The organism is Massilia genomosp. 1 (assembly GCF_011682185.1).
Lineage (GTDB): Bacteria > Pseudomonadota > Gammaproteobacteria > Burkholderiales > Burkholderiaceae_D > Telluria_A > Telluria_A rubra.
Map to the genome: position 1 here is coordinate 1 of NZ_WHJF01000020.1, position 80,972 is coordinate 80,972.

Sequence of the window (80,972 nt, forward strand, 5' to 3'; positions counted from 1 at the left end):
CATCCCGCCTCGAAGGTCGAGCAGCTGACACCGCGACTGTGGAAACAGCATTGCGCCGACAATCCGCTACGCTCGGACCTGCACAGATTTAACGGCTGATCTACAACGCCGCTCAGCTACCGCTTACGGTTTTCCTTGTCGTCGTATGTGGGATCAGCCCCCAGCCCAACTCTCGGCGGATATCGTCGGGCGTGGGCGGCGGGTCGTCTTGCTCGGGGTGCGTGCGCTCGTCCATGTAGGCGCGAACCTTGTGCTTGTCGGGCTTGGTGGCCTCTGCCATGGCGGGCGAGGCATCCGGATAGATTAGTTGAGCAGCAAGGGTTGAATGGCTGCTTCCGGCATGCCGCGCTCATCGCGCAGGCTTGGCAGTTCGCGCTTCCGGTCCAGCATCAGGTGCGAGCCGAACGAGGCGCGGACCTCAGATGCCACTTCCTTGGAGATTAGCGCCTGCATCTGCTGCCACAGGTTGCGCTCACCGCGCGCCAGTGCATCGCGCATGCGGTAGAACGCTTTCACCAAGGCGATCTTGAACTCGACCACCTTCTTACTGTTGCGCATCAGCGCGATCAGCAGCGTAGATTGAGATTCGTTGAGCATTGCGACCTCGCGACGCTGCATGCCGGCGCTGGTTTCAAAGGGTTGCATTTCAAATGCGACCCTTCCGAATTCGCCTAACGCTGGCTCGTACTTGCGGATCAGCTGCAATGCGGCACGGTGCTCTTGCTTCATGCCTTGGGCCAGCACGAGCGATGACGTACGCAACTCGCCGTCACCGCATACAGCAGGGTTACGTAGATGGCGCGCGCGAGGACAGGTTGACACAGCAGGGATGGCGCATGCATATCCAGCGCAAAGGAAGCAAGGACAAGCCAATTTCGGAAACCCAAAAGCGGCGCAATACGGGCATCGCCAAGACCCGCGCCCGCATCGAGCATGTGTTCGCCGGCCTGGCCGAGATGGGCGGCACGGGCCGGCGCACGATCGGACTGGCGCGCACCACGTTGCAGCTCAATTGGAAGGTCGCCGCTTACAATTTGCGGCGCCTGGTCTACTTGAAGGAGGCCAGGGTCGAGGCGTTCTGACGCCCGCAGTCCGTCCGGACTGCACAAAACGAGGTTCAGCGCCCTTAAAACGGGCGGGAAGCGGCTCGGTCTGACATCAAAAAAACGCAACTGCCGGCATCGCGACCGGTGGTCGCGCGAAATTTGCAGGTAATTCGAGGTGCCCTATGCATGGTTGTACTATACGGTCACTCCATCTCGTGGCAGTGTCCGCTTTCGGCCACGAGCGCTTGTTCCACATCCTCAACCAGGCCCGCGTCGTTTAATCTTTGAAAATTTTCAGTAACGCCACTGCCGGGGATGTCGATCCGATCCTGCGGTTTGTTTGAGCCGCTTCGAGGACTTCAACAAGTTCATCGTATTTGTCGGCTTGCCTGTCGTTCAAGTTGGTCATATTCATGCTCCAGCGCGGAAACGTACGGAAGTTTGCTGGCTCGTTGTAAAGTATCCGGGAATTCTTGTGCCGGGGATCAAGTTCGATTTTTTTATAGAGCTTATCGAGCGTCGATGCCGGACCTTCCAATACTTGCAAGAACCAACCGCCGTTGTAAAACAAACTGCCGGTGACGTCGAGTGGTCCGTTGTTTTTCTTTGCCGTTTCTTGGATCGCGGCAAGATCTTCCGGAGACATCTTACGTACTGCCTGACTTATGTATACAAGTTGATTAATCGACATTTCATCATCCTTTTGGTTGCGGTGAATTGGTCGGTTCGGACAGGTAGTGGATGAATAGCTTGACCCGGCACGACCTCTGTTCAACAAGTGCTTGCGTAAGCCATATTACGCTCATCCACCGCAGGAGTCGGGGTCGATTGAATTTACTCGGCGCAATCGCCCAATTTTCGACGGACCCGGTCAAGCAGACGCGCGGTCTGGCATTGACGGCATTTTTTGCATGCAGCCCTCAACGCTGCATGCGGTATCGGCTGCGCTCCACCGTCATCCCACACAATGTCGACCACGCCGCGCGCCCTGCGATTGCAAATTTCCTTTGGTGATCTCCAATGCGTTTGCCGGCCACTCGTCATCTCCCTCAGCCACATGCTGAACGAAACAACTGTAAACCTCGCTTCCGCACCGGGCCGGTTTCAGGTGACAAACCGGCCAAGATAGTTGTCGTCTACCGGCCAAGATAATTGTCGCTCACCAGCGGTCCTTGGGCAGCGCGAACAAGCTGTAAATGGCCTGATCGAAAACCGTGCTGAAGTCGGCGCGCCAGACGCCGCGTGTCTTGAGGCCGTAGTGGGTCATCACTGCCTCGCGCTCGATGACCTGCAGCTCCCGGACGGCCGTATGCACTTCGCGCACGAGCCGCTTGTTGACCTCGATTTCCAGATCTTCGAAGCTGCGAATGCCGGCATCTGGGGCGCCCAGGCATTGACGTGGCGCGCCTTCGGCAATGGGCTCGTCGGTCCGGATCCACGCGGCCCATCCATCCAGCAGTCGCAGGACGTTTTCGAAATGCTCTTGCTCCACCGTGCTGCGCTGGATTGGCGGCAACGTCGCGACGCGGATCGGCTTGAGCGCCGGCGGCGTACTGTCCTCGGTCACGTCGACGAAAACGATATCGGGCAGCCGTTGAAGCGTTCGACCTTGCCCTTGGCCTTGGCCCGGTACGGCTGGCACAGCTTGATGACGAAGCCGCTATGCCTGGCATAGTCCAGGAAGCCAGCGTGGAAACGGTGTTCGCCGTCACCATACGCATCTCGTTCAAGAACAACCGTCTTCATATTGTCGTACAGGACCCGGCGCGTCACGCCACCGAATGCTGCAAAGGCAGCACCTCTAGCTCTGGCAAAGGTGCTCTGGGTGCTGGACCCTGATGAGCGCTTCTACGATGACGAACCAGATGAGAACGGCGACGTGCCACCACCTCCCCTAAAGGGTGAATCCCCACAGTCTTCGGTCCCGCCCCAGGCGTCGGCCGCATGATCCGTAGCGAGAGGCCAGTAGTCCAGTAAGCCCCGGAACAGGCTATCCGCATCCAAACAATCTGTAGGGGTAAATGTAGGGGTAATTTCTGCGGATAAGAAAAAGGCCAGCACGCTGGCTGGCCTAAGTCATTGATTTTATTGGTCGGGACGGAGTGATTCGAACACTCGACCCCTTGCACCCCATGTCAATTTTCCCAGTTCCAACAAAGTCCAGCAGGAACCGTTGCGATCAATTAATTCTATAAAAATCAAGGACTTGCCTTTCTTTTTACTCCAACAGCGTCCAACCAAGTACACTACGTTCCACGAATATTTAAGGCATATTTAAGGCACGAACTCCGCATGGGAAAAATGACAGCACAGCAGGTGGCCGCACTTCGGCCGAGAGACAAACCGTACAAGCAGAACGTGGACACCGGTCTACAACTGCGTATCGCGGTGAACGGGGTCAAGGTATGGGTGGTGCAGTACGTGGTCGCCGGCAAGCAGCGCGAGTTGCGCCTTTCACGTCCCTACGGCATCTCGACCAACGACGCATCGATGTCATTGGCGGACGCGCGAAATGAGGCGGCTAGGATTCGGACCTTAGCACGGGAAGGAGTGGACATCCAGGTCCAACAGGAGGAAGAGAGATTGCGCGAGTTGCAGATTCTGGCCGAGGCCGAGGCTCAACTTGTAAGCACCCAAGCTAAGGAAACGACGGAGAACCTCTCTGTTGCGCAGATGTTCGATGCCTGGCTGCTCGACGGCGTGCGCCGCAAGGACGGCAACGCCGAGCTGCGCCGGTCGTTTAGCGCAGACGTGCTGCCGGCGATAGGCGCCATCGCGATCAAGGATCTGACGGAGCATGACCTCCGTGGCGTGCTGCGCACCATGGTCGCACGCGGCGTCAACCGAGCGGCCGTGATGGTCCGGAACAGCCTGACGCAGATGTTCGCCTGGGCGGAGAAGCGGCAGCCCTGGCGCAAGCTGCTGATCGATGGGAATCCGATGGAGCTGATCGAGATCGAGAAGATCGTCGCGCCCGACTACAACATGAGCAATGAGCGCGATCGCATCCTTTCGGACGCCGAGATCAGCGAGCTCCAGGCGGTGTTCGACAAGCTGCAAGCCGAGTACGATGCGGCGCCGGACAAGCGGTACGGCACGCAGCCGGTGGCCGCCACGACGCAGCGCGCAGTCTGGATCATGCTGTCGACCTTGTGCCGCGTTGGCGAGATGAGCATGGCCAGGTGGGAGCACGTCAACCTGGACGCGGCAGAGTGGTTCATCCCGAAGGAAAACGTCAAGGACAACCTCGCCGATCTGACAGTGTATCTCTCCCCATTCGCGCTCGACCAGTTCCGCCAGCTGCGCCAAGTCACGGGCCACGCGGACTGGTGCTTCCCCGCGCGGAATAACGAAGGGCATGTCGACTCGAAGTCGATTAGCAAACAGGTCGGGGATCGGCAATCGATGTTCAAGAAAGCCAAGGACGGCGGCCCACGCGCGCCCATGAAGAACCGACGCCACGACAACACACTGGTGCTTGGCGCCGGCAAGACAGGCGCGTGGACGCCGCACGACCTACGCCGCACTGGCGCCACGTTAATGCAGCGCCTGGGCGTCTCGCTCGACATCATCGATCGGTGCCAGAACCACGTCCTGCCCGGCAGCAAAGTCCGCCGGCACTACCTGCACCACGACTATGCGGCGGAGAAGCGCGATGCGTGGGGGAGGCTCGGGTTACATCTCGCCTCACTCCTTGAAAGGGAGTAGAAAGCGATGTGCGGCATTCAAGCTATGCGCCTGCGCCGGCATTCAATAGTTTCAGTGGCATAACACTGGGGCCAACAGGGGGGAGAAATTGTGAGCACATTTCTGAATGCCGACGACATTGCGCATCTGACCGGGCGTAAAGCAAGTGCCAAACAGATCGAAGCGCTGCGCACAATGCGCATCCCGTTTTGGGTGAACGGTGTTGGGAAGCCAGTCGTCACCATCGCTGCCGTCGAAGGGCGCAAGGACGATTCCCCCGGTACGGAATGCTTGGCCCCCAAGAAAAGACGTGGTAGACGAAACACACGCAATCTGAACATGCCGCCGTTCATGCATCCTCGCGTGCAGCGCAGCGGCAAAATCTACTACTACATGTACACCAGAGACAAGCCGCGCAAGGAAATTGCATTAGGTGGAGATCTGCTTCTGGCGCTAGAAAAATACGCCCAGGTCTACGCGACCGCCGCTCCCGTGGCCGGAGCGATGTTTAGGGACGTTGCACAGCGATATCTGGTCGACTCTCTGCCAAAACTCGCGGCTAGCTCAGCAAGGATGTACCAATCAGATGTAAAACACTTGCACGAAGTATTTTGCGATATGCAACTCACAGCAATTAAGCCAATGCATATCAGGCAATTTCTTGATCGACACGCGGACAAGCCCACAACTGCGAACCGCTGCAAGCGTGTTTTCTCGACGATGTGGAACCAGGCGCGGGGGTGGGGCTATACGGACCTGCCAAACCCGTGTGAGGGTATCAAGGGGCATTCGCTTGACAAGCGCGCCGTCTACATTACGGATGCCGTCTACAGCGCTGTGTACGCGTGCGCCAGCGCCCCGCTGCAAGACGCGATGGACTTAGCTTACCTGACCGGTCAGCGCCCCGCCGACACCCTGCGCATGACGTCGCACGACATCATCGACGGGCACCTGAGCGTTACCCAAGAGAAAACGAAGCAGCCGCTTCGGATCGTCATCACCGGCCGGCTGGCGGAATTGGTCAAGCGCATAGAGGCGCGCAAGGCCACGCACAATGTCGTCACGGCCGCACTGCTGGTGAACGCGCACGGCAAGCGGCTGACGGCGCCGGTGCTGCGCAACCACTTCGGCCAAGCGCGCGAGGCTGCGGCCAATGCATCCCCTGCCCTCGCCGCTGATATTCTGGCGTTTTGGTTCTACGACCTGCGCGCCAAGGCTGCGGACGACACCTCCGACGAGCGCGGCGAACAAGCGGCAAGTGACCTGCTGGGGCACGATAGCGTGAAAACCACACAGCGCCACTATTTGCGAAGGGGGAAAATTGTCTACCCCACTAAGTGATTTTATCAGCTCTCCTTTCCACTGCTCGGCTGCCCAGCGAGCTCATCGACCAGTGCCAGAACCACGTGCTACCTGGAAGCAAGGTGCGCAGGCACTACCTGCACCACGACTATGCCGATGAAAAGCGGGACGCATGGAAAAAGATTGGCGAACACATTGCGTCGATACTGAGTTAAGCGAAGGTCTTGCATCCGCCATCATGCCGGCAAAATTCCACGCAGCTTCCGGGTAGAAAATATTGCATTGATCGCAACCCGGATCACCTTGCGCTCGTCGTCAGTCAGCAGGCCGATATCTCGCTCGATTCCATCGGAAAATTCTCGCGTAGGGCCCGAAATTGATGGCACAGATGTGGCGCCGAAACGAAGCCAAGCAGGGTCAACGTCTAGCCATTCGGCCAGCGCAACTAGCTTGTCTTGCGTGGGAATCGCCTCTCCCATGAGCCATTTCCGCACTGCATGGCCCGTAACCGACAAATGCGGGAAGCGTGCATTGAATTCCTGGGCAATCGCTGTGGGACTCCGACTATACGACTTGTGTGCAATCGCAGTACGCAGGCGACGGCCGAATTCAGATCGGGAACATTCTGGGGTGGTGGGTTTTTCCATGATTTGATTGTCATCTTTTTGTTGTAAATATATTACGATCATATCGACGGATTTCGGTACCTACGGTGCTCCATCTAACTCAACTTGCCCGCCCTCGCCGGCTTTGCATAAGCCATGACCCAGTGGGCATAAATTAGACAATTTTCGACACAAACCGCACCACGATCATGCGGCGGCGCCAGCAGGTCAGTGGCATGCAAGCCGCTCAAACAGGGTCGTCCAAGCACATGACTGCGGTGCGATCACTCCCCCGCTATTCGTATTGAATTGACCACAAGCTTAACAAATAACTACTCATGTGGAAAAAAGCAGGTCGAACACTGTAACATCGGCGCTTTACTCACTAACACAAAGGAGACATCATGATTCGTAAACTAGCTGCACTTGCTGCCTTATTGTCGCCACTTTGCAGCGCGCACGCCGAGCAAAGCACTTGGTCATTCGCCTATACCGGCTTTGATGTCGCCACCATTAGCTGGGACGGCGAAACCACGAAGTGGAATCCCGCCGCTAACATCAAGGGCACGTTCAGCGGCACCGACAGCAATGGTGATGGCAAGCTAGTGTTTTCCGAACTGAGCTTGCTTCAGGTCGGCGGTTTTGACTATGTCGGCTGCTCATGGGGGACGTGTCGTTCAGACTATACCTTCAGCTACGCCCCGAATAGTCAGCTCGAGTTCAAAGTAAGCCGCTATAGCAACGATCCGGAGGGCTATGTTTTCTGGTCCACGGTGTACGAAAGCGGCACGAGTGCGGAGTTCATGCAATACGCCTTGGGCTCGCCCAGCGGGGCGCGCTATGCTTGGACGCCGCAGACGACCCTGTCGATCGCAGCAGCTGTTCCAGAGCCATCATCTTATGCCATGATTGTGGCAGGCTTACTGCTCGTAGGCGTCGCAGCACGCGTCCGTCGCGCTAGGTAAGGCGGTGTTGGCGCGACAAATTTAGCGAGCTCGATAAGCGCCTGCTGTCTTGATCGCCACCAGCTCGGCCTCGCAGCGTCGGTAGTGTGCCAGAAGGTCGGCGCTGATCATCTGCATGGGGGACCAAGGCGCGCCGTCGATCCGGTGCATCTCCAAGATCAGCGGCCCGGCACCGATATCGTCATCACGATATCGAGCAGGCGATGCCGGAATTCCGGTATCGGTCACAAGCGCCGCCAATTGGTTGACAAATACTCGGATTTTGACAATAAGGTTGTCACGGCCTTTTGACAACCTGAAACGGCCTCGTCGCTCACAAGCACCCCGCTATCACGGCTTCCAGCTGCGCCTCGTACTTGAGATGTAGCGGCAGGTCGCGCGCCAGGGCCAGCACCTTCTCGCCGTCGCTGGCATCCGGCGCCAGGCCGCGCACGGCGAACATCGGCCGCTCGGGCGCGCCAGTGACGCACGGGCGGTAGACTGGCACCTTGACCTCTTGCACCACCCGCGCCGGGCCAACGCAGGCAGTGAGCAATAACACGAGTCCGATCAACAGGTGGCCGGCCAAGAGTGAGTATCTATGCGGGTTTCGGCCGGTTTTAGCGTCGCTAGCAGGCCAGCGCCGGATGCGGTAAATCGGGCTCATCGTACGGACTCCAGGATGACGTTCACGGCCGGCATGGCCTCGTCGCACGTGGTGGCGCGCACGCCGGCGACCTTGGCCAGCGCGGCATCGAATCGCCGTCCGGCTGCAGCGGCCTGTTGCTGGGCGACCTGGCCGCGCGCCTCGGCCAACAGCTTGGCGTTGCCGGCGGCCTCGACTGCGGCGTTCTGCGCTTGAATAGCGCCGCGCAGTTCCGCGTTCGCGCTGCGCTCGGCGGCCAGCTCCACCCGGGCGGCGTCACGGTCGCGCGCCGCCAAGTACCAGCTGCCACCGGTCCACGCGCCCACCACCAGCAGGGCGGCCAGCAGCACGACGGCGATGATCTTCCAGATACCGCCCGTGACGCCAGCGGCCAGCGTGCCCAGGGCGCTCACGTCACCCCCAAGCACATGTTGCGCTCGACGGCGCGCCGCTTCACCAATCCAGGCAGCCGGATACCTTTCGCCAGCGTCCAGCGCAGCATCTCGTCGCAGCCGCCCTCGATGTCGCCAGCGTTCAGCTTGCGCGCCATAGTCGAGCCGCACATCGCTTCCCGGCCCACGTTGTAGGTGAAGCTGACCAGCGCGGCGCGCCGGTAATCGGGAAGCGGCGCCCGGATGCAGTCGTCCACGGCGTGGTTCGCCAGCTGCAACGACGCGGCCAGCATGCCCTTGCACTGCTCGAGCGTCGCGCTCTGGCCCAGCCGCACGCCCTTGGTCTCGCCAAAGCAGATCGTGGGAATGCCAACCGGGTCGGCGTATGCTTTCTGGCGCAGGCCTTCGAAGCTGGCCACCATCGTGACGGCGATTGCGCACCAGCCGGCGCGCTGCTTATTTGTCAGTGCCATGTAATTCCTTCTGCGCGAGCAAGCGCGCGCCAAATGCCAGCGTCGAGACCATAGCCGCGATGCCAGCGAATACGCCATTGGGAATGCCGGCAGGCTGCACCAGCGCGATGTACACCTCGGCGGCGCCCAACAGGCCCGCAGTGGCGTTGAATTTCAGGCTCCAGGCCTTGGCGAGCACCGCACGCCAGTCTTCGATCAGTTTCATTTTCCGCTCCAAAATCCGCTTCCCTTCGCACCGGTAGCGCCGGTTTCGCCTTGCTTCCCTGTGCTGCCGGCCGCGCCGCGCTTGCCAGCATCGCCGGCGCTGCCAGCGCGCCCACGATCGCCGGTTTCGCCCTTCTCGCCCACGCCATCAGCGCCGGCCGGGCCTTCGATGCCTTGGGCGCCAGTCTTGCCGGGCGGCCCTTGAACGGCTTTCGGCGGATAGAGCGCCGCCACCAGGATCAGCGCGGCGGCAACGCAGAGGAAAATACGGAGCACCCAGTAAAATGAGGTCGACCACTTTTTCGCATTCACTTGATGTGCCCTCCCGCGATTTTTTCAACGATCCAATAGGCCATCCCGAGAACCGCGCTGCCCAGCGTCATCACGCCCCACTTCAGCGCCTTGTTGCGCTCATCTTCAAGCGCCGCAATCTGCTTCGTGGCCGCATTGAGCTTGGCGTCCGCCTCCTCCTTGTTTTCGTCAACTTCGCGCTGCATTGCGGCCAGCCCGGCCGTCAGCAACGCAATTTGTGTTTCAGTCGATATCGTTTGCGTCATTGGATTCTCTTAATGGCCTTGCGCGACGGACCGATGGTTAGCGCGTTGATGCCGGCGAGCGACAATAAAAAGGCCACCCGAAGGTGGCCTGTGGTGGAGTGGCGGAGTGCGCGGGATCAGTCGATGATCGCGGCGGTGATGAAAAGGGCGTCAATGTCGGCCGGCGTCAGCTTCAGCATTTGCCGGATACCTTCGACCAGCCAGTGGTCGCGCCGCACGTTCTGCGCGTATTCAAGGTACGTGCGCGCCTGGTCGCCATCAGCGCCTGGCATCTCATCAACGAAAGCCTTCACGGCAGCCATGTGGCCAGCGGCGATCAGCGCCAGGCGCGCGTTCAGCATGGGCACGGATACCGGCACCACCGGCACAGCGGCGGCGGCCCGGTCCGCATGGACCTGCGCGATTTCTTCGTCGGTCATCGGGCGGGAAAACTCGCCGATGTCCTTATCCCAGCCGCAAACAATATATTCGTCCATCATGTCGCCTTTTTAAATCCGTAGACTTCAATACTTCCTTTGGACAGAAACTTTGCGGCGCTCCCGCTTACAAACAAGCGGAAACCACTAACGGCGCTGGAGCCAATATAAAAACCGGCAAGTGTTTGAATGAAAACGTTCCCACCCGCGCTCGAATTTACTTGAGATTCACCCTTCCACGCTTTGGCAGTGTTGGTCCCGTTTGCATTGAAAATTTCGATTACCCCACTCATGGATGCATTTTGAAGATAACCAAAACCATACCCAGAACTACCGAGGTTTGTAGCGGCAGGTGATGTATTGGTTGGGGTTACGAGTATTGAGTTGTATCTACTGTTTGCATCCACAACGCCAACGACCGCAAACCGCAAGTTGATATTCTCACCGCCTGCCAAAGACCCCTCCATAGTGCGAATTATGATTTTGTAGTTGTCATAAGTCGAGCTGAACACATTTAGAAAATCGACGGTCAGCGCGTTGTCAACTGGCACAACTGACGCAAGCAATACCATAGCTGTATCGTCGAGCAATGCGAGCGGGCCACTTCTATTCGGCATTTGGTATTCGCGTATGGTGCCAGGGCTAATCAGATCCGCCTTGAATTTGCCTTGCTTCGTATTATCAGCAGCATTCTTTACCATCGGATTCGCATCCGAGAATGCCGCCGTCACGCCGATGGTTGCGGCACTGTTTGCTGCCGCGATTCGATCCAGTCCGGTCTGCACGCGGTCGAGGCCGGTTTGCACGCGGTCCGCTGCGGTGGCAATCGCGTCGGCGTTGCTGGCGATTTCCTTCGCATTGACGTTCGCTTCCAGCGCGTTCGCCTGGGTAGCCCAGGTATTTAGCTGCGGCACCATCACCTGCTGCGCGGCGACGAACGCTGCGGCCTTCTCGTTGAACGTGGCCGGCGTGTCGGCGGCCGGGTTCGGCGCCGGCGGCAGCGGCGTGATTACTTGCGCTATTGTCATGTCAGTCCTCTAATTGAAATCGGGGCGTTTGCGCCGTTAAGTGATACAGGTACTTGCCACTGGTCCAGGTAGCCGTAGGTGATGGTCATCGATCGATCCGAGCACCCGATGAATACCATTTCGACGTCGGTGTATTCGGTGAGGAGTCGGAACGCTTCATCTTCAAAGCCCTGGGGAATTCGCACCTCGAAGTTGAGCCGCTTGGCATTGGCGCGCTTGACGACGGTGGTGTTGCCATATTTGTCCGTGGTCGGCGTGGAATAGCTGAGCGTCCCGCCCGTCAGCCCCCATTGCGTCAGGCCGATGGTCCGGGACTTGCCGACGAAGCAGCCGCCGATTGCAGCGTCCAGCCCGGCGTTGTCGACGGTGATCGTCAGGGTTGCAGCGCCGTACGGTGGGATGTCGTCAAAAACAACATCCCCCGACCGGATCGGCTCCTCGTAAAAAAAGTCGTACCAGGAAAGCACGTCATGCCGGACCAGGCTCTTGGTCGACGTGTAGCCGCTCACAGACTGCGAAACAGTCGCCTGCGCGCCCTCGACATTGAGCAGCGTGACCGTGTTCACCAGGCCGGGGATGATCGCGATGCTGATCGAGCCCGGCGCCACCGTTTGGCTGTTGAGAGCCTTGTCGAACAAATTCCATCGATTCGTCGCACTGCGCCTGAGCCACTTCGTGTCATTGGTGAGCGGGTTGCCAGTGTTGCCAGCCGCCTGCGACTCGTACAGGTCATGCACGCCGGCGGAAATGCTCGACACGATGTCGCCCAGGGCGTACGTGGCCGCCGCGCTGTACGACGCATAGACCGCGCCAAGCGGCTTCCACCAAGTCGGCGAACTGGCCGGGGCGTGCCCGGTATTGGACGCCTGCAGCCCTTGATAGACGAGCTGCATGGTGCCAGTCGTCACGCCCACCGTGGCGCCCAGGGCGTACGCGGTGCCAGGCGCATACTCTTGCGCCAGCGCCTCCGGCACCGAGCTGCTGACCAGCATTGCATCGGTAATCGCAACGGGCCGGATCATTCGGAAATCAGCGGTGCTCATGCCATCTCCATTCGCATTGCGTCGCCACCACTGGTGACCACTTCCAAGATGTCGGTCCCGCGCTTGGTATTCGCCGCCGTCTTGTCGAGCGGTTGCCGCAGGCTGGCCACCTCGACACGCAATGCGCGCATCTCGGCCACCAGCTCGGCATTGCCGCCGTCGCCGGCCAAGGCCTGCTCAAGCCGCAGGTTGTCGGCCTTCGGCACGATGCGCTCACCCTCGTGCAGCTGGGCGATCATGTCACTCGGTAGGTAGTTGGTGCCCACGGCAAAGCTCGGCAACGTCAGGCCGTGCTGGCCAACAAGCGAATTGCCTGTGTCGGTCAGGCTGCCCAACGTGCGCGCCCGGATTCGCGCCAAGTCAAAAGCGGTTGCTGCGTTGGCCTCGGCCAGCTCCAGCAGCCTTTGCGACAGCGCCGGCAGCATCTTTGCCGCTTCCTCGCTGCCGGCGCGGGCCTGCGCGGTCCGCATCGCAAACTCGGCCTGGGCGCCAGCAAGCGACAACGCACCGGTCCCTGCTGCCTCGCCACGGACACGTTTGATCTCGTCGAAGATGGCATCGGTCGCGGACTGCCACGCCGCCCGGAGCTTGTCAGCAGCCGCCTGCGCCTCGTCGGCGATTCTCTTCGTCTCGCGCGCATTGGCCTCGTCAGCCTCCTTCTTCGCCTGCTTGATCGCAGCGTCCGCTGCTTGGGCCACCTGCATAGCCTTGAGCTTGTCGTACAGATCGATCGTGGACTTTTCCATGCCTTTGGTCTCGAACTCGCGCAACTCGTCGGGCGTCATAGTCACCTTGCTCAAGGTGTCGATCTGGTCCTGCCAACCCTTGTTCGTCGATTTCAGCGCATCGGCCGCTGCCTTGGCCTCGCTCGCGATAGCGGCGTTGGCCTTGTGGGTGGTAAGGATGTCGTACAGAGCAACGGTCGATTCCTTCATCCCCGCGATTGCCAGCGCACGCACTTTGGTAGAGTCCGTCGTGAACGTGTCGATTTGATCCTGCAACACCTTGTTGGCCGCCGCGAGTTTGTCGCCATCTGTTTTGCTGTCCTGCGCCTTGTGGACCTGCTCCAGCATCCAGCGATTGCTCGGATCGACATCATCCAACTCCTTCGTGCGCTGCTTTTTGAGCAATGCTTCTGGCGTCAGCGTAAGTGAAGCGTACTCGTCCATCAGGCGCAGATTTTCGGTCGCCGCTTCCGCTGCTGTCTTTGCCACTTTCCCAATATTTTCCAATGCTGGCACGATTGACGCAAACGCCTCTTGCAGCGAGATGAGCCGGGTGTAAGTGGCCGCCTGGGTCGAATCGAGCAATTTGCCGTCGTTCGAGAAACTGAGGACGGCGGCCTTGAAGTCGTCGCGGGTCTTGACCGAGGCGAACCCCATCGCAGCCAGCTCCGACGTGACGAACTTTTGCACCGGCGCCAGACGTTCAGCTTCGGTCAAAAAGTTTTCGGCAAAGCCGCTGGCCACCTCGGCGAACTTGTCCATGCCGCCGGCGGCGGTGATTAAGTCCTCACGCGCGCGCAGGCTGCTCATGCCCGTTGCACCGAAGGTCATGCCGATCGACGCCAGGACGTGGTCGAGGGCTGAATAGTTCGCCGCGACCCGCACCAGGGTTTCGCCCATGCCCTCGCCGACTTTCTGAAACCCTTCGATCTGTGGAAACACCGCAGCGGTCACCTTGTCGAACGCGACGCTCACGCCGGCCGACAAGGCATCGACCAGGTCCTGGCCCTTGAGCTCGCGCGTGCTCACCGCGAAGTCGATGCCGATCTGGTTGATGGCTTTCGTCAGCCCAGCGCTGTCCGCGCCCAACTTCACGCCGGCGCCGACCAGCAGATCGCCCATGTTGTCGAAAATAAGCGTGAACGGCTTCATGGCCGAGTCTGCCAGCGCCTTGACGTTCGTGTTGCTTCTGGACGAATTGCCGTGGAACATCCCGCCATCACTCGTTTTCGTCACATCCTCGTACTGGGTTCCCTTGCCGCCGCCGGCGCGCAGCTGACCGAGCGTTCCCGAGAACTTAATACCGGTGTCAGTGATCGTCGTGCTTTTGTCCGAGCCAAAGGTGGATTTCGTCGCAGTGTTGGTCGTACCGAAAGCGCTGCCGCCGGTCAGGCCGGCAGTCTGAAAAATCCCTTTTGCGGCGCCGCCCAGGGACGACTCGATGTTACGCAGCGCAACCAGCATCGAATTCTGATAGCCCAGCTCGCGCGAGGAATTCTGTTCCATGATTTCCAGCGACTTCGAAATCGATTCCGACTTCGCCGTGTCGTCGCCCAGCACAGTGCCTGTGCCCTGGGTCTTCTGGCGTTCCTCAAACGTACCAGGCGCAGGCCCGCCGCCGCCAGTGCCGCCGAAGACGCCCATCGCGCCCATGAACGCGATGATCGCGGCGGCGCCCACAAAGCCCCAAATGCCCAGCTGCTCGAACGCCTTGGCGACACCAGCGGTCATCGACGCGCCAGCGCGCAGCAGCGAATTGCCGATCGAGCTCGTGGTCGACGTGGCATCGACCGCCGTTTCAGTGGCCTTGCTCGTAACGAACATGCTCGTGAGGGCCGACAGCAGCCCACTCTTTGCCAGCATGTTCTTGATGGCCATTGCCATTTCGTAGGCACGGAAAGCCTTCTCGGTCTTCTCCATCACCTTGTAGCCCGTCGAGTTCTCCTTGAAGAATCCCTTCGCGGCGCCGGCCATGTCGCCGTAGCTCTTTACCTGCGCCTGGGCGCTGGCCCGGCTGGCCGCAATTTCCGCCTTGGCGATCTTTTCGCGGCTGCTGGTCGGATCGGCTTTCACCGACGCCAGTTGCGCGGCGATCGCTTGCTGCTGGACTGCGTAGCCGGAAAGCGCCGTCGTCAGGCCACCGATGGCGGTGCCCACGCCGCCGAACGAGGCTTGCATGCCGGCTGCGGCATCGCGGGTTGCCGCGTCGACCGCCGTCAGAATGTCGAGCGCATCTTTGGCGCGCGCGGCATCGGCTGCCGTCAGCGTGTTCTTCGAACGGTTGACGTACCAGGTGTCGTATTGCGTTTGCAGCACGCGCTGCGCGTCGGTGCCTTCGCCAGCAAGGCGGATACGCTCGGCCCAGATGTCGGTGTCGATCTTGAGCAGCGCCGCTGCACGTGCAGCTGGGTCGTCAATCGACTCGGCAGCGAACTTCTTGTTTTCATCTTCCAGTTGGCGCGCGTATCCGAGTGCCTTCGCCTGGCCCATCGCGGCCTGCTCGACCGCCGTGCGCGCGACCACTTCCGCCTGCAGTCGCTCGATCTCTTCCTCGGTAATGATCTTGCCGGCCGTCTTTTCTTGCGCCAGAAACTTCTCGAGCGCGGTTTGCTGCTTCACGGCCACCATAGCGATCTCGCGCGCGTCGGCCGACTTCCCGGCCATTTCGTATTCGACAGCCAGAGCGGCGGCCGACTCTTGACGCGCCAGCGTGCTCTCACCGATATACTTTGCCACGTCCTTTTCGGCCTGCTGTGCCTTGACCGCATCCTCGGCGATCTTGTTGGCGGCCAGCTGGGCGACAGCTTCCGCCTTCAAGGTTGCAAGCCGGGCGAGATCAGCGGCCGACAAGTTCTTCTTGCTCCGTTCTTCCTCCAGGTGCAGTTTGATGGCGAATTTCTGGTTTTCCGTCGCGGCCAGGCCGGTGGCCAGTTCGGTTTCGTTCTCTGCGGTCTTGGCCTTGATCGCGGCCACCAGGGTCGTGAGGCTGGCCACCTCTTTGCTGGCGGCCGCCTCTCCCTTGGCGTGCGATTCTTGCGCCTGTTTGTTCAGCTTTTCCTGAACGATCAAGGCGTTCAGCACCTCGGTTCGCTGGGCCTTTTGCGCGTCCGTCATCGTCACAGTGCCGTCACGCAACTCGTTGTTCATTTTGAGAAGCAGGCGCTGGCCCTCCGTGAGCGTGCCGCCGGTACGGATTTCCATCCGCTGCACTTCAATTTTTTGCTGGATCGCCTTGGTGAGGGCGTTGTACTCCTTCTCCGAATCCTTGGTGACAGGCGTATTTGTCGCACTTGTCAGCGGCACGACGCCAGGAACAATAGCCGGCGCCGCCAGCTTGCGCACCGCGTTCGGATCACCCAGGCCGGTTTTGCTGGCGACAAACTGCATCATCTTGACGGTCGCAGAAGTGGCCGACTCGGCCACCGACGAAAACCATTGCGACGCCGATTGTCCCCATTCCTTGATCTGAGCACCAAACTTCGGCAGCATCGAGCCCGTGTTAAAAATGTCGTTGAAGGCCCCAACGATGGTGTTCTTCGAATTGAGGATCGTGATCGAGGTTTCCGTCATTGCCGGCGTGAGGCTGCTGGTCAAAAAGGAGCTGATCTGCGCCCACATGCCTTTTCCGCCTGGCAGGATCTCGTGCCAGATTTTGCCCAGGCGCACCACGGCGGCGGCCTGTTCATCCGTGGTGGTGGCGGACAGGTCGCTGGCGTGCGCGATGTCTTCCAGCACCTGGACCTGGCCTTCGAAGCCGGCCTTGGACGCGGCGGCGTACTTCTCGGCCTCGCTGGACATGTCGGCGATCTTTTTGGCAACCTGAATCGTCACGTCGTCGGTTTTCAACAGGGCGTTATTCGCATCGACAATGTCTACGCCGAGCTTGCTGAAAAAGGTGCTGCCGTCGCTTGCTGCGGCCTCCTTCATTTTCTCGCGCAGCTTGCCCATCGAGCCGCCGAATTCCTGCGCGCTCACGCCCGACCTCAAGGCGGTCGCCTCGAAGCGCGAAATTTGCGACGCGGCGACGCCTGTCGACACTGCGACGCTGGCCAGCGCGGCATCGGCATCGAGGCCTTTTTTCACCAGCACCGTGATGGCGGCCGCAGCGGCAGTAAGCGCCACGACGATGCCGATGCCGATCTTCTTCATCAGGCCGTCGGATTTTTCCTCCGTCTCGCCCATCTTGTCCTTCGTCTTGTCCAGCGCGCTATTGAACCCCGGCAGCATGCCGATCACCTTCCCAAAGGCGCTCGAAGCCGAGTCCGACAGCGAGCTGAAGGCGCCCTTTGCCTGACCGCCAACGTTCGAAAACATGGACTTGATGGAGTCCCACATACCCCCGACAGCAGACTTGATCTTGTCGAAAACGGACGCGAGGAAGCTCATGGAATCGGAACCGATCTTCTTGGCCGATTCCATGCCTTGCCTATACTTTTCGATGTTCGCCATCAGGTGAACTTCAATTCCGTGAACCATGCCCGCTCCGATCTTCTATTTCAAAACTGATTTAACTTCCTGCTCCACCAGTGCGATCGCATCCAATGTCCTGGCGTCCAGCGCCGGCCTGAGAAATGGCCTCGCCTTCATGCCAGGGTGATCGACTGCTTTGTACGACCGCCCGTTGAAGGTCAAGCGCCTTCCGCTCTTTGCTTCGATCCGGTGCGGGGCGGCGCCGCTGAACTCGACAAGATGCGCGTAGGCGATATAGACGCCGCCTGGCGCCGCGCCGCCCGCCGTGACGGACGCAAGCACCTTGGTCCCGACTTCCTTGATGCTGGCCCGGATACTGTCCCTGAGCTCCCCATGCTCGACCGGGCAGTTCGCCTTGGCCTGAGCCTCGATGAGCTGCGCGCTGGCCCACAGGCCGGCCGCCACGCCCGCTTGTATGGCGGTCGGGGAGTCGGTGAGGTAGGCCAGGAAGTCGTCCAGGCCGGGCGTTTCGGAATTTGCCATTTATCCCCCAAAAAAACTATTGAGCCTTCGGGCCTGGTCGCGAGCATCAAACTCGTTCAGCGCCGGCGAATCCTCGAACGGTGGCGGGCAATTTGGCTTCGTCGCGCGATGCGACTCGGCCAGGTAGTCGCCCGATAAGCGGCGCAAGAGGCGGGCCTCCCACGGCGCCAGCTCGACGCCGGCCTTGCGCTCCCAGGCTTCCATTTCTGCGAACGTCACCGGCCCGCTGCCCATTCCGGCAGGCATAGACGGGCCGAACTCGTACAAATAGTCGATGAGGTAGCGCCCGGCGTCCACGGGCGGCATGTCGATCGCGACCCCGGCTTTTTTCAGCAAGTCGAGCCGGGACGGCGCCCGACCATCCTTCGGCTTGTCCGAATCGTCGGGGACCGCGTTTAGCCAGGCTGCGTGCCGGACGAAGATTCCGAGGTCTTTGGCGAGACCTTCAAGAAGTTTCCCCGGTCACCCAGGTACTTCTCGGCATCGTCCGCGATGTGACCGATTTCGATATCGCCGTATGCGCCCTTGAACATCTCGTAGCCGCGCTTGTCTTCGTAGCCGAAGTTGTTGAACGAGACGGTCACCGACGCCAGGAACTCGGCGCGTTCGGCGATCTTGTCGTCGGCCGACTGCTTGCTCTCCGACTTGCCCTGCATGCGGCTGAACACGCGGTTGTTGTTGCGTTCTTCCGCCGCGTGCTTGGCTTTCTGGTACGGCTTCGAGCCTGGGCTGTGCAGCGTGATCGACAGCGGCAGGCCCGTGTCGTCGAACTGGGCCTCCCCGGCGGCGTCACGTACGATCATGTCGGCGGTTGCGGCGATGGCGAGTTTTTTCAGGTTGAACATGGTGATTCCTTTTTTCGTGGGTAGTTAAATGCCCGCGCCGGCCGCCGCGCCCACGATAGGCGACAGCGACCGGCCGGTGCTGGTGATGGCCGGATGGCCGTGAGGGTTAAACGGTGATGGTGTCGGTCTGGCGCAGCAGGGTGAACGCACCCAGAACCGTGTTGTTGCTGGTGCCCTGGTTCTCGACGAACTTCATCACCTGGGCGGTCCAGTAGCGGATCTTGGTCGCGTCCTGCTTCGTCAGCTTGAAGCTCGGCACGCTGTAGTTGTTCGCCGCCGCTTCAATGATGATCTGGCCGGCGTCGTTCTCGATCCAGGCGCATTCGAATTCCGCATTGGGCAGCTTGAACGAGCCCTTCTTCTCGCGGTCCTGGGCGTCGCCGACGGTCGCCAGCGTCGAGGTCTGGTATTCGCGACCCTTGACGCCGCCGACACTGGTGATGCTGCCCACTTCGACCCAGACCAATGCGCCGAAGCCGGCTGCTGTATGCGTTGCCGGGGCTGCCGTCGAGACGTACAGCTTGGAACCGGCGACGGTATCAAAATCAATTCCTGCCATGTGAAACTCCTATATAAAAAACCTGCCGAGCACGATTGCGGGCAGGCAGGTTGCAAAAACTGCGGTCGAAAAAAATGCCGCTCGCGGCGGCTCTTGTCGGAAAGATGAAAATCAGGTCGGCTCGATGTACGTCACCATGAAGTCGCGCGACTGCTCGAAAATCTTGGCAGCCGCGTCGCCCGTGTCGGGGCCGACCATGTCGCGCAGGACGCTGCGCACCTGGTATCCGCCGATCAGCCCGGTGTACACGCCGGCGCCGAGCTTGGCCGCCTTGAGCACGGCATTCTGCTGCGGGTAGGACGATGCGTACACCGTCACCTGCACGCGCGCGGTGACCAGGCTGTTGCCTGCCCGCGCAACCGTGTCTTGCTCGATGCGGCTGACCTCGCGGATGCCGATCGCCGGCACCGAACCCTCGGGAACGTCGCCGCCGACGATGCGCGCCGGCGCGACCAAGTCCGTTAGCGGGCTATGTCCGACCAGCAGCGCACGCATGATGGCGACGGCGCTCACTTTGCGGCCTTGTTCCTGGCGGGCCTGGTCAGCGACGCCGCTGCCGGCGCGGCCATCGCAACGCCTTGCTTGATGTGGTACTCAGCCAGGCGCACGCCGCGCGGGCTGTCCACGGTGTCGTATTCGGCGCCCTCGTCAAGCTGCTGCACGGTCACGCCGTCTAGCGAGCCCTGAACTGTTTCTGTCATCAGAAGTTTCATTGTTGGTCTTTTCCTCGTGTTTGAAGCCTTCGACTGTGATCAGCCATGTGTCGCGTACGCTTCGAGCATCCATTCGTCGTGGTCGCGGTCGTCCAGCGCCGCCGGACCCGCGATGATCTGCATGACCAGGTCACCGCGGCTGTGCAGCGTGACGCGCATCGCTGCCGTGATCGCGCTGTTCTTACGCATGCGCAGCCGGGCGCGCCGAAGCGATTGCGCCAGGCCGTTCGCGGTCTCTTCGCTGCGGCTGGGCAGCACGTCCTGCACGTTCGCCCAGTAGCGCACCAGCACTGGCACCCAGGTCTGCACCTCGGTCCCAAATTCTGGTTCGGTGATGTTGGCCAATTGCTCGATCGTGACCTTCTCGTTTTTCGCGAACGGTGCCGTCATCTATACACCCGGTATCGATCGAGAAATCGTGTCAGGCCCTCGTTGCGTTCTGTGCCGGCCGGGCCGAAAAATTCCTGCACTTTCGCCAGGATGTAGGCCTTGATTGCGAATGGCGTGTCGGCCGGACTGGCGCCATAACCACACACAAACTCGATACTGACCGCGTCGGTGCGCACGGCCGTGGCCGGCCAGCGCTGGCCCGGCACCAGCTCGATACAGCCAGGTTCAGACTCGCGATTGATGGTGTACACAGTTTCGGGCAACAGCTGCACGACTCCATCGGTATTCCTGTACGTCACCTTCGTGACCGACTGCAAAGGAGACGGCGCCAGGTCGATCACGTCCTGAAACGCCGCCAGCGTGACCGTGTGCGTTTGCGTGATCACAGCACGATTCATCTCGTGCTCTGCTTCCTCGGTGATGGCCCGCACCTGGATCTCGATAGCAGAGTCCAGGTCCGGGCCGTCTACGCGAGCCGCTATGCGGGCATCCTCGATCGATACCGCCATCGCCACCGGGGGGATTTTTAGTCTACTGGTCATGCTGCTATCCGATGGTGTTGATGTACGCAGTCATCGCGCGCGCCATCACTGTTTCGATAGCAAATTCGCTCGGGTGGAACTTGTCGAGGTTGTGGTTCATCGCCGGAATCCAGCGCTCTGGCATTGCGCCATCGCCAAGCCCTGGAAACGAGAGAACGCTTGCTCCTGCCACGGTGCCCAGCCAGGCATTGAATGCAACCCGGTACCCATCCTGCACCGCGTTGAGGTCGTTGTAGGGCAGCAAGGGAATGAAGCATACGTTCGCGATGCCGTTTGCACGGGCGAACCGGATAATTTCCATAGCCCGGCTTCGGTGGTCTGCAAACGTGCGCGCCAAGTTCGCAATCACATAGCCATCGTTCACCGATGCCGGATTGATCACCAGCACGTCGGGGATGATGCCGGCCGCGACCAGCTCTTGCGTCCGCGCCCAGTATTCCGCAGCGCCTTTGCTCGAGCAGCCCAAGTTCACATAGTTCACTGGCCGCGTTGGAATCGACGCGTCGGCGCAACCGCGAAAGCCCCACGAAGTGAAAATGCTGGGAACCAGCTGGTCGTTCTGGCCTGTCGAATCGCTCGCCACGACGACCGTCAGTGACGGCACGGCATAGTGAAAGATCGGGAAAATCAGGTGCGACTCGGAGCTAAAAGCGAGGTTGAGCCCTGGATTCGTGAGCGCATCGGCGCCGTAATTGAACGTCTGAATAACACGGCCCCGATTTTCAGGGGTTGCCGTGCGCATCGCCGTGGACGCCGCTACGAACGAGAACTTGCCGCCAGTGGCCGGATCATGGTCGATGCGAAAAACAGCGGCGTGCAGGCCTCCCGGCACGTCGACGCGCGGCACCGAATTGAGCGCGAGAATATCGGTGGCGGCAATCTGCGACGAGGTAACCGATGCCGGAACGGTTGCCGTCGCGGCGCCACCCCAGGTCAGCGGGAAAAATCCGTTGATGCTGCCAGCCGGGGCCATCACGCCGTGCGTGGCACCATTGATCACCGGCTTGCAGAAATTGGCCTGCACATTCGTGGCGATCGTTTCGGTTACGCCGGCGATCGCGCGCAGACCGGTGATGGCGTTGTTGGTCAAATTCACATAGACCAGCTGCACCGCGTAGAACGGCGCTTCGGCAACGCAGGTCAGGCCGTAGGTAGCGCGATATCCGGAGGCGGCCGTCACAGGCCCGCCGAAGGTCACGCCCGCGATGGCACCGCCAAACCACTTCGCAGCGCCTTTGATGCTGCCCATCGAGAAGCGCTTGGCGCGACCGTTGACGTCGAGCGTCACGGCCGTGGCAACTGGCGCTACAGTCGGCGCCGGAACGTATGGGATACCGCCGGCAAGGTCGGTGGTCGCCATCTTTGCGGCCACCAATCCGGCCTCGGTGCCAGACCCCAAAACAACGATAGCGTTGGCGGGATAGCCAGCGTGTGCGCAAAGAAGGCGAATAGTCATGGATCAGGCTTTCTTGAGGGATTCGGCGTACGCGACGGCAGCAGGATCGGCGTCGACAACGCCTTCCAGCTCGGTGACCAGTGCGGCGTCGATCTCTACGACGTCATTGCAGTTGCCGTGCTCGCACAGGGCCAGCACGCGCACGCGTACTAATTCCGGTGCTGGCAGTGGTGCCGCCGTGTCCAGTAGAGGTTCGACATTCGTTTTTTTAGACATTGGGTTCTCCATTTGCCCCGAGCACGTATTGCGGCTCGGGGCGCCAGTGGTTTAGGTTGCGGAATGCTGATAGACCTTGATGGCATTCAGGTCGAGCAGATTGCCGCCCGCGCGCGCCCAGGCCAGAAAACCCACCTGGCCTTTGCTGGTGTAGACCGAGTCTTCAAAGCGGAACATCACCAGGTCCAGCACATCGCGGATCATGTATTTCGAGAAGTCGCCGTAACCGATCGTCTTGGCGTTGGCGCCTGGTTGCGCCATGTCGTTATTGATCGCGACGTCTTCACCCAACAGCTGCGCCGGCGTGCCGGTTTTGATGCCGGCTTCATACGACTCGGCCCAGATCGGGCGGCCGGCTTGGTCCTTGATCTTGCGGACCATCTTGCGAGTCTGCTGATGCATCATGAAGCGGCAAGTGCCGGCGCCCTGGTAGGCAGCGTCGATGGACTCCTGCAGGTCAACCAGGTCGTCGTAGCCCACGAGAACGGTCTGGCCAGTGGCGCCGATTTTTCCGATCGGGGCAACAGTCGTGAATCCCGTCGGCTGGCCGGTACCGGAGCCGCTGGTGAAGCCCTTGTTCATGGTGCGGCCGATCCGGTCGTTGATGCGCTTGACGACCATCGCGATGATGTCGATCGAACTGTCCTGCAGCAGTTCCATAGGAATGGTGATGATCTTGGAACTGGCTTTGTTGGCGGCCAGGCTGGCGGTGCCGAAGCTTGGATCGGCGTTTGATGCCCCAGTGTTTTCTGGTACCCATTCGCCCTCTTCCAAGGTGCCATCGGACGTTGGGTAGCTCAATGGATTACCTTGGGAGGTGGTGATGCTCGACGCAACGCCGCGCATGCCGCCGTACGCTTTCAGCGAGTCGATCAGTTCCGTGGCCACATCGGTCTGGACCGTATAGCCGCCCTGCGCCGGCGTGCCGACGGACATCGTATTGCGGATTTCCTTCATCTCTTCGCTCGACATTGCCTGCGGACCGTCGCGCAGCAGCTTAGCGAACAGGGCGCGCGACTTGTTGTTCTCGGCGCGGGCGCCGGGGTTGGTGCGGAAATGCTCGACGTCGCGGTTGTGGTCTTCGATATCGAGTGCCATGACCTTCTCGATGTTCGAAATTTCGGTTTCGAGCGCTTCGATCTTGTCGCTGCGCGTGTCGAACTCGGCCTGGTCTTCTTTCGTCCAGACGCGATCGCCTTTCTGGCTCATCTGGTTGCGTGCTTCTTTCGCGAGCTGCTGACGTTGCTCGCGCAATGCTTGAATCGATTTCATCGTATTCCTTCGGTGATGGGGCGTAAAAATAGCCGCGCAAAGGCGGCCGGTCTCAGGATTGCGCGAGCGCGTTATCCGATTTCGTGCAAACGCAAGCGGTTCATGTTGCGTTGGCGGACAGCCTCCCAATCCGGGGCGGTGTCCTTGTCTGGTTCAATTTGCGGCGCGTTGGCGTACGCGGACAGGTTCCACCTGTTTTCGACCTTGGCGTTGTCGACCACGGCGTCGACGAAGCCGTTTGTCACAGCCTCGTCTGCCGTGAACCAGGTTTCGGCACTCATCCATGCGACAATTTCTTCGGTCGACTTTCCGGTCTTGCGCATGTAATCGGCTACGATGGACTCGTCGATTTTCCCCAGCAGCGCAGCGGTCTCGGTCAGATCGTCCTTGTTCCCGTAAACCATCGTCCATGCGTTATGGATCATGTAGAAGCTGCCGGCGGCGATCGCCACGCTGGCGCATGCGGCCGTCACATAGGTGGCGGCGCTGGCGGCCAGGCCCTCGATCACAGCGTGAACGTTCCCGTGCTGCGCAATGGCAGCCGCCATCGCGCGGCCGTCGAACACATCACCACCTGGCGAATTCACTCGCAAGGTGACCTTCTTGCCGTGCAGGCCGGCGAGTTCCTTGTTGAACGCTGACGCGCTGACGCCCCAATATGGGTCGATCACGTCGTATAGAAACAGCGTTTCCGGCTCGGTCTCCGAGCGGATCGGGCCCGGCGCGCGCGTTGCGTTATTCCGGATCAGTTGCACTAACTTTTTCATCTTCTTCCTCGGGTTCGTCTACCGGTGCTGCCGGCTTGTCGGGGCGGTACAGGGTGTTGCCGCCGGCTACCGGTGGCAGGTTCTTGATGCGTCGTACTTCGTTCAGGGTCATCCAGCCTGGGCCTTGCGATCCGCCGACGCACTGGCGCATGTACTCGCCTTCAGCCTTCGAATCGCCGGACAGGAGCGATTCCATGCGGTGCTCTACAAACGGGGACGCGCGCCGGAACAGCTTCCGGTTCAGCTCCTGGCGGATGACATCGAGGTGATGCTGCATCGAGAACTTGATGAAGCCCAGCGTTTGTTGCTGTACGCCGCTGCCCCACGAGCTGGTAGTTTCCTGCGCGCCGATCATGTGCGGCGGCACGCCCAGCGCGCGGGCGATATCAATCACCTGAAACTTGCGCGACTCCAGCAGTTGGGCGTCACCGGCTGTCATGCTCATTTCCTGCATCTCCAGGCCCTGGGTAAGCACCATAGGCGCGCCGGCATTGCTCGCGCCGGCGTACTTCTTCTTGTATTCGTCGCGCAGCTGATCGACCTGGTCGGGATTCATCCGGCCCGGCGACTTGATGACGTGCTTCGGCGCCGCCCCGTTGGCGAAAAAGTTTCCGGAAAAGGTATCCGCCGCCAGCGCAACGCCAATTGACTGGAATGCGCCCCACTGGATTGCCGACATGCTGCGCGTACCGTTGAAGCCGAAGCCGGTGAAATGCAGCATGTCGTCCTGATGCACCGCATATACGCGGCCCTCTTCGTCGCAGACGGTATAGATCAGAAAATCACCGTGCTTTTTCACGGACACGCGGTCGGGATGGTGCGGGCGCAGGGCCTTGATAGTGACGCCAGCGCGGACGATTTCCACATATCCATCGCCGCGCAGCATCCGACTCTGCATCACCCAGTTCCACATTGCGGCGGCCGTCCAGTTCCCGATCGGTTGTTCGTTCAGCAGCCACCATAGGTCGGGCTGGATACTCTCGCGTGCGCCGTCCACTTCCCGATAGATCGAGATGGGAATCGACGCCAGCGTGCCGGCAAGGAGGCGCACGCCGGCGAACACAGCCGAAACGCGCATTGCCGACTCGGGCGTCACGGCGAATCCGGACGCTGCAGGTGCGCCCCCCAGAGTGGCGATCACCTGAGGGTCGCTACTGCTGACCACCGACACGACGTTTTGCACCGCCGACGAGCTCGCAGCCGTCCCGGCGCCGAACATGGCCGCCAGCATTTTGATTGGGTTTTTCATCAGAGAGAAACAAATCCTTGGTCAATCTCGCTGCTGCTCGGGTTTTGAGCCATGAGCGAGATGGCGTTAAGCATGGCCATCAGCGGGTCGATCTTCGCTGTGCCCGATGCCTGTTTCGTGATCAGTGCCGCATTGCCGCGCGGCTCGACCTTCGCATTTCCTATGCACCAGGTCATGAGCGCCTGGCCGCCGTGAATCAGCGTTCCCTCTGCAAGCTTCCGTTCTGCGAGCGTGATGGCGCCAACCAGCTTCCACCCCTGGGATATGCCGAAAATAATGTCTTCCGGGACGTCGGCATCGATCAGCGCCTGGAACATGATCTTGTGGGTCTTCTCGGGGTCGAGCCCGACAGAAGCCAGAAGGCCAGATGCAAAGACGTGCGCCACGACTGCCGCGACCTGGGCCACATCGCCAGGAAGCGACTCGATAATGACCAGGTCGCCGTGCTTTTCGAAGTCCTTGTAGCGTGCTGCCTCGGCCTTTCGGCGCTCCAGTGCCACCGGATGGACCCATGCGCGCGCCCACGACATCCAGCGCCCCGTATGACGCTCTCTCCCAACAATCGACAGCCCGAGCATGTCGTCCAGCCCGCCGCCATCGATGCCGGCCGTGATCACATCGGAGCGAGCAATCAGTTCATCGAGCGAGAAAGCGGGAACGGCTTGGCGCTCCCAAAATTCCGCCCCGGTCCACCGATCAGAACGTAGTGCCAATCCGATCTCGACATTCAGGTGCTTGGCCAGGAATCCACGGAACGATTCCTCACCGTCCTCCAGCGCCTGTTTGTAGCCGCGCTCGATAAATTCCTCGTCAACCGACAATCCCATATTTGGGTTGGTGATGTACGCGTTCGCCGGGTCGCGGTGCGCGTCCGCCTTTAGCATCGCCTCGGGAAACTCATACAGGACGGGCAAAAACTTCTTGTCCTCGATGCGACCGTCGCGCACGCCGCGCGCGTAAAGCAGCTTGGAGCGAAAAACACCGGCCGGTGGATCGTCAGATTGGGTCGTGGCCCAGATCAGGAACCCCTCTGGCCGGGAAGCCAGTCCGCCAGTTGCCTCGCGGAGCATCGCCTCAGCACCTGGCCGCTTGCCGAACAGCCAGAGCTCGTCGACAAACACGCCGATCGCCTTCTTACCTGACACAGTGTCGCTGTCCGCCGCCACCACTTTCAGCGTCGACCTCATCTCGCGGTGCGTCACCGTCCGCAGATGGTCTTGCACCTGGAAGATCGCCTTGAGCTCGTCGTCATTGTTGATCATGTCGCGGATCGGCAAATACGAGTTGTCAGCAATCTCCTTGGTCGGTGCCAGGATGATGAATTCGCCAGACGGGCGCCAGTTCCGGATCAGCGCCGTGAGCATGATCCCGGCCGCAATCGTCGACTTGCCGTTCTTCTTGCTGATCAACAGCATGAACTCGGATATCAAGCGGCGGCCAGTCGTTGGATCGTAGGAACCGAAGATGCTGCCGACGAAGTCAGTTACCCAGGGGCGGACGACTTCGCACATGAGCGGGCTGCCTGCGGCGTCCATCATGCGCAGGTCGCCGAACTGCGCCAGCGCGGCCTCGGCCTCGGCCGGGAACAGCGGCGCGACCTGGACCAATGACGTGCCGGCGACAATGCGCTGCTCCCAATCCGGGAGGGCTGTAGTCCAGTCGGTCATTTTGAATTATTCGCAACGAGACGCGGCGGCGCTGGCGGGGCACCGAACTTGCCTTGTGCTGCAACTTTTGCCGCATCCTGTTTCTGGTCCTTCTTGCCGCCCTCGCCCTTCTTGCAATGCACATAGGGCAACAGCGCGGTGAGCGCCTTGTACTGCTGCGGCGTTACTTCGAGCAGGCCGAGTGCTACTTGCTCCAGCGCCGGGCGCGGGTCGAGCGGCTGCCCGTCAATCACCTGGGCGATATGCGAAGGGATCGGGGTTGCTTCCGGCTTGGGATTCGGCTTACGGCCAGCACCCGGCCGGGCGCCGCCTGTATTTTTACGGGCACCGCCCCAAGTGCCTTTGCCTTCTTCTTTAGCTGGCATTATGCGGTTCGCCTAATTTGGCTGCGGCATTGAATGCTGCCCGCAGTTGTGAAACTGCCAGATCAACCTCAAAGGCCGCACGGTCTGGAGAGGTGCGAAACCACTCACCTCTTACATGAAGGGCTGACAATGCTTGGTGGACTTGGCGCTCAATCGCGTGAGCCGCGCTTTTTGATGGCAATGCAACAGCATGGCCAACCCGGAGAATTCGCCAACTTCCAATCTGCATTGTCCCAAGCCGCTTTACAACATCAGTTGCAACCCCAACCTTGCTGACACTGGGGTCGTCCGATTCATAGATAACGTAGACGAATGTTTCCTCATCAACGCTGGAGATTCGGACCGGCGCCGTCTTATGCGAGTTGGGATTTTGCGGGTTTGGTTTGCGCCCGGCACCTTCCCGTGCACCGCCGCTCTTGCCTTTTGCTCCGGCCATCTTGATGATTCCTGGTGAATAGGGTGAAAAATTCTGTGCGTGGGAAGGAGTGCGGTCTAGGTTCGTGAAGGCTCTACACTTTTACCTACCCCCACCCTGCGATGCTTCCTGCTTGCCCATCCTTATGTGATTGCCTTGTCGCGGCGCTGGGCGTGCGAGTCATGGCAGGGCTTGCACAGCGCCTGCCACTTAGTCGAGTCCCAGAACAATGTCATGTCGCCCCTGTGCGGTACCTTGTGATCGACTACAGTGGCGCGGGGCAGAGCCATGCCCTTGGTGAGGCAGGCAAGCGTGATCTCTTCGATACCTTGTTCGCTCACCCCAGCGGCAGCCAGGCACATCACGCAGTACGGATGCTTGGCCAGGTAGCCGATGCGCGCCTGCTGCCACTTGTAGCCGTAGCCGCGCTGGGTGCTGGTCTGCTTGGTGGTGCGCCAGGAACCCGCGTTGACAACCGGTGCGGTGCTGGCAGTTGATCCGGCCATGCGGACGCGAGACTTGAGGGTTTGCAGCTTCACAGGTACACGCGTCCGCCGGCGCTGTGGTGCGCCATGTATGCGGCGTGTGCTGCCCCGGTGCGCTCACGCATCCATGCATCGAAGCCCGCAGCGCCGGGTGTGGTCCGCCTCTCGATGCGAATGTGCCCGCACTTCACCTCGGTAGCAAACTCGTCGTCAACCAGGTAGATGCTGCCGTCACTGTTCAGCGCGGCGCAGACGGCCTCGCCGGAATCCTCATCCGCAAAGATGCAGTGGGCCAACCATTCGCCGTTCAGGTACACATTGCCCGGCAGCATGGTGGCGTTGTAATCGGGGTGCTGCGGGTCGGCTGCGAGTCTCATGGTCTATCCCTTCGGTGGTTGATGGAAGTGCCACCGCCTGCTCTACGCGATTGCCTGCGATACTATGCAGAGGGAGACCGTAGCCATGGTTCATCGGTGACTGCACCCGCTATTGCGAGTCGCGCCGCTGGAGTGCGATGGCGCGCACAAAAGTCAGCGCACAGGCGTGACCGTGACGCCCTTGTTGATCAGGCGCTTGATCTGCGCCCAGTTCGGTTCGGTGCGGGTGAGCGTGTGGAACAGTGCGAGCGCGCCCAGGTACGGCATCAGCCACCATGCCTTATGCACCTTGATGCTGATGGTCGTCGTGTTCGTCATGGCTCGGCTTCCGGCTCGTTGTTGTGCGGGATCAGCGCCCATCCCAGTTGCCGGCGTATCTCGTCGGGCGTGGGCGGCGGCTCGTGTTCAGCGTGTGTGCGCTGGTCCATGGAGGCGCGCACCTTGCGCTTGTCGGGCTTGGTGGTATGCGTCATGGTGGCCTTGCGGTGTAAGCAATCGCATTGTTGGCAAAGTGCGATGCCGCATCCCGCTCAGCGGGCTCCGTAACATGTTAGGCATTCAAGATCGAACGCCCTAGTTACCAGTCCATCGTCACCCGTCCACTGGCACACTGCTTGGCCGTGGACGCTGGTGTCGCATACTGTCATCTCAGGCCCGCCAGAGCGCAGCATCACCTTATTTCCAGGCATAACGGAACGCAAATTGGGCGGCGAGTAACACACAACCAGTTGGTCGACGCCGAAAGCTTGTTGATTCATAATTCGTTCGCCCAATAAAAAACCGCCCGAAGGCGGCGCTTTGCAGTAGACCTGATATTTATGCGCGAGTGACGGTCAGCGGACCAGGGCGCTCAATAACTTCTTCCAGGATCGTTGCATCGAAGAGCTTCTCTTCGTGCTTGTTTTTCTCATCGAACCAAGAGCACACCGCGCCTTCTTCAGGGCCGCCATCTTCACTATAATCTGAGATTCGCACGACTGACATCTTCGGTCCGCCACTCTTCAGCCGCACAACCATCCCTTTTTTGATCTCTGACATATCGCTCTCTCATGTTTAAACGGAGATTAACTATATGCCTAAAAGACAACAGAATTATGGATAAAGTCGAATAACATAAAGCCCCGCTACCTTTCGGTGCGGGAATCAACGTGCTATTACTCACACAAGAGACGATAAACTACTTATTCTTAACAAGAATCCCGTGCACTTTTGCTCGAAGAGCCGCGCACACATGTTCGGCAATAACATCGAGGGTAGCCATGTCGAAATCAGGTTGGTACATCATACGAACCTCGCTGTAACCCGACACCCTCACATCGAAATAGCCATTTACTAACTTTGATTGAATGCCGACCGGCAACTCCAAACGATCATCGTTATCGAGAGGGAAGAAGGCACGAACCGTAAACGTCGCCCCACTACCTTCGATTTTCATGTCATTCTCGGAAAACGGAGTGGCAACATCACTATACCCAAATTGTATATATGAGTCAGGGGCATTAAGCAGTGCAGATACCCTGCTAACAAGTTCTGGCCCGAGCGAACGCAAATCTCGATCTCGCTGTGCGAGTTTCTTTGCGTTTTCGCTCAGAGCATGCCTCATTTCAGCATAATCATTCATGTCAGCCTTCCATCATTAAGGAAAGGCAAGTGTATCGTAAATGCTAGGGCTCCAAATGCAAAAGCCAGCGATCCGTGAGGAGGCTGGCTTTCTTCCATGTCATCTACGTACAGATGAGCAAGCGTAGCACAATATAACCCTAACCCTCCAATTTGGCAAGTGGATTAAATCGTTGCACCGCCCTGGCCTCTTCGGCGCGGTCCTGCGCCTCGATCTCGATATCGTGCAGGCCATCCATCACCGTCAAGTGCAATACATGCAGGCGGTTATAGACGGTCGACTCGCCGCATTTCAACTCCTGTGCGATGCGCTTGATGGTGAAATTGCCGGCCAGGTAAAACCACTTGGCCACCTCGTACTGTGCCGGGTTCGCCTTGCGGATAGAGATGATGATGCTCTCGATCTCCAGCGCGGCCGCAGCCTCGGTGATCGGACCAGCACCGCTGGCGCCGTGGATCTGGACCAGGCTGCAATAATTCGACTTCGATGGGTAGCCCATGCCGCCATCTTCACGGCGTTTGCACCAGGTTGACCACTCGATCATTCGTTTGTTGATGTACTCGATCATTCTGTTCCTTGTTCAGCGTGAGGGCGGCCAGCAGCAGTTCCGCGCAGGTAGGTGATCAAGTCCGCAAACGTCGGGCAGACTTCCTCGGCGCGGAATGTCCCGCCACTTTCGATCTCGCGCCGGATCGCTGCGACCAGGTCTTTTGGCGTGTTCCCGGCTATTTGCTTCGCGGTCGCCTTGGCCTTTCCCTGGAGACGCGCGGCCTCGACGTGCTCAGCGATGACGGCGCCGGCGCGCCCGCCGCTCTGGCGCACGATCTTGGCCGCGTTGCTCGCGCTGATCTGCTTCTCAGTGACGGCCAGCTTTACGTCGCTATTTGCGTCGGCCAGCACCAGGGCGTCGCTAACGTTCTGCACTGAGCGCCCGACCGCGTCCGCGATCGCGGATGACGTCCACCCCCAGCCGACAAGCTTGCGATACTGGGCCGATCGTTCCAACGGCGTCAGACCCAGGCCCTGCGAGCTGGTGATCAGGTGGATGACGCGCTCTGCATCGCCGCCACGGAACTGCTTCGCGCCCAGTTGGAAACCGCCCTCGGGCTCGCGGACGCCGGGCTCGGCCAGCCATTCGACTGCGGCGGCAACCCGGTGGTGTCCGTCGACCGCGATGATGTTGCCGTCTTCGATCCGGACCTTGATATCGTCGAGCTCCTGCCCGGCCCGCAGCGAAGCCTTGATCGACTCGACATGCTCGCGGTTGATCGGGCGATTGAACCCAGGTTCGAACTGCACCAGGCGCGGATCAACGCCCCAGCTTTTTACGGTCGACACGCCCGGCATGCCGCGCTCTTTCATGACCTTGAGCGAAACCGCTGGCTTTTCGCCGTCGTGCTTTTTGTGCGCTACCTGATTTACTTGGCTCATTTTGCTCTCCGGTCTTGGATAATTTCATTGTTGATGTACTGGATCATTTTTTCCCTAAAGGCGCAGTGTTGGCAAACGTGCATGGCCTCATCCATCGAACTTCGATCTGCGTGTCGATGTCGTTGTCGCAGATGGCGGCGCGCCACTCCATGGCGCGAACCTGCACGTTGGCCCGTCGAAAAGCATGGGAATGTCGCCCAGCGCGCCGCTCCGCTGTTTGCGAATCATCACCTCAGCGTAGCCGCGCAAATCGCTGTTCTCCGGATTGCGCATCTCCGGCCGGTGCACAAACATCACGACATCAGCATCCTGTTCAATCTCGCCGGAGTCGCGTAGATCCGAAAGAATTGGCCGAGCATCAGGTCGGTCCTCCGACTTCCGATTCAGCTGCGCCAGCGCGATCACTGCGACGCCCAGGTCTTTGGCTAATGCCTTGAGGCCGCGCGAGTACGAGCCAATCTGGTCGCTGCGCTTGTCGCCCTCCCCACCGGTCATTAGGCCAATGTAGTCGACGATAATCACGTCGAGCCCGTGGCGGCGCTTCCATGCCTTGGCCTTCATCCGCAACTCCAGCAGCGTGATGGCGGCGGTATCGTCAATGGCAAAGCGCAGTTCATCCAGTCGCATGCAGCCGGCTGTGACACCATCCCAGGCCAATTTATCGTTCGCGTCTATTCGCCCCATCACCTTGGATAGCGCCACACGTCCGCGATTGGACAGCGCGCGGCCGGCGATCTCCTGGCTACCCATTTCAAGAGAGAACATCAGCACGCTCTGTTGCTCTGCAAGCGCCAGCCCGATGTCGGCCGACAGCGCCGTCTTACCCATCGACGGGCGTCCGGCGACGATAATCAGCTGACCGGGACGCAGGCCGCCGTTCATCATTTGGTCCATCGCTGGGATGCCGGTCGACATCGCACTTTCCAAGCCCTCGGCACGCTGCGACACACCCTCGATGAAGTCGAGCAGCACCGCACTGATCATGCGCGGCTCATTGCGTACGCGCCGTTCGGCCAGGGTTGAAACCATCGTTTGCATCTGGTCGAGCACCTGGTCAACGCTCCGCCCCTTGGGGTGGTACGCCAGGTCCGTGATCTGGTCCGCCACCCACAATGCGCCGCGTAGTGCCGAGCGGTCGACGACCGTCTTGGCGTACTGAGCCACATTAGCGGCGCTAGGAACGCTTTGTGCGATCCGGTTGAGGTACGGAGCCAACCCATCGGTGATCGGCCCGCCACGGCCTTCTAACGCGGCCCAGACGGTCATCACGTCCGCAGGCTGCCCCTTCGAAATCAGTTTTTTGACCTCGCCGAAGATAGCCTTGTGATCTTCACGGTAGAAATGCTTGTCCTGCAAATCGCCGATGCGGTCGATGGCGTCATTGCTGCGCAGCAGGGCGCCGAGCACTGCCTGTTCGGATTCGATCGACTGTGGCGCGGTCGCTTGGATGTGGTGGTCGTTCATTTTGCCTTCCGTTCGTGCTGGCCGCTTGTGGCATTGCTAAAGCCCTTGCGGCTGATGAGAAAATCGAATCCGACGCCAGGCGGCAGGCTCGTGTTGTCGCGCACCCACGGGAAGTAGCGCTCTGTGAATCCTGGCTTTTGAGAAAACGTCACGAAGCTCCGAATCGCCGCAGCGCGGGCGCCGACAAACGGGGCCATGGGCACCACGCCGAGCTGCTCGCCAAGCGCATCGTTGAAAAAACCGATGACAGCCTGCTCGCAGGCCGAGTATTCGACCTGGATCTCGTCACGCCAGCCCTCGGCGCCCAGCCAGCTCGCCGGGTACGGGATGAACTGCGGGTCTGTCCACTCGCCCGATGTCATGGCCCGCTCGAGGCTGGACAGGATGTCCGCCAGGAGCTGCTCGTCGGGGTTGAGCTTGGCAAACGCCTTCTCGGCCGCTTTCCGCGACTTCTTGCGGGGGTAGGCTGCGTAGAACCGTGCAAAGCGGTTTTGCAAATCGTCGCTCGAACCTGTCGTGGCCCGGCCTTGTCGGCCTGCTGAGGTCCTGCTTTCGGATTCGCGTTCCGCTTGCGGAGCGCAAGATCTTTTCTTTTGTTGGTTGTCTTTTGAGGTTGTCTTTTGTGTGTCCCGAATTGGGACTAGCAAGTGTCCCGAATTGGGACTAGCAACGTCCTGATTCGGGACATGTCCCAATTCGGGACAGGTGTCCTGATTCGGGACTACTGAATCACGGTTTTCGCCGTCTTCCAAATAATCGACCTGTCCCAAATCAGGACTAGCTGCCGCCGACCTCATGTGCTGCATCGTCACCCACTTCCGATGATCCTTTTGAACGCCGATGATCGAACCGAATCGACCAGGGCGTTTAGTGATCACCCTGCGTACCGCCAGCAAGTTCAATGTTGACGTGACGTGCTGGCGCGCGACATTGCACATGTCGCCGATCTGCGACGCCGAGATGTCGTCCTCCTTCTTACGGAAACCGTAGGTTTTGCGGATGATCGTGAACAGCACCGACTGCTCGCGCAACGAAAATCCGAAGCCCAGGATGGCCTCCATTAATTCGTTGGCGATCATCAGATAGCCATCCTCGGTTTGCGGCGAGGCAGTCATACAGTTGCTGCGCCCTTTTCCGTCATGCCCGCTGCACATTCGTCGTGAGGCGCCGGCGCAACCACAAACAGGTGGCCGTAACGCTCCAGGCTCGCGTACTGGCTGCATATATCGCCGGTGATCGTTGGGTCGGCGTACTGCTGCCCCACTCCCTCCGGCGCCAGGATGCGAACGCAGCTGATGCACTTGGGCGTCAGGTCACCAATCGAGCCATGGCACTTGGCAATGTCGGGACGCGCCACCAGGCCGGCCGCGCGCGAGGCTGCGCAAATGTCCATGACCACTCTCATTTCCTTATGCATGGCTGCCCTCCGTAAAGTTGATCGACACGGCAAATACGCTCGACGCTGCCGGCTCACCCGGCTGCCAGGGACAATCCGACCAGGCCACCAAGGCATCGACCTCGCGCGCCGGCAGCGCCTTCTTGCGCAGTTCGTGCGGCTCGCCGCAGCAACGCATGCCGTCGAGCCGCGTATCGGTCAGGTACGGTGCGCGGGCCATCACGGTCTCGTTGATCTGAATGATCGTCGTCTCGGTACCGTTGAGATGCGCATCGTCGCCGGTAAGGTTCTGCCAAATGCACAGGTCTCCGACCTTGAGCGAGCCGTAGATGCGCTGTTCGAACTTCGTTTGTAGGAGTTGCTGGAGATTCATTGCTTGCTCCTTACTTAGAAATTTCGATCAGCGCATCGTCGAGCACGCTGATGTGATATGAACCGACGCGGCCATACCGGCCATCGCCTACCTGATCAATCGTCAAGCCGCGCGCCTTGCTGATCGCTGACGCCTTTTTACCCAGCTTGCCCAGCTCGATCTTGCTCAGGCCCAGGTCTCGATACAGGGAGTAGCCGAGCGCCGTGAACGACTGCACGCTGGCAACTGCGGCGACTTGATTAGCTTCGATGCGCTTGATACTCTCTGCCTGAGCGGCGAGTTCAGCAGCGTGAGCGGCCTGTTGCGCCTTAATGGCTGAGCTTTCGAACAGCAGGGCCACCAACGCGCGGTGTTCCGGCGACAGGCTCGCCATCGGGTCCGCGACGCTCGCCTCAAGCTGGGTCAGGCGGTCATACACCTTGGTCTGGACTTCAAGCGATTCGCTCATGACCATTAGTTCGGCTTCACGCTTAGGCAGGTAGTAGCACGGGCGCTGCTGACCATTACCCCCGGTGTAGACGCCCTTAAATTTCAGGGCGTCGATCCCTGGATGCTTTTCGATCTTCGCCATGAAGTTATCGTGGCGGAGCTCGGCACGATCCAGGTCGCGGACCGAATTAATTAGCTCGACCAGTTCGATGCTGGACATGGTCGGGGCGCTAGGCTGCAAAGCGGAGGCGTGCAGAGTCCCCGCTGCCGGCTGAAAGCCGGCGGCTGTTGTGATGTTCATGGTGGCCTCTTAGACTGAGGCGATCAAAGCGCGGATTGCTTCGACTTTGTAGAACGAGCCTCTACCATCACCAATGCGCACAGGCGACGGGTAGCGGCCAGTCTTTTGGCCGGCATACCAAGTTGCTTTGCACACTGGAATAATCGGCGGCACAGGCGGAACTGCCTTAGGGTTGCCAAGGATCTGGGAAAGTTTAAGGAACCCGGTTTCCGGAAGATGGCGTACAGGCTCCGTTAATTGATACGACGTGTTTTTGATAGACATATTTGCAACTTTCTTTGGTTGCAAGAGTCTAGCTATGTCCGCTACCGTCTGCGCAAGTGCAACAACACGTTAGGGATTCCTATACAGCGCCATATCACGCATGTAATAATAGCCCGGTCTTTCTAGCGACTGACAAACCGTTTTCGACTCTTGGTTGAGAACACTGCGCAACTGGGGGCGGGAACCCTCAGATGCGCACCTAGTATTTTCTTTCACATTTATTTCTCAGCGGCTTCTCATGCGAGCCCTGTCAGCGACCCTAATTGTACTGTCTTGGAGCAGAGTATTCCACAGACACGCCCGATTATTTCTGTACAAATATACAGTGGTTCACGCTTTGCTCACTTAACTGTCGCAGCTATCACAACAACCTACGCCCCAGTGCAGTCTTTCGTAAATTTTCATAATAATCGCAATCCATTTGAGTCTGATTGAGGCGGTGAGAGAATGATGGCGTAAGGTAAGCTGCCCGTCGCGAGGGGGAGCAGCGCACGCTATAGGTCAGACTTAGAAGAAGGTGGGGCGTGCTTAGCTGCGGATACTTTTTGACTTTGCTTGAATTCGCGGATCCACTCGAGCGGCTTGGTTGTCGTCGCCGCTAGGTCGCCGTTTCCTTTCGAGGAGAATTTCACAATCTGCGGAGTGATTTCTTGCGCAGCTAAGGGCACACTTTTCCAGGCGCCAGCCAGGTACAACCGTATCGTCTCCTTTTCGAGGATCTTTAACTTGGCTGAGCGCCCCTCCCCCCCAGAGCGAGCGACGCTTGACTTGTAAGACTGAATGATGCAATCGGGGCACACATGCGGTTCGAAATCTCGTTTACTGAAACTGCCCAACAGGCCGATCACCCAGTTTCCTAAACACAAGTCTTCAATACTTTCTTCGGCGTCTTGGTTGTCCCAAGCTCTCATGTGGCTTACGTATGCGATCGACAGGAAACGCTTCGCCCACATTTCAGGAACCGTGTCTCCAGCAAAATCCCCACAGCCGCAATCGATCAGCTCGGCACACACGTCGTCATCGCTTAAGTCAAAACCGAATCTAACGGCCTGCTCTTCTATCGCCACCCTAAGCGAATCGCACAAATCGGAAATCGTGTCCCGTCTCCTTCTGATCGTGTCCCATCTTCCTTTATAGGCGCCTTCGGACTTCGGCCGAGTTGCGATAAAATTGCGAATCATGAACGTTCCTGTCTATTACCCCTGGAATACGATGCCAGCCCAGCCCGCCAGGGAGCGGATTTCGGGGATCAGCCTAGGGCTGGCGGAAACATTTTACGACACTGGGCCTAAGACGCGCGCCGAGTCTCCATGAGTTGTCGAAACGCTGACTCTGCGGCATTTCCCACATCCTGCACCAGCCCCATTGCATGGTAGAGCGCGAGCGCCATGCTAACGTCACGCGTGGTATCGCCAGCGGCAAAGCCATGACCGGTCGTCAGACCTTCGCCTCGCCCCTCCGGTGCGCGCTCAAGCGAACAAAGAACGCGAACACAGTCGATGATCGCTAACGCCGCAGAGGTCTTATCACATGCGGCATCGAGATGCTTCATCGAATCAGACTGCTGAAACTTTTTGTTCATGTCGCACCCCCGGTGATGACTTTCAGTGTCGGCCGAACGTGGCGTGGACTGCTTGCCTCCTTCATTGATACCGTTACGTCTAAACAAAAGCCTTGGAGCTCAATATTAGGGGCGCGATACGTCGCCAGCATCAGCCTTTCATCTGGGGTCAGGTTGACTGCATTAATCGCGCCCACTGCCGCCAGCTGGCCTGAACGCTTTGTCAGTTCGCTCATGCTGCACCTCCGAAGGAGTTCGGCATGGCTGGGGAATCAAAGCCGGCCGGGCTGTCAGCGCCAAGCGCCTCGCTCAACCGGAAGTCAAGCTCCTGAAGAAATTGCGCCTCGACCGCCATGTGCTTGATCAGAGCGCCCAAGCTCATCATCTGATGCTTGTCGAGGCCGCCCCTGTCGGGGTTCAGCGCAGCGTGGGCGATGACCTGGCCCAACGCCTCAAGACCGTTCATCAATTCGGAATTTGCATTGGAGGCATGCGTGCTGGCCGCCTCGGCGATCAAACGCTCGTCGTCAGTCAATTTCGAACGGGACGAAAAGTCGGCCGGCAATTTGTTCAAGAGGTAACCCAGCTCGTAAGGTGCGCGCTCAACGAAGTTAAAGTGAGGATTGGGGACGCGAGCATTCATGCCTCTTCCCCCTTCGGTGACGATCCTGACTCTTCAGTCTGCGCTCCAAACTGAGCAAGAGCTCGAGCGTGGCCCGCTGCACATCGCACAAAATAGCTAACCTTGTCGTGGATTTTGGACGTATTCCGATCAGGACACACCAGTCCATCGAGAGCATCCAGTATGGCATCCATCAAAATACCGAGCTCATGTCCGTGCTGTTGGACGGTGTCAACGTCGACAGCCTGTTCGACAACTGTAGTGGATCTCATGCCTGGCCTCCTTCTACCGCTACCAGCTTTGCCTGCATCGCACGCTCTTCAGACTCAAGACCGCCGGCCGCTTCCTCGGCCAATTGACGCGTTAATTTCGCAAGCGGTAAAAGCGGACGCCGATATCGGTCGGCCTGGTCCCCAAGCTCATGAATTTCGATGAGCTCCACGAGCGCATACACCGCAGGCAGGATATTGTCATTGATGAAGCTCGCACCTATGGCGGCCATGTCGACAGCGTCGCGAGCGCGACCAATGGCCACATCGCGGAGCGAGTGCTCCTGGTCGGTCCGCTTGCCGCTCGTGACCGCAGCGCCAATTTCCAGGCGCCAAGGATGGGACGCATCATATCCGCTGGCATCGAGGTAGCGGTCCAGGTTCATAAGCGTTTGGAGCAGCGCGCAAGCTGCCGACGAGGTGTCAGCAAGTAAATGTTGCGTTTTACCGGGATTCGCTTTAACATTGGCTTCGTTGATCATGTTCTTCTTTCAAATGGACGATGTGATTCACAGGCCAAAAGATGTCTTCAGCATCTTTGACCACAACACCTGGTAACGCCAGGGCGTTTGCACTGAACAGAGGGGCGCCTTGCAGGGCGCCCTTTCTTATTTCAGGTTCCTTCGGCTCGCTTAAGCCATATTCTCTTTCTTCAAATTTAATACGTCGTTGCCGCGCTTGGGTTGCAGAGTACTCTGCGGCGCACATGCGACCGCTAGGCCACGTTCAATCATCAGCAGGAGCTCGGCGTTCAGAGAACGACGGTTCGCGGCAGCGATATTTTTGAGCTGCGCGCGCATCCCCGCAGGAAATCGCAGAATGAACTGTTCTTTTGCGCACGTAGCTTGGTCAATTGCGGTCGTCATGTGGGTTCTCAAGAATGCGGTATGTCAACCTAATATACTATCAAAGTGCGATCATCGCAAGTACGTATCATTGAAAGATATCACATGGCTAGTATCATCTCGACGTATGAAGACTTCCCCGCCTAGTAGGGCCGCAGATCAATTTGTCGTCCGACTACCAGTCGGTATGCGCGATCGGATTGCCGAAGAGGCAAAGGCAAACAACCGCAGCATGAACGCCGAGATTGTTTTTCGCTTGGTGCAGTCTCTTGAACCCGCAAACGTGGGCACCACGAACGACGCGCAGGCTGCCGCGATTGCAGAAAAACTTGCGGCCCCGACGAACAGGCAAACGCTCGAATCCGTGGTCGAAACCCTGCTCAAACTAGGCGGGCGCTGAAAGGATGAGGGCCGACATCTTCTTAGCTATGAAATACGAGCGACTCGTGATGAGGCTGGATGAGGTGTGTCACGAAATCGGGGCCGAGATTGGGACGGTGCGCAACAAGATGAGCGCCGGGACATTCCCCATACCGACTCGTAAGGAGGGGAAATACGTGATCGCCGATGTGCGCGATGTCGGTAGCTACCTCGACCGATGCAGGGAGGAAGCTACGCGAGTCCCTGTTGCATCGGACGGCCCGAAGGCCGAACGGAGTCGCGAGAATCCGAGCATCGAACAGTCACAGAGTAAATCCGCCAATATTTCTGACGAAGACATTTCACGCATTGCTGAAGCCGTGGCGGGCTCGGTGGGAAAACGAGTCGCCTTAGTTGTACCAGGATCGCTAGATCTATGGGACACCAGCGACATTGCAACATACCTCAAGCGATCAGCGGACACGGTTCGCAGGGATATCGTTGTTCAACCAAGTTTCCCCAAGGCGGTCAGACTGCCCGGCACAGCGAAACCACAAGCGCTGTACATAGCGCGCGACGTGGTCCGGTGGGCGGAGAGCTTTCAGCAGCCATCCAAGGCCCGCAAGGCGGCTGGCAAACCGATCTGATTGAGCCATGCATGCGAATGAGCTGACCGACTGAGAAAGAGAGCATCGATGACCAACATGTTTCTCACGGACGAAGAAGTGGTTGAGCTGACTGGGCGAACGCAACGCGCGGCTCAGAAGCGGGTTCTGAACTTCATGGGCATTGTGTGCCGAGAGCGACCAGACGCCAGCCTTGCGATCTTGCGATTACACGTTGAAGAAAGCTTCGGGGCGAACACCCCAAAAAAGATGCGCCGACCAGAGCCGCAGCTAGACTGGGAGGGCGTGAATTCCATACCTAGGCGCAAACCGTAGGCCGTTGTCAGCCGCTGCCCCCTATCCGCATGAGAAAAGCGCTGCGCGCTTCAAGGGAGAACTAAGTTGAACTCGATTATCAAGTTGGCCATTGAAAACAAGCAGGTACTTGAACTTCGCTACAACGAGAAGGTTCGGCTCGTTGAGCCGCACTGCTACGGCACCGATAAAAATGGCGAGGAAAAACTGCGCTGTTACCAACAGGGAAATAGAGGCCTGGTATACGACAAAGGAGCTTGGAAAATCCTTAGCGTTAGCGAAATAAGAAACCTCACCGCGACTGGGAACAACTTTCGAGGGCCGCGACCGGACTACAATCCCGACGATCCTCAGATCAGCCGCATATATGCTCGCCTGTGAACGTTCGAACAGAGGAGGAAAGGCTGAATGAGTGATATGTTCCTGACGAAGGATGAAGTGGCAGTGCTTACCGGCCGCAAGACCAAGAGCAAGCAGATCGAGCAACTCCGAACTATGCGAATACCGTTTTGGGTCAATGCGTTAGGCGCCCCTGTGGTTCCTCGCAGCGCGATCGAGGGGCGAAAGACCCTGGAACCTACCTTGAGGGAAAAAGTCATCCCGTTCGCCTTCCGTAACTGAGTTGCACCAGCGATGAAACGGGAGAAAATCTACGATGCAGTCTGGGCTAGACCCATTGGCGAAGTCGCCAAGTCCATGCGCGTGCCCGTTGAGACGATTCAAGCAGCATGTAAGGCGTTGCGCATCCCGCTCCCACCCTTGTTCTACTGGATCAATCTGCGGGCCGGCAAGTCTATGCCAAAGCCAGATCTTCCCGCATTTGAGGGGCCTCAGCGCTATTCAATGGGTCCGAACGACGAGGAGGAACGCCAGCCGATAGCAATCAGACGCAGCGAACATCTTCTTTCCGTCGAGGATATCGTGATGCTGACCGGGTTCAAGAACACACGTCGGCAATGTGAGCAACTTCGTGCGATGAAAATCCCCTTCGCTGAAAATGGCGTAGGCGACCCACTAATTCCGGTCGCTTTCTTTGACGGTAGCAAGAAACAGGCGCGCGATGAGATCGAACGGATGGAACGACATTTCAAGGCCGTGCGGCGATCATGGGAAGCGCACCGTGTAAGCGCAGTAGAGAAAATGAAAAAATAGTGTAAGCGCCAGGGTGAACGTCGGCAGATGCCTTTGGATAGTCCAAGAAGCTCCGAAGCGATCTGCTAAGCCACGCCTTAAATCTAAGGCACCTGTAAGGCACGGAACAGAAAAACAAAAAGCCGGCATGTGCCGGCTTTCGCTAAGTCATTGATTCTATTGGTCGGGACGGAGTGATTCGAACACTCGACCCCTTGCACCCCATGCAAGTACGCTACCAGGCTGCGCTACGCCCCGACGAGCTGCGAATTATATCAGAGCATCTTGCGTTTTTGTGACACAAAATCGTACCCCCTCGTATGCGCCCGCACGCACTTTGCGCTGCCTCAAACTCCTCCCAGAAATACGCCTTACCTCTCTACAACCCTACTGGCGTTTGCTTCCGTACAGAACTACAACCCGATCCGCATTCATGTACTATTTCTCAAACAGTGTTGTAATTTACGAAATTTTCGATGAGAAAAACGGAGATTCCCTCCATGGAAATTCAGAACAGCGACACCAGCCGCTTTCTTTCAACCGGCGTCCCCGGACTGGACACCATTCTCGGCGGCGGCCTCACCAGCGACCGCCTGTTCCTGATCGAAGGCGAGCCCGGCACAGGCAAGACCACGCTCGCCCTCCAGTTCCTGTACGAAGGCGTGCGCCGCGGCGAATCGGTCATCTATATCACCCTGGCCGAAACGCGCGTCGAACTCAAAGCGGTGGCGCAGTCGCACGGCTGGTCGATGGACGGCATCCACGTCGAGGACATCATCCCCAACGAGAACATCCTCCACCCCGACCACCAGTTCACCATTTTCCACCCGTCCGAAATCGAGATGGGCATGACCACCCAGCGCATCCTCGACACGATCGAAAAGTACAAGCCGACCCGCGTCGTCCTCGATTCGCTCTCCGAACTGCAGCTGCTGGCCGAAAGCCCGCTGCGCTACCGCCGCCAGGTGCTCGCGCTCAAGCAGTACCTCTCCGGCAAAGGCTGCACCACCCTGTTCCTCGACGACCGCACCGCCCTCTCCGGCGACCTGCAGGTGCGCAGCGTGGCGCACGGCGTCATCACGCTCGAACTGATCAACCAGGACTACGGCTCCGAACGACGCCGCGTGCGCATCGTCAAATACCGCGGCATCGCCTTTCGCGGCGGCTCGCACGACTATAAAATCGTCACCGGCGGCCTGGTGGTGTTCCCGCGCCTGATCGCCGCCCACACGCGCGTACACACCGAACGCAAACGGCTTTCGAGCGGCATCGCCCAACTCGACGCCCTGACCGGCGGCGGCCTCGATGAAGGCACCAGCACCCTGCTCTCCGGCCCACCGGGCACCGGCAAGTCGTCGCTGTGCGCACAGTATGTGTATGCGGCCACGCAGCGCGGCCAGAAAGCGGCCATGTTCCTGTTCGAGGAAGCGGCCAACAACCTGCTGCTGCGCTCCACCGGCCTCGGTATCGATCTCGAGGGCGCGATCGACAACGGCCTGCTCACCATCAAGCAGATCGATCCGGCCGAAATGGCGCCCGGCGAATTCATGCAGGCGGTGACCGACGCCGAAGCCGGCGGCGCGCGCGTGATCGTCATCGACAGCCTCAATGGTTTTCTGAATGCCATGCCCGACGAGCGCTTCCTCGCCACCCACATGCACGAACTGCTGACCTACCTGGGCCAGCGCGGCGTGGTCACCATCCTGGTCGGCGTGCAGCCCGGCCTCATCGGCGGCAGCATGAGCACCACGGTCGACGCCAGCTACATCGCCGACAGCGTCATCATGCTGCGTTACTTCGAAGCGCGCGGCAAGGTGCGCCAGGCCATTTCGGTGTTCAAGAAACGCGTCGGCCTGCACGAGCGCACCATCCGCTTGTTCTCGATCAGCAGCAAGGGCATCGAAGTGGGCGAAGTGCTGACCAACTTCCACGGCATCCTGACCGGTGTTCCCACCTTCGACGACAACCAGTCCCACGTGCTGTTCGACGACGACAACGGATAAGCGAAAAGCGGCCTATGGAAAAGCGTATCCTGATCTACGCCCCGACCGGGCAAGACGCGGTGCTGGCGTCGAAAATGCTCACCCTCGCGCAAGTCGACAACCTGGTCGCCGAAAACGTCCAGAAACTCGCCGAAGAACTCTTGATCGGCGTCGGCGCCGTGCTCACGGTCGAAGAAGCGCTGTCGAACGGCGGCATGAAAGCGCTCGGCGAATTCGTCCAGCGCCAGCCCAACTGGTCGGACCTGCCGATCGTGCTGCTCACGCACCGCGGTCCCGATTCGCTCAGCGTGCGCCAGGCCATCAGCGCCCTCGGCAACGTCACCCTGCTCGAGCGCCCGGTGCGCACCCTGACCCTCATCACGTCGCTGCAATCGGTGCTGCGCGCCCGCGAAAAACAGTACCAGGTGCGCGAAACCGACCGCCGCAAGGATGAATTCCTGGCCAGCCTCGGTCACGAGCTGCGCAACCCGCTCGCGCCCATCCGCACCTCGATGAGCGTACTCAATCACCTGTATCCCGACCAGGCGCCCGTCAAGAAGGTGAGCGACGTGATCGAGCGCCAGGTCGCCCATCTCACCCGGCTGGTCGACGACCTGCTCGATGTGGCCCGCATCAACAGCGGCAAGATCGAACTGCAGCGCGACTACACCACCTTTGCCCAGGTGATGGAACACGTCACCGAACTGTGCTCGGCCGCCGCGGCGGGCAAGCGCATCAAGATCGACGTGGCCATGCCGCCGGGCGACGTGGTGCTCTACGCCGACTACGCGCGCGTGGTGCAGATCGTCGCCAACATCGCCTCGAACGCGGTCAAGTTCACGCCGGCCGGCGGCTACATCACTGTGCGCGGGCAGGTCGAATTCGGCGCCCTCAACATCTACGTCAAGGATACCGGCATCGGGCTCGAAGCGGCCGCCATCGGACGCATCTTCTTCATGTTCGAGCAAAGCCGGCCGCCCTCGGGCCAGATCGCCAGCGGTCTCGGAATCGGTTTGAGCCTGTCGCGCCAGTTCGCCGAAATGCATGGCGGCAGCGTGCATGTCACCAGCGAGGGACTTGGCAAGGGCAGCGAGTTTATCGTCACCCTGCCGGTGGTGACCGAAGCGCGTCCGGCCATGGCCACGCCCATGGCCGACGTCATCGGCTCGATCGACCGGCGTCCCAAGGTGCTGGTGGTGGACGACAACCGCGATGCGGCGGACTCGCTGCAGGCGCTGTTCGAAATGGAGAACTGTAACGTCGCCACCGCGTACGACGGCTTTGAGGCGGTGCAGGCGGTCGAACAGGGCATGCCCGACATGATCGTGATGGACCTAGGCATGCCGAGCATGGACGGTTACGAAGCGGCGCGCCGCATCCGCTTGAAACCCGGCTCGCAGTCGGTGCTGATGATCGCCCTGACCGGCTGGGGCCAGAGCGACGCGCGCCAGCGCACCCTGGACGCGGGCTTCGACCATCACCTCATCAAGCCGGTCAACTTCGACGACATCAAGCGCCTGGCCGACGGCCGCCTGGCCAAGGCGCAGGGCTTGCGCCTGATCGGCTAGCCGGCCGTTTTCGCCAACTGCGGCGCCTCGAGCGCCTCCATCAGGCGCGCCATGTCCACCGGCTTGACCAGGTGCGCGTCGAACCCGGCGCCGAGGGCGCGTTCGCGGTCGCTGTCCTGCCCATAGCCGGTCAGCGCCACCAGGCGCACCTTGCTCGTTGCCGGGTCGGCGCGCATGCGGCGCGCCACCTCGTAGCCGTCGATGCCGGGCAGGCCGATATCGACCAGCGCAATATCGGGGCATGCCAGCGCGGCCTGGCGCAGGCCGTCGACGCCGTCGATGGCCGTGTCGACCCGGTACTGCTGCGCTTCGAGCATCATGGCCATCATCTCGCGCCCGTCCTCGTTATCTTCGATCAGCAGCACGCGCTGGCGCGACGAGGGCGCCGGCGCCGGCACGCTCACCTCGGATTGGGGCGCGTGTACGCGCGGCAGGCGCAGCTCGAAACTGCTGCCCAGGCCCATGCCGGCGCTGCGCACGTCCGCCCTGCCGCCATGCATCAGGGCCAGTTGGCGCACCAGCGCCAGCCCCACGCCCAGGCCGCCCTGGGCGCGGTCGAGCGGGCGCGCACCCTGCACGAACAGGTCGAACACATACGGCATCAGCTCCGGCGCGATCCCGATGCCCGAATCGGATACGCACAGCACCGCTTCCTCGCCCTCGGCCTTCACGGTCACCGAAATGGTGCCGCCGGCCGGGGTGTATTTGAGTGCGTTGTCGAGCAGGTTCGAAACGATCTGCTCCAACCGGGTCGGGTCGCCATCGACCCACACCGGCGCGCTATCGACGCGCAACTCATGGCGCGCCGAGCGCTGCGAGGCGCGCAGGGTGGCCATGTAATTGTCGATCACCTGGTCCAGGCGCAGCGCGCGCCGCTCCAGCAGGATCTTCCCGGAGTGAACCCGGCCCATGTCGAGCAAGTCGTCCACGATGCGGGTCAGGTGCCCGCTCTGGCGCGTGATGATCTCGCGCGCGCGCTCGCTGGCGGCGGCCGGCATGCCCGGATGGGCCATCACGCCCGTCGCGTTGACGATCGCCGCCAGCGGGTTGCGCAATTCGTGCCCCAGCATCGCCAGGAATTCATCCTTGGCCCGGTTCTGCTGTTCGGCCTTGGTGCGCGCCTCGTGTTCGCGCTCGAACAAGATTTCGCGCTCGGTTTCGGCGACAAGGCGCGATTGCCTTTCCTGCTCGACCACCGCCGCCGCCGCCACGATCGCGGCCTGCACCTCGTCCACCTCGGCCACGCCCGACACGGCGCTGCGGGCCGCCTCGCCGCTGCCGCCGAGCGCATGCGCCGAGCGCGCCACCTGGCGGATCGAGCGCGACAGCCGGCGCGCAAAGAACACGGCGGCCAGCGTGGCGCAGCACACCGCCGCCGCCAGTCCGATAATCGACACCATCAGCGCGCTGCGCGCCGCCGATTCGATTTCGGCTTCCGGCACGCCCACGGCCACCGTCCATCCGGACAGCGCCGAGCGTTCCAGCACCGTGTACAGCTTCATGTTGTCGTCGCTGGCGTTGCGGATCACGCCGATGGTCTTGCTGCGGATCGCTTCGCGCAGGTCCGGGCGGGTCTCGCCGCGTCCGGCCGCGCCGCCGCCGTAGGTCTGGGCGATCGTCATGCCGTTGCGGTCGTACACGCCGGCCAGCCAGGTCGGCGGCGCGTTCACCTGGGTCAGCACGCCGTTGAAATGGTCGATCTTGAAACCCTGCGCGATCACGTAGCGCATGCCGTCCGGCGTGGTGACCGGCACGTCGACCACCACCAGCAAGGCTTGCGTGACGACCCCGCGAATCAGGTTGGAAATTTGCGGCGTGCCGGCGCCCAGCACCTGGGCCACGCGCTGGGCCGCGTCCGGCTCCGGCAAGGGTGCGCCGAACGGCACCGCGGTATTGATCAACTGCTGCCCGCGCTCGTCGAGCAGCGCGGTCCAGGTGGCGCCCACCTTGTCGGCGAAGCGCGCCTGCTCGTAGAAGCCGGCCAGGTCGCCGCGCGCCAGGTGCGGCGAGGTGGCCAGCATGCGCACCGCGCTCTGGGTGTTGGTCAGTTCGCGGTCGATGCTCACCAGCGAGATGCGCGCCGTTTCGCGCACGCCCTTGAGCGCCGCTTCGCGCTCGGCCTTGAGCAGCATGTTGAGCGAAATCGTCGAGAACAGAATGACCGGAATCAGGATCGCCGCGACCATCAGCGCGAGATAGGCGCGGATTTTCATGGCGGCGGCGTCAAAAGACTGTTCATGGAATACTGCGGCCTTTGCAAAACGGGAGAAGTGGCAACATGCCGTACGATTGCAATTATAACCACTTTCTCACGAATTCTTACCGTCGGATAAACCCGTCCTTACTTCCAGTCGCCGCGCAGCGCCAGCACCTGCTTGTGCAGGTAATCCGGGGTGGCCTCTTCCGGCGCCACCGGCGCGCCGACCGCCAGCGCCAGGCGCGAACGCGGTCCGCGCGCAAAACTGCGCTCGAACAAGTTGCCCGGGTCGCGCGTGAGCAAACTGCCCCACAGGCCGCGCAGCGCCATCGGAATGACCGGCACCTTGCTGCGTTCGACGATCTTGGCGATCCCGCCGCGGAACTCGCCCATCTCGCCGGTCGAGGTCAGGCGCCCTTCCGGGAAGATGCATACCAGGTCGCCTTCGTGCAGCGCCTGGGCGATGTCGATGTACGCTTTCTCCATCAGGAACGGGTCTTCCTTGGCCGGCGCGATGGGAATGGCGCGCGCGGTGCGGAACAACCAGCCCATGAGCGGCATCCTAAAGATTTTATGGTCCATCACGAAGCGGATCGGGCGCGGGCTGGCCGCGCCGATCACCAGCGCGTCGACATAGCTGACGTGGTTGCACACCAATACCGCCGGGCCTTCCTCGGGGATGCGCTCCACGTCCACCGTCTTGACGCGGTGGATGGTGTGGATCAGCATCCAGGCCACGAAGCGCACCAAAAATTCCGGCACCAGCGAGAAGATGTACAGCGCCACGAGGGCATTGAGAATCGCGGTGGCGAGGAACATCTCGGGTATCGTGAAGTGCAGTTTGATCATCAAGATCGCCATGCCGGCCGCGCAGATCATGAACAGCGCGTTCAGGATGTTCATGCCGCCGATGGTGCGCGACAGGTGGGCCGGCTCGCAGCGCGTCTGGATCAGCGCGAACAGCGGCACGATGAACAGGCCGCCGAACACGCCCACCATCGCAATATCGAACAGCACCCGCGTCACGCCCGCCTGCGCCAGCATGCCGAGCATGTCGACCGGCAGCGCCGGGCGCACATAGCCCATGCTGGCGAAATACAGGTCGATCCCGAACAGCGACAGGCCGATCGAGCCAAACGGCACCAGGCCGATTTCGACCTTGTGGCCCGAGAGCTTTTCGCACAGCAGCGAGCCGACGCCCACCCCGACCGAGAACACGGTGAGCAGCATCACGAACACGCTCGAGTCGCCATTGAGGAACTCCTTGGCGTACAGCGGGAACTGCGACAGGATGATGGCGCCGTAAAACCAGAACCACGAATTACCCAGCATCGACAGGAACACGGTGCGGTTCTTGCGCGCGTGGCCGATGTTGCGCACCGATTCGGCAAACGGATTCGGGTTGATCTTCAGGTCCGGCATCGGCGCCGGCGAGTGCGGAATGCGGTAGCTGGCCAGCAGCCCGAGCAGCGCGAAGAACATGGTGGCGCCGGCCACCAGCAGCAGCCCGTTTTTCATCACGACCAGCGCCGCGCCCAGGATCTGCCCGAGCAGGATGCCCACGAACGTGCCCATTTCGACCACGCCGTTGCCGCCGACCAGTTCTTCCGGTTTCAGGTGCTGCGGCAGGTAGGCATACTTCACCGGGCCGAACAGGGTCGAATGCACGCCCATGCCGACCACCGAGGCGATCAGCAGCCACAGGGTGTGCGTCATCCAGCCGATGCCGGCCACCAGCATGATGGCGATCTCGAACATCTTCACGAAACGCGCCAGGCGCCCCTTCTCGACCTTTTCGGCAATCTGCCCGGCGGTCGCCGAAAAGACCACGTACGGCAAGATGAACAGGCCGGGAATGAGACTGTTTAACACGGCCGGATCGAGCGTGGTCCAACTGGCCGCTTCGTACGTCAATATCACCAGCAAGGCGGTCTTGAAGACGTTGTCGTTGAAGGCGCCGAGGAACTGGGTCCAGAAAAACGGCGCGAAGCGGCGCTGCGTCAGGAGGGAAAACTGGCTGGCTTGACTCATGCTGATCGTTCTCTCAGGGTCTTGATGTGGCAAAAAAGGTGGCTGTTCATCGTCAGGGTACCATCACGGCTGGCGCAGCAAGGCCTTGAAGGCCTGCGGCACCCACGGCCGCGCGGCCACGATGAAGCTGATCGCGTGGCGCTGGTCGAACGGCAGGCGCGTTTCGTGCTGGTGCTGCTGCGAGAATTCGGCCGCTACCTGCTTGAGGCGTTCGAGCAGCGCCGCGCCGGACTGCTTCGACAGCATCACGTTCACCAGCCGCATGACTTCATCCTCGCCATCGAAGCGCGAGTTCAGGTAGTCGGCCGCCGCCTCGTGCCGGAAGTAGCCCTGGATCGGGCCATTCGCGATCCAGCCGAAGGTGCGTGCGATCAGCAGCTTGACCCGGTTATTCGGCAGCAGCTCCAGAAAGCCGATGCGGTCGAGCCGCAACAGGTATTTGGTCACTTCCGCTTCGCTCATGTCGTAAAAACGCACGATATCGTCGAAGCAGATGTGGTTCATGGCCGACACGGCCACCACCAGCAGGCGCGGGTCGCCGATGATTTCGCGCTCCTGCGCCAGGGTCAGGTGCGAGATCAGGGTCGGCGCCGACTGCGCCGCACTGAGCTCGTCGAACTCGATACCGGTGGCGGTGAGTATCTCGTCGAGCCGCTGCAAGGTGAAATTCTTCTGTGAAAACATACGCTTAACGCTGGCCTCCGACATGCCGATCCGTCCGGCCAGGTCGCCGTAAGTGATGCCGCGCCCCTTCAACAAGCGCTTCAAGGTGTCGACAAGTGTAATTGCGTGCGGCATTTCCGTATCCCTATGAATTCTGGTAGCAAATACTAATACTTATTCGCAATAAAAGCGATACGGCCTATCAATTTCATTGAGCAAAGGCCAATCTTGCGTAAGATGTCCTTGCCAACCCGGCCAACCCGATGAAAGAACCGCATGAAAACCAAGCTGATGATCGTCGCCCTCGCCTGCGCCCTGTTCGGCGCCAATCCGGCCGCGCTGGCCCAGGGCTCGAACCTGTCGTCCACGCCGAGCAATGTATCGGGCGCGGTGGTGATGGGAAGCCTGCTGGTGGTCGCCGTGGGGGGCAGCGTGGTGGCGCAAAGCGTGGAGAACGTCGCCGACGGCACCATGGTGGTGCTCAAGAACGTGGCCGACGGTTCCACCGCCACCGTCAAGTTGAGCGGCGACGGCGCCAAGGGCTTTTCCAAGCTGGTCGGGCAGACCGTCACCGTCACCGCCACCGCCAGCGGCCATGTGCTGATCGTGGCCGGCAAGGTGATCGCCTTCATTCCGACCGAAATCGGCAAAAGCCTGCTGCACCACTCGCAAACCGGCGAGAAGGGCTGAGCATGATCGGCCTCGCTCTGCGTCTGCGTTTGCTCCTGCTGCTGGTGCTGGCCATGCCGCTGCCATTCGCGCACGCCGGCACCGCCTGCGAGGAAGTGGCGCAGGACGCTACAAAGTTCGTCAAGGCGGTCAAGCTGGCCGAAAACACCAGCGCCGCCCTCGATGCTTCCGGCGCCGAGGTGGCCCTGATCGCGCGCGTCGGCCAGGATCTGTCCAGATACGACCTGCGCTACTCGCACATGGCCTACGCCTGGCGCGACCATCCCAAGGGCCGCTGGACCGTGATGCACCTGCTGAACCAGTGCGGCACCGCCAGCTCGAAGGTGTTCGACCAGGGCCTGGCCAACTTCTTCCTCGACGACTTGTTCGCCTACGAGAGCCAGATCGTGATCCCGGGCGCGCAAAGCCAGAAGCGCATCGTCGCCATGCTGTCCTCCGAGGCGCCGACGCGCCTGCACGGTGCCCACTACAACATGCTGGCCTTCCCGTTTTCGACCAAGTACCAGAACTCCAACCAGTGGGTGCTCGAAACCTACGCCGCCAGCGAGTCCGCCATCGACGAGCGCAGCGCCGCCCAGTCCTGGCTCAAGCAGGCCGGCTACGTGCCGAACACGATCTGGGTGCCCTCGGTCAAGCGCCTCGGCGCGCGCGTGTTCCGCGCCAACGTGGCCTTCGACGACCATCCGCTGGGGCGCCGCATCGCCGGCCAGATCGACATCGTCACCGTCGAATCGGTGGTGCGCTTCGTGAAGAAGCGCGATCCCGCCGTCACCGAAAGCGTGGTCGGGATACGCTAAGGCGGGTCAGAACACCCACAGCTTCTCGGGCGGCATGTGCAGCCAGTAGCTGCCCGCCTCCAGCCGGTACTTGGAATACGCGCGCAGGCTGAAGTCCGCGCGCTTGAACAGGCATTCCCAGCGATCGCCCAGGTACATGCAGGTCAACAGCGGCAGTTCGAGCGCGTTATCGACCTGCCGGGCGCTGATTTTCACATCCTCGACCCGGATCAGCGGCGTGGCCTCGCCACCGATGCGCGCGCCGCGCGCCGTGCCGCGCATGCTCACGCCATCGACCAGCACCGTCAGCGCGCCATCGCTGGCGGCCACCACCTGGCCTTGCAAGCGGTTGTTACTGCCCATGAATTCGGCGGTGAACAAGGTCTCGGGCGTCTCGTACATGCTCTGTGGTGAGCCCTGCTGCTCGATCCTGCCGTTATTGAGCAGCAGGATGCGGTCCGAAATCGCCATCGCCTCGCCCTGGTCGTGGGTGACCATCAGGGCCGACAGGCCAAGCCGCACGATCAGCTCGCGCAGGAACGCACGCGCCTCTTCGCGCAGCTTGGCGTCCAGGTTCGAGAGCGGTTCGTCGAGCAAAATCACGGGCGGGTTGTACACCAGCGCGCGCGCAATCGCCACCCGCTGCTGCTGGCCGCCGGAGAGCTGGTGCGGAAAGCGCTCGCCCAGGTGGCCCAGGCCCAGCTGGCCCAGCACTTCCTTGACCTTGGTTTCGATATCGCTCTTGCCCATCTTGCGCAGGGTCAGCCCGTAAGCCACGTTGTCGAACACGGTCTTGTGCGGCCACAGCGCGTACGACTGGAACACCAGTCCCAGGCTGCGGTGCTCGGCCGCCATCTCGAACTTGCGCGCGCCGTCGAACACGCGCCGCTCGCCAATGTCGATGGTGCCGCTCTTCGGGCTTTCCAGCCCCGCCACGGCGCGCAGCAAGGTGGTCTTGCCGCTGCCCGAAGGCCCCAGCAAGGCCACCACTTCGCCGCGCTGCAGGTGCATCGATACGCCCTTGAGGATCTGGTTGGCGTGTACGCCGGTGCCATAATCGAGGTGCAGGTCGTTGACAGTCAATTCATTCATGGAGATTTCCGATCCGGATAGTGTTTATTGATGCAGCTTGACGCCGAAGCGCAGCGCAATGCCCAGGCCAATGGCCACCAGCGTGATATTGATGAACGAGAGCGCCGCCACCAGGTCGGTCGATCCACCGGCCCACAGCGATACCAGCATCGCGCCGATGACTTCGGTGCCCGGCGTGAGCAGGTACACCCCGGTCGAGTATTCGCGCTCGAAAATCAGGAACACCATCAGCCAGGCGCCCAGCATGCCGAATTTGATCAGCGGCAGCGTCACGTCGCGCGTGACCTGGCCGCGCGTGGCGCCCACCGCGCGCGCCGCCTCTTCCAGTTCCGGCCCCACCTGCAGCAGCGCGGTCGAAATCAGGCGCATGCCGTACGCGAGCCACACCACCGAATACGCCAGCCACAGGGCGAAAATGGTCGAGCGCACTTCGCGCAGCAGCGGAATCGCATGCTCGCTGAGCCACAGCGCCGGACCGAGCCCGCTCGCCTTGAGCATGCCATCGAGCCAGCTTGGCACGAACAGGAACACCCACAGGAACGACAGGCCGGCCAGCAGGCCCGGTACCGCGCGCGGCACCAGCACGCTGTAGTCGAGCATGCGGGTAATGCCATCGGGCTTGCGGTGCATCGCCAGCGCGATCGCCGTGTAGCACACCACCGCCAGCGCCCCGCCGATCACCCCGATCAGCACCGTGTTGAAAATCCCGCGCACCAGCGAATGCTGCTCGAGGATGTCGCGGAAATGCTGCAAGGTCAGCACATCCCACAGCACCACGCCCTCGCCCCAGTTCTGCACAAAGGAGCGCAGCACGATGCCCGACAGCGGCAGGATGATCGTCACCAGCAGCCAGCCGGCCAGCAGCGCAAACGCCAGCCACTTCCAGCGCCCCAGCGGCATGGCCTTCTGGCGCGCGCCCTTGCCCTTGATCGACACATACTTGTTGGCCGATTTCAGCAGCCAGCGTTGCAGCATCACCAGCGGCATGGTCACCATCACCAGGCACACCGCCACCGCCGCCATCAGGTGGTACGAGGGCGTGCCCATCTTGTTGGTCAGCTTGTACAGGTAGGTGGCCAGCACCAGATGGCCTTCCGGGTCGCCCAGCACCAGCACCAGGCCGAACACTTCGAAGCCGAGGAAAAACACCAGCACCCCGGCATACGCCAGCGCCGGCATGATCATCGGCAGCGACACGTTGATCATCACGCGCAGCGGCGAGGCGCCGGCCACGCGGGCCGCCTCCTCCACGTCCGAACCCAGGCTCTTCAAAGCCGAGGAAGCGTACAGGTACACGTGCGGCACGTGGGTCAGGCCGGCGATGATGACGATGCTGGTGAACGAGTAGATATTCCAGGGGATGAAGCCGAGCAGCTGCTTGGCCCATACCGAATAAAAGCCCACGGGCCCCATCGACACCACATAGCCGAAGCCCATCACCATGGGCGAGACGAAAATCGGCACCAGCAGCAGCGGCGCGATCGCCCCGCGTCCCGGCAGGTCGGTGCGGACCATCAGAAAGGCCAGCATGCCGCCCAGCGGCACCGCGATGGCGGCCAGGCCGCTGGCGAGGATCATGCCGTTCTTGAAGGCCTGGGCGAAATCCGGGTCGTCGAAAATGAAGGCGTAGGCTTCGAAGCCCAGGGTTTTTTCCGGCATGAAGAACGGCGCGGACAAAAAACTCTGGTAAAAAATCAAAAACAGCGGCAGGAAGATGGCGACGCAGGCGAGCGTCACCACCAGGCCGCGCGGCCAGTTAAGCCGCGTGGCCCGCAATGATAAGGTGGTCATGTCAGGTCCGATCTTGGGATGAAGGAGGTGGGCGCTGGCCCACCGTGCTGGCGCTTACAGGGCTTACTTCTTGCCGGCGGTTTCTTTCCACTGCTTGAGGAAGGCCATGCGCTTGGCTGGCCCGAGGAACTGCAGCACGACCGGGTGTACCGGGATCGGCTTGACGTTCTTTTCGCCGATGATCTTGATCAGTTCGGCCGACGTGGTCTCGCCCTTGACGTCGGCGCGGATCGCGAACAGCTTCGCGTCGTTGGCGATCACGGTCTGGCCGCGCACCGACAGCAGGTAATCCATCCACAGCTTGGCCGCGTTCGGATTCTTGGCGGCCTTGTTGATGAACTGGACGCGCGACATGATCAGGGTGTAATCGGCCGGCAGCACCACGCCCAGCGACGGGTCGGTCTTGGCGCGCACCAGCGCGTAGGAACCGAGCACGTTGTAGCCGATCAGGTTTTCGCCCGACGAAATCCGCTCCAGCATGGTGCCGGTGGAGGACTGCACCCGCACCTTGGCCGCGCCGAAGGCGTTTTCCAGGTCCAGGAACTGCGGGTTTTCGCGCGCGTCGGCGGTCATGAACATGAAGCCCACGCCCGATTTTTCGATGTCGTAGGTGGTGACCTTGTCGCGGAATTTTTCGGTCTTGATCAGGGTCGCAAAGGCGGCGTGGGTGCGCGGCACGTCGTTGACCGCCAACAGGCGCTTGTTGTAGACGATGGCGGCGGGCTCGAAGGTGGTGCCGTAGGCGCTGTCGTTCCACACCGCCCATGCCGGCAGCTTGGCCGCTTCCTGCGACTTGTACTGCAGCGCGTGGCCGTCCGAGGCCAGGCGCATCTGCAGGTCCATCGCCGACGACCACACCACGTCGGCCGTATTGCCGCCGGCGGCCGCCTCGGAAATGAAGCGGTTGTACACTTCGGTCGAATTCATGTCGTTGTATTCGACCGTCACGCCCGGATACAGGACGTTGAAGTCCTTGATCAAGGGTTGCGCGGCCTTGCTGTCGGTGGCCGAATAGATCACCAGCCTGGCCTCCTTTTTGGCGCCGTCGATGATCTTCTGGTAGTCGGCCGGGTAGCCCGCCGGGACCTGCGCCAGGGCGCTTCCCGCAAAGGTAAGGGCAATGCCGGCACTGATAAAGGAACGTTTGATATTCATGGTGTCTCCGGATTGTTGTTGTGTTTTTAACGAATCAGTTTGAATTGCCTGGCCTGCCGGTTGTAGTCGGCGACCGCCTTGTGGATGTAATCGGTCAGTGCCTGCCCGGTCAGCGTGAACGGATACAAGCCGTGCGCCGAGCGCAGCTTGTCGAAATCGGGGCTGGCCGTCATGCGCTCGAAACTGCCTACCCAGCGCCGGTACTCGCTGTCGGCCACCTTGGGCCCCATCCACACGCCGCGGATGATCGGCCACACCACATCGACGCCCTGCTCGCGCGCGGTCGGCGCCTGCGCCAGCACGCCCGGCAAGCGCTGCTCCGACAGCACCGCCAGCACCCGCACCTTGCCGGCCCCCGAGTACAGGCTCGCTTCCGAGGCGTCGCCCGAAACCACCTGCACATGGTTGGCGTGCATCGCGGTAAACGCCTCGCCGCCGCCTTCCAGCGCCACGAAACGCAGCACCTTCGGGTCGATCCCGGCGCCCTTGGCCAGCAGCGCCATCTTCATCCAGTCCTGGCTGCCGATCGTGCCGGATACGCCGATCAGCACCTTTTCCGGCTCGCGCCGCAAGGCACCCAGCAAGTCGGCCAGGTTGCGGAAAGCCGAATCGGAACGCACCGCGATCATCCCGTAGTCGGCCCCCAGGGCGGCCACCCAGCGCACGTCGTTTTCGCTGGCCTTGCCGAACTTGCCCTGCGCAAGATTGAGGAGCGAGCCGCCCGAAAACGCGACCAGGGTATCTTTCTCGCTGCCGCGCTGGGCCGCCATGGTGTGCCAGGCCACCGCGCCGATCCCGCCCGGCAGGTACGACAGGCGCAGCGCAGGGGCATCGGCATCGCCCTTGAGTCCTTCGCGCGCCAGCTTGCAGGTCAGGTCCATCGCCCCGCCCGGCTTGGACGGCACGATGCATTCGGCGGCAGCCGCTTGCAAGGCGGCGCAGGCGATCAGGATGGAAAACAGGGTCTTCATGGCGGTGGCCTCTCAAGTCGGGCGCGGCGATCGGACAAGCATGATAGCCCCGCCAGTCATGTACAGCGCATCAGAAGCGATGCTGGATACCGGCCGTGAGCCCCTTTTGCGTGGTGCCGAAACCGGCGTCGTCGCGCGACAGTCCCACCAGCTTGCCGTTATCGGCCTTGGCGTAGGCCGCCGCCACATACAGGTCGGTGCGCTTGGACAGCGCGACCATGCCGCGTACCACGTACATGACCGGGTCGGCGTCGGTATTGGCGGCGACGTTCTTGACGTCGACGTAATACACCGCGCCGGTCAGGGTCAGCGCCGGCGTGGCGAAGTAGCTGGCGCCGCCCCACCAGGTGGTGGCGCGCACGTCCGGGGTGGCTGCCTTGGCCGCTTCCAGGGTGTAGTCGCGCGCGCCGGCGGTCAGGCGCATCACCTCAGTCTTGTAGTCGACGGCCACATGCAAGGCCGTAGCCTGGTCGCGCCGTCCGGCACCAAGCACCGTATTGGCGTTCACTTGCTCGTAGGCCGCCATCGCCGCGAAGCTGCCGCGGGTCCAGGAGCCGGCCACCGAATATTTGCGGCTGTCGGCGCTGCTGCCGGCCTGCTCGCCCAGGCCGATGCTGGCGCCGTATTTGAAGTCGCCGGCCTTGCCGGAATATTTGACCAGGTTGTCGAAGGCGGTCGTCATGCCGTATTTGGACGAACCGGTGGCGTTCGAGGACGTGGCCCACGAGTAGTTCGGCGCGTAGCCGAGCGGGTCGAACAGGATCACGAAGTCGTAGGTGGTGGTAAACGAGCGTCCAATCAGCACGCGGCCGAAGCCGCCGTCCAGCCCCACGAAGGCCTGGCGCTTGAACAGCGCGCCGTCGGCGGCGCCGGTATCCATCAGGATCCCGCCTTCCAGCCCGAACACGGCTTTCAGGCCGCCGCCCAGGTCTTCGGCGCCGCGCAGGCCCCAGCGCGAGGTGTTTTTACCGCCCGAGATGACGCGGGTGGCGTTGTCGCCGGCGGCGTTGGTATTGGTGGTGTAGTCGACGCCGGCGTCGATCAGCCCGTAAATCTGCACGCTGGACTGGGCCTGGGCGGCGCTTGATGTCGCCAAAGCGGCCGGCAGGGCGGCCGCCAGCGCGAGCGTAAGCACGGATGGTTTCATTCTTGTCTCCTGGGTTTTTATGTTTTATGTGGTACCGGGCCCACTATATGTTCGCCATCCTTTCAATTGGCTTTCAGTACGCGCATGTACCGGCCAGGCCACACAGTCCGAGCTTTTTTGCGCGCTTGGGGCTACACTGCCCCGATGCGAATACTCCTGGTTGAAGACCACATCGAACTGTCGCACTGGCTTTCCAAAGCCCTGCGCGACGCCCATCTGAGCGTCGAATGCGCCGCCAACGGCGCCGACGCCGACGCCCTGCTGCACACGCAGGACTACGCGCTCGTCATCCTCGACCTGACCCTGCCCAAGATGGACGGCCTGGACGTGCTGCGCCGCCTGCGCGCCCGTGGCGGCGCGCGCGCCAAGACGCCGGTGATGATCCTCACCGCGCGCGGCGGCCTGGAAGAACGGGTCCAGGGCCTGAACCTGGGGGCCGACGACTACCTGGCCAAGCCGTTCGAGCTGGCCGAACTCGAAGCGCGCGTCAAGGCGCTGCTGCGCCGCAGCCAGGGCGGCGAAGCGCTGGTGCATCAGTGCGGCGCCCTCAGTTTCGACACCGTCACGCGCATGTTCTCGTACGGCGGCGCGGCGCTGGCGCTGACCCCGCGCGAACACGCGGTGCTCGAAGCGCTCATTACCCGCCCGGGGCGCGCGGTCTCGAAAGAAAAGCTGTTCGATGAAGTGTTCGCGCTGGAGGACGACGCCAATCTCGACGCCATCGAGCTGTATATCCATCGCGTGCGCAAGAAGCTCGAACGCGATCACGTTGGCGCGGCCGCGATTACCACCCTGCGCGGCATCGGCTACCTGCTGCAGCCGCGCGGCACGCCCCCATGACCTGGCGATGACGCCGTTGTACGCCACCCTGCGCCGCAGGATCAAGGCCGCGCCCCTGGGCAGCCTGCGCAGCCAGCTGCTGCGCTGGCTCCTCATTCCGCTGGTGCTGCTGGTGGCCCTGAACGCGGTTTCGGTGTACGACAACGCGCTCGACGCGGCCGACATGGCCTACGACCGCTCGCTGCTGGCGTCAACCCGCGCGCTGGCCGAACGGGTCGCCATCAAGGATGGCAAGGTGGTGGCCGATGTGCCCTACGTGGCGCTCGACTCGTTCGAAACCGATACCTTGGGGCGCATCTACTACAAAGTGAGCGGCATCGACGGCGAGACCGTCTCCGGCTTCGACGACCTGCCGCCGGTGCCGGCCAACGTGCCGCGCTCGGAAGCCTATCCGGCGCTGGTGCGCTTTTACCACGCCGACTACAACGGCGAGCAGGTACGCATCGCCGCCCTGCTGCAACCGGTGTACGACGATTCGATGCGCGGCATCGCCCTGATCCAGGTCGGCGAAACGCTCGACGCGCGGCGCGGCCTGTCGCGCAAGATCCTGCTCGACACGCTGTTGCGCCAGGCCGTGATGGTGCTGGCAGTCGCCTCGCTGGTGTGGTTTGCCGTGCGGCTGGTGCTGCGGCCCCTGATGCGCCTGAAAATCGAAGTCGAAAACCGCGCCCTGAACGACCTGTCGGATGTCGACCAGGCGCTGGTGCACAAGGAGGTGCGCCCGCTGGTGGCGGCCATGAACGGCACCATGTCGCGCATGCACAACCTGATCGCCAGCCAGCGCCGCTTCATCGCCGACGCCTCGCACCAGTTGCGCACCCCGCTCACCGTGCTCAAGACCCAGGCCGAACTGGCGCTGCGCGAAAACGACGCGGCCGCGATGCGCGAGATCGTCAAGTCGATCGCCGCCACCACCGACGCCACCGTACACCTGGCCAACCGCCTGCTCTCGCTGGCGCGGGTCGAACATGGCAGCGAGGCGGCCAATATGGCGCCGGTCTCGCTGACCGCCATCGTGCGCCAGGTGGGACTGGAAATGGCGCTGCCGGCCGTGCAAAAACAGATCGACCTGTCGCTCGACGCGGTCGACGAGGCGCTGGTCGACGGCCAGGAACTGATGCTGCATGAAATGGTGAGCAACCTGGTCGACAACGCGATCCGCTACACCCCGGCCGGCGGCAGGGTGGCGTTGCGGGTCAGGGTCGACGGCGTCAAGGTACAACTCGATGTGGAGGACAGCGGCTGCGGCATCGCCGACGACGAGCATGAAAAGGTGTTCACCCCGTTCTACCGGTCCTCGGGCGCGCTCGAGACCAACCCCGGCGGCACCGGCCTGGGCCTGGCGATCGTGCGCGAGGTGGCGAGCCTGCACCGCGCCGACGTGCGTCTTGCAGGGGCCAGCCCGGCGCCGGGCCTGAAGGTCGCGATTCGCTTCGATGCGGCCGCCGCGCCAGGGCGCCCCGCGACGCGGGGCGAGGGCGCTTAACTCAGGTTTTCGAGGCGGATCTTGACGACCTGGCCCACCACCGCGTCGAGTTCCTCGATCTTGCCGATCGCCGCATCGATGTTCTTTTCCTGCGTCTGGTGGGTCAGCATGATGATGTCGGTGCGCGTCTCGCCTTCGCCCGGCTCTTTCTGCATCACCGCGTCGATCGAAATGCTCGCGTCGGCCAGGATGCGCGTCAGGTCCGCCATCACGCCCAGCTGGTCCTTCACGTACACGCGCAGGTAGTAGCTGGTGGTGATCTCGGACATCGGCAAGATCGCCACGTTGGTCAGCTGGTTCGGCTGGAACGCCAGATGCGGCACGCGGCATTCCGGATCGGCCGTGGCCAGGCGGGTGATGTCGACCAGGTCGGCGATCACCGACGACGCTGTCGGCTCCGCGCCCGCGCCCTTGCCGTAGTAAAGCGTGGCGCCGACCGCGTCGGCCTGCACCAGCACCGCGTTCATCGCCCCTTCCACGTTGGCGATCAGGCGCTTGACCGGGATGAGGGTCGGATGCACGCGCAACTCGATGCCTTCCACCCCATCGACGACGGCGCGCTTGGTGATCCCCAGCAGCTTGATGCGGTAACCGAGCTGCTCGGCGTAGCGGATATCGATCGCCTGCAGGCTGCTGATGCCTTCCACGTGCGCCTTGTCGAACTGCACCGGGATGCCGAACGCGATCGCCGCGATGATGGTCGCCTTGTGGGCGGCGTCCACGCCTTCGATGTCGAAGGTCGGATCGGCTTCGGCGTAGCCCAGTTCCTGCGCCTGTTTCAGCACGCTGCCGAAATCGAGGCCCTTGTCGCGCATCTCGGACAAAATGAAGTTGGTGGTCCCGTTGATGATGCCGGCCACCGATTCGATGCGGTTCGCGGTCAAGCCTTCGCGCAGCGCCTTGATGATCGGGATGCCGCCGGCCACCGCCGCCTCGAACGCCACCATCACGCCCTTGGCCTGGGCCGCCGCGAAAATCTCGTTGCCGTGCAGCGCCAGCAGCGCCTTGTTGGCGGTGACCACGTGCTTGCCGTTGGCAATCGCCCCCAGCACCAGCTTCCTGGCCGTGTCGCAGCCGCCAATGAGTTCGACCACGATGTCGATGTCGGGATGGTTGACCACCAGTTCAGGGTCGCCCACCACCTCGCAGTCGGCGCCGACGATGGCGCGCGCGCGTTCCACGTTGCGCACCGCGACCATCGCAATCTCGATGCCGCGCCCGGCGCGGCGCCGGATTTCTTCCTGGTTGCGTTTAAGGACGTTAAAGGTGCCGGCGCCAACTACGCCAAGGCCGATCAGGCCGATTTTGATGGGTTTCATAGTTCTTTATCTGGAAGAGGTATCAGCCGCGCCCGTGGCGGCGTCGGTAGCCGTCAAGGAAGCGCGCAATGCGGCCGCAAGCGTCGGTCAGGTCGTCGGAATTGGGCAGGAACACGAGGCGGAAGTGATCCGGCGCGATCCAGTTAAAGCCCGTTCCCTGCACCACCAGGACTTTTTCTTCGGCCAGCAGGTCGTAGGCAAACTGCTGGTCATCCGCAATCGGGTACATCACGGGGTCGAGGCGCGGGAACATGTACAGCGCAGCTTTTGGCTTCACGCAGCTCACGCCCGGAATATCGGTCAAGAGTTTGTGCGCCATATCGCGCTGGCGCAGCAGGCGCCCGCCGGGGCCGACCAGGTCATTGATGCTCTGGTAGCCGCCGAGCGCGGTCTGGATCGCGAACTGGCCCGGCGCGTTGGCGCACAGGCGCATCGAGGCCAGCATGTTGAGGCCATCGATGTAATCCCTGGCGTGGCGTTTTTCGCCCGACACCACCATCCAGCCGGCGCGGTAGCCGCACGAACGGTAGTTTTTCGACAGGCCGTTCAGGGTAATGAACAGCACATCGTCGGCCAGCGCGGCGATCGAGTCGTGCTGCTCGCCGTCGTACAGGACCTTGTCATAGATTTCGTCGGCCAGGATGATCAGCTGGTGCTGGCGCGCCAGTTCGATAATCTCGAGCAGGATTTCGCGCGGATACAGCGCGCCGGTCGGGTTGTTCGGGTTGATCACCACGATCGCCTTGGTATTGCTGGTGATCTTGCGGCGCATGTCGTCGATATCGGGATACCAGCCGGCCTGCTCGTCGCAGATGTAATGCACGGGGTTGCCGCCCGACAGGCTCACGGCAGCGGTCCACAGCGGATAGTCCGGGGCCGGCACCAGCACTTCGTCGCCGTTGTTGAGCAGGCCGTTCATGGCCATGACGATCAGTTCCGAGGCGCCATTGCCCAGATAGATGTCTTCGATCGTCACGCCAGTGATGTGCTTGCTCTGGGTGTAGTGCATGACGGCCTTGCGCGGCGCGAACATGCCTTTCGAATCGGTGTAGCCGGCCGCGCCGTGCATGTTGAGGATCATGTCCTGCACGATCTCGTCGGGCGGGTCGAAGCCGAACACGGCCAGGTTGCCGATGTTGAGCTTGATGATTTTGTGGCCTTCTTCCTCCATCTGCTTGGATTTCTCCAGCGCGGGGCCGCGGATTTCGTAGCAGACGTCGTCGAGCTTGTTCGATTTCAGAATCGGTCGCAAAATATTTCCCTGTTCAGTGGCGCTTTGTTGCAGTGCGAAAAAGACCCATTTTGCCGAAAGGAGATAGTTTAAGCAACCTTTGACTACTACCTAAATTGGCGACAACACGCGACATCGTGGTAGTTTGGCGTCTTTTGCACGTGGATCTCGCGAAAATTCGCGGTTTACTGGACTTTGTGGCATGCTAACGCCACGCGCAGCGCCCGAGTGCCCTGCATCACCTTTTCTGCACCCACGCCATGAAGCTCCATTCCAGCACCACCCAACAATACCAGACCGTGACCGGTTACGACGAAACCGGCGTCGAAATCAACGCCCAGCGCTATGACTATAGCCTGCTGCTGATGCCCGAGGTGCCCGCGCGCGCCTGGGACGTGGCCGGTTTCGAGGCCCTCACGGCCGCGCATTTCGAAAAAATCGGGCAGGACAATCCGGATGTGCTCATCCTCGGCACCGGCGACAAGCAGCGTTTCGTGCATCCCAAGCTGCTCGCCTCCCTGCTGGAGCGGCGCATCGGCTGCGAGTGCATGGATAACAAGGCCGCCTGCCGCACCTACAACATCCTGATGGGCGAAGGGCGCAAAGTGACCCTGGCGCTGATCCTGGGCGAAGCGCGCTGACACGGCGTTGCCGGCGGGGCCGCCCTGGCGGCAACGCCGGGTACCTTGCAATCCGGCACTGCGCCTCCATATAGGGTGCGCCCAAACACGTTTCCCCTCCCCTGTTGCGCTGCGGGGTATACAATCAGCGCTGACTCACCTTCAGGAGAGAACCTGTGGCTGATAGCCAAACTGCAGCACCGACCGTACCCTTCACCGACTTCTCCGCCGCCATGACGGGCGACAAGCCGTTCCAGCTGTCCGGCCGCCCTGCCCGCTACACCGTGCTGTACTTTTATCCAAAAGACAATACGCCCGGCTGCACCACCGAAAGCATCGCTTTCCGTGAGCTGCACGCGCAGTTCCAGCAAGCCGGCGCCGAAATCTACGGCATCAGCCGCGATTCGCTGCGCTCGCACGAAGGCTTCAAATCGAAGCTCGGCCTGCCCTTCGAACTCATTTCCGACCCGGAAGAAGCCATGTGCCTCCAGTTCGGTGTGATGAAAATGAAGAATATGTACGGTAAGCAAGTACGCGGCGTCGAACGCAGCACGTTTGTAATTGACGCTGATGGTAAATTGATGAAAGAATGGAGAGGCGTGAAAGTCCCTGATCACGCCGAGGCCGTGCTGGAATTTGTAAAGAGCCAACCTTGACAGAGACAGCCAGAATCCAGGGGACCCTGTCGATCAACCCGCAGCAGAACCGATTGCACCAGCCATTTTGAGTCACACCTTCCGTTTTCAGCATCATCCCAATCTGGCGGCCTGCCGGCCCGGCCACTATGCCGGGCCCGACCACCACCCCCTTAGTTCGCACAGCCGCATCGAGCCCGCCGCCACCAGCGCCGCCTGCGCCGACGCCTCCGGGCTATCCTCCTGCACCTTTTTAGATTGAGACCCTGATGCCACTGCCAAAAATCCCCACCAAGCCAGCCACCCTGCTGCTGGCCGAAGACTATCCGAAAGCCGACCGCAGCAAGCCAGCCTCCGTGCAGGCCGCGCCGCCGGCCAAGCCGAAACTGAGCGCGGTCGCCGAGATCGCAGCCGAGCCGGTCGCCAAAGCGCCGGCCAAGACCACGCGCACCAAGGCGCCGGCCAAACAGGCCGCCCTGGTCGCCGCATCGCCGCAGGCCGCCCCGGCGCCGCTGCTCACCTCGCACGCCGTCATGGAAGCGCCGCTGGCCAAACCTGCCGCGCGCGGCAAGGAAAAACAGCCGGTCGACCTGGAAGCGCCGCACCCGGCCAAGCACAAGGCGGTCGAACTGCCCGTCAAGTCCTCCACCAGCCGCCATGCCGACCAGACCGGCAAGACCAAGATGTTCGTGCTCGACACCAACGTGCTGATGCACGACCCATCGTCGCTGTTCCGCTTCGAAGAGCACGACGTCTACCTGCCGATGATGACGCTCGAAGAGCTCGACGACCATAAAAAAGGCATGTCGGAAGTGGCGCGCAACGCACGCCAGGTCTCGCGCACGCTCGACGCGCTGGTCGGCAACATCGACGATGGCGCGATCGAGAGCGGCATCCCGCTCGCCAAGCTGGGCAACAAGGATGCCAAAGGGCGCCTGTTCTTCCAGACGCGCCTGCAAAACGGCCCGACCCTGCCTGAAGGCCTGCCGGTCGGCAAAGCCGACAACCAGATCCTGGGCGTGGTGCGCAACCTGGAAGCCGAGCAACCGGGCCGCGCCATCGTGCTGGTGTCGAAAGACATCAACATGCGCATCAAGGCGCGCGCGCTGGGCTTGCCCGCCGAAGACTACTTCAACGACCACGTGCTGGAAGACAGCGACCTGCTGTACTCGGGCATCGTACAGTTGCCGGACGACTTCTGGAACAAGAACGGCAAGGACATGGAGTCCTGGCAGGAAAACAAGAACGGCGTCTCGTCGACCTTCTACCGCGTCACCGGCCCGACCATGCTGACCCTGCTGGTAAACCAGTTCGTCTACCTGGAACCGAAAAATGGCGAAGCGCCGTTCTACGGCCAGGTCAAGCAGCTCAACGGCAAAACGGCGGTCATCCAGACCCTGCGCGACTTCAGCCACAACAAGAACAATGTATGGGGCGTCACCGCGCGCAACCGCGAGCAGAACTTCGCGCTGAACCTGCTGATGAATCCGGAATGCGACTTCGTCACCCTGCTCGGCCAGGCCGGTACCGGCAAGACCTTGCTGGCGCTGGCGGCCGGCCTGGCGCAGGTGCTCGAGACCAAGCTGTATAACGAAATCATCGTCACCCGCGTCACGGTGCCGGTGGGCGAAGACATCGGCTTCCTGCCGGGCACCGAGGAAGAGAAGATGGGTCCGTGGATGGGCGCTTTCGACGACAACCTCGAAGTGCTCAACAAGTCCGATTCGGATGGCGGCGAGTGGGGTCGCGCGGCAACGCAAGACCTGATCCGCTCGCGCATCAAGATCAAGTCGCTCAACTTCATGCGCGGCCGTACCTTCGTGAACAAGTTCCTGATCATCGACGAAGCGCAGAATTTGACGCCCAAGCAGATCAAGACCCTGGTCACGCGCGCCGGTCCCGGCACCAAGATCCTGTGCCTCGGTAACATCGCGCAGATCGACACGCCTTACCTGACCGAAGGCTCGAGCGGCCTGACCTACGTGGTCGACCGCTTCAAGGGCTGGTCGCACAGCGGCCACGTGACGCTGGCGCGCGGCGAGCGTTCGCGCCTGGCCGACCACGCGAGCGAAGTGCTGTAACACGCTTGATCCTGTCTCGCTAATGACTGACCAGTTCAGTCGGAACGGTCTCTCTCCAGTCATCTGGACAGAGGCCGTTTTCTTTTACCGGATGCTTTCCAAAGGACGCAATGGACACACTGCCGCATGGCGAATGCGCGCCGCTGGTCGGCCGCGCAGCCGAAATGGACGCGCCGCGCAATGTCGCCCACCTGCTCAATCTGGAAAACCATCATGAATAGACTGATGCTCGTAATCGCTACCGCGCTGGTCCTGCTGGCCGCGAAGGCATTGGCCCAGCCTGCCCCGCCCGGCCCGGCCACCGACAAGATCGCCACCCTGGTATCGGCGCTGGCGAAGAACCCGCTCTGGATGAACGGCCTGACGCCGCACGTCAAGCTGGGCGGCGACGCCACCGAGCCGGAAGTACTCGACCGGTATTTTCAGATGGTGAGTTTTGACGCCGGACCGGTCGGGAACTACACGATTGTCGCCGTGCGCGATGTGGCTATCGCACCGGACGACGAAAGCTCACCCAGGATGACCGCCGTGCTGGTCGAGTCCGATCTCGGCCCGAAGATTGTGCTGATGCGATTCGAGCGCAATGGATGGTGGACGCGCGCCTTTGACGCCAGGTAGACATCGCCCTGGCGTGAGCCGCTTTCCAGCGCCGGCCGGCGCGACGCGTTGACCAGGCGCCCCGTCAGCGCACTTCGCAATCGACGCCCTGCGTGGCGCCCTTGGACGCGCCGTTGGCGCCCGGCGCCTGCGACACCGAAAACGATGGCGGCGGCGAAAAGCGGATGGCGGGACTGACCGGAACCAGCACCGGCGTGACCGTCAAGCTGGGCGTAAAGCCGAACTGCCCGGCCGAAAAATTGCTGCTGCCACCCTTGTTGCTCACGATGATGGCGCCGTCGAGCACACTCAGATACAAGCCGGGCGGCTGGCCCGTAGACGGTGCGCCCTTGGGCGGCACGCCCGGCGCGACGTACTGGGCGACGAAGGTGGTGCCGCGGATGCCGATGGTGGCGGCCGGCGTCTTGAGCGAAAACTTTTCCTTGTTGCGCTTGCCGAGCAGCCCGGTCAGCGAACGCAAGCCGCCCTGGACCAGGCTGAAGCTGGCGCTGTCGGCCTCGGGCTTCGCGCCGTCATAGGCAAACGCTTCGATCACGAAGGTGGTATCCGGGCGCAGCGTCATTTCGCTGTTGTCGATGAACCTGATCTGGGCGTAGGTGTTCTTTTGCGACATCAGCGTGTCGCCCGACTCCACTTCCGACCTGACGGCCAGCACCTTGACCGCGCCATCGGCCTTCTTGACCATCAACGGCCCGCTCAGCTTGATGACCGTGCCGGCCACTTGCCCGGCCCACGCCGCCGTCCCCATGCAGCTCAGCAGGAAACCCGCAAGCGCCTTAATTGCAATACGTCTTTTTGCGCAGTTCACTTGCATCTCCTTGAGTTGTACCGGTGGCGGCCTTGGCTACCTGTGTTTCCGCCAGCTCCTTGCCGAGCGGCGCCTGGGCCTGCGTGCTGCCCGGCAGCGTGGCCTGGCCGGTCGCTGTATTGATCAGATAGACGCTGTCCTGGATCGCCTGCGTCACGGCCTCGCTTGCTGCAAGAGCGGTGGGCGGCGTCACCACCGCGCAGCCTGGCGCGGCCGGATTCGCCACGCAGGCATTGACTGTCGGCAGCACCGCCGTGCAACCTTGCAAGGTCGGACTGCCCACGCATTGCGCCAGGGTCGGCAGCACCACGCCGCAACCGGCGGCCGCTGGCGTTGCGACGCACTGTCCAAGCGACGGCAAGACCGCGACGCAGCCAGGCGCCGAGGGCGTGGCCACGCATTGCGGCAGCGACGGCAGCACCGCAACGCAGCCGGCCAGGGTCGGCGTGGCGCTGCACTGCGACACGCTCGGCAGCACGGCCGAGCAGCCCGCCAGCGCCGGATTGGCGGTGCAGTTGGCCAGGCCTGGCAACACTACACCGCAGCCCGGCACGGCGGGATTGGCCACGCACTGGTTCAGGCCCGGCAAGACCACGGCGCAGCCGGCAGTGCCGGGCCGCGACACGCACTGCGCCAGGGTCGGCAACACCACGCTGCAACCGGCCAGGGCGGGCGCGCTCACGCATTGGTTCAGGCTGGGCAGCACAGCGGCGCAACCGGACTGGAACGGTGCGGCAAGGCACTGGGACAGGGTCGGCAGCACCGAAGCGCAAGCGGGCAGGGTCGGTACGGCGACGCACTGGGCAAGGCTTGGCAAGACCACGGCGCAGCCGGCCTGGTTTGGTGCGGCGACGCACTGGGCCAGGGTCGGCAATACCGCATTGCAGCCGGCCTGGCTTGGTGCGGCGACGCATTGGGCAAGGCTTGGCAGCACCACGCTGCAACCGGCCTGGCTTGGCGCGACGGCGCACTGGGCCAGGGTCGGCAGCACCGCGCCGCAACCGGCCAGCGACGGGGTGCTCACGCACTGGGCAAGGCTCGGCAGCACGGCGCCGCAACCGCTGGCGGCCGGATTGGCCACGCACGCGGCCAGGCTCGGCAAGACCGCGCTGCAACCGGCGGTGGCCGGCGCGGCGATACAGGCCGACAAGGTCGGCAACACCGCCGCGCAGCCTGCGGTGGCCGGCGCGCTCGTACACACGGCCAGGCTCGGCAACACGACGGCGCAACCGGGCGTGGCCGGGGCCGCGCCGCAGGTCGCCAGGCTCGGCAAGACCGCCGCGCAGCCCGCCGTGGCCGGCGCGGCCAGGCATTGGGCCAGGTTCGGCAGCACCGCGCCGCAACCGGCGGTCGAAGGCGCGGCCTCGCACTGGGCCAGGCTCGGCAATACCACGCTGCAACCGGCCGTGGCCGGTTTGCTCACGCAGGTGCCCAGGCTCGGCAGCAGGGAAGCGCAATACGCGATCGCCGGATTGGCCAGGCAGCCTTGGAACGCTTGCGCCAGGATGCCCGCGCAAGCGCTTTGCGACGGGGTGGCGATGCACGACTCGACGGTGGGTGTCGCCGGAATGCCTGGACCGGTGCCCGTCACGGTGCCGCTGACGCTGGTGGCCGTGCCGCTGCCGCTCACCGTCGGCGCGCTCAGGGTAATGTTGCCGGACGTGGCGCTCAGGCTGCCGTTATTGATGATCGCCCCGCCCTGCAAGCTCATGTTGCCGGCGCCGGAGGCGACGCTGCCGGTCGGCCCCACGGTCAGGGTGCCGCCGTTGCCGGCCGTAAGCGCCAGCGCGCCGCCGTTGGACGCCACGCTGCCATCGATGGTCAGCGGGCTGGCGGTGGTGAGGGTGATCGCGCCGCCGTTGCTGCGCACGCCCTGCCCGCCGCCCATCACCGTCATGCCGCCCTTGTTGGCCACCGTGATCGGGCTGACGTTGGCCGGGCCGGTCTGGGTCACGCTGCCCAGGCTCAGGGTGCCGGTGTTGCTGATGTCGATGTCGCTGGTGCCGCCATCGGTGGCGTTGTCCGCCGTCAGCGCCGAGGTTTGCGTATAGAACGGCGAGGGCGTGGCGCCGGACGAGCCGATCTGCCCGCGCGCGCTCAGGCCAATGGCGCTGGCGCGCGCCGGCGCCGTGCTCGTATTGGCGATGCTTGAGCCGGACAGGTACAGCGAACCGGGCGTGATGACGGCGTCGTGCAAGGTCAGCTTGCCGGCGCCGGCGATCAGCGCCAGCTTGCTGCCGGCGGTCAGGTTGCCCGACATGTCGAGCAGGCCGGTCACGTCCAGCGCGCCGGTCTGGTTGGCTTGCCCGCCAATGATGAGCTTATCGGCCGTGACCAGTTTCAGTTCGCTGTCGCTCAAGCCCAGTTGCCCAGGGCCATCGAGCGCATTCGCGCCGGCGTGGATGAGGGTCGCGCCGTCGTGCGGCGCCAGGGTCACGCTGCCGCCAACGGCGCCGGTGGACGTGATCAGTCCACCCAGGGTCATCGCGTCGGAGTGGATCGCGATATGGTCGGCGCTGAGCATGCCGTTGGCGTTGGTGAGCACCGCCGCATCGGCGTAGCCGTGGCGCGCCAGGGTGAGCACGCTGCCGGTCCCGGGCAGCATGATCAGCGGCGCCATCACGCTGATGGTGCCGCCGCTGCGCAAACTCAGGGCTTGCGTTTCCAGCGGGGTCGATGCGCCGCCCAGTTGCCCATTGACGCTGATGACGCCTTCATAACTGTCGCCGCCGATGATCAGATCGCTGGCATGGATCGGGTTCAGGTCGAACGGCGACAGGCGCAGGATCGACTGCGACGGGCCGCCGCTGGCAATCTCGATCGGGCGCCCCGGCGTGAGCGGCGCGATGCTGACCACCGGCCTGACGCTGCCCGCCGGGCCGATCATGCCGCCCGGCATGCTGACCTGGTCGGACAAGATGGCGATGGCGGCGCTGCCTTGCAGGCTCGAATTGCTGCTCAGGGTGAACTGCTTGCTGGCAACAAAACCCATGCTGCCGCTGCCGCTGTTGACGACGGCGCTGCCGCCGGCGCCGATATGGACCGAGTCGCCGCTCATGCTGACCGCCCCGCCGCCGGTGTCGACGGCGCTGTTGACGAACACCCCACCGCTGCCGCTGGCATACGGCGAGGCATTTGCGTTCAGGGTCAAGGCCCCGCCCGAGGTCGATACCGGCGCGTTGATGGTGATATGGTTGCCGGCGTCGATCGTCAGGCTGCCGGCGCTGCCGGCCGGGCGCGTAATGGCGCCGTCCACCAGCACGTCGTGGGTGGCTTGCACCTTGATGGCAGTGGCCGGCGCGGCCGAGTTGAGCATGGCCACGTCGAGCAGGGTCACGCCCGTGCCCGGCATGCCGTCGGCAAAATCATCGACCGCGTCGGGCAACACCGTGCTGCCGTTTATGCCGATCGTGACATCGTAGGGATCGAGCAGCCAGCCGCCCGCCTCCACCCGCACGCCATGCACATCGAGCTGGCGGCCCGAGGTTTCCACCTGCCCGCCGCGCGCCGTGATGCGGCCGTTGGCGCGCGTGGCGCCGTCGGACCACAGCACCACCGTGCCGCCGTCGGCCTCGATGACCGCGTTCTTGCCCATCACGGTCTGGCGCGCGTTGCGCACCAGCGCATTTTTGCCCTGCCAGCCGCCGCCCAGCAGCACGCTGCCGCCGGCCGCCTCGATGCGGGCGTCGCCCGTCATGCCGACCCGCTCGCCCTGCACGCTGAGCGAGCCGCCCCTGGCGCTGGTGACGCTGCCCGCCTCGAGCAAGGCGTCGGCGCTGGCCTTGAACACGATCTGGCCATGCTCGCCCACGCGCGCGCTGTCGGCGCTGAGCGCGCCGCGCTGGCGCACCAGGGCGCCATAGATGCCGACCTTGCCGCCCTCGGCCACGATGCGCCCCAGGTTGAGCGCTTCGCTGGCCGGGGCCGCCACCACCACATGCAAGTCGGGATTGCGCGAATCGACCAGTTGCACGCTGTGCCCGGCCGCCAGCACCACCTCGCCCTGGGGCGAATGAATGACGCCGCTGTTCTCCACGTTGGGCGCGATCAGGAACACATGGCCGCCGGACGGCGTGCTGATGCTGCCCTCGTTGCGCACCGGCGCGGCGCCCGCCGCCGCGCTGAAGTTGCGCTTGCCGGCCAAAAAGTCGGCGTTCGACAGGTTCAGGCTCGACGCCGTCAAGCCATTGACATCGATGCGCGCATCGCGCCCGAACAGCACGCCGTTCGGGTTAATCAGAAACACCTGCCCGTTCGATTGCAGCGCACCGAGGATGCGGCTCGGGTCTTGCCCGACGATGCGGTTGAGCACCGCGCTGTTGCCGTCCTGCTGGATGAAGCGCGTGATGTCGCCGGCATTGACCGAAAAGCTTTGCCATTGAATGATGGTGTTGGGCGTATTCGTGATCGAAAATACATTGCCCTGCTGGCCGAAGCTGGCCTGCCCGGCCACCACGTGCGGCGACTGCGGCGCCCCGCGCGCCAGGCCCGTGGCCAGCAACAGGCAGGCGCACAGCAGGCGCAAGGCCGGGCCGGTGGGGGTGTTGGTCGTGTTGGTCGTGGTCTTCATCGTGTTTTACCTCTAGTAGGCCAGGCCCACGCGGACGTGCAGTTGATTGTTGCGGGTGGCGCCGGCGTCGCTGCGCAGCACATGGCCGTAGTCGAGCTGCATGGTCATCGAACTGCCCACGGCCACGCGCCAGCCGAGGCCTGCGCCAGAAACCGTGGCGCGCGCATATTCGCCCGCCAGCGCCTCGTTGCGGCGGCCGTGGGCGGCATCGTAAAACGCCAGCATGCGGCATTGCCAGCGCGCGCCGCACCAGTTGGGCGTGTACAGCTCCAGGTTGGCCAGCACCCCTGAATCGGCCGCCAGCGCGCGCTCTTCCAGGCCGCGCACCGAACTGGCGCCACCGGCGCCGAACTGCTCGCCCGGCACCAGCGCGTCGCCGCTCCACTGGCCGTTGAGCAGCACGCGCGCCTGCCAGTCCTTGGCCAGCGCGCGGCTGAAGGCGCCGGCGAAGCGCAGCATGCCGTAGCCGGCTTTGGCGCCGGCGCGCGCGCGTTCGAGGTCGGCCTGGCCGCCACGGCTGCCGCCGGGGAGGTTGCGCACCACGCCGAGCGACAGATTCGCTTCGCCGCCGGCCCACGGCAGGCTGGCGACCCAGGTCACGCTGAGCGGATGGACGGTGACGTCGTTGCCGACGTCCTGGCCGAAGAACAGCACGCTGTTCTTGTAAGCCTTGTAGTCGATCCCGTACACCAGGCGCGCATCGAGCTTGCCGCGCCGCGCCAGGCCCTGGTTGTAGCGCATCCCGGCCATGCTGCCCTTGCCGCTCACCGCCAGGTTGACGATGCCGGCCGTGATGGTGCCGGAATCGACATCCGAGTAGCTGGCGTACAGGTCGAGCGAGTCGCCCAGTTCATACAGCGGAATATGGTAGCCGGCCCCGTACACGCTGACCTTGCTCGGTTCTTCGGCGCTGGTGGTGTACTGGAAGCTGCCGACATGGTCGCGCCCCCACAGGTTGGCGTGCTGCACGATGGCGCTGACATGGGTCTTGCCGGTCTGCGCGTTGCCGCTGTTGTCGACATTGAGCATGGCGCTCCACGGCTTGGCGTCGCTGACGTCGAGCACGGCGTCGACCGTGTCGTCGGCGCTGCCGCTTTGCAAGGTCATCCTGATCTTGCGCGCCGGGTTGTCGTTGGCCATGCGCAGGTTCGACGAGACCCGGTCCAGGTCGGGCGTGCGCCCGGCTTGCAGGGCGGGCAGGCTGCGCCGCACATTGGCTTGGTCAAACACGCGGTTGCCGCGCACCTCGATCCGTCCGATGGTGGGCTCGGTCACATTCAGGCGCACCGCGCCACCCTTGAGTTCCTGTTCCGGCAGCTGGACCGTGACCACCTGGTAGCCGCGCGCGTGGTACAGCGCTTCGAGCGCTTCGAGCGCGCGCTGGACGTCGCCGAAGTCGCGCCCCGCGCCGGTGTAAGGCGCGAGCGCGGCGTCGATCTCGGCCTGGCCGAGCAAGGTATTGCCGGCCACCTCGTAGCGGCTGATGTCAAAACGGATCGGCTCGGACGCCGGATCGGCGGCCCAGGCGGCGCCGAGCGCCGCGGCGAGCGCGGCGCCGGCGATGAGGCGCGCGAAAGGAACATTCATGGCGTTGCCCTGACGGCGACGGGGGAAAGTGGCATGGTCTTATCCCAATGATGAGAATGATAAAAGTGGCAACTTTGTTACGCGTATTCAATAAGTGTAATGCCGTCCCCGGCCCGCGCGGCCCGAATGTTGAGCGGAACCGGCGCTTTTTTGAAAAGCGTTGCAGGCAGGCGTCAGAGGAATATGAGAATGACAAATACGCGGCTGGCGACACCTTCACTTGGTGTCGAACACGGTCACGCCATCCCAGCCGGCGCCGGGCGGATCGGCGCGGTACAGCGCGACGCGCTCCAGGTACAGGCGATACAGCCGGCAGAGCGGCTCCTCGTCGGCGAGCGCCGCCAGCATGGCGCCGGCCGCCTCCCAGTCGCGCGCGCGCAACAGCGCCAGCGCCGTGTGCCAGCGCGCCAGCCGCGCCGCCGCCGCCGGCGCCAGCGCGCCAGCCATGCCGAGCGGCTCGAAGATGGCCACCGGCGCATGCTTGCCCTTGACCCGCACCAGGTCCAGTTCGCGCCAGGCGAAGCCGGGAGCGGCGGCGCGCGTGGCCTCCCCCACCACGATACCGGCCCCGTACACCTTGGTGACGCCTTCCAGGCGCGCGGCCAGGTTGACCGCGTCGCCCATGACGGTGTAGGCGCGGCGGATGCGCGAGCCCATGTCGCCGACGTGCATCATGCCGCTGTTGATGCCGATCCCGATGTGCAAGGGCGGCCAGCCGCGCGCCTGGAACTGCGCGTCCAGGCGCGCCGCGCTGGCCTGCATCAGCAAGGCGGTGGCCACGGCGCGCCGGGCATGGTCGGCAAAGGACACCGGCGCACCCCAGAAGGCCATGACGGCGTCGCCGATGTATTTGTCGAGCGTGCCGCAATGGCTGTCGCGGATGTCTTCCGACATGGCCGTCAGGTACAGGTTGATGTATTCGCGCAGGGTCTTCGGATCGAGTCCTTCCGAAATGGTGGTGAAACCGCGCACGTCGACGAACAGCACGCTCAGTTCGCGGCTTTCGCCCTCCATGGTGTACTGCTCGGGATTGTCGGCCATTTCGGCCACCAGTTCGGGCGCGACGTACTCGCGAAAGCGCGATACCAGGGCGTGGCTTTTGCGCACTTCGACAAAGTAGCCGAAGCCCAGGTTGAGCACGAACAGGGCCAGGATCAGCAGCACCAGCACGGCGGCGCCGAGCACCATGCCGGCTTCGTAGTAGAGGTAGACATTGAGGCCGATGGCCGCCGCCAGCGCCGCCGCCGTCAGCAGCACCGCGCGCAGCGGCGCCAGCAGGGCCGGCGCCAGCGACAGCACCAGGCCGAAGGCCAGCACCAGAGCGCATTCGAACAGATAGGCGGCGGCGGGACGCGACTTGAAGTCGTTGTCGAGGATCGACTTGAGCAGGTTGGCATGCACTTCCACCCCGGGGAACTCGGGATTGACGGGCGTGGCGCGCAGGTCGTTGATGCCGGGCGCGGTCGAGCCGACCAGCACCAGCGCGCCCTTGAGCTGCGCCGGCGGCGCCGCGCCGGTGAGCACGTCGAGCGCCGAGACGTAGCGAAACGCACCGCCGGCCGGGCCGCCGCGGCCACGGAACTGCACATAGGTGGTGAGCCCTTCGCCCACCGGAATGCGCAGCTGCCCGCGCGGCAAAAACAGCGAAATCGAGGCCACCGCGCCGCTGTCTTTTTCGGCCTGCGACAACTGCTCGACGGTGCTCTCGAAATACGGCGCGATGGCGCGTGCCTTCAGGTACACGGCGGCGGTGGCCAGCGACAGCGAGGGATAATACGCCTCGCCGATGCGCTGCAACAGGATCGACGAGCGGATCACGCCATCGGCGTCGGTGGAGGCGGTAAAGATGCCGGCGCCGGCGGCGGCCTGCTGCAGGCGCGCGATATTGGCTTCGTAGCCGTGGGCCGTGTAGGCCAGCAGTTCGCGCCCGTTCAGGCTCTCGACGGTAAACGCCGGCGCCGGCAGCACGCCCTTGCGCAGCTTGTCCGAGACGTTGTAGCCGAGCACCACGTTCTGCCCGCGCAGCGCGTCGGCCAGCAAGCCGTCGTAATCCATGCCCGCTTTCAGGCGCGCCAGTTGCGCCTTCAGGCCATCCACCCCGGCCAGTTCGGCGCCGGCCAGGCGTTCGAGCACGGCGTAGCCGGACGAGGTATCGGGCTCGGGAAAGGAGATGTCGAAACCGACCGCGCCGGCGCCGTAATGGCGCGTCAGTTGGGTCACCAGATTGGCCTGGATATCGCGGCTCCACGGAAAGCGCCCGAGCGCGGCCAGGCTCTTTTCATCGATATCGACAATGACGATGCGCGCGTCGGGCACGGGCGCCTCGATGCGCATGCGCAGGCCGGCCACGAAGCCCTCCATGCGTTCGACCGAATCGCTGTGAAAAAAGCCCAGCGTGGACAGCGCCGCCAGCGCGGTGAGCGCGAGCCCGAGCAGCCAGCGCGGGGCGTATTTACGCAGCCGGCGTGCGCGCTTGCTCGTCATTTTGCAGCTTGCATGAAGATTCACCCGTCCGTCGGAAGGTCGCGCCAGGGCGCATGGCAATCCGGATGAGTGTAGCGCCGCGCGCCGGCCCTGTACACCGGTGCGCAAAAAAGCGTGGGCAAAACGGCACGAAAGCGGGGACGCCCGGCTGCGACGGCAAAATGTGCAGCCACGCGCAGGCAAAACCGCTATGATCGACCGTAATTGCAACATCGACGGTTCCGGCCATGAGAGTGACGACATGAAATTGCGCTTCTGGGGCGTGCGCGGCTCGATTCCTTCGCCGGGGCCGCGCACCGCGCGCTACGGCGGCAACACCACCTGCATCGAAGTGGGCACCGACGACGGCACCCTGATCATCCTCGACGGCGGCACCGGCATTTTCGCGCTGGCCCAGGACCTGCTCACGCGCTTGCCGGTGACGGCGAATATTTTCATCACCCACAGCCACTGGGACCATATCCACGGCCTGCCTTTTTTCACGCCGCTGTTCCTCCCCACCAGCCGCATACGCCTGCACGGCGCGCGCGACGAGGCGACCGGCCAGGGCATCGAACACATCATGGGCGTGCAGCTGCAAAACAGCTATTTTCCGGTCGGCGAAGCGCAGATGGCGGCCACCATCGACTACCATACGCTCGAGGTCGGGGTGGCCGTCGCGGTGGGCGACGCGCTGGTCGAGAACGTGCTCATGAACCACCCGGTGAGCAACCTGGGCTACCGCATCAGCTGCAACGGCAAGTCGCTGTTTTTCACGGGCGACCACGAGCCGTTCTTCAACCCGCATCCGCAACACGACCCGCGTCACGCCAGCTGCCAGCGCGAGATCGAACAGCGCCAGCTGGCCATCGACCGCGCCATGCACGGCGTCGACGCGCTGGTCCATGACTGCTCGTACACGCAGGACGAATACCCGTCCAAGCGCGGCTGGGGGCACGGCACCTTCGACGCGGCCATCGCCAGCGCGGTGCGGGTCGGCGCGCGCACCCTGTACTGTACCCACCACGAACCGACCCGCGGCGACGACGAACTCGAAGCGGTCTTCGCCGACGCACTCCGGCGCCACGGGCCGCTGCCGGACGGCCTGTCGGTGGTGCTGGCCTACGAAGGCCTGGACGTGACATTGAATTGAACTGAACCAGCCGAAAGCGACGACACCATGAACGATGCAGCAAGCGGCAAGCACGGAAGCGACGACGACACCGGCGCGCGCCTGGATTTTTCCAGAAGGCTGCAGGCGGTCACCAACAAGATTCACGCGACCGCCAATCTCGATGAAATCATGCTCGACCTGGGCATGGATTTTTGCGACCTGTTCGACTGCGACCGCTTCACCCTGTACGCGGTCACGCCCGAAAAGGACCATATCGTTTCCAAGGTCAAAACCGGGCTGACGACGTTTCGCGAACTGCAGCTGTCGATTTCGCCCAGTTCGATCGCCGGCTTCGTGGCCCTGAGCCGCAAGGCCCTGAACATTCGCGACGCCTACGACGAGCAAGAGCTGCAGCGCCTCGCCCCGGGCCTGCACTTCCAGAGCGGGGTGGACCAGCGCACCGGCTACCGCACGCGCGAAATGCTGGTCGCGCCGCTGCTGACGGTGCAGTCGAACGAGCTGCTCGGCGTGATCCAGTTCATCAACAACCGCAAGGGCGGACCGTTCTCGCAGGTGTGCGCGGAAGGCGCGCACGATCTGTGCGAGACCTTGTCGGTGGCCTTCAGCCAGCGCCTCAAGCCGCCGCAGACGGTGCGCACCAAGTACGTCGGACTGGTACACGAGGCGGTGCTGTCGGCGCCCGAACTGGAACTGGCCACGCGTTCGGCGCGCAAGAAGAACCTCGATATCGAGGACGTGCTGTCCAAGGAGTTCCAGGTGTACGCGGCGGCCATCGGCGACTCGCTGTCGAAGTTCTTCGGCACGCCGTACGAGCCGTACAAGCCGGACCGGATCAAGCCGGCCGAGCTGCTGCGCAACCTGAAGGCGCAGTATGTCGGGGAAAACCAGTGGCTGCCGCTCGAAGAAACCGCCGAGGGCTTGCTGGTGATGGCGCTCGACCCGGAGCGCATCAATACCAGCAAGATCGTCAACCAGATCTTCCCCAAGGCCAAAGTGCTGTACCGCGTCACTACGCGCGAGGAATTCCGGCGCACCGCCGAACAGTTCTTCGGCGCCGCCGTCGACGCCGTGGGCGGCTCGGTCGGCGAACTGCTCTCCGGGATGGATCAGGACGAGGTCGACGGCGACGGCACGCTCGAGGTCTCGGCCGCCGTCGAGAACGAACTGGTCAAGCTGCTCAACAAGGTCATCATGGATGCCCACCGCCAGGGCGTCTCGGACATCCACATCGAGCCCTTGCCGGGCAAAGGCAAGACCGGGATCCGCTTTCGCAAGGATGGCTCGCTGGTGCCGTACATCGAAATCCCGGCCAGCTACCGCAATGCGCTGGTCGCGCGCGTAAAGATCATGTGCGACCTCGATATTTCGGAGCGGCGCAAGCCGCAGGACGGCAAGATCAAGTTCAAGAAATACGGCCCGCTCGACATCGAGCTGCGGGTGGCGACGATTCCATCCTCGGGCGGGGTCGAGGACATCGTCATGCGCATCCTGGCCGCGGGCGAGCCGATCCCGCTCGACAAGCTGGGGGTCTTGCCATTTAACCTGGAGCGCCTGCGCGCGGCCATCGAAAAACCGTACGGCCTGTTTTTCGTGTGCGGGCCGACCGGCTCGGGCAAGACCACCACCTTGCACTCGGTGCTCAGCCACCTGAACACCCCCGACACCAAGATCTGGACCGCCGAAGACCCGGTCGAGATCACGCAAAAGGGCTTGCGCCAGGTCCAGGTCAACCGCAAGGCGGGGCTCGACTTTGCGACCGTGATGCGGGCCTTTTTGCGGGCCGACCCGGACGTGATCATGGTCGGCGAAATGCGCGACAAGGAAACCGTCAGCATGGGCATCGAAGCGTCGCTCACCGGCCACCTGGTGCTGGCGACCCTGCACACCAACAGCGCGCCGGAATCGATCGTGCGCCTGCTCGACATGGGCATGGACCCGTTCAACTTCGCCGATGCGCTGCTCGGCATCCTGGCGCAGCGCCTGGCCAAGCGCCTGTGCGCCGCGTGCAAACAGGCCTACCATCCGGATGCGGCCGAGGTGGACTTGCTGCTCACCGAATTTTGCAGCGAACTGCTGGCGACCGACGCTTTCGTCAGCGACCCCGAGGCCGGGCGCGCGCAGGTGCTGGCCGGCTGGCGCAGCCGCTACGCCAATGCCGACGGCCAGTTCACCCTGTACCGGGCCGTCGGCTGCGGCGAGTGCAACAAGGGCTATCGCGGGAGGGTCGGCCTGCACGAACTGATGATCGGCACCGACAAGGTCAAAAAACTCTTGCAGGAGCACAGCCGCGTGGCCGCCCTGCTGGCGGCGGCGCTGGAAGACGGCATGCTGACCCTGAAGATGGATGGCATCGAAAAGGTCCTCTCGGGCATCACCGACATCAAGATGGTGCGCCAGGTGTGCATCAAGTAAGCTGGCTGCGGGCCGTGCTTAGCGCCTATTCTTGTAGGGAGCGTAGCTGGATGCCGGTCCAGCGGGAGCGCGGACAAGGCGGGAGGAGGACGCATGGCTAGCCATGCTACGACGAGCAACGCAGTCCCCGCTTCCGAGGGGCCGGCAGCAAGCGGCGCCTTGCCTACAAGAATAGGCTCTTACTGCATGATGCGCACCACCTTGCCCAGCACATGGCCGGCGCGCACGAAGCCCCAGAACCGGCTGTCGTAGCTGTTGTCGCGATTGTCGCCCATGACAAAGTAGTGACCGGGCGGGACTTCGCATGTCTGCACCAGATGTTCGTAGACGCAGCCGTGCTCACGCACCAGGCGCTCCCCGGCGCCCGGATCGGTCTCGTTGAGCAAGGTGTCGAAACGCACGCCGTCGAGGCTGTTTTCAAAACGCGCCATCGCTTCGAGGCGGTCGGGCTCGAAATAGGCATCGAGCGGGCGCACGCGCGTGGCGCCGCCGTTGACGAATAACTGGCGCTCGCGGTATTGCACCTTGTCGCCCGGCAGGCCCACCACGCGCTTGAGGTATTGCTGCGTCGGGTCGCGCGGGAAATCGAAGGCGATGATGTCGCCACGCCGCAAAGGCGCCGAGATCGGACGCGACGCCAGGGTCATGCCATAGCCTGGATGTTGCATAAACCGGAATTGCGGACTGGCCTTTCCCTTGACGTCTGTCTGGCTGAGCTTGAGTAGTGCGCCGGGCAAAGTTCGCCCTACCCACGCGCAGTAGGGTTCGGCAAGCTGGC

Annotated in this window: 90 protein-coding genes, 1 tRNA gene and 1 pseudogene; 22 read left to right on the forward strand and 70 right to left on the reverse strand. The window is 62.3% G+C overall.

Annotated elements, in window-relative coordinates; translation table 11 throughout:
- Positions 1-112 precede the first annotated feature (112 nt).
- Both F1735_RS09775 and F1735_RS09780 read right to left on the reverse strand, forming a co-directional pair.
- Positions 113-280 (reverse strand): hypothetical protein, encoded by a 168-nt coding sequence (locus F1735_RS09775; RefSeq protein WP_167236760.1) that lies wholly within the window; start codon positions 278-280, stop codon positions 113-115.
- A gap of 23 nt (positions 281-303) precedes the next feature.
- A complete protein-coding gene (locus F1735_RS09780) occupies positions 304-822 on the reverse strand; it encodes a Rha family transcriptional regulator (RefSeq protein ID WP_373888492.1) in 519 nt (172 codons plus the stop codon).
- Here F1735_RS09780 and F1735_RS09785 point away from each other — a divergent pair.
- A complete protein-coding gene (locus tag F1735_RS09785) occupies positions 750-1,082 on the forward strand; it encodes a transposase (RefSeq protein WP_167236762.1) in 333 nt (110 codons plus the stop codon). The two genes, F1735_RS09780 and F1735_RS09785, sit on opposite strands and share 73 nt — an antisense overlap.
- A gap of 241 nt (positions 1,083-1,323) precedes the next feature.
- Here the strand turns inward: F1735_RS09785 and F1735_RS09790 are convergent, their stop codons facing one another.
- From F1735_RS09790 to F1735_RS09800, 3 genes and pseudogenes are all read right to left on the reverse strand, one after another.
- On the reverse strand, positions 1,324-1,737 hold the full coding sequence (locus F1735_RS09790; protein WP_167236763.1) for a BLUF domain-containing protein: 414 nt from the start codon (positions 1,735-1,737) through the stop codon (positions 1,324-1,326).
- A gap of 468 nt (positions 1,738-2,205) precedes the next feature.
- Positions 2,206-2,613 (reverse strand): hypothetical protein, encoded by a 408-nt coding sequence (locus tag F1735_RS09795; protein ID WP_167236764.1) that lies wholly within the window; start codon positions 2,611-2,613, stop codon positions 2,206-2,208.
- A gap of 26 nt (positions 2,614-2,639) precedes the next feature.
- Positions 2,640-2,840: pseudogene (locus F1735_RS09800) on the reverse strand (IS21 family transposase); the annotation flags it as partial.
- A 498-nt stretch (positions 2,841-3,338) separates the two neighbouring features.
- On the opposite strand from F1735_RS09800, the gene F1735_RS09805 reads away from it, so the two are divergent.
- Positions 3,339-4,754: a tyrosine-type recombinase/integrase gene (locus F1735_RS09805; RefSeq protein WP_222852967.1), complete on the forward strand. Its 1,416-nt coding sequence runs from the start codon at positions 3,339-3,341 to the stop codon at positions 4,752-4,754.
- 90 nt (positions 4,755-4,844) lie between these two features.
- The gene (locus F1735_RS09815; protein ID WP_187364206.1) at positions 4,845-6,074 is read left to right on the forward strand and encodes a tyrosine-type recombinase/integrase; all 1,230 of its coding nucleotides are present in this window, start codon (positions 4,845-4,847) and stop codon (positions 6,072-6,074) included.
- Positions 6,075-6,271: 197 nt separating this feature from the next.
- Here the strand turns inward: F1735_RS09815 and F1735_RS09820 are convergent, their stop codons facing one another.
- Positions 6,272-6,682 carry a hypothetical protein gene (locus F1735_RS09820; RefSeq protein WP_167236765.1) on the reverse strand — a complete coding sequence of 137 codons (411 nt, stop codon included), beginning with the start codon at positions 6,680-6,682 and terminating at the stop codon, positions 6,272-6,274.
- Positions 6,683-7,044: 362 nt separating this feature from the next.
- Here F1735_RS09820 and F1735_RS09825 point away from each other — a divergent pair, with 362 nt between their 5' ends.
- A complete protein-coding gene (locus tag F1735_RS09825) occupies positions 7,045-7,605 on the forward strand; it encodes a PEP-CTERM sorting domain-containing protein (protein ID WP_167236766.1) in 561 nt (186 codons plus the stop codon).
- A gap of 21 nt (positions 7,606-7,626) precedes the next feature.
- Here F1735_RS09825 and F1735_RS09830 read toward each other — a convergent pair whose 3' ends face one another.
- The 48 genes from F1735_RS09830 to F1735_RS10065 all read right to left on the reverse strand — a co-directional run bounded on the left by F1735_RS09830 (position 7,627) and on the right by F1735_RS10065 (position 39,936).
- Complete coding sequence (locus F1735_RS09830; RefSeq protein ID WP_167236767.1) at positions 7,627-7,899, reverse strand: hypothetical protein; 273 nt, start codon at positions 7,897-7,899, stop codon at positions 7,627-7,629.
- Between the two features lie 19 nt (positions 7,900-7,918).
- Positions 7,919-8,146: a hypothetical protein gene (locus F1735_RS09835; RefSeq protein WP_167236768.1), complete on the reverse strand. Its 228-nt coding sequence runs from the start codon at positions 8,144-8,146 to the stop codon at positions 7,919-7,921.
- 101 nt (positions 8,147-8,247) lie between these two features.
- On the reverse strand, positions 8,248-8,643 hold the full coding sequence (locus F1735_RS09840; RefSeq protein ID WP_167236769.1) for a hypothetical protein: 396 nt from the start codon (positions 8,641-8,643) through the stop codon (positions 8,248-8,250).
- Entirely contained in the window at positions 8,640-9,095 is a 456-nt protein-coding gene (locus F1735_RS09845; RefSeq protein WP_167236770.1) for a lysozyme, read from the reverse strand. The genes F1735_RS09840 and F1735_RS09845 overlap by 4 nt, the downstream gene beginning before the upstream one ends.
- Positions 9,079-9,300 carry a DUF7940 domain-containing protein gene (locus tag F1735_RS09850; RefSeq protein ID WP_167236771.1) on the reverse strand — a complete coding sequence of 74 codons (222 nt, stop codon included), beginning with the start codon at positions 9,298-9,300 and terminating at the stop codon, positions 9,079-9,081. Before F1735_RS09850 ends, F1735_RS09845 begins: the two co-directional genes overlap by 17 nt.
- The gene (locus tag F1735_RS09855; protein ID WP_167236772.1) at positions 9,297-9,611 is read right to left on the reverse strand and encodes a collagen-like triple helix repeat-containing protein; all 315 of its coding nucleotides are present in this window, start codon (positions 9,609-9,611) and stop codon (positions 9,297-9,299) included. The genes F1735_RS09850 and F1735_RS09855 overlap by 4 nt, the downstream gene beginning before the upstream one ends.
- Positions 9,608-9,856, reverse strand: a complete 249-nt coding sequence (locus tag F1735_RS09860; RefSeq protein ID WP_167236773.1) for a hypothetical protein — start codon at positions 9,854-9,856, stop codon at positions 9,608-9,610. Before F1735_RS09860 ends, F1735_RS09855 begins: the two co-directional genes overlap by 4 nt.
- Before the next feature lie 116 nt (positions 9,857-9,972).
- Complete coding sequence (locus tag F1735_RS09865) at positions 9,973-10,332, reverse strand: hypothetical protein (protein ID WP_167236774.1); 360 nt, start codon at positions 10,330-10,332, stop codon at positions 9,973-9,975.
- Positions 10,332-11,300 (reverse strand): hypothetical protein, encoded by a 969-nt coding sequence (locus F1735_RS09870; RefSeq protein ID WP_167236775.1) that lies wholly within the window; start codon positions 11,298-11,300, stop codon positions 10,332-10,334. Before F1735_RS09870 ends, F1735_RS09865 begins: the two co-directional genes overlap by 1 nt.
- Positions 11,297-12,343, reverse strand: a complete 1,047-nt coding sequence (locus F1735_RS09875) for a hypothetical protein (protein WP_167236776.1) — start codon at positions 12,341-12,343, stop codon at positions 11,297-11,299. The genes F1735_RS09870 and F1735_RS09875 overlap by 4 nt, the downstream gene beginning before the upstream one ends.
- Complete coding sequence (locus tag F1735_RS09880) at positions 12,340-17,517, reverse strand: hypothetical protein (RefSeq protein WP_167236777.1); 5,178 nt, start codon at positions 17,515-17,517, stop codon at positions 12,340-12,342. The genes F1735_RS09875 and F1735_RS09880 overlap by 4 nt, the downstream gene beginning before the upstream one ends.
- Positions 17,518-17,559: 42 nt before the next feature.
- Positions 17,560-18,021, reverse strand: coding sequence for an HK97-gp10 family putative phage morphogenesis protein (locus tag F1735_RS09885; RefSeq protein ID WP_167236778.1), 462 nt, complete (start codon positions 18,019-18,021; stop codon positions 17,560-17,562).
- Positions 18,022-18,357, reverse strand: coding sequence for a phage tail assembly chaperone (locus tag F1735_RS09890; RefSeq protein WP_167236779.1), 336 nt, complete (start codon positions 18,355-18,357; stop codon positions 18,022-18,024).
- A gap of 59 nt (positions 18,358-18,416) precedes the next feature.
- On the reverse strand, positions 18,417-18,866 hold the full coding sequence (locus F1735_RS09895) for a hypothetical protein (protein WP_167236780.1): 450 nt from the start codon (positions 18,864-18,866) through the stop codon (positions 18,417-18,419).
- A gap of 106 nt (positions 18,867-18,972) precedes the next feature.
- Positions 18,973-19,425: a hypothetical protein gene (locus F1735_RS09900; RefSeq protein WP_167236781.1), complete on the reverse strand. Its 453-nt coding sequence runs from the start codon at positions 19,423-19,425 to the stop codon at positions 18,973-18,975.
- A gap of 111 nt (positions 19,426-19,536) precedes the next feature.
- Positions 19,537-19,938 (reverse strand): hypothetical protein, encoded by a 402-nt coding sequence (locus F1735_RS09905; protein WP_167236782.1) that lies wholly within the window; start codon positions 19,936-19,938, stop codon positions 19,537-19,539.
- A complete protein-coding gene (locus F1735_RS09910) occupies positions 19,935-20,126 on the reverse strand; it encodes a hypothetical protein (RefSeq protein ID WP_167236783.1) in 192 nt (63 codons plus the stop codon). The genes F1735_RS09905 and F1735_RS09910 overlap by 4 nt, the downstream gene beginning before the upstream one ends.
- A 51-nt stretch (positions 20,127-20,177) precedes the next feature.
- Positions 20,178-20,528: a head-tail adaptor protein gene (locus tag F1735_RS09915; RefSeq protein WP_167236784.1), complete on the reverse strand. Its 351-nt coding sequence runs from the start codon at positions 20,526-20,528 to the stop codon at positions 20,178-20,180.
- Positions 20,525-21,070: a head-tail connector protein gene (locus F1735_RS09920; protein WP_167236785.1), complete on the reverse strand. Its 546-nt coding sequence runs from the start codon at positions 21,068-21,070 to the stop codon at positions 20,525-20,527. The genes F1735_RS09915 and F1735_RS09920 overlap by 4 nt, the downstream gene beginning before the upstream one ends.
- A 4-nt stretch (positions 21,071-21,074) precedes the next feature.
- Positions 21,075-22,526 (reverse strand): SGNH/GDSL hydrolase family protein, encoded by a 1,452-nt coding sequence (locus F1735_RS09925; RefSeq protein ID WP_167236786.1) that lies wholly within the window; start codon positions 22,524-22,526, stop codon positions 21,075-21,077.
- Positions 22,527-22,529: 3 nt separating this feature from the next.
- Positions 22,530-22,742 (reverse strand): hypothetical protein, encoded by a 213-nt coding sequence (locus F1735_RS09930; protein WP_167236787.1) that lies wholly within the window; start codon positions 22,740-22,742, stop codon positions 22,530-22,532.
- Positions 22,743-22,793: 51 nt separating this feature from the next.
- A complete protein-coding gene (locus tag F1735_RS09935) occupies positions 22,794-24,014 on the reverse strand; it encodes a phage major capsid protein (RefSeq protein WP_167236788.1) in 1,221 nt (406 codons plus the stop codon).
- Positions 24,015-24,085: 71 nt separating this feature from the next.
- On the reverse strand, positions 24,086-24,781 hold the full coding sequence (locus F1735_RS09940) for a head maturation protease, ClpP-related (protein ID WP_167236789.1): 696 nt from the start codon (positions 24,779-24,781) through the stop codon (positions 24,086-24,088).
- Positions 24,750-26,030: a phage portal protein gene (locus tag F1735_RS09945; RefSeq protein WP_167236790.1), complete on the reverse strand. Its 1,281-nt coding sequence runs from the start codon at positions 26,028-26,030 to the stop codon at positions 24,750-24,752. The genes F1735_RS09940 and F1735_RS09945 overlap by 32 nt, the downstream gene beginning before the upstream one ends.
- Positions 26,030-27,697 carry a terminase large subunit gene (locus F1735_RS09950; RefSeq protein WP_167236791.1) on the reverse strand — a complete coding sequence of 556 codons (1,668 nt, stop codon included), beginning with the start codon at positions 27,695-27,697 and terminating at the stop codon, positions 26,030-26,032. The genes F1735_RS09945 and F1735_RS09950 overlap by 1 nt, the downstream gene beginning before the upstream one ends.
- The gene (locus F1735_RS35645; protein ID WP_222852968.1) at positions 27,694-28,062 is read right to left on the reverse strand and encodes a hypothetical protein; all 369 of its coding nucleotides are present in this window, start codon (positions 28,060-28,062) and stop codon (positions 27,694-27,696) included. The genes F1735_RS09950 and F1735_RS35645 overlap by 4 nt, the downstream gene beginning before the upstream one ends.
- Positions 28,052-28,498 carry a GIY-YIG nuclease family protein gene (locus tag F1735_RS09960; RefSeq protein ID WP_167236792.1) on the reverse strand — a complete coding sequence of 149 codons (447 nt, stop codon included), beginning with the start codon at positions 28,496-28,498 and terminating at the stop codon, positions 28,052-28,054. The genes F1735_RS35645 and F1735_RS09960 overlap by 11 nt, the downstream gene beginning before the upstream one ends.
- 122 nt (positions 28,499-28,620) lie before the next feature.
- Entirely contained in the window at positions 28,621-29,016 is a 396-nt protein-coding gene (locus F1735_RS09965; protein WP_373888494.1) for an HNH endonuclease signature motif containing protein, read from the reverse strand.
- Complete coding sequence (locus F1735_RS09970) at positions 29,013-29,339, reverse strand: hypothetical protein (RefSeq protein ID WP_167236793.1); 327 nt, start codon at positions 29,337-29,339, stop codon at positions 29,013-29,015. The genes F1735_RS09965 and F1735_RS09970 overlap by 4 nt, the downstream gene beginning before the upstream one ends.
- Before the next feature lie 153 nt (positions 29,340-29,492).
- Positions 29,493-29,657 (reverse strand): hypothetical protein, encoded by a 165-nt coding sequence (locus F1735_RS09975; RefSeq protein WP_166897725.1) that lies wholly within the window; start codon positions 29,655-29,657, stop codon positions 29,493-29,495.
- A complete protein-coding gene (locus F1735_RS09980) occupies positions 29,654-29,812 on the reverse strand; it encodes a hypothetical protein (protein ID WP_166897723.1) in 159 nt (52 codons plus the stop codon). The genes F1735_RS09975 and F1735_RS09980 overlap by 4 nt, the downstream gene beginning before the upstream one ends.
- Before the next feature lie 57 nt (positions 29,813-29,869).
- Entirely contained in the window at positions 29,870-30,097 is a 228-nt protein-coding gene (locus F1735_RS38220) for a DUF2158 domain-containing protein (RefSeq protein WP_166897719.1), read from the reverse strand.
- A gap of 58 nt (positions 30,098-30,155) precedes the next feature.
- The gene (locus tag F1735_RS09990) at positions 30,156-30,377 is read right to left on the reverse strand and encodes a DUF2158 domain-containing protein (protein ID WP_166897716.1); all 222 of its coding nucleotides are present in this window, start codon (positions 30,375-30,377) and stop codon (positions 30,156-30,158) included.
- Positions 30,378-30,516: 139 nt separating this feature from the next.
- Entirely contained in the window at positions 30,517-30,960 is a 444-nt protein-coding gene (locus F1735_RS09995; protein WP_166897713.1) for a hypothetical protein, read from the reverse strand.
- Positions 30,961-31,099: 139 nt separating this feature from the next.
- Positions 31,100-31,528, reverse strand: coding sequence for a hypothetical protein (locus F1735_RS10000; RefSeq protein ID WP_166897710.1), 429 nt, complete (start codon positions 31,526-31,528; stop codon positions 31,100-31,102).
- Positions 31,525-32,391, reverse strand: coding sequence for a ParB/RepB/Spo0J family partition protein (locus tag F1735_RS10005; RefSeq protein ID WP_166897707.1), 867 nt, complete (start codon positions 32,389-32,391; stop codon positions 31,525-31,527). Before F1735_RS10005 ends, F1735_RS10000 begins: the two co-directional genes overlap by 4 nt.
- A gap of 87 nt (positions 32,392-32,478) precedes the next feature.
- Positions 32,479-33,855, reverse strand: coding sequence for a replicative DNA helicase (locus F1735_RS10010; RefSeq protein ID WP_167236794.1), 1,377 nt, complete (start codon positions 33,853-33,855; stop codon positions 32,479-32,481).
- A complete protein-coding gene (locus tag F1735_RS10015; RefSeq protein ID WP_308627110.1) occupies positions 33,852-35,078 on the reverse strand; it encodes a replication protein in 1,227 nt (408 codons plus the stop codon). The genes F1735_RS10010 and F1735_RS10015 overlap by 4 nt, the downstream gene beginning before the upstream one ends.
- The gene (locus F1735_RS10020) at positions 34,967-35,272 is read right to left on the reverse strand and encodes a hypothetical protein (protein WP_167236795.1); all 306 of its coding nucleotides are present in this window, start codon (positions 35,270-35,272) and stop codon (positions 34,967-34,969) included. Before F1735_RS10020 ends, F1735_RS10015 begins: the two co-directional genes overlap by 112 nt.
- A complete protein-coding gene (locus F1735_RS10025) occupies positions 35,265-35,624 on the reverse strand; it encodes a hypothetical protein (protein WP_167236796.1) in 360 nt (119 codons plus the stop codon). Before F1735_RS10025 ends, F1735_RS10020 begins: the two co-directional genes overlap by 8 nt.
- 10 nt (positions 35,625-35,634) lie before the next feature.
- Positions 35,635-36,354: a hypothetical protein gene (locus F1735_RS10030; RefSeq protein ID WP_167236797.1), complete on the reverse strand. Its 720-nt coding sequence runs from the start codon at positions 36,352-36,354 to the stop codon at positions 35,635-35,637.
- A gap of 9 nt (positions 36,355-36,363) precedes the next feature.
- Positions 36,364-36,618, reverse strand: a complete 255-nt coding sequence (locus tag F1735_RS10035) for a helix-turn-helix transcriptional regulator (RefSeq protein WP_167236798.1) — start codon at positions 36,616-36,618, stop codon at positions 36,364-36,366.
- 494 nt (positions 36,619-37,112) lie between these two features.
- Positions 37,113-37,799 carry a hypothetical protein gene (locus F1735_RS10040; protein WP_167236799.1) on the reverse strand — a complete coding sequence of 229 codons (687 nt, stop codon included), beginning with the start codon at positions 37,797-37,799 and terminating at the stop codon, positions 37,113-37,115.
- Between the two features lie 107 nt (positions 37,800-37,906).
- Positions 37,907-38,200: a hypothetical protein gene (locus F1735_RS10045; protein WP_167236800.1), complete on the reverse strand. Its 294-nt coding sequence runs from the start codon at positions 38,198-38,200 to the stop codon at positions 37,907-37,909.
- Entirely contained in the window at positions 38,197-38,415 is a 219-nt protein-coding gene (locus F1735_RS10050; RefSeq protein WP_167236801.1) for a hypothetical protein, read from the reverse strand. The genes F1735_RS10045 and F1735_RS10050 overlap by 4 nt, the downstream gene beginning before the upstream one ends.
- Positions 38,412-38,822, reverse strand: a complete 411-nt coding sequence (locus F1735_RS10055) for a hypothetical protein (protein WP_167236802.1) — start codon at positions 38,820-38,822, stop codon at positions 38,412-38,414. Before F1735_RS10055 ends, F1735_RS10050 begins: the two co-directional genes overlap by 4 nt.
- A 247-nt stretch (positions 38,823-39,069) precedes the next feature.
- Positions 39,070-39,552 carry a hypothetical protein gene (locus F1735_RS10060; protein WP_167236803.1) on the reverse strand — a complete coding sequence of 161 codons (483 nt, stop codon included), beginning with the start codon at positions 39,550-39,552 and terminating at the stop codon, positions 39,070-39,072.
- Positions 39,553-39,702: 150 nt separating this feature from the next.
- Entirely contained in the window at positions 39,703-39,936 is a 234-nt protein-coding gene (locus F1735_RS10065; protein ID WP_167236804.1) for an Arc family DNA-binding protein, read from the reverse strand.
- Positions 39,937-40,042: 106 nt separating this feature from the next.
- Here F1735_RS10065 and F1735_RS37865 point away from each other — a divergent pair, with 106 nt between their 5' ends.
- The 6 genes from F1735_RS37865 to F1735_RS10095 all read left to right on the forward strand — a co-directional run bounded on the left by F1735_RS37865 (position 40,043) and on the right by F1735_RS10095 (position 42,347).
- Positions 40,043-40,315, forward strand: coding sequence for an Arc family DNA-binding protein (locus tag F1735_RS37865; RefSeq protein WP_167236805.1), 273 nt, complete (start codon positions 40,043-40,045; stop codon positions 40,313-40,315).
- A 4-nt stretch (positions 40,316-40,319) separates the two neighbouring features.
- The gene (locus F1735_RS35500; RefSeq protein ID WP_187364207.1) at positions 40,320-40,922 is read left to right on the forward strand and encodes a hypothetical protein; all 603 of its coding nucleotides are present in this window, start codon (positions 40,320-40,322) and stop codon (positions 40,920-40,922) included.
- Positions 40,923-40,979: 57 nt separating this feature from the next.
- Positions 40,980-41,216 (forward strand): DUF4224 domain-containing protein, encoded by a 237-nt coding sequence (locus tag F1735_RS10080; protein WP_229505702.1) that lies wholly within the window; start codon positions 40,980-40,982, stop codon positions 41,214-41,216.
- 66 nt (positions 41,217-41,282) lie between these two features.
- Positions 41,283-41,576, forward strand: a complete 294-nt coding sequence (locus F1735_RS10085) for a hypothetical protein (RefSeq protein ID WP_167236807.1) — start codon at positions 41,283-41,285, stop codon at positions 41,574-41,576.
- A gap of 27 nt (positions 41,577-41,603) precedes the next feature.
- The gene (locus F1735_RS10090; RefSeq protein ID WP_167236808.1) at positions 41,604-41,816 is read left to right on the forward strand and encodes a DUF4224 domain-containing protein; all 213 of its coding nucleotides are present in this window, start codon (positions 41,604-41,606) and stop codon (positions 41,814-41,816) included.
- 12 nt (positions 41,817-41,828) lie between these two features.
- A complete protein-coding gene (locus F1735_RS10095; RefSeq protein WP_167236809.1) occupies positions 41,829-42,347 on the forward strand; it encodes a DUF4224 domain-containing protein in 519 nt (172 codons plus the stop codon).
- Positions 42,348-42,507: 160 nt separating this feature from the next.
- On the opposite strand, the gene F1735_RS10100 is transcribed toward F1735_RS10095, so the two are convergent.
- Positions 42,508-42,584: transfer RNA gene (locus F1735_RS10100), tRNA-Pro, on the reverse strand.
- A gap of 242 nt (positions 42,585-42,826) precedes the next feature.
- Here F1735_RS10100 and F1735_RS10105 point away from each other — a divergent pair.
- Positions 42,827-44,329, forward strand: a complete 1,503-nt coding sequence (locus F1735_RS10105; protein ID WP_167236810.1) for an ATPase domain-containing protein — start codon at positions 42,827-42,829, stop codon at positions 44,327-44,329.
- Between the two features lie 14 nt (positions 44,330-44,343).
- Positions 44,344-45,876, forward strand: a complete 1,533-nt coding sequence (locus F1735_RS10110; RefSeq protein ID WP_167236811.1) for a hybrid sensor histidine kinase/response regulator — start codon at positions 44,344-44,346, stop codon at positions 45,874-45,876.
- Here F1735_RS10110 and F1735_RS10115 read toward each other — a convergent pair.
- From F1735_RS10115 to F1735_RS10125, 3 genes are all read right to left on the reverse strand, one after another.
- Positions 45,873-48,089 carry an ATP-binding protein gene (locus F1735_RS10115; protein ID WP_229505699.1) on the reverse strand — a complete coding sequence of 739 codons (2,217 nt, stop codon included), beginning with the start codon at positions 48,087-48,089 and terminating at the stop codon, positions 45,873-45,875. The two genes, F1735_RS10110 and F1735_RS10115, sit on opposite strands and share 4 nt — an antisense overlap.
- Before the next feature lie 128 nt (positions 48,090-48,217).
- On the reverse strand, positions 48,218-50,104 hold the full coding sequence (locus tag F1735_RS10120) for an MFS transporter (RefSeq protein WP_167236812.1): 1,887 nt from the start codon (positions 50,102-50,104) through the stop codon (positions 48,218-48,220).
- Positions 50,105-50,167: 63 nt separating this feature from the next.
- Positions 50,168-50,872, reverse strand: a complete 705-nt coding sequence (locus F1735_RS10125) for a helix-turn-helix domain-containing protein (protein ID WP_229505700.1) — start codon at positions 50,870-50,872, stop codon at positions 50,168-50,170.
- Between the two features lie 171 nt (positions 50,873-51,043).
- On the opposite strand from F1735_RS10125, the gene F1735_RS10130 reads away from it, so the two are divergent.
- Complete coding sequence (locus tag F1735_RS10130; protein WP_167236813.1) at positions 51,044-51,457, forward strand: hypothetical protein; 414 nt, start codon at positions 51,044-51,046, stop codon at positions 51,455-51,457.
- A 2-nt stretch (positions 51,458-51,459) separates the two neighbouring features.
- Positions 51,460-52,254 (forward strand): DUF2145 domain-containing protein, encoded by a 795-nt coding sequence (locus F1735_RS10135; RefSeq protein WP_167236814.1) that lies wholly within the window; start codon positions 51,460-51,462, stop codon positions 52,252-52,254.
- 6 nt (positions 52,255-52,260) lie between these two features.
- On the opposite strand, the gene F1735_RS10140 is transcribed toward F1735_RS10135, so the two are convergent.
- From F1735_RS10140 to F1735_RS10160, 5 genes are all read right to left on the reverse strand, one after another.
- Positions 52,261-53,325, reverse strand: a complete 1,065-nt coding sequence (locus F1735_RS10140; RefSeq protein ID WP_167236815.1) for an ABC transporter ATP-binding protein — start codon at positions 53,323-53,325, stop codon at positions 52,261-52,263.
- Between the two features lie 24 nt (positions 53,326-53,349).
- Positions 53,350-55,116, reverse strand: coding sequence for an ABC transporter permease (locus tag F1735_RS10145; protein ID WP_167236816.1), 1,767 nt, complete (start codon positions 55,114-55,116; stop codon positions 53,350-53,352).
- Between the two features lie 63 nt (positions 55,117-55,179).
- Positions 55,180-56,271: an ABC transporter substrate-binding protein gene (locus F1735_RS10150; RefSeq protein WP_167236817.1), complete on the reverse strand. Its 1,092-nt coding sequence runs from the start codon at positions 56,269-56,271 to the stop codon at positions 55,180-55,182.
- 26 nt (positions 56,272-56,297) lie between these two features.
- A complete protein-coding gene (locus tag F1735_RS10155) occupies positions 56,298-57,242 on the reverse strand; it encodes a tripartite tricarboxylate transporter substrate binding protein (RefSeq protein ID WP_167236818.1) in 945 nt (314 codons plus the stop codon).
- 70 nt (positions 57,243-57,312) lie between these two features.
- Positions 57,313-58,389 (reverse strand): porin, encoded by a 1,077-nt coding sequence (locus F1735_RS10160; protein ID WP_167236819.1) that lies wholly within the window; start codon positions 58,387-58,389, stop codon positions 57,313-57,315.
- Between the two features lie 144 nt (positions 58,390-58,533).
- On the opposite strand from F1735_RS10160, the gene F1735_RS10165 reads away from it, so the two are divergent.
- Both F1735_RS10165 and F1735_RS10170 read left to right on the forward strand, forming a co-directional pair.
- A complete protein-coding gene (locus F1735_RS10165) occupies positions 58,534-59,229 on the forward strand; it encodes a response regulator (protein ID WP_167236820.1) in 696 nt (231 codons plus the stop codon).
- Between the two features lie 7 nt (positions 59,230-59,236).
- The gene (locus tag F1735_RS10170) at positions 59,237-60,715 is read left to right on the forward strand and encodes a sensor histidine kinase (RefSeq protein WP_167236821.1); all 1,479 of its coding nucleotides are present in this window, start codon (positions 59,237-59,239) and stop codon (positions 60,713-60,715) included.
- Here F1735_RS10170 and F1735_RS10175 read toward each other — a convergent pair.
- Both F1735_RS10175 and F1735_RS10180 read right to left on the reverse strand, forming a co-directional pair.
- Positions 60,712-62,034: a homoserine dehydrogenase gene (locus F1735_RS10175; protein WP_167236822.1), complete on the reverse strand. Its 1,323-nt coding sequence runs from the start codon at positions 62,032-62,034 to the stop codon at positions 60,712-60,714. The genes F1735_RS10170 and F1735_RS10175 overlap by 4 nt on opposite strands.
- 22 nt (positions 62,035-62,056) lie before the next feature.
- On the reverse strand, positions 62,057-63,286 hold the full coding sequence (locus tag F1735_RS10180) for a pyridoxal phosphate-dependent aminotransferase (protein ID WP_167236823.1): 1,230 nt from the start codon (positions 63,284-63,286) through the stop codon (positions 62,057-62,059).
- Positions 63,287-63,525: 239 nt separating this feature from the next.
- Here F1735_RS10180 and F1735_RS10185 point away from each other — a divergent pair, with 239 nt between their 5' ends.
- The 4 genes from F1735_RS10185 (at position 63,526) to F1735_RS10200 (ending at position 67,219) form a co-directional block, all read left to right on the forward strand.
- Positions 63,526-63,906: an Mth938-like domain-containing protein gene (locus F1735_RS10185; protein WP_167236824.1), complete on the forward strand. Its 381-nt coding sequence runs from the start codon at positions 63,526-63,528 to the stop codon at positions 63,904-63,906.
- 155 nt (positions 63,907-64,061) lie between these two features.
- Positions 64,062-64,541, forward strand: a complete 480-nt coding sequence (locus F1735_RS10190; RefSeq protein ID WP_167236825.1) for a peroxiredoxin — start codon at positions 64,062-64,064, stop codon at positions 64,539-64,541.
- Between the two features lie 248 nt (positions 64,542-64,789).
- Positions 64,790-66,601 carry a PhoH family protein gene (locus F1735_RS10195; protein WP_167236826.1) on the forward strand — a complete coding sequence of 604 codons (1,812 nt, stop codon included), beginning with the start codon at positions 64,790-64,792 and terminating at the stop codon, positions 66,599-66,601.
- A 213-nt stretch (positions 66,602-66,814) separates the two neighbouring features.
- Positions 66,815-67,219 (forward strand): hypothetical protein, encoded by a 405-nt coding sequence (locus F1735_RS10200; protein ID WP_167236827.1) that lies wholly within the window; start codon positions 66,815-66,817, stop codon positions 67,217-67,219.
- A 64-nt stretch (positions 67,220-67,283) separates the two neighbouring features.
- Here F1735_RS10200 and F1735_RS10205 read toward each other — a convergent pair whose 3' ends face one another.
- From F1735_RS10205 to F1735_RS10220, 4 genes are all read right to left on the reverse strand, one after another.
- A complete protein-coding gene (locus tag F1735_RS10205) occupies positions 67,284-67,967 on the reverse strand; it encodes a FecR family protein (protein WP_167236828.1) in 684 nt (227 codons plus the stop codon).
- Between the two features lie 28 nt (positions 67,968-67,995).
- Entirely contained in the window at positions 67,996-72,597 is a 4,602-nt protein-coding gene (locus tag F1735_RS10210; RefSeq protein ID WP_167236829.1) for a two-partner secretion domain-containing protein, read from the reverse strand.
- A gap of 12 nt (positions 72,598-72,609) precedes the next feature.
- Positions 72,610-74,184, reverse strand: a complete 1,575-nt coding sequence (locus F1735_RS10215) for a ShlB/FhaC/HecB family hemolysin secretion/activation protein (RefSeq protein ID WP_167236830.1) — start codon at positions 74,182-74,184, stop codon at positions 72,610-72,612.
- Between the two features lie 216 nt (positions 74,185-74,400).
- Positions 74,401-76,668, reverse strand: coding sequence for a CHASE2 domain-containing protein (locus F1735_RS10220; RefSeq protein ID WP_167236831.1), 2,268 nt, complete (start codon positions 76,666-76,668; stop codon positions 74,401-74,403).
- Between the two features lie 241 nt (positions 76,669-76,909).
- Between F1735_RS10220 and F1735_RS10225 the strand changes: the two genes are divergently transcribed.
- Both F1735_RS10225 and F1735_RS10230 read left to right on the forward strand, forming a co-directional pair.
- Positions 76,910-77,800, forward strand: a complete 891-nt coding sequence (locus tag F1735_RS10225) for an MBL fold metallo-hydrolase (RefSeq protein WP_167236832.1) — start codon at positions 76,910-76,912, stop codon at positions 77,798-77,800.
- Between the two features lie 27 nt (positions 77,801-77,827).
- On the forward strand, positions 77,828-80,194 hold the full coding sequence (locus F1735_RS10230; protein ID WP_167236833.1) for a GspE/PulE family protein: 2,367 nt from the start codon (positions 77,828-77,830) through the stop codon (positions 80,192-80,194).
- Positions 80,195-80,373: 179 nt separating this feature from the next.
- Here the strand turns inward: F1735_RS10230 and lepB are convergent.
- Positions 80,374-80,972, reverse strand: a 599-nt coding sequence (gene lepB / locus F1735_RS10235; RefSeq protein WP_222852969.1) for a signal peptidase I, incomplete at its 5' end; no start/stop codon positions are given.

What these genes read in the sequence shown, in the direction of transcription:
- F1735_RS09775 (WP_167236760.1), bottom strand. Translation starts at nt 280, where the DNA reads ATGGCAGAGGCCACCAAGCCCGACAAGCACAAGGTTCGCGCCTACATG.
- F1735_RS09785 (WP_167236762.1), top strand. Translation starts at nt 750, where the DNA reads ATGACGTACGCAACTCGCCGTCACCGCATACAGCAGGGTTACGTAGAT.
- F1735_RS09790 (WP_167236763.1), bottom strand. Translation starts at nt 1,737, where the DNA reads ATGTCGATTAATCAACTTGTATACATAAGTCAGGCAGTACGTAAGATG.
- F1735_RS09805 (WP_222852967.1), top strand. Translation starts at nt 3,339, where the DNA reads ATGGGAAAAATGACAGCACAGCAGGTGGCCGCACTTCGGCCGAGAGAC.
- F1735_RS09820 (WP_167236765.1), bottom strand. Translation starts at nt 6,682, where the DNA reads ATGGAAAAACCCACCACCCCAGAATGTTCCCGATCTGAATTCGGCCGT.
- F1735_RS09825 (WP_167236766.1), top strand. Translation starts at nt 7,045, where the DNA reads ATGATTCGTAAACTAGCTGCACTTGCTGCCTTATTGTCGCCACTTTGC.
- F1735_RS09845 (WP_167236770.1), bottom strand. Translation starts at nt 9,095, where the DNA reads ATGGCACTGACAAATAAGCAGCGCGCCGGCTGGTGCGCAATCGCCGTC.
- F1735_RS09850 (WP_167236771.1), bottom strand. Translation starts at nt 9,300, where the DNA reads ATGAAACTGATCGAAGACTGGCGTGCGGTGCTCGCCAAGGCCTGGAGC.
- F1735_RS09860 (WP_167236773.1), bottom strand. Translation starts at nt 9,856, where the DNA reads ATGACGCAAACGATATCGACTGAAACACAAATTGCGTTGCTGACGGCC.
- F1735_RS09865 (WP_167236774.1), bottom strand. Translation starts at nt 10,332, where the DNA reads ATGGACGAATATATTGTTTGCGGCTGGGATAAGGACATCGGCGAGTTT.
- F1735_RS09870 (WP_167236775.1), bottom strand. Translation starts at nt 11,300, where the DNA reads ATGACAATAGCGCAAGTAATCACGCCGCTGCCGCCGGCGCCGAACCCG.
- F1735_RS09875 (WP_167236776.1), bottom strand. Translation starts at nt 12,343, where the DNA reads ATGAGCACCGCTGATTTCCGAATGATCCGGCCCGTTGCGATTACCGAT.
- F1735_RS09880 (WP_167236777.1), bottom strand. Translation starts at nt 17,517, where the DNA reads ATGGCGAACATCGAAAAGTATAGGCAAGGCATGGAATCGGCCAAGAAG.
- F1735_RS09885 (WP_167236778.1), bottom strand. Translation starts at nt 18,021, where the DNA reads ATGGCAAATTCCGAAACGCCCGGCCTGGACGACTTCCTGGCCTACCTC.
- F1735_RS09895 (WP_167236780.1), bottom strand. Translation starts at nt 18,866, where the DNA reads ATGTTCAACCTGAAAAAACTCGCCATCGCCGCAACCGCCGACATGATC.
- F1735_RS09900 (WP_167236781.1), bottom strand. Translation starts at nt 19,425, where the DNA reads ATGGCAGGAATTGATTTTGATACCGTCGCCGGTTCCAAGCTGTACGTC.
- F1735_RS09910 (WP_167236783.1), bottom strand. Translation starts at nt 20,126, where the DNA reads ATGACAGAAACAGTTCAGGGCTCGCTAGACGGCGTGACCGTGCAGCAG.
- F1735_RS09915 (WP_167236784.1), bottom strand. Translation starts at nt 20,528, where the DNA reads ATGACGGCACCGTTCGCGAAAAACGAGAAGGTCACGATCGAGCAATTG.
- F1735_RS09920 (WP_167236785.1), bottom strand. Translation starts at nt 21,070, where the DNA reads ATGACCAGTAGACTAAAAATCCCCCCGGTGGCGATGGCGGTATCGATC.
- F1735_RS09925 (WP_167236786.1), bottom strand. Translation starts at nt 22,526, where the DNA reads ATGACTATTCGCCTTCTTTGCGCACACGCTGGCTATCCCGCCAACGCT.
- F1735_RS09930 (WP_167236787.1), bottom strand. Translation starts at nt 22,742, where the DNA reads ATGTCTAAAAAAACGAATGTCGAACCTCTACTGGACACGGCGGCACCA.
- F1735_RS09935 (WP_167236788.1), bottom strand. Translation starts at nt 24,014, where the DNA reads ATGAAATCGATTCAAGCATTGCGCGAGCAACGTCAGCAGCTCGCGAAA.
- F1735_RS09940 (WP_167236789.1), bottom strand. Translation starts at nt 24,781, where the DNA reads ATGAAAAAGTTAGTGCAACTGATCCGGAATAACGCAACGCGCGCGCCG.
- F1735_RS09945 (WP_167236790.1), bottom strand. Translation starts at nt 26,030, where the DNA reads ATGAAAAACCCAATCAAAATGCTGGCGGCCATGTTCGGCGCCGGGACG.
- F1735_RS09950 (WP_167236791.1), bottom strand. Translation starts at nt 27,697, where the DNA reads ATGACCGACTGGACTACAGCCCTCCCGGATTGGGAGCAGCGCATTGTC.
- F1735_RS35645 (WP_222852968.1), bottom strand. Translation starts at nt 28,062, where the DNA reads ATGCCAGCTAAAGAAGAAGGCAAAGGCACTTGGGGCGGTGCCCGTAAA.
- F1735_RS09960 (WP_167236792.1), bottom strand. Translation starts at nt 28,498, where the DNA reads ATGGCCGGAGCAAAAGGCAAGAGCGGCGGTGCACGGGAAGGTGCCGGG.
- F1735_RS09970 (WP_167236793.1), bottom strand. Translation starts at nt 29,339, where the DNA reads ATGAGACTCGCAGCCGACCCGCAGCACCCCGATTACAACGCCACCATG.
- F1735_RS09975 (WP_166897725.1), bottom strand. Translation starts at nt 29,657, where the DNA reads ATGACGAACACGACGACCATCAGCATCAAGGTGCATAAGGCATGGTGG.
- F1735_RS09980 (WP_166897723.1), bottom strand. Translation starts at nt 29,812, where the DNA reads ATGACGCATACCACCAAGCCCGACAAGCGCAAGGTGCGCGCCTCCATG.
- F1735_RS38220 (WP_166897719.1), bottom strand. Translation starts at nt 30,097, where the DNA reads ATGAATCAACAAGCTTTCGGCGTCGACCAACTGGTTGTGTGTTACTCG.
- F1735_RS09990 (WP_166897716.1), bottom strand. Translation starts at nt 30,377, where the DNA reads ATGTCAGAGATCAAAAAAGGGATGGTTGTGCGGCTGAAGAGTGGCGGA.
- F1735_RS09995 (WP_166897713.1), bottom strand. Translation starts at nt 30,960, where the DNA reads ATGAATGATTATGCTGAAATGAGGCATGCTCTGAGCGAAAACGCAAAG.
- F1735_RS10000 (WP_166897710.1), bottom strand. Translation starts at nt 31,528, where the DNA reads ATGATCGAGTACATCAACAAACGAATGATCGAGTGGTCAACCTGGTGC.
- F1735_RS10005 (WP_166897707.1), bottom strand. Translation starts at nt 32,391, where the DNA reads ATGAGCCAAGTAAATCAGGTAGCGCACAAAAAGCACGACGGCGAAAAG.
- F1735_RS10010 (WP_167236794.1), bottom strand. Translation starts at nt 33,855, where the DNA reads ATGAACGACCACCACATCCAAGCGACCGCGCCACAGTCGATCGAATCC.
- F1735_RS10015 (WP_308627110.1), bottom strand. Translation starts at nt 35,078, where the DNA reads ATGCAGCCAGTACGCGAGCCTGGAGCGTTACGGCCACCTGTTTGTGGT.
- F1735_RS10020 (WP_167236795.1), bottom strand. Translation starts at nt 35,272, where the DNA reads ATGCATAAGGAAATGAGAGTGGTCATGGACATTTGCGCAGCCTCGCGC.
- F1735_RS10025 (WP_167236796.1), bottom strand. Translation starts at nt 35,624, where the DNA reads ATGAATCTCCAGCAACTCCTACAAACGAAGTTCGAACAGCGCATCTAC.
- F1735_RS10030 (WP_167236797.1), bottom strand. Translation starts at nt 36,354, where the DNA reads ATGAACATCACAACAGCCGCCGGCTTTCAGCCGGCAGCGGGGACTCTG.
- F1735_RS10035 (WP_167236798.1), bottom strand. Translation starts at nt 36,618, where the DNA reads ATGTCTATCAAAAACACGTCGTATCAATTAACGGAGCCTGTACGCCAT.
- F1735_RS10040 (WP_167236799.1), bottom strand. Translation starts at nt 37,799, where the DNA reads ATGATTCGCAATTTTATCGCAACTCGGCCGAAGTCCGAAGGCGCCTAT.
- F1735_RS10045 (WP_167236800.1), bottom strand. Translation starts at nt 38,200, where the DNA reads ATGAACAAAAAGTTTCAGCAGTCTGATTCGATGAAGCATCTCGATGCC.
- F1735_RS10050 (WP_167236801.1), bottom strand. Translation starts at nt 38,415, where the DNA reads ATGAGCGAACTGACAAAGCGTTCAGGCCAGCTGGCGGCAGTGGGCGCG.
- F1735_RS10055 (WP_167236802.1), bottom strand. Translation starts at nt 38,822, where the DNA reads ATGAATGCTCGCGTCCCCAATCCTCACTTTAACTTCGTTGAGCGCGCA.
- F1735_RS10060 (WP_167236803.1), bottom strand. Translation starts at nt 39,552, where the DNA reads ATGATCAACGAAGCCAATGTTAAAGCGAATCCCGGTAAAACGCAACAT.
- F1735_RS10065 (WP_167236804.1), bottom strand. Translation starts at nt 39,936, where the DNA reads ATGACGACCGCAATTGACCAAGCTACGTGCGCAAAAGAACAGTTCATT.
- F1735_RS37865 (WP_167236805.1), top strand. Translation starts at nt 40,043, where the DNA reads ATGAAGACTTCCCCGCCTAGTAGGGCCGCAGATCAATTTGTCGTCCGA.
- F1735_RS35500 (WP_187364207.1), top strand. Translation starts at nt 40,320, where the DNA reads ATGAGGGCCGACATCTTCTTAGCTATGAAATACGAGCGACTCGTGATG.
- F1735_RS10080 (WP_229505702.1), top strand. Translation starts at nt 40,980, where the DNA reads ATGTTTCTCACGGACGAAGAAGTGGTTGAGCTGACTGGGCGAACGCAA.
- F1735_RS10090 (WP_167236808.1), top strand. Translation starts at nt 41,604, where the DNA reads ATGAGTGATATGTTCCTGACGAAGGATGAAGTGGCAGTGCTTACCGGC.
- F1735_RS10095 (WP_167236809.1), top strand. Translation starts at nt 41,829, where the DNA reads ATGAAACGGGAGAAAATCTACGATGCAGTCTGGGCTAGACCCATTGGC.
- F1735_RS10105 (WP_167236810.1), top strand. Translation starts at nt 42,827, where the DNA reads ATGGAAATTCAGAACAGCGACACCAGCCGCTTTCTTTCAACCGGCGTC.
- F1735_RS10110 (WP_167236811.1), top strand. Translation starts at nt 44,344, where the DNA reads ATGGAAAAGCGTATCCTGATCTACGCCCCGACCGGGCAAGACGCGGTG.
- F1735_RS10115 (WP_229505699.1), bottom strand. Translation starts at nt 48,089, where the DNA reads ATGAAAATCCGCGCCTATCTCGCGCTGATGGTCGCGGCGATCCTGATT.
- F1735_RS10120 (WP_167236812.1), bottom strand. Translation starts at nt 50,104, where the DNA reads ATGAGTCAAGCCAGCCAGTTTTCCCTCCTGACGCAGCGCCGCTTCGCG.
- F1735_RS10130 (WP_167236813.1), top strand. Translation starts at nt 51,044, where the DNA reads ATGAAAACCAAGCTGATGATCGTCGCCCTCGCCTGCGCCCTGTTCGGC.
- F1735_RS10135 (WP_167236814.1), top strand. Translation starts at nt 51,460, where the DNA reads ATGATCGGCCTCGCTCTGCGTCTGCGTTTGCTCCTGCTGCTGGTGCTG.
- F1735_RS10140 (WP_167236815.1), bottom strand. Translation starts at nt 53,325, where the DNA reads ATGAATGAATTGACTGTCAACGACCTGCACCTCGATTATGGCACCGGC.
- F1735_RS10145 (WP_167236816.1), bottom strand. Translation starts at nt 55,116, where the DNA reads ATGACCACCTTATCATTGCGGGCCACGCGGCTTAACTGGCCGCGCGGC.
- F1735_RS10150 (WP_167236817.1), bottom strand. Translation starts at nt 56,271, where the DNA reads ATGAATATCAAACGTTCCTTTATCAGTGCCGGCATTGCCCTTACCTTT.
- F1735_RS10155 (WP_167236818.1), bottom strand. Translation starts at nt 57,242, where the DNA reads ATGAAGACCCTGTTTTCCATCCTGATCGCCTGCGCCGCCTTGCAAGCG.
- F1735_RS10160 (WP_167236819.1), bottom strand. Translation starts at nt 58,389, where the DNA reads ATGAAACCATCCGTGCTTACGCTCGCGCTGGCGGCCGCCCTGCCGGCC.
- F1735_RS10165 (WP_167236820.1), top strand. Translation starts at nt 58,534, where the DNA reads ATGCGAATACTCCTGGTTGAAGACCACATCGAACTGTCGCACTGGCTT.
- F1735_RS10170 (WP_167236821.1), top strand. Translation starts at nt 59,237, where the DNA reads ATGACGCCGTTGTACGCCACCCTGCGCCGCAGGATCAAGGCCGCGCCC.
- F1735_RS10175 (WP_167236822.1), bottom strand. Translation starts at nt 62,034, where the DNA reads ATGAAACCCATCAAAATCGGCCTGATCGGCCTTGGCGTAGTTGGCGCC.
- F1735_RS10185 (WP_167236824.1), top strand. Translation starts at nt 63,526, where the DNA reads ATGAAGCTCCATTCCAGCACCACCCAACAATACCAGACCGTGACCGGT.
- F1735_RS10195 (WP_167236826.1), top strand. Translation starts at nt 64,790, where the DNA reads ATGCCACTGCCAAAAATCCCCACCAAGCCAGCCACCCTGCTGCTGGCC.
- F1735_RS10200 (WP_167236827.1), top strand. Translation starts at nt 66,815, where the DNA reads ATGAATAGACTGATGCTCGTAATCGCTACCGCGCTGGTCCTGCTGGCC.
- F1735_RS10205 (WP_167236828.1), bottom strand. Translation starts at nt 67,967, where the DNA reads ATGGGGACGGCGGCGTGGGCCGGGCAAGTGGCCGGCACGGTCATCAAG.
- F1735_RS10210 (WP_167236829.1), bottom strand. Translation starts at nt 72,597, where the DNA reads ATGAAGACCACGACCAACACGACCAACACCCCCACCGGCCCGGCCTTG.
- F1735_RS10215 (WP_167236830.1), bottom strand. Translation starts at nt 74,184, where the DNA reads ATGAATGTTCCTTTCGCGCGCCTCATCGCCGGCGCCGCGCTCGCCGCG.
- F1735_RS10220 (WP_167236831.1), bottom strand. Translation starts at nt 76,668, where the DNA reads ATGACGAGCAAGCGCGCACGCCGGCTGCGTAAATACGCCCCGCGCTGG.
- F1735_RS10225 (WP_167236832.1), top strand. Translation starts at nt 76,910, where the DNA reads ATGAAATTGCGCTTCTGGGGCGTGCGCGGCTCGATTCCTTCGCCGGGG.
- F1735_RS10230 (WP_167236833.1), top strand. Translation starts at nt 77,828, where the DNA reads ATGAACGATGCAGCAAGCGGCAAGCACGGAAGCGACGACGACACCGGC.